The 114,238-nt window shown below is 61.0% G+C and carries 103 protein-coding genes (2 of these 103 only partly in view); 44 read left to right on the forward strand and 59 right to left on the reverse strand.

Going from position 1 to position 114,238, the window contains the following annotated elements; genetic code table 11:
* The 8 genes from mutM to B149_RS0105640 form a co-directional block, all read left to right on the forward strand.
* A protein-coding gene (mutM, locus tag B149_RS0105605; RefSeq protein ID WP_018124194.1) for a bifunctional DNA-formamidopyrimidine glycosylase/DNA-(apurinic or apyrimidinic site) lyase crosses the window boundary here: on the forward strand, positions 1–806 show its 3' portion. Its footprint begins 34 nt before the window's first position; the window shows 806 of its 840 coding nt (coding positions 35–840); the start codon falls outside the window, past its left edge; its stop codon occupies positions 804–806.
* 310 nt (positions 807–1,116) lie between these two features.
* Positions 1,117–2,661: a murein biosynthesis integral membrane protein MurJ gene (gene murJ / locus B149_RS0105610; protein ID WP_026167471.1), complete on the forward strand. Its 1,545-nt coding sequence runs from the start codon at positions 1,117–1,119 to the stop codon at positions 2,659–2,661.
* Positions 2,658–3,404: a tRNA1(Val) (adenine(37)-N6)-methyltransferase gene (locus B149_RS0105615; protein ID WP_018124196.1), complete on the forward strand. Its 747-nt coding sequence runs from the start codon at positions 2,658–2,660 to the stop codon at positions 3,402–3,404. Before murJ ends, B149_RS0105615 begins: the two co-directional genes overlap by 4 nt.
* Entirely contained in the window at positions 3,401–4,306 is a 906-nt protein-coding gene (locus B149_RS17825; protein WP_018124197.1) for a C-GCAxxG-C-C family (seleno)protein, read from the forward strand. The genes B149_RS0105615 and B149_RS17825 overlap by 4 nt, the downstream gene beginning before the upstream one ends.
* 9 nt (positions 4,307–4,315) lie before the next feature.
* Positions 4,316–5,689 (forward strand): AAA family ATPase, encoded by a 1,374-nt coding sequence (locus B149_RS0105625; protein WP_018124198.1) that lies wholly within the window; start codon positions 4,316–4,318, stop codon positions 5,687–5,689.
* The gene (locus B149_RS0105630) at positions 5,679–6,653 is read left to right on the forward strand and encodes a metallophosphoesterase (RefSeq protein WP_018124199.1); all 975 of its coding nucleotides are present in this window, start codon (positions 5,679–5,681) and stop codon (positions 6,651–6,653) included. The genes B149_RS0105625 and B149_RS0105630 overlap by 11 nt, the downstream gene beginning before the upstream one ends.
* Complete coding sequence (locus B149_RS0105635) at positions 6,643–6,960, forward strand: hypothetical protein (protein WP_018124200.1); 318 nt, start codon at positions 6,643–6,645, stop codon at positions 6,958–6,960. The genes B149_RS0105630 and B149_RS0105635 overlap by 11 nt, the downstream gene beginning before the upstream one ends.
* On the forward strand, positions 6,961–7,689 hold the full coding sequence (locus tag B149_RS0105640; protein ID WP_018124201.1) for a hypothetical protein: 729 nt from the start codon (positions 6,961–6,963) through the stop codon (positions 7,687–7,689).
* Here the strand turns inward: B149_RS0105640 and B149_RS0105645 are convergent.
* From B149_RS0105645 to B149_RS0105655, 3 genes are all read right to left on the reverse strand, one after another.
* The gene (locus B149_RS0105645; protein ID WP_018124202.1) at positions 7,686–7,952 is read right to left on the reverse strand and encodes a Nif11-like leader peptide family natural product precursor; all 267 of its coding nucleotides are present in this window, start codon (positions 7,950–7,952) and stop codon (positions 7,686–7,688) included. The genes B149_RS0105640 and B149_RS0105645 overlap by 4 nt on opposite strands.
* A 103-nt stretch (positions 7,953–8,055) precedes the next feature.
* Positions 8,056–8,805, reverse strand: coding sequence for an SIR2 family NAD-dependent protein deacylase (locus B149_RS0105650; protein WP_018124203.1), 750 nt, complete (start codon positions 8,803–8,805; stop codon positions 8,056–8,058).
* On the reverse strand, positions 8,786–9,523 hold the full coding sequence (locus B149_RS0105655) for a substrate-binding periplasmic protein (RefSeq protein WP_018124204.1): 738 nt from the start codon (positions 9,521–9,523) through the stop codon (positions 8,786–8,788). Before B149_RS0105655 ends, B149_RS0105650 begins: the two co-directional genes overlap by 20 nt.
* A gap of 127 nt (positions 9,524–9,650) precedes the next feature.
* Between B149_RS0105655 and ftsE the strand changes: the two genes are divergently transcribed.
* Genes ftsE through B149_RS0105670 form a run of 3 tightly spaced genes read left to right on the forward strand, consistent with a single transcriptional unit; the run spans position 9,651 to position 11,498 of the window.
* Positions 9,651–10,355, forward strand: a complete 705-nt coding sequence (ftsE, locus tag B149_RS0105660) for a cell division ATP-binding protein FtsE (protein WP_018124205.1) — start codon at positions 9,651–9,653, stop codon at positions 10,353–10,355.
* A complete protein-coding gene (locus tag B149_RS0105665; protein WP_018124206.1) occupies positions 10,349–11,224 on the forward strand; it encodes a cell division protein FtsX in 876 nt (291 codons plus the stop codon). Before ftsE ends, B149_RS0105665 begins: the two co-directional genes overlap by 7 nt.
* A gap of 1 nt (position 11,225) precedes the next feature.
* Positions 11,226–11,498, forward strand: a complete 273-nt coding sequence (locus B149_RS0105670; RefSeq protein WP_018124207.1) for a DUF4911 domain-containing protein — start codon at positions 11,226–11,228, stop codon at positions 11,496–11,498.
* Between the two features lie 491 nt (positions 11,499–11,989).
* On the opposite strand, the gene B149_RS0105675 is transcribed toward B149_RS0105670, so the two are convergent.
* Positions 11,990–13,666, reverse strand: a complete 1,677-nt coding sequence (locus B149_RS0105675) for a Na+/H+ antiporter NhaC family protein (protein ID WP_018124208.1) — start codon at positions 13,664–13,666, stop codon at positions 11,990–11,992.
* Between the two features lie 237 nt (positions 13,667–13,903).
* On the opposite strand from B149_RS0105675, the gene B149_RS0105680 reads away from it, so the two are divergent.
* Positions 13,904–14,473, forward strand: coding sequence for a peptidylprolyl isomerase (locus B149_RS0105680; RefSeq protein WP_018124209.1), 570 nt, complete (start codon positions 13,904–13,906; stop codon positions 14,471–14,473).
* A 91-nt stretch (positions 14,474–14,564) separates the two neighbouring features.
* On the opposite strand, the gene B149_RS0105685 is transcribed toward B149_RS0105680, so the two are convergent.
* Both B149_RS0105685 and B149_RS0105690 read right to left on the reverse strand, forming a co-directional pair.
* Positions 14,565–15,827, reverse strand: coding sequence for a glycosyltransferase family 4 protein (locus tag B149_RS0105685; protein WP_018124210.1), 1,263 nt, complete (start codon positions 15,825–15,827; stop codon positions 14,565–14,567).
* A complete protein-coding gene (locus tag B149_RS0105690; RefSeq protein ID WP_018124211.1) occupies positions 15,824–17,026 on the reverse strand; it encodes a glycosyltransferase family protein in 1,203 nt (400 codons plus the stop codon). Before B149_RS0105690 ends, B149_RS0105685 begins: the two co-directional genes overlap by 4 nt.
* 217 nt (positions 17,027–17,243) lie before the next feature.
* Between B149_RS0105690 and B149_RS0105695 the strand changes: the two genes are divergently transcribed.
* Positions 17,244–18,005 (forward strand): polysaccharide deacetylase family protein, encoded by a 762-nt coding sequence (locus tag B149_RS0105695; protein WP_018124212.1) that lies wholly within the window; start codon positions 17,244–17,246, stop codon positions 18,003–18,005.
* Entirely contained in the window at positions 18,002–18,862 is an 861-nt protein-coding gene (locus B149_RS0105700; protein ID WP_018124213.1) for a GNAT family N-acetyltransferase, read from the forward strand. The genes B149_RS0105695 and B149_RS0105700 overlap by 4 nt, the downstream gene beginning before the upstream one ends.
* Positions 18,863–18,925: 63 nt before the next feature.
* Here the strand turns inward: B149_RS0105700 and B149_RS0105705 are convergent, their stop codons facing one another.
* The 14 genes from B149_RS0105705 to B149_RS0105770 form a co-directional block, all read right to left on the reverse strand.
* Complete coding sequence (locus B149_RS0105705) at positions 18,926–19,951, reverse strand: potassium channel family protein (protein WP_018124214.1); 1,026 nt, start codon at positions 19,949–19,951, stop codon at positions 18,926–18,928.
* Positions 19,952–20,648: 697 nt separating this feature from the next.
* Positions 20,649–21,131, reverse strand: a complete 483-nt coding sequence (gene purE / locus B149_RS0105710; protein ID WP_018124215.1) for a 5-(carboxyamino)imidazole ribonucleotide mutase — start codon at positions 21,129–21,131, stop codon at positions 20,649–20,651.
* A 12-nt stretch (positions 21,132–21,143) separates the two neighbouring features.
* A complete protein-coding gene (purD, locus tag B149_RS0105715) occupies positions 21,144–22,421 on the reverse strand; it encodes a phosphoribosylamine--glycine ligase (protein WP_018124216.1) in 1,278 nt (425 codons plus the stop codon).
* A 60-nt stretch (positions 22,422–22,481) separates the two neighbouring features.
* Positions 22,482–23,387, reverse strand: coding sequence for a LysR family transcriptional regulator (locus B149_RS0105720; protein ID WP_018124217.1), 906 nt, complete (start codon positions 23,385–23,387; stop codon positions 22,482–22,484).
* A 364-nt stretch (positions 23,388–23,751) separates the two neighbouring features.
* Positions 23,752–24,573 carry a hypothetical protein gene (locus B149_RS0105725; RefSeq protein ID WP_018124218.1) on the reverse strand — a complete coding sequence of 274 codons (822 nt, stop codon included), beginning with the start codon at positions 24,571–24,573 and terminating at the stop codon, positions 23,752–23,754.
* Positions 24,570–24,803 (reverse strand): Bbp19 family protein, encoded by a 234-nt coding sequence (locus B149_RS0105730; RefSeq protein WP_018124219.1) that lies wholly within the window; start codon positions 24,801–24,803, stop codon positions 24,570–24,572. Before B149_RS0105730 ends, B149_RS0105725 begins: the two co-directional genes overlap by 4 nt.
* Positions 24,793–26,508, reverse strand: a complete 1,716-nt coding sequence (locus B149_RS0105735; RefSeq protein WP_018124220.1) for a portal protein — start codon at positions 26,506–26,508, stop codon at positions 24,793–24,795. The genes B149_RS0105730 and B149_RS0105735 overlap by 11 nt, the downstream gene beginning before the upstream one ends.
* Position 26,509: 1 nt before the next feature.
* Positions 26,510–26,809 carry a hypothetical protein gene (locus tag B149_RS0105740; protein WP_018124221.1) on the reverse strand — a complete coding sequence of 100 codons (300 nt, stop codon included), beginning with the start codon at positions 26,807–26,809 and terminating at the stop codon, positions 26,510–26,512.
* 176 nt (positions 26,810–26,985) lie between these two features.
* Complete coding sequence (gene hemW / locus B149_RS0105745) at positions 26,986–28,221, reverse strand: radical SAM family heme chaperone HemW (RefSeq protein WP_018124222.1); 1,236 nt, start codon at positions 28,219–28,221, stop codon at positions 26,986–26,988.
* Positions 28,221–28,616 (reverse strand): hypothetical protein, encoded by a 396-nt coding sequence (locus B149_RS0105750; protein WP_018124223.1) that lies wholly within the window; start codon positions 28,614–28,616, stop codon positions 28,221–28,223. Before B149_RS0105750 ends, hemW begins: the two co-directional genes overlap by 1 nt.
* Positions 28,613–29,170: an epoxyqueuosine reductase QueH gene (locus B149_RS0105755; RefSeq protein ID WP_018124224.1), complete on the reverse strand. Its 558-nt coding sequence runs from the start codon at positions 29,168–29,170 to the stop codon at positions 28,613–28,615. Before B149_RS0105755 ends, B149_RS0105750 begins: the two co-directional genes overlap by 4 nt.
* A 68-nt stretch (positions 29,171–29,238) precedes the next feature.
* Positions 29,239–29,994 carry a substrate-binding periplasmic protein gene (locus B149_RS0105760; protein WP_018124225.1) on the reverse strand — a complete coding sequence of 252 codons (756 nt, stop codon included), beginning with the start codon at positions 29,992–29,994 and terminating at the stop codon, positions 29,239–29,241.
* Between the two features lie 78 nt (positions 29,995–30,072).
* Positions 30,073–31,548 (reverse strand): Rne/Rng family ribonuclease, encoded by a 1,476-nt coding sequence (locus B149_RS0105765; protein ID WP_018124226.1) that lies wholly within the window; start codon positions 31,546–31,548, stop codon positions 30,073–30,075.
* Positions 31,549–31,591: 43 nt separating this feature from the next.
* On the reverse strand, positions 31,592–32,545 hold the full coding sequence (locus B149_RS0105770) for a radical SAM protein (RefSeq protein WP_018124227.1): 954 nt from the start codon (positions 32,543–32,545) through the stop codon (positions 31,592–31,594).
* Positions 32,546–32,698: 153 nt separating this feature from the next.
* Between B149_RS0105770 and B149_RS0105775 the strand changes: the two genes are divergently transcribed.
* Positions 32,699–33,541, forward strand: a complete 843-nt coding sequence (locus B149_RS0105775) for a tRNA (adenine-N1)-methyltransferase (protein ID WP_018124228.1) — start codon at positions 32,699–32,701, stop codon at positions 33,539–33,541.
* A 115-nt stretch (positions 33,542–33,656) separates the two neighbouring features.
* Here B149_RS0105775 and pbpC read toward each other — a convergent pair whose 3' ends face one another.
* Genes pbpC through B149_RS0105790 form a run of 3 tightly spaced genes read right to left on the reverse strand, consistent with a single transcriptional unit; the run spans position 33,657 to position 41,804 of the window.
* The gene (gene pbpC, locus B149_RS0105780; RefSeq protein ID WP_245533197.1) at positions 33,657–35,990 is read right to left on the reverse strand and encodes a penicillin-binding protein 1C; all 2,334 of its coding nucleotides are present in this window, start codon (positions 35,988–35,990) and stop codon (positions 33,657–33,659) included.
* A gap of 3 nt (positions 35,991–35,993) precedes the next feature.
* Positions 35,994–41,327: an alpha-2-macroglobulin family protein gene (locus B149_RS0105785; protein ID WP_018124230.1), complete on the reverse strand. Its 5,334-nt coding sequence runs from the start codon at positions 41,325–41,327 to the stop codon at positions 35,994–35,996.
* Positions 41,328–41,339: 12 nt separating this feature from the next.
* Complete coding sequence (locus B149_RS0105790) at positions 41,340–41,804, reverse strand: L-2-amino-thiazoline-4-carboxylic acid hydrolase (RefSeq protein WP_018124231.1); 465 nt, start codon at positions 41,802–41,804, stop codon at positions 41,340–41,342.
* Positions 41,805–42,136: 332 nt separating this feature from the next.
* On the opposite strand from B149_RS0105790, the gene B149_RS0105795 reads away from it, so the two are divergent.
* The 9 genes from B149_RS0105795 to fliQ all read left to right on the forward strand — a co-directional run bounded on the left by B149_RS0105795 (position 42,137) and on the right by fliQ (position 47,860).
* Positions 42,137–42,853 (forward strand): YggS family pyridoxal phosphate-dependent enzyme, encoded by a 717-nt coding sequence (locus tag B149_RS0105795; protein ID WP_018124232.1) that lies wholly within the window; start codon positions 42,137–42,139, stop codon positions 42,851–42,853.
* Positions 42,854–42,877: 24 nt separating this feature from the next.
* A complete protein-coding gene (locus tag B149_RS0105800) occupies positions 42,878–43,639 on the forward strand; it encodes a motility protein A (RefSeq protein WP_018124233.1) in 762 nt (253 codons plus the stop codon).
* Between the two features lie 39 nt (positions 43,640–43,678).
* Positions 43,679–44,509, forward strand: coding sequence for an OmpA/MotB family protein (locus B149_RS0105805; protein ID WP_018124234.1), 831 nt, complete (start codon positions 43,679–43,681; stop codon positions 44,507–44,509).
* 2 nt (positions 44,510–44,511) lie between these two features.
* Positions 44,512–45,234 (forward strand): OmpA/MotB family protein, encoded by a 723-nt coding sequence (locus B149_RS0105810; RefSeq protein WP_018124235.1) that lies wholly within the window; start codon positions 44,512–44,514, stop codon positions 45,232–45,234.
* 97 nt (positions 45,235–45,331) lie between these two features.
* On the forward strand, positions 45,332–45,817 hold the full coding sequence (locus tag B149_RS0105815) for a flagellar basal body-associated FliL family protein (RefSeq protein WP_018124236.1): 486 nt from the start codon (positions 45,332–45,334) through the stop codon (positions 45,815–45,817).
* 78 nt (positions 45,818–45,895) lie between these two features.
* Entirely contained in the window at positions 45,896–46,423 is a 528-nt protein-coding gene (fliN, locus tag B149_RS0105820; protein WP_026167476.1) for a flagellar motor switch protein FliN, read from the forward strand.
* A 1-nt stretch (position 46,424) separates the two neighbouring features.
* The gene (fliO, locus tag B149_RS16545; protein WP_018124238.1) at positions 46,425–46,799 is read left to right on the forward strand and encodes a flagellar biosynthetic protein FliO; all 375 of its coding nucleotides are present in this window, start codon (positions 46,425–46,427) and stop codon (positions 46,797–46,799) included.
* Between the two features lie 94 nt (positions 46,800–46,893).
* Positions 46,894–47,553, forward strand: a complete 660-nt coding sequence (gene fliP, locus B149_RS0105830; RefSeq protein WP_245533201.1) for a flagellar type III secretion system pore protein FliP — start codon at positions 46,894–46,896, stop codon at positions 47,551–47,553.
* 37 nt (positions 47,554–47,590) lie between these two features.
* Positions 47,591–47,860: a flagellar biosynthesis protein FliQ gene (gene fliQ, locus B149_RS0105835; protein ID WP_018124240.1), complete on the forward strand. Its 270-nt coding sequence runs from the start codon at positions 47,591–47,593 to the stop codon at positions 47,858–47,860.
* Between the two features lie 142 nt (positions 47,861–48,002).
* Here fliQ and B149_RS0105840 read toward each other — a convergent pair whose 3' ends face one another.
* On the reverse strand, positions 48,003–48,425 hold the full coding sequence (locus B149_RS0105840; RefSeq protein WP_018124241.1) for a DUF4079 family protein: 423 nt from the start codon (positions 48,423–48,425) through the stop codon (positions 48,003–48,005).
* A 235-nt stretch (positions 48,426–48,660) separates the two neighbouring features.
* Here B149_RS0105840 and B149_RS0105845 point away from each other — a divergent pair, with 235 nt between their 5' ends.
* Positions 48,661–49,836, forward strand: a complete 1,176-nt coding sequence (locus tag B149_RS0105845) for a methyltransferase domain-containing protein (protein ID WP_018124242.1) — start codon at positions 48,661–48,663, stop codon at positions 49,834–49,836.
* 30 nt (positions 49,837–49,866) lie between these two features.
* Here B149_RS0105845 and B149_RS0105850 read toward each other — a convergent pair whose 3' ends face one another.
* Entirely contained in the window at positions 49,867–51,525 is a 1,659-nt protein-coding gene (locus tag B149_RS0105850; protein WP_018124243.1) for an NAD+ synthase, read from the reverse strand.
* A 203-nt stretch (positions 51,526–51,728) separates the two neighbouring features.
* On the opposite strand from B149_RS0105850, the gene B149_RS18915 reads away from it, so the two are divergent.
* Both B149_RS18915 and B149_RS0105860 read left to right on the forward strand, forming a co-directional pair.
* Positions 51,729–53,315, forward strand: a complete 1,587-nt coding sequence (locus B149_RS18915; RefSeq protein WP_018124244.1) for a Gfo/Idh/MocA family oxidoreductase — start codon at positions 51,729–51,731, stop codon at positions 53,313–53,315.
* On the forward strand, positions 53,308–55,119 hold the full coding sequence (locus B149_RS0105860; protein WP_018124245.1) for a motility associated factor glycosyltransferase family protein: 1,812 nt from the start codon (positions 53,308–53,310) through the stop codon (positions 55,117–55,119). The genes B149_RS18915 and B149_RS0105860 overlap by 8 nt, the downstream gene beginning before the upstream one ends.
* On the opposite strand, the gene B149_RS0105865 is transcribed toward B149_RS0105860, so the two are convergent.
* From B149_RS0105865 to B149_RS0105950, 18 genes are all read right to left on the reverse strand, one after another.
* Complete coding sequence (locus tag B149_RS0105865) at positions 55,116–56,186, reverse strand: radical SAM protein (protein ID WP_018124246.1); 1,071 nt, start codon at positions 56,184–56,186, stop codon at positions 55,116–55,118. The genes B149_RS0105860 and B149_RS0105865 overlap by 4 nt on opposite strands.
* 62 nt (positions 56,187–56,248) lie before the next feature.
* Positions 56,249–57,697, reverse strand: a complete 1,449-nt coding sequence (locus tag B149_RS17830) for a class I SAM-dependent methyltransferase (RefSeq protein WP_018124247.1) — start codon at positions 57,695–57,697, stop codon at positions 56,249–56,251.
* A 3-nt stretch (positions 57,698–57,700) separates the two neighbouring features.
* On the reverse strand, positions 57,701–58,636 hold the full coding sequence (locus B149_RS0105875; RefSeq protein WP_018124248.1) for a glycosyltransferase family 2 protein: 936 nt from the start codon (positions 58,634–58,636) through the stop codon (positions 57,701–57,703).
* Entirely contained in the window at positions 58,629–59,606 is a 978-nt protein-coding gene (galE, locus tag B149_RS0105880; protein WP_018124249.1) for a UDP-glucose 4-epimerase GalE, read from the reverse strand. Before galE ends, B149_RS0105875 begins: the two co-directional genes overlap by 8 nt.
* A complete protein-coding gene (locus tag B149_RS16555; protein ID WP_018124250.1) occupies positions 59,599–60,741 on the reverse strand; it encodes a glycosyltransferase in 1,143 nt (380 codons plus the stop codon). The genes galE and B149_RS16555 overlap by 8 nt, the downstream gene beginning before the upstream one ends.
* The gene (locus B149_RS17835) at positions 60,738–62,672 is read right to left on the reverse strand and encodes a glycosyltransferase (RefSeq protein ID WP_018124251.1); all 1,935 of its coding nucleotides are present in this window, start codon (positions 62,670–62,672) and stop codon (positions 60,738–60,740) included. The genes B149_RS16555 and B149_RS17835 overlap by 4 nt, the downstream gene beginning before the upstream one ends.
* Positions 62,672–63,700 carry a hypothetical protein gene (locus B149_RS0105895; protein WP_018124252.1) on the reverse strand — a complete coding sequence of 343 codons (1,029 nt, stop codon included), beginning with the start codon at positions 63,698–63,700 and terminating at the stop codon, positions 62,672–62,674. Before B149_RS0105895 ends, B149_RS17835 begins: the two co-directional genes overlap by 1 nt.
* Before the next feature lie 103 nt (positions 63,701–63,803).
* Positions 63,804–64,592 carry a hypothetical protein gene (locus tag B149_RS0105900; RefSeq protein ID WP_018124253.1) on the reverse strand — a complete coding sequence of 263 codons (789 nt, stop codon included), beginning with the start codon at positions 64,590–64,592 and terminating at the stop codon, positions 63,804–63,806.
* A 1-nt stretch (position 64,593) separates the two neighbouring features.
* Entirely contained in the window at positions 64,594–65,346 is a 753-nt protein-coding gene (locus B149_RS17840; RefSeq protein WP_018124254.1) for a cytidylyltransferase domain-containing protein, read from the reverse strand.
* A gap of 117 nt (positions 65,347–65,463) precedes the next feature.
* Positions 65,464–67,026 carry a hypothetical protein gene (locus B149_RS0105910; protein ID WP_018124255.1) on the reverse strand — a complete coding sequence of 521 codons (1,563 nt, stop codon included), beginning with the start codon at positions 67,024–67,026 and terminating at the stop codon, positions 65,464–65,466.
* 2 nt (positions 67,027–67,028) lie between these two features.
* On the reverse strand, positions 67,029–68,504 hold the full coding sequence (locus B149_RS0105915; RefSeq protein WP_018124256.1) for a B12-binding domain-containing radical SAM protein: 1,476 nt from the start codon (positions 68,502–68,504) through the stop codon (positions 67,029–67,031).
* A complete protein-coding gene (locus B149_RS0105920; protein ID WP_018124257.1) occupies positions 68,501–68,806 on the reverse strand; it encodes a hypothetical protein in 306 nt (101 codons plus the stop codon). The genes B149_RS0105915 and B149_RS0105920 overlap by 4 nt, the downstream gene beginning before the upstream one ends.
* 52 nt (positions 68,807–68,858) lie before the next feature.
* Entirely contained in the window at positions 68,859–69,914 is a 1,056-nt protein-coding gene (locus B149_RS0105925; protein WP_018124258.1) for an ATP-grasp domain-containing protein, read from the reverse strand.
* Between the two features lie 13 nt (positions 69,915–69,927).
* Positions 69,928–70,602 carry a metallophosphoesterase family protein gene (locus tag B149_RS17845; RefSeq protein ID WP_018124259.1) on the reverse strand — a complete coding sequence of 225 codons (675 nt, stop codon included), beginning with the start codon at positions 70,600–70,602 and terminating at the stop codon, positions 69,928–69,930.
* Positions 70,599–72,485, reverse strand: coding sequence for an asparagine synthase (glutamine-hydrolyzing) (asnB, locus tag B149_RS0105935; RefSeq protein ID WP_018124260.1), 1,887 nt, complete (start codon positions 72,483–72,485; stop codon positions 70,599–70,601). The genes B149_RS17845 and asnB overlap by 4 nt, the downstream gene beginning before the upstream one ends.
* Positions 72,486–72,488: 3 nt before the next feature.
* Positions 72,489–74,216 (reverse strand): methionyl-tRNA formyltransferase, encoded by a 1,728-nt coding sequence (locus B149_RS17850; protein ID WP_018124261.1) that lies wholly within the window; start codon positions 74,214–74,216, stop codon positions 72,489–72,491.
* On the reverse strand, positions 74,216–75,319 hold the full coding sequence (locus tag B149_RS0105945) for a DegT/DnrJ/EryC1/StrS family aminotransferase (protein ID WP_018124262.1): 1,104 nt from the start codon (positions 75,317–75,319) through the stop codon (positions 74,216–74,218). The genes B149_RS17850 and B149_RS0105945 overlap by 1 nt, the downstream gene beginning before the upstream one ends.
* 1 nt (position 75,320) lies before the next feature.
* Positions 75,321–76,325: an NAD-dependent epimerase/dehydratase family protein gene (locus tag B149_RS0105950; RefSeq protein ID WP_018124263.1), complete on the reverse strand. Its 1,005-nt coding sequence runs from the start codon at positions 76,323–76,325 to the stop codon at positions 75,321–75,323.
* Between the two features lie 343 nt (positions 76,326–76,668).
* Between B149_RS0105950 and B149_RS16580 the strand changes: the two genes are divergently transcribed.
* The 7 genes from B149_RS16580 to hisG all read left to right on the forward strand — a co-directional run bounded on the left by B149_RS16580 (position 76,669) and on the right by hisG (position 84,891).
* The gene (locus B149_RS16580) at positions 76,669–77,700 is read left to right on the forward strand and encodes an elongator complex protein 3 (protein ID WP_083909161.1); all 1,032 of its coding nucleotides are present in this window, start codon (positions 76,669–76,671) and stop codon (positions 77,698–77,700) included.
* 61 nt (positions 77,701–77,761) lie between these two features.
* Positions 77,762–78,889 (forward strand): amidohydrolase family protein, encoded by a 1,128-nt coding sequence (locus B149_RS0105960; RefSeq protein ID WP_018124265.1) that lies wholly within the window; start codon positions 77,762–77,764, stop codon positions 78,887–78,889.
* Positions 78,890–79,686: 797 nt separating this feature from the next.
* Positions 79,687–80,619, forward strand: coding sequence for an aspartate carbamoyltransferase catalytic subunit (locus B149_RS0105965; RefSeq protein WP_018124266.1), 933 nt, complete (start codon positions 79,687–79,689; stop codon positions 80,617–80,619).
* A 12-nt stretch (positions 80,620–80,631) separates the two neighbouring features.
* Positions 80,632–81,918: a dihydroorotase gene (locus B149_RS0105970; RefSeq protein ID WP_018124267.1), complete on the forward strand. Its 1,287-nt coding sequence runs from the start codon at positions 80,632–80,634 to the stop codon at positions 81,916–81,918.
* 64 nt (positions 81,919–81,982) lie between these two features.
* The gene (locus tag B149_RS0105975) at positions 81,983–83,311 is read left to right on the forward strand and encodes an HD domain-containing protein (protein WP_018124268.1); all 1,329 of its coding nucleotides are present in this window, start codon (positions 81,983–81,985) and stop codon (positions 83,309–83,311) included.
* Positions 83,312–83,641: 330 nt separating this feature from the next.
* On the forward strand, positions 83,642–84,013 hold the full coding sequence (gene hisI / locus B149_RS0105980) for a phosphoribosyl-AMP cyclohydrolase (protein WP_018124269.1): 372 nt from the start codon (positions 83,642–83,644) through the stop codon (positions 84,011–84,013).
* The gene (gene hisG, locus B149_RS0105985; RefSeq protein WP_018124270.1) at positions 84,013–84,891 is read left to right on the forward strand and encodes an ATP phosphoribosyltransferase; all 879 of its coding nucleotides are present in this window, start codon (positions 84,013–84,015) and stop codon (positions 84,889–84,891) included. Before hisI ends, hisG begins: the two co-directional genes overlap by 1 nt.
* A gap of 614 nt (positions 84,892–85,505) precedes the next feature.
* Here the strand turns inward: hisG and B149_RS0105990 are convergent.
* Together B149_RS0105990 and B149_RS0105995 are read right to left on the reverse strand one after the other, a co-directional pair.
* Positions 85,506–86,534 (reverse strand): hypothetical protein, encoded by a 1,029-nt coding sequence (locus tag B149_RS0105990; protein ID WP_018124271.1) that lies wholly within the window; start codon positions 86,532–86,534, stop codon positions 85,506–85,508.
* Positions 86,535–86,670: 136 nt separating this feature from the next.
* Positions 86,671–88,281 (reverse strand): sodium:solute symporter family protein, encoded by a 1,611-nt coding sequence (locus B149_RS0105995; RefSeq protein ID WP_018124272.1) that lies wholly within the window; start codon positions 88,279–88,281, stop codon positions 86,671–86,673.
* Between the two features lie 82 nt (positions 88,282–88,363).
* On the opposite strand from B149_RS0105995, the gene B149_RS0106000 reads away from it, so the two are divergent.
* Positions 88,364–88,840: an HAD family hydrolase gene (locus tag B149_RS0106000; protein WP_018124273.1), complete on the forward strand. Its 477-nt coding sequence runs from the start codon at positions 88,364–88,366 to the stop codon at positions 88,838–88,840.
* Positions 88,841–88,858: 18 nt separating this feature from the next.
* On the opposite strand, the gene B149_RS0106005 is transcribed toward B149_RS0106000, so the two are convergent.
* The 5 genes from B149_RS0106005 to glnD all read right to left on the reverse strand — a co-directional run bounded on the left by B149_RS0106005 (position 88,859) and on the right by glnD (position 94,373).
* Entirely contained in the window at positions 88,859–89,635 is a 777-nt protein-coding gene (locus tag B149_RS0106005; RefSeq protein WP_018124274.1) for an HD-GYP domain-containing protein, read from the reverse strand.
* Between the two features lie 5 nt (positions 89,636–89,640).
* The gene (locus B149_RS16585; protein WP_018124275.1) at positions 89,641–90,423 is read right to left on the reverse strand and encodes an NmrA family NAD(P)-binding protein; all 783 of its coding nucleotides are present in this window, start codon (positions 90,421–90,423) and stop codon (positions 89,641–89,643) included.
* An 80-nt stretch (positions 90,424–90,503) separates the two neighbouring features.
* Entirely contained in the window at positions 90,504–90,761 is a 258-nt protein-coding gene (locus B149_RS0106015; RefSeq protein ID WP_018124276.1) for a hypothetical protein, read from the reverse strand.
* 43 nt (positions 90,762–90,804) lie between these two features.
* The gene (locus tag B149_RS0106020; RefSeq protein WP_018124277.1) at positions 90,805–91,806 is read right to left on the reverse strand and encodes an asparaginase; all 1,002 of its coding nucleotides are present in this window, start codon (positions 91,804–91,806) and stop codon (positions 90,805–90,807) included.
* Positions 91,807–91,889: 83 nt separating this feature from the next.
* A complete protein-coding gene (glnD, locus tag B149_RS16590; RefSeq protein WP_018124278.1) occupies positions 91,890–94,373 on the reverse strand; it encodes a [protein-PII] uridylyltransferase in 2,484 nt (827 codons plus the stop codon).
* Positions 94,374–94,522: 149 nt separating this feature from the next.
* On the opposite strand from glnD, the gene B149_RS0106030 reads away from it, so the two are divergent.
* Together B149_RS0106030 and B149_RS0106035 are read left to right on the forward strand one after the other, a co-directional pair.
* Positions 94,523–95,506, forward strand: a complete 984-nt coding sequence (locus tag B149_RS0106030) for an amidoligase family protein (RefSeq protein ID WP_018124279.1) — start codon at positions 94,523–94,525, stop codon at positions 95,504–95,506.
* Positions 95,491–96,243 carry a gamma-glutamyl-gamma-aminobutyrate hydrolase family protein gene (locus B149_RS0106035; RefSeq protein WP_026167477.1) on the forward strand — a complete coding sequence of 251 codons (753 nt, stop codon included), beginning with the start codon at positions 95,491–95,493 and terminating at the stop codon, positions 96,241–96,243. The genes B149_RS0106030 and B149_RS0106035 overlap by 16 nt, the downstream gene beginning before the upstream one ends.
* A 69-nt stretch (positions 96,244–96,312) precedes the next feature.
* Here the strand turns inward: B149_RS0106035 and B149_RS0106040 are convergent, their stop codons facing one another.
* From B149_RS0106040 to zupT, 3 genes are all read right to left on the reverse strand, one after another.
* Positions 96,313–96,651, reverse strand: a complete 339-nt coding sequence (locus tag B149_RS0106040) for a P-II family nitrogen regulator (RefSeq protein ID WP_018124281.1) — start codon at positions 96,649–96,651, stop codon at positions 96,313–96,315.
* A gap of 14 nt (positions 96,652–96,665) precedes the next feature.
* On the reverse strand, positions 96,666–97,868 hold the full coding sequence (locus B149_RS0106045; protein WP_018124282.1) for an ammonium transporter: 1,203 nt from the start codon (positions 97,866–97,868) through the stop codon (positions 96,666–96,668).
* A 135-nt stretch (positions 97,869–98,003) separates the two neighbouring features.
* The gene (gene zupT, locus B149_RS0106050) at positions 98,004–98,840 is read right to left on the reverse strand and encodes a zinc transporter ZupT (RefSeq protein WP_018124283.1); all 837 of its coding nucleotides are present in this window, start codon (positions 98,838–98,840) and stop codon (positions 98,004–98,006) included.
* A 171-nt stretch (positions 98,841–99,011) separates the two neighbouring features.
* On the opposite strand from zupT, the gene B149_RS0106055 reads away from it, so the two are divergent.
* From B149_RS0106055 to B149_RS16595, 3 genes are all read left to right on the forward strand, one after another.
* Complete coding sequence (locus tag B149_RS0106055; RefSeq protein ID WP_018124284.1) at positions 99,012–99,884, forward strand: metal ABC transporter solute-binding protein, Zn/Mn family; 873 nt, start codon at positions 99,012–99,014, stop codon at positions 99,882–99,884.
* A gap of 141 nt (positions 99,885–100,025) precedes the next feature.
* On the forward strand, positions 100,026–100,502 hold the full coding sequence (locus B149_RS0106060; protein WP_018124285.1) for a chemotaxis protein CheD: 477 nt from the start codon (positions 100,026–100,028) through the stop codon (positions 100,500–100,502).
* A 65-nt stretch (positions 100,503–100,567) separates the two neighbouring features.
* A complete protein-coding gene (locus B149_RS16595) occupies positions 100,568–100,978 on the forward strand; it encodes a PilZ domain-containing protein (RefSeq protein ID WP_018124286.1) in 411 nt (136 codons plus the stop codon).
* On the opposite strand, the gene B149_RS0106070 is transcribed toward B149_RS16595, so the two are convergent.
* The 4 genes from B149_RS0106070 to B149_RS0106085 form a co-directional block, all read right to left on the reverse strand.
* Positions 100,950–102,344, reverse strand: a complete 1,395-nt coding sequence (locus B149_RS0106070) for a sigma-54-dependent transcriptional regulator (RefSeq protein ID WP_018124287.1) — start codon at positions 102,342–102,344, stop codon at positions 100,950–100,952. The genes B149_RS16595 and B149_RS0106070 overlap by 29 nt on opposite strands.
* 58 nt (positions 102,345–102,402) lie before the next feature.
* Positions 102,403–103,311: a TIGR01777 family oxidoreductase gene (locus B149_RS0106075; protein WP_018124288.1), complete on the reverse strand. Its 909-nt coding sequence runs from the start codon at positions 103,309–103,311 to the stop codon at positions 102,403–102,405.
* A 76-nt stretch (positions 103,312–103,387) separates the two neighbouring features.
* On the reverse strand, positions 103,388–105,583 hold the full coding sequence (locus tag B149_RS0106080; RefSeq protein WP_018124289.1) for a sensor histidine kinase: 2,196 nt from the start codon (positions 105,581–105,583) through the stop codon (positions 103,388–103,390).
* Positions 105,584–105,587: 4 nt separating this feature from the next.
* Positions 105,588–106,223, reverse strand: a complete 636-nt coding sequence (locus tag B149_RS0106085; RefSeq protein WP_018124290.1) for a DUF4390 domain-containing protein — start codon at positions 106,221–106,223, stop codon at positions 105,588–105,590.
* Between the two features lie 137 nt (positions 106,224–106,360).
* Here B149_RS0106085 and B149_RS0106090 point away from each other — a divergent pair, with 137 nt between their 5' ends.
* The 3 genes from B149_RS0106090 to B149_RS0106100 are packed head-to-tail and all read left to right on the forward strand — an operon-like array spanning position 106,361 to position 110,071.
* Complete coding sequence (locus B149_RS0106090; RefSeq protein WP_018124291.1) at positions 106,361–108,763, forward strand: Lon protease family protein; 2,403 nt, start codon at positions 106,361–106,363, stop codon at positions 108,761–108,763.
* A gap of 9 nt (positions 108,764–108,772) precedes the next feature.
* Positions 108,773–109,543, forward strand: coding sequence for a hypothetical protein (locus B149_RS0106095; RefSeq protein ID WP_018124292.1), 771 nt, complete (start codon positions 108,773–108,775; stop codon positions 109,541–109,543).
* 60 nt (positions 109,544–109,603) lie between these two features.
* On the forward strand, positions 109,604–110,071 hold the full coding sequence (locus B149_RS0106100) for a LysM peptidoglycan-binding domain-containing protein (RefSeq protein ID WP_018124293.1): 468 nt from the start codon (positions 109,604–109,606) through the stop codon (positions 110,069–110,071).
* A gap of 948 nt (positions 110,072–111,019) precedes the next feature.
* Here B149_RS0106100 and htpG read toward each other — a convergent pair.
* Positions 111,020–112,900, reverse strand: a complete 1,881-nt coding sequence (htpG, locus tag B149_RS0106105; protein ID WP_018124294.1) for a molecular chaperone HtpG — start codon at positions 112,898–112,900, stop codon at positions 111,020–111,022.
* Positions 112,901–113,044: 144 nt separating this feature from the next.
* A complete protein-coding gene (locus tag B149_RS0106110; RefSeq protein ID WP_018124295.1) occupies positions 113,045–113,632 on the reverse strand; it encodes a helix-turn-helix domain-containing protein in 588 nt (195 codons plus the stop codon).
* A gap of 310 nt (positions 113,633–113,942) precedes the next feature.
* On the opposite strand from B149_RS0106110, the gene B149_RS0106115 reads away from it, so the two are divergent.
* Positions 113,943–114,238, forward strand: partial view of a MauE/DoxX family redox-associated membrane protein gene (locus B149_RS0106115; RefSeq protein WP_018124296.1) — the 5' portion only. The gene runs 193 nt beyond the window's last position; the window shows 296 of its 489 coding nt (coding positions 1–296); the start codon lies at positions 113,943–113,945; the stop codon falls past the right edge of the window.

Raw genomic sequence — 114,238 nt, forward strand, 5'->3', positions numbered from 1 at the left:
GTGGCCTGAACCGCTCCCTGCCCGGTCGGACGGTGGAGCGCGTCGAGGTGCCGTGGCCCACGTCGCTGCGTCAGCCGGAGGACGAGTTTCGCCGCCGGATGCTCGGAGCGCGCGTGCTGGGCGTGCGTCGGCGCGCCAAGCTGCTGCTGGCCGATCTGGAGAGCCCGGATGTCGGCCCGCTTCTGCTTGGCGTGCATCTGAAGATGACCGGTCGGCTGGTGCACGAATGCGGCTGTGAAAGGCCCGGAGCCAAACACGACCGCGTCATCATGACTCTCGACGACGGCTCGGTGCTGACCTTTGCGGATGTGCGCCGCTTCGGCTATATCGTGGCGCTGACGCCCGATGAGCTGAACCGGTGGCCGTTTTACGCATCCCTCGGGCCGGAGCCCCTGGAATCCTCGGCGGATGCGCTGGCCCGTGCCGTTGCTTCGCGCAAGGCCCGCATCAAGGCGTTGCTGCTGGATCAGACCGTGGTGGCGGGGTGCGGCAACATCTACGCGGACGAGTCGCTGTTTCGTGCCGGGCTAGGGCCTGCCGTGCGCGCCTGCGATGTCCCGGAGGCGAAACTTGTGGAACTTTTCCGGCATCTTCAGGATGTTCTCGCGCAGGCCATAGCCGAAAACGGCAGCTCCATCCGTGACTATGTGAACGCGGACGGTGATGCCGGAGCCTTTCAGAACAGCTTCAATGTATACGGCAAGAAGGGCCAGCCCTGTCCGCGTTGCGGCGGATGCCTGACCTGCTCCACCGTGGCTGGCAGGACTTCCACCTACTGCCCGGACTGCCAGAAGAACGGGCGTTGAGCCGGACCGCAATCGACTTCAACAACGGGGTTTGTGGTGGCGGCACGAGTTGTCATCTATGGCGTGGCACGAAGAGATACGATTTATGGGTGATGAACAGAAAAAGCCTGAAATGCTACTGTTGAAGCAAGGCTACGAAATTACTTCATAAAGTTATCTTGCAGCGAAAAACTGTTGATTCTGAAGCTTGCCGGTGAGATTGCAAGAAAACACAACAAGTACAGCTATTAGAGTTTCTCTATAGAAAGTATTGATTTTTGCTTTCTGAAAAGTGTCAGTTATCTCAAGCTGGATGAAAAGCGGGTAGCAGGTGTCCAAACACGGTCAACAGATAGCACGAAATGCCTCCGTGGTGGCGGTCGCCACCCTCGGCTCGCGGATATTGGGGTTCGTTAGGGATCTCATTGTGGCCTTCGCCCTTGGGGCGGGTATGTTCGCGGACGCCTTCTTCGTGGCCTTCAGGATTCCCAACCTCATGCGGCGGCTGTTCGGCGAAGGCTCGTTGACCATGGCCTTCATACCGGTCTATTCGCGGGTTCGCGAGGAAGAAGGGGAGGAGGCCGCGCAGCAGATGGCACGGTCAGCCATGATCTGGCTGGGCATTATCCTCGGCGCGCTCACCGTGGCGGTGGAGCTGGCCGCCGGACCGGTCACGCTCGCCATCGCCCCCGGGTTCGCGGATGATTCCGAGCTGTTCGCCACCACCGTGTCGCTGGTACGCATCTGTTTTCCTTACGTCATCTTCATCTGCGGCGTCGCCCTGTGCATGGGCATCCTCAATTCGCACCAGCGGTTTCTGGCCCCGGCGCTGGCCCCGGCAGTGCTCAACGTGGCGCTCATCATTGCCGCGCTCATAAGTCATTATGCGGGCTACAACGTGGCCTACGGCATGGCTTACGGCGTGCTGGCTGGCGGCGCGGCCCAGTTGCTCATGCAGCAGGGCGCGCTTTCGCGCATCGGCTTTCGCAGGCGCGGGCGCTGGTCCCTGTTCGATCCGGGCGTGCGGCGCATGGGCCTGCTCATGCTGCCCACGGTCTTCGGCGCGGCGGTCTATCAACTCAACATCCTGCTCGGGACGCTGCTCGCGTCGTTCCTTCCCACGGGCAGCGTGTCCTATCTTTATTACGCGGACCGGCTGGTGCAGTTCCCGCTCGGAGTCTTCGGCCTTGCCGTGAGCACCGCCGCGCTCCCGAGTCTGGCGGCGCTGGCCGCAAAGGGCGAAATGGACGACTTCGGCGGCGCGCTGCGATCCGCCAACGGGCTGACCCTGTTCATTGCGCTCCCTGCCGCTGCCGGGCTGATGGCCCTTGCCGAACCGGTCATTTCCGTCCTCTTCGGTCATGGCAAATTCGGGCCGGAAGCCGTGAGTTCCACCGCTTCGGCGCTCATCGCGTACTCCGCCGGGCTGCCCTTCATCGCCCTGTCCCGGCCGCTTGTCTCGGCCTTCTACGCCCTTGAGGACACCAAGACTCCGGTGAAGATAGCGGTGTTGTGCCTGTTCGTGAACATCGGCCTCGGCGCGTGGCTCATGGTTCCGCTCAAGCATGTGGGCCTTGCCGTGGCGGTCAGCGCGGCCTCGCTGGTCAACGCCCTGCTGCTGTTCATTTTTCTGCGCCGCCGCGTCAGCGTGGCCCCGGTGGAGGGGGCGGTGATGCTCAAGGCCGTGCTGCTCTCGACCCTGATCGGTGCCGGGGCGTGGTATACAGGACGGTTCGGCGCGTGGAGTCTCGCTTTTATCCCGGTCTGGGCGGGCGTGTATTTTCTGGGGGCGCATGTCACCAACATGGGCGAGGCCCGCATGTTCGCGGACGTGTATCGCTCGGCCCGTCGTCGTCTCGGCAGGGGGCGACCATGAATCCGGATGAGGCCCGGGCGTATTTTCCAAGGGGGCTGGAGCAACCGGAGGGCGGCTACCGCTTTTCACTCGACTCCCTGTTGCTCGGCTGTTTCGCCCGCATGAAACGCGGCTGGACCGGGGTGGATATCGGCTGCGGGGCCGGAGCCGTGAGCATCGCCGCGCTGCTGGCCAATCCGGAAGCCGACCTGACGATCCACGGAGTGGAGGCCGATGCCGATGCCGCGGCCTGTGCGCGCAACAACGCGAAGCGGCTCGATCTCGCAGAGTCGCTCCTGCCGGTGCAGGCGGATGTCTGCACATATCGTGAGTTGGAGCAGCAGGCCGACTTCGCGCTCATGAATCCGCCGTTTCGCGAGGCCGGTCGGGGGCGCGTCAGCAGGGGCGAGTCGCGCAGCGCGGCGCGTTTTGAAACGGGCGGCTCGCTGGCGGATTTCGTGCGCTGTGCCGCCTTGCAGCTCAAGTCGAGAGGACGGCTGTTCACGGTCTTCCTGCCGGAGCGTCTTCCCGCACTTTTTCGCGAAATGGACCGTCGGAAGCTGGCGCCCAAGCGGTTGATCATGGTACACGGCACGCTCCGGGCCGAAGCCGGTATCGTGTTGGTGGAGGCTGTGAAGAACGGTGGCGAGGGGGTCTCTGTGACGCCACCGCTCATACTCTACGGCGAGGACGGGTGCATGACGCGCAACGCGCTGGAATTTTGTCCGTTTCTCGCCTGCAACGCCAAGGGGGATTGTTCATGATGGACTGGACCGGGAAGCGTGCGAGAGAATCCTTCAATAGCGGCTGGTATTGCGCGGAAAGCGTTCTGCGCGCGCTGGCCGAGGTTGGCGGGCGGTATGAACCCGGCATGGAACGCGTGGCGAGCGGATTCTGCTCCGGCATGTCGCGCACCAACGGGCTGTGCGGCGCGGTCAGCGGCGCCATCATGGGGATGGGCCTTTACGGAGGCCGAACCGAACCGGCTCCCGAGCAGAGCATGGACGTACCCTACTCGCTGGTTCAGGAGTTTCTCAAGCGGTTCCGCACCAAATTTCAGAGCACCAACTGCCGCGAGCTGACCGGTTGCGACTTCATCACCCCGCAGGGCCACCGCCGTTTTCAGGAGGAAAACATCGGCCGAGTGTGTCGCGATTACTGTGATTTCGCCGCATCCACCGCACTTGAGGTGCTTGCCGATGCGGGCATGGGGCCCATGGCCACGGTCATTGAGCAGACAGCACCGTGCGGGTTGAACTGCGGCAAGTGCATGGCCTTCAAGGGCAGTGAGATCCACAGACACGCCAAGGCGCTTCAGGAGGCCATGGGGCCGAACTTTGCCCAGTATGCCGACCGGTTCGCGGGAATGAACCCGGTCTTTGAAGGGTATGACGAGTTCGCATCCGTGCTGAACTTCCTAGCCGAGGGCACCTGTTCCGGCTGTCGCAAGGGCGGCGAGGCCTGCCTTTTCACGGATTGCGGCATCAAGGACTGCGTGCATGAGCACGGCGTGCAGTTCTGCCATGAGTGCAACCGGTTCCCCTGCGAGGATCATGGTCTGCCCGAAGCGCTGGAGCAACGCTGGCGCGAGAACAACGAGCGCATGCGGGAGAAGGGGCTGTATGCCTACGCGCTGGAATTGCGCCTGTCGCCCCGATATCCTTAGCAAAGCAACATGATAGAACGCATCATCGTCGAAAACTTCATGGCCCACGAGCGGACCGAGCTGGAGCTCGGCCCCGGCGTCACCGCGCTGACCGGTCCCAACAACACGGGCAAGTCCGCGCTGGTGGAGGCGCTTCGCTGCGTTGCGGAGAACCCGACCCCGAGCCACTACATCCGGCACGGTGCCAAGGAGGCCCGGGTCACGGTGGTGCTCTCGGACGGGCACCGCGTCACATGGATTCGCAAGAAAGCCTCAGCCGGATACGAAATTCTCGCCCCCGGCAGCGAAGAGCCCGAAAGTTTCTGGAAGCTGGGACGCGGCGGCGTACCCGAGGAAGTCCGCAGTCTGCTGCGCATGAACCGGGTTGACCTGGATGACGGAAATCCCGTGGACGTGCACATCGGCGACCAGCGCGAACCGGTCTTTCTGCTTAACCGGCCGGACAGGGCCGTGGCCGACTTTCTGGCCTCGTCTTCGGAAGGGGCGCACCTGCTTTCCATGCAGGGCGCGCTCAAGCGCCGCACACTGGAGGCCCGGCGCGAAAGCGCAGGACGGGAGGCGCGGCTGCGGGACATCGAAGCCGAACTGGACGCGCTGGCCCCGCTGCCCGACATTCACCTCATGATGGAAACCGCCGGGGAGCTGGAGCAGCGTTCACAGGCCCTGAGCCGGGAGATTCCGGCGCTTGAGCGGTTGATTGCGGAGCGCGACACGTTGAAGCGGGAACTGGACCGCGCCAACCGCGAGCGCGGCCTGTTTGAGCAGCTCGGTGAACCCGCCGCGTTGGAGCCGCTGCATCCGCTGCGTTCGCTCATCGACGAACAGCTCGACCTGCGCCACAGGAGCGCATTCGCCGCCGCGTATGCCGAAACACTGGACCCCTTGGCCGAACCACCGACTCCGACCGATACCGCAGGAATCAGGGCGGTCATGGACGAGCTGATCCGCACCGGAGCCGAATTGGAGGCGGCACGCACCACGAGCAGCGCGCTTGCCGACCTTGCGCTCCCGCCGCAGGTTGAGGAGCTTTCCGCACTGAGCAAGATGGCTGAGGAATTGACAAGCTATTCCAGCCAAATGCAGATCCTCAACGAATATGCCACAACCGCTTCGGCACTGCGCGAACCGCCGCAACCTGAGGACGAAAGCGCGCTTGCCGGACTGTTGACGGAGTTGGGCGAGGTCCGCAAGGGCATGGAGCGCGAAGAAAAGGCCCTTGAGGCGACGCGCCGCGATCTGATGGGGCACGCGACCTACCTGCGCGAACGGCTGGAGGCCATCGGTCGCTGTCCCACCTGCGGCGGCGAGTTGGAGTCCGGGGAGTTCCTCGGCGGCGAACACGCCCACGAATCCCGAGCCGCGGAGGACGCGCATGGATACTGATATTTCCGGCCTGTCACGCATTGAGGCTGACGGGCTGCTGCTCATCGGCGACGCGCATCTGGCGGACAATCCGCCCGGGCAGCGGCTCGACGGGTATCTGGAGCAGGTGTTGGCAAAGGTGGAGGCCTGTCTCCATGAAGCCGAGCGGCGCGGACTGTTGCCGGTCTTTCTGGGCGATCTGTTTCATCTGCCGCGCGACAACTCCAACAGGATGCTCGTGGAACTCATCCGCATGTTCGGTCGGCGCGCGGGCGAGCACATGCCGTGGGTGTTGATCGGCAATCACGACAAGTACCAGTCGCGCTTCACGGATGACGTGTCCCTTGCCGTACTGGAGCAGGCCGGGGTGGTCCGGCTCATGAAGCACAAGGGACCGCAACTGGTTCTGCAAACCCCTGACGGCGAGGCGCTCGTCTGTGCAAGCCCAGACGGAACGGCCATTCCGAGACGTTTCGACCGGCCCGAAGGCTGCCCGGAAAGCGTGCTCTGGCTCACGCACCACAACATCCGTTTTCCGGACTTCGAGGACAAAGCCAACGCCATCCGCGAGATTCCCGGCGTGGACTGGCTGGTAAACGGCCACATACACCGGCCGCAACCAAGCGTGACCAAGGGTGGCACCACGTGGGCCAACCCCGGCAACATCGTGCGGCTGATCTTCAACCGCAACTCCCGCGAACGCAAACCCGTGGCCTCGATCTGGAAGCCGGGAGTCACCGAGCTGGGAAGCTGGGTGATACCGCACCTGCCGTTCGACGAGGTCTTTCCGGATCAGGAACTGCCGCCCGAGGAGCACGAAGAGGCCGGCGGTTCCGACTTCATCCGCGGACTGGAGCGGCTGGCGTGGCGGCGTACGCACGAAGGTGTGGGGCTCAAGGATTTTCTGAACGACAATCTCGACGAGAGCGCGGAGGCGCGGCTCATCTGGGAACTGTACGACGAGGTGGTAAATCATGACGGCTGACGACAAGGCCCGGCGCGATCAGGCGCTGGAACAGGAACTGGCGGAGCTTCGCGAACAGCACAAGGCGCTGGAGACCAAGAAGATCCGTACCGAGGAAAAGATCAGCTCCCTCACGGAGCGACTCAAAGATCTGGAAAAGCGGGCAACCGAGGAATTCGGCACCGCCGACCCTGAGGAACTGCAACGCATCCTTGATGAAAAACGCAAGGAAAACGAGCGTGTTGTCGCCGAATACCGCAAGCATGTTGACGGTATCCGCAAAGGACTTGAGGAAGTGGAGCAGCGCTTCGGCGGCGGAGAGGGCTAAATGACGGACGCCACGGAACTCAGGAATCTCGAAAGCCGTCTGCAACGGCTCTCCGCACTTGGCGAGACCCGCGTGGACGAGCACCGACGGGAGCGCGAACAGCTGGCGCGTGCGCAGGAGTTTCTGGAGCTGGCCCCCCGCGCGGCGACCCGTCTGGAGGACCTGTCGTCGGCCCTGTTCGGCAAGGCCCTGGATGAGATCGAGGCCAACCTGACCCACGCCATCCGCGAGATTCTCGGGCAGGACCGGGAGGTCTCCACGCTGCGCGAAGTCAAGAACGGTCGCCTGAACGTGTCCTTTCGCATACACAACGCAGGCGGTGGCGACGAGGTGGAGGATATCCTCAAGGGGCAGGGCGGCTCGGTCTGCAACATCCTGTCAGTGGGGCTGCGCCTCATCGCCCTGTCGCAGCTGCCCGAGGACCGACACCGGCCGTTTCTGGTGCTCGACGAGCAGGACTGCTGGCTGCGGCCGACCCTCGTGCCCAAGTTCATGAAGCTCATCTCGGCCATCGCCCACCGGCTTGACCTGCAGGTACTGATCATCAGCCATCATCCCATGGACCTGTTCAGCAACGCCGTGGACCGCGTGGTGGTGATTCATCCCGACCGTGAAAAGGGCGCACGGCTTGAAACCCTCAAAGCATCGCACGAAGCGGACGCCGAGGGCGCGGAGTCGGCCACGGATGCCGATGTGGCAGGGATGCCCCCTGCCGGAGTGAACGGCTAGACCCAGCCGGAGCGTTTCATCAAGACGAATAGCCGCTTGAAATAGCCGCCGCCCGGAACGGATTCCAGATAGAAATCATCCAGCCGACCTTGCGGCACGGTTGCTGTCAGGGTTTCGGCAAGGCTCTTGGGGTTGAACTTGTATCCCAGCTCGCGGGCGACGCGGGCCATGTCCTCTGCGTCACGCTGTCCGAGCACGGTGTCGGCGAGTCTGTCGTTGCACTGCAGGTCTCCGAGGAATCGGGTGGCTTCCTTCCAGCTCATGAGGTGTCTCCGGTATCAGGTGGTATCGTCGCTGCCGCGTCAGGCATCCTTGAACCGGTCCCGTCCGACCGTTCCCGTTGCGTCCCGTCCGTGAAAAATCGCATCAGCCCGTTTGCAGGACCGCTTCGGCCAGCATGGGCAGCATCCGCCCGGCCCTGCCTTCCAGGTAAATGTCCGTGGCCCGGTAGGTGTAGGCCGACTCCCGCGTGTTGATCTCGATGACCGTGGCCCCGTTATGGTGCGCGATCCACGGGATGCGTCCGGCAGGCTGGATTTCGCCCGTGGTGCCCACCACGATGACCGCGTCCGCCTGCCGCGCCAGCGTTGTGGCATCACGATGCACGTCGTCTGGCACGCCCTCGGAAAAGAAGACGATGTCCGGCTTGAGCACGCCCCCGCAGTCCGGGCATTTCGGCGGCAGGGTGTCGAGCCTCACGATCGGCGTCGGGAACTTGCGGCGGCACTTCATGCACTGCATCCGCGAGGTGGAACCGTGATATTCCAGCACGTTGGTGTTTCCAGCCTGTTGGTGCAGCCCGTCGATGTTTTGGGTTACCACCGCAACGAGACGTCCGGCAGCTTCCAGTTCCGCCAGCGCCATATGCGCCTTGTTGGGGCGGCAGGCCACCTGCCGGGAATAGAAAATCTCGATCAGCAGTTCCCATGATTCCTTGGGGTGCCTGCGGAAATAGTTCATCTCGAATTTGGCAGGGTCATACTTCGACCAAATGCCCTGATGCCCGCGAAACGGCGGAATGCCGGACTCCACCGAGATGCCCGCCCCGGTGAAGGCGAAGCAGCAGCGCGCATTGCGGATGGTCCGGGCCGCGTTCTCAAGGGCGCCGTTCGACATTTCCGGCCTCGTGGTTTTCTTGCGTACCAAGCGCCTTCTCAAGCGCCTGTTCCACGTAATCCCGTTCCGTGGAGAGCCGGGAGCGCTCGGAAACCGCCAGATGCTCCGGCACGGTGTCCTGAATGAAGTAAGGGGCGCGCTCCACCCACTGGCCAAAGCCAGTGCGTTCCAGCGCCGCATTCCCGCGCACGGCGTCCAGTGCCACCACATCTATGTTCCCGGCCACCAGCAGTTTGAAGAGTCGGATCATGTCGCCCTGCGGAAATCGCTCGATCCGGGGATCATCGGCAAATTTCGGCGCGAGCCCCAGACCGCGCATCACGCCCACGGTCTTGCCGTAAAGGTCCGAGTGCCGCTCCAGACGGGTGCCGGAGCCGCGTCGCGTCCAAAAGGCGGTCTCGCGCGCAGGTGCCACGGGTTGTTCGGGGAACCAAAGGAAAGATTCTAGCTCGGGCCGCGGGCGTATACCGAAGAGGATGTCGGCCTGCCCCGTTTCCAGCAGCTTCAGACATTCGTCGCGGTCGCAGCCGATGAAGTCCGGCGAGACGCCGAGAAAGCTGGTCAGCTTCCATCCCAGAACCACGAAGGGACCTTCGGGGCGGTTACCGTTCCACGTGGAATAAGGCGGGAGGTCCTCCACCGCCACGCGCACGGAACCGGCATGGGCCGGAAGCGCCAGCAGGATCGCGACAAGGGCGGGGAGTAGCCGTTTGAGCATTATTCCTCCATTTGCGACCTTCATATACCGAATATGCAAGGTGCGTCAAAGAAGAGCCGCGAGATCGTCGCCATGCTGCCGTGCACGGCATTTTACAAACCGGGGCTTCGAGGCTACAAGGGAACGCATGGTCGAACTCACGCGCGTTTCACACACCTTCGGTTCCCAGTGGGCGCTCAAGGACGTCTCCTTCAAGCTTGAAAAGGGCGAGTTCCTGTTCCTCACCGGTCATTCCGGTGCGGGCAAGTCCACGCTGCTCAAGCTGCTGTACGGGGCGATCCCCCTCAAGCGTGGACGGGCCACGGTCTGCGGCTTCGACATGAACCGCCTGGGACGCCGCAAGCTTCCCCTGCTGCGGCGGCGCGTGGGCGTGGTCTTTCAGGATTTCAAGGTGCTGCCCGAACGCAGCGTGTTCGATAATGTCGCTATGTCCCTTGAGGTGCGCGGCATGGCCCGGCAGCATCTGGAACGCCGCGTGCGGGCCATCGTCCGGGCCATGGGGTTGGAGGCCAAGAGCTATACCCCCTGTCAGGCCCTCTCCGGCGGCGAACAGCAGCGCGTGGCCATCGCCCGCAGCATGGTGGCAGGGCCCGAGCTGATCCTCGCAGACGAGCCTACCGGCAACCTCGACTTCGACCTGACCATGCACCTCATGGATATCTTCAAGCAGTTCCATAACTACGGAACCTCGGTGATCATGGCCACCCACAGCCGCGAAGTGCTCGACTGCGTTCCCGGCGCACGCAAGCTGCATCTGGAAAACGGCCGCATACTCGAACCCGAAGAGGCCGCTGCCACCGAAGCCGCCGAAGCGGAGAAGAAGGCATGTTAGGCCGTATCCTCAGGCTTACAGGTCGTGGACTGGGCGACTTCATCGTCCACCCCTTTGCCCACCTGCTCACGCTCACCGCAGTAGCCATGGTGGCCTTTCTGGCCGGATTCGTGCTGCTGACCCTGCACAACGTGAATCTGCAGCTGCTCAAGACCCGCGGACAGGTTGAGTTTCAGCTCTACTGGGCAGAAGGTGCCAAGCAGGACACGGTCCGCAGCGAGTGGAAGACCATCCGGGACATGCAGGCCCTCAAGGAATTCAAGACCTTCACCCCCGGCGATGCGTTGGTGGAGCTGGCCGAAACCCTCGGGGAGTCCGGCGATTTTTCGTGGCTGCGGGATCAGAATCCGCTGCCGTATTCCGCTCTGGCCGCCTTTGAGGTTCCGCCGGACAAGCAGGAAAAAGGCTGGGCCGCCGAGCTGCTCACGGAGCTGAAATCCCTGCCCGGTGTGGAAAAGGTGCACTACGCCCCGACGCAGATGGACCTCGCCCAGAGCTGGGTGGCCCTGACCCGCACCGTGGCATGGCCCGTGGTCGGCTTTCTCGCCCTCGTGGCCGCCCTCGTCGTGGGCAATACCATCAAGCTCTCCCTCATGACCCGACGCGACGAGGTGGAAATCCTCTCACTCGTGGGGGCGCGACCATGGTACATCCGCTGGCCGCTGCTCACCGGCGGATTCATGCAGGGCCTCGTCGGCAGCGGCGCGGGGCTCGGTCTGCTTTTTCTGGCCCAGAATACCCTCAAGGACGCCTTGAACGTCCCGCCGTTCTTCATAGAAGTGAGCTTCCTGCCCCCGGAACAGTGCGCCGCACTCGCCGGCGGCGTCATCCTCGTATCCCTCGCCGCCAGCTGGGTGGCCGTCAGATAACATGAAAAAACGCCACAAACCCCGCAAACGTCGTTGCCCGGCACCACCCGAGCGCTCGGCGCGTATCTACGTCCGCATAGACCCCTCGCAGATCGGCCGCTTCAGGTTTCTGCTCGAAGCCTGCGACAATCTCGGCATTTTCACCGTCGCCGACAAGTACAAAGGCGTGCTGCAACTGCGCTACTCTCCGCAACAGGAAAGGGAATTCCGCGAATTCCTCGACTCCCTGCACGAATCCATCCCGCACGAAATCCTCCACGAAGCACGCGATTAGAGTGTGCCTCCGGCGGGCCCTTCAGGCGGACCCTTTCAGGGGGACCAAAGGGGCGGGCCCCCTTTGGAATCCCTGGGTTGTCAGCGGGGTTGCAGCTGCTAGGGCCATGCGACAGCACAACCCGCGTCCAAGCTGCAACCCCGCTGACGGTGATTTGTGTTCTGTGCGTCTTGGCTGACGAATTCCTGTAGCAGGAGGGAGTGAAGATAGCCCTTCCAGTTCGCATGCTCACCATAAGAACTCCCAGCAACATTCCCAATCTCCGTCAACTCAGCAACCGCCATCAGCCGTCCGCCAAGCCGCCTATGAATTGTGGCTTTCGGAAAGCCGGGTGCGGCTTGGCAATCCAAAAGTTTTTGGGAGATTCTTAAGAACCCTTTTGCAAAAGGGTTCTTAAGCCCTCGGAGAGCCGCCGGAGGCATCCCATGAAAAAAGGGAGGATCGTTCGATCCTCCCTTTTTATTGCCGGATAGCTTTTCCGCTTGGTTGTTTTAGGCCTGTGCGTCGACGGGCTTGCCGACGAATCGCACGGTGAGTGCGACTGCGAGCAGTCCGCCGGGCAGGGTGATGTAGAGCGGCACGCCGAGTCCTGCGGGCAGGTAGCCGAACAGGATGGAGATGGTGGCGACGCTGATGGCGTACATGAGCTGCGTTTTGACGTGGTCTATGTGGTCACACGCCGAACCCATGGAGGACAGGATGGTGGTGTCCGAGATGGGGGAGCAATGGTCGCCGAAGATGGCTCCGGTGAGGACGGCGCCGACGTTCATGACGACGTAGTCCGGGGCCGGGTTCAGGGCGAACGCCAAGGGGATCGCCAGAGGCATGAGGATGCCCATGGTGCCGTAGGAAGTGCCTGTGGCGAAGGAGATGATGGAGCCGAGGATGAAGATGATGCTCGGCAGCAGGAACGCCGGGAGGGCGTCGGAGAGCACGTTGACCAGGTAGGCTGCGGTGCCGAGTTCCTTGATGACGCCGGACAGGGACCATGCCAGCAGCAGGATGACTGCGGTGATGTTCATGGACTTGACACCGGTGACCCATGTCTCGATGGCGTCCTTCACAGGCATGATGCGCTGGAAGACTGCCATGGCCATGCCGACGATACCTGCGATGAGCGCGGCCTGAAACAGAACCACGGATGCGTCGGAGGCGCCGAAGCATTCGCGCATGGCGTCGAAGGACAGGGGCGAGGCGTTGATCTTTTCGAGCAGTGCGGGGTCATCAATGGCGTTGTAGCCGTTGAAATAGAAGCCGAGGAATGCAGCGACGATCAGGGTGCCGATGGGGACAATGGCGTTCCAGATGCTCGGAACCACGTGGGATTCGGGTTCCAGTCCGGTCGCTTCATCGGCGATCATGGGTTTGGCGTTGTCGGCCAGCACCTTTCCGGTCTTGCGGGCGCGGATTTCGGCCTTGCGCATGGGACCGTACTCGCGCAGGAACCAGATGGTGCAGATGATGAAGAACAGGATGAGGATGTTGTAGAAGCGGTACGGGATCGTTTCCACGAACACGCCGTAGGCGTTGGCTTCCACGCCGATGGCGTTGTAACCGTCGCGGATAAGGCCCACTTCATAGGCGACCCAGGTGGAAATCAGCGCGATGCCCGCAATGGGGGCCGCGGTGGCGTCGATGACGAATGCCAGCTTCTCGCGGGAGACCTTGAGCCGGTCGGTGACCGGGCGCATGATCGGGCCGACGGTCAGGGAGTTGGCGTAGTCGTCGAAGAAGATGAAGAGGCCCATGACCCAGGTGACGAACTGGGAGCTGCGGGGGCTTTTGGCGCGCTTGGCCAGTGCGTCGGCGATGGCCTTGGCGCCGCCCATCTTGGAGACGAGGGCGATCAGGCCGCCGATGGCGAGACACTGGAGCACAATGCCCGCGTTCCAGCTGTCGGCCAGCGAGTAGAGAATTTCCATGGACAGGCGCAGGAATCCGTCAACGAAGGCGGAATAGAGATCGAATCCCTTGAGATCCAGCATGAAACAGCCGGAGAAGACGCCGAGAAAGAGGGACAGAATAACGTTCTTGGTAATGAAGGCCAGCACAATGGCGACCACGGGCGGAATGAGGGTAAGCATTCCGAAGGCTGCGGCGTTGGCCGGGCCTTTGGAGGCGTCCGCGGCAAGTGCCGGGAACGCCACCGAAAGCACGGCGAGCGCCATGAGAGCGACGAGCCAGAAGTTCCGTCGTAGCATGATGAGTCACACCTCGCTGTGAAAAAGGGTTAGTGTTGAGCAGAAAAGCAAGATAGACGTAATGAACTTTGTACAAAATTGCAATAAACATTCGTTTGAGGCAGAAAATGGAGTGAAAAATTCGATATGCGGCGGTTATTGCGCTGTTTATTCGATTGAATTATCCTGCCCCATCATCCAAATCGAATTACCCGGAGGTATCCGATGCGTCTTTTTTCCGCACTTGTACTGGCCCTTTCGCTGATGCTGGCCGCACCGGCTCAGGCGGCTCCCAACAAGGTGGTCACGTTCGAAACCAACATGGGGCCGATCATGATCATGCTGTATACGGACAAAGCTCCCAAAACCGTTGAGAATTTTCTGCGCTACGTGCAGGAAGGATTTTATGACGGCACCATTTTTCATCGTGTCATCGACTCTCCGGACATGAAGATCGTGCAGGGGGGCGGCTTCGAGGCCGGAATGCGTCGCAAGCCGGTTCACGATCCCATCGTCAATGAAGCGGCCTTTGCCCTCGACAATGATCGCGGCACCATCGCCATGGCCCGCACCCAGAAGGTCAACTCCGCCACGAGCCAGTTCTTTTTCAACGTGCAGGATAACGACTTCCTGAACGCCTCTTCCGGCAATCCCGGATACTGCGCCTTCGGCAAGGTCATTCGCGGCATGGAAGTGGTCGATGAAATGGTAGCGGTCCCCACGGGACGTCAGGGTCGTTTCAGTGACGTGCCGCTCAAGCCCATCGTCATCAAGAAGGCCTCCGTTCGTCAGTAGATGGAGCGGGATATCCGACAGAAAAAGGGCGACCGCCGCGGCGGTCGCCCTTTTTACAATGAAGCATGTCGCTATTTGCCGCCGGAGGCGATCAGGAGCGTCCGGGGCAGGGAACCTGATGGGAGATGTAGATTTCTCCAAGGTCATGGATGAGCTTTTCGTTGTCGAAAACGTCCAGCACTTTCTGCCGCGCCGCCGGAATGATCTTGGCGCGCAGGTCTGCGTCGGTGAGCAGGCGCTGCATGTTGTCGGCCAAAGCCTCGGGCTGATCCGGCGGGCAGAGCATCCCCGTCTCGCCATGGCGAACCAGTTCCGGCACGCCGGAAACGTCGGTGGCTGCCACCGGGACGCCGATGGCCATGCTCTCGGCCACTACGTTGGGAATGCCGTCGCGGTCGCCGTCTTCCGCCATGCGGCAGCCAAGAACGAACAGGTCCGAACTGCGGTAGTGCTCCAGCACCTGCTCATGGGCGATGGTGCCGGTCATTTCCGTCACGTCGGATAGGTCCATCTCGTGAATCCAGCCTTCCACTTTTTCGCGGTCTGCGCCGTCACCGGCCAGAACGTAGCGAACGTCGAGTCCCCGGTCGCGCAGGATGCGCAGGGCCTTGAGCACGGTGTCGAGTCCCTTCTTGGGCACGAAGCGGGCCACGGTCATGACCGTATACGGCGGCTCGGCCGCCAGGGGTCGCCCTTCGGGGTCAAACAGCTTGAGGTTGATGCCGTGGTAGACGCAGTGAACGGGTTTGTTTGCCGGGGCGATGCCGGAGAGGTGCCGCTCATTGTACTTGGTGCAGGTGACCACGAATTTTGCCAGGTCGAGCTTGTCGAGGATGCGTTCGGGGGCCTGCGTGTATATGTCCTTGGCGTGGGCGGTGAAGCTGAACGGGACTGCCTCAAGGTGCGCCGCATACATCCCCACCGTGGTGGGGGTGTGCGCAAAATGGCAGTGCAGATGCGCCAGTCCCATACCTTTGGCCTTGCGCACCAGAAAACAGGCCTGCATCCAGTGCTTGAGCCACGTGTGCTTTTTGGGAGCGAGTCTGAAACGCTTGGCCATGAGCTTGAGGCCGGAGAAGAATCGTCCGGGCCGCTCGACCATGCAGGCAAGCGTGTTCCACACCATGGCGGGCAGCCCCGCTACCATGGATTCGGGTAAATAGGTGACCCCGGCGCGGATCTCGCGCACGGACCCGTGGGTGAAGCTCTCACGCGGCTCACGCATGGAAAAGATGTGGATGTCGAATCCCATCTTTTCTAGCAGCCTGATTTCGTTGGATATGAAAGTTTCGGAGATTCTGGGATAGCCTTTGAGGACCATCCCGAGTTTCATGCGTTCCGGTTCGTCGCTCATTCTTTGTTGTCCTCGGGCCGGGCATTGCACCGTTCGTCGCGTCGCTCAAGAAAACGTTCGAGCCGTGAGCGCATGAAATCGAGCCCGGTCATGGAAAAGTCGTTCATGGCCTGCTGATAGGGGGAAGGGTCTTCCAACATGGATTCGACCTTCTCGCGCATCAGTTCGGGGTTCACCTTGTTCCATTCGATGAAATCGATCAGGCCGCTTTCCTTGAATACTTCAGCACGGATGAGCTGCTCGCGCCGCGGATTGTCGCGGGGGATGACCAGCGCCGGCTTCTTCAGGGACAGAATCTCGCACATGGTGTTGTACCCGCACATGCCGATGACCAGATCCGCCGAAGCCATCTTCTTTTCGATGTTCTTGACAAAGGGCACGATGCGCACGTTCAGTTTGCGGGCACGCTCGGCCAGAGCGTCGAGCATATCTGATGGCAGGAAAGGGCCGGTGATCATGAGCGTGCGGAAGCCGACCGTTCCGTTCTGCTCAAGCATTTTCAGGTAAGTATCCAGCACCGGGTAGCCGTCGCCACCGCCACCGATGGTGACCACCACCAGCTTCTCCTTGCGTCGCGGCGCCCGGATTTTGGGCACGCGCCGGGGGATGTACCCCGTGAAATGCGTTTTGGCAGCTACATCCTCGGGAAAGCTGTACTCTTTCACCGGGTCAAACATTTCCTGTTCGCCATAAACCCACACTTCGGAATACAGGTCGCGCAGCACTTCGTAATACTTCTTGCGTTTCCATTCCGCACGGGTGCTCTCGGCGTCATCAAGAATGTCCCGGAGTCCGAGCACGATGTCGGTCTGCGGGCGGCATTTGCGGAACCAGCGCAGAATGGGCAGCACCTCGCCCTTGAGTCCTACAGGAACCTTGTCCACCACGAACAGATCCGGGTCGAACGCTTTGGTGGTTGCCGTGATGATCTTCTTGCGAATGCCGATGGCCTTTTTGGGGTCCACCTTGATGGAGTGGGGAACGTAGACCTTGTTGCTCTTCTTGATCATTCCCGGAACACGAACGAAATCAACCCCTTCGGGAACGCTGAAGCGTCCCACGATGGGAGAGCCGGTCACAATGAGAATGTTGACCTCGGGGCTGACCAGATGGCGCGCGATGGCCATGGTTCGGCGGATATGGCCGAGCCCGTAGGTATCGTGCGAGTACATCAGAATATTGAAGGTGCCCGAGCTCATGAAGCCGCCTGGGGAAAAAGTCGATTATGCAAAACAGTGGCACCCTAACTCCGAAGCATCATCCTGTCCATAACTTGGCGCAAAAGAGCCGTTCGTATAGCAGTCACCTTCACGGTGTGCTCTATATTTAAAAGGGTCTGCGAACCAAGTTCCGGCATCACCAAGAGAGTTGAAATCCCCGACAATTCTGCTAACAATCGGTGGCCGCGAGGTTAGCATGGAACAAGGTCTGAAAGACTCCCTTACAAGCATGCTCGACAAGCTTTTCGCACAGGGTGTGGAGTTCTGGTGGCGCGATGATGACGCCGCCGAAGCTTCCCCTGCGCTCGACCGCCTGCTGGAGATATCCGGCAGCAGGAGCTTTCCTTGCGCCCTTTCCGTCATCCCGGCCGCCACCGGTCCCGCATTGGCCAAACGGCTGGAAGGTCATCCGCAAATCACCATCATACAGCACGGTTACGCGCACACCGACCATGCCCCGAAGGGTGCGGGTTCTTGGGAGCTCGGCCTTCACCGCCCCGCCGAGGGCGTGGTGTCTGAGCTTGTTCGGGGCCGCCGCCTGTTAGGCGAAATCTTCGGCTCCCGCTTCGTCCCGGTGCTGGTCCCCCCATGGAACAATATCGCCCCGGAGCTACTCCCGATGCTGCCGGAGGCCGGCTTTATCGGACTCTCCGCCGACGCCGACAATCCGCCCCCGACGACCCTCGATTTCATTCAGGTCCATGCCCATAGCGACCTGCTGCGCTGGAAAAAAGGCCCGGCCCGCTTTGCCGGTGAGCGCAAGGCGATCAATCCCCTTGTGGAAGAGCTGCAACGACAAGCGGCAAGCGCACAGCCCCGTCCTGTGGGCATCCTCACCCACCACCTCGAAATGGACGAGGCGGCGTGGTCGTTCCTTGAATCATTACTGGACGTTCTGAACAGCCACCCGGCCGCCCGGCCCGTATCGGCGGCCCACATATGGCAGGAGAAAAGATGACAGCGATCATAAGAGCCATGGAGATGGACGACGTGGAAGAGGTCTGCAACCTGCTCCACAACCACATGAATCCGGACTTCTCGCCAGAGCGATGGTCCCGTCTGTTCGTGCGCGACTGGTGCATCGCGGAGCCGGAACTCGGGCTTGTCGTGGAAGACAAAGGGGAGATCGTCGGCTTTCACGGCCACGTCTGTTCCCGGCGCTGCATCGGCAACGAGTGGAAACGGTTCGTCAACTTCACCTCGTGGTATCTGCGCAAGGAGTATCGGGGGCAGGGACTGGGAACCGGCCTGGTCAAAAAAGCCATCGAGCGTCGGGACACCACCTACACCGTTTTTTCACTCTCGCCCAAGCGCATAGAACTCTTCAGGAAACTTGGTCTTCAGCCCCTGGATACCCAGCGGCTCGTCTGGAGCAAGCGCGACCCCCAGACCGTCATCTGCGTGGACGACGACCCGGAATCCATCCGCTGGAAGGTCGAATGCGAGCACTCCCGCGTCATGCTCGACAACCTGCCCTTCAACATCAAGCCCTACCTCGTTTCCACCAACTGCAACCAGTGCCTTCTCATCACCAACGAGGCCATCAAGAATGGCGGCGTGCATTACCACGACGTGCTCTACCGCTCAAACCCCGCATTTCTCGCCGCACACGCGCAGGACATCGCCAACGCGCTGCTCAGGGACGACAACCACGTCCTCGCTGCGGACAAGCGTTTTCATCCCGGTCCTCAGCCCCTCGACGCAACTGTGGAAACCATCGCCTCCCCGAGGTTCTATCTCTCGGAAGAAATTCCGGCGGAATGCGTGGACCTGCTCTATTCCGAACTGCAACTGCTGGATATGAAACTGGATTGACCCGTGTTGCCCGTCCGGACAGCGCAGATCACTCCTCGAAAGGCGCTAGAGAGTCGAGAGGGATCAAGTCAGGGCTTCAGGGCCGTAGAGCATCTCCATGAACCGGTCCAGATTGTCGCGCGGGCCGATGGCAATGAGCGTATCCCCGGCATTGATAGGCTCAAGCGAAGACGGATTGTACACCCGCGAGCCGTTGCGGCGCTGAATGGCGACGATGATCAGGTCGAAGTCATTGCGGATGCGGGAATCCATGAGCGTGCGGTTCACGAAAGGCGCGTCATCAGGCACCTTGAGCTCCTCCAGCTGCAACGGCAGCCCACCCTCGGTGCTGATGGCCGTATCAAGAAAATCCGTTATCGTGGGCCGAAGAATATTCTGAATGATACGCACCGCCGCACTGGCATACGGGGAGACTACGTGGTTGGCCCCGGCATGGTAGAGTTTCTTTTCCACACCCTTGGTGTTTGCCCGCGCACTGATGAAAATGTCCGGATTGAGCGCCCGTGCCGTGACCACGATAAAGACATTATCCGCATCACGGTTAACCAGTGAAATGACCGCCTTGGCACGTTCGACTCCAGCCTCGACAAGCGCTTCCTCGTCCGTCGCATCCTGATCGAGATACGTGATGCCCGCCTCTCGGCAACGCATCAAAGCCTGCTCCTCCCGCTCCAGAACCACTAATTCCTTGCCGCTTTGCTGCAACTCGGCGGCAACAATCTGGCCCATCTGACCATGACCGCAGATGATGTAATGATCTGAAAATTTCTGAAGCTTTTTCTGCACCTTGCGCCTCCGATACAATTCCAGCCCGTTGGCATCCAGAAAGATGTTGCCGATAAACGCCGCCGTGGTAGCCACCAGCCCGAACCCGAAAAAAATGAGGATCAGCGCAAAAACGCGACCCTCGTCATGCAAATCGAACGGAGCAACCGTCGTCAATGTCCCAATGGTGAGATACATCGCCTCAATGACGGAAATCTTCTCCAGAAACATGAACCCGACAATGCCGAACACAAAAAGCAGCAGCAAAGAAAACAAAAGAATCTTCGCATACCGTATCTTTCTGGAAATAGAGCTCAAATCCATGCGCAACCACTATTGGTTGAACTGTCCGACTGTCAAGGCAAGCATTCAGCACGAGTTCATGGCGAGGTGCCTCCGGCGACTTAAGACCCTTTTGTGGGACAAACCCAGCAGCACTATGCGTAACCACCTGAAGTCATGTCACGCTATGCACACGATGCTCAACCACAGCGGAATCAAGGAAAGTCATTTATTTAGGGGTTTTACTGTGAGTTATGAACTGTGATACCATGTAAATGACATTCAAGGGGGCGAGGACCTAGGCTGGACCTTTTTGGAAAAAAGGGTCTTGAGAATCTCCAAAAACCTTTGTGTTGCCAAGCCGCACCCGGCTTTCCGAAAGCCGAAGTTCGCTGGCGGCTGATGGCGGTTGTTGAGTTGACAGGGGAGTAACAATGTTGGGGGATTTCTGGTGATAAACCTATGAGTTGAGGAAGTTTTCCTTAACAAACTCCTGCTACAGAAGCTCGTCAGCCAAGACGCACAGAATCCAATTCCCCGTCAGCGGGGTTGCAGCTTGGACGCGGATTGTGCGATCGCATGGACCCGACAGCTGCAACCCCGCTGACAACCCAGGGATTCCAAAGGGGGCCCGCCCCTTTGGTCCCCCTGAAAGGGTCCGCCTGAAGGGCCCGCCGGAGGCACAAAAAAGGCCACCGGATCAATCCGGCGGCCTTTTTGTTGTTCTTAGCGGGATGCCTTACAGTGAGGCGGCGGCTTTTTCGACGGATTCCTTGAAGCCGTCGCGTGCGGCCTTGATTTTTTCGGCCACTTCGGTGTCGTGCAGGGCGATGATCTGTGCGGCGAGCCATGCGGCGTTTTTGGCGCCGACCTTGTCGAGGGCGAGGGTGCCGACGGGGAAGCCCGGGGGCATCTGGACGGTGGCGAGCAGGGCGTCCATGCCGCCGAGGGGCGATGCGGTAAGGGGCACGCCGAGCACGGGCTTGGTGGTTTTGGCGGCCACGGCACCGGCGAGGTGTGCGGCGAGTCCTGCTGCGCAGATGAAGACCTGCACGCCGTCGTCTTCGAGTTCGGACACGAGCTTGGCGGTGCGTTCCGGGGTGCGGTGTGCGCTGCTGACGGTAAAGACGTGTTCGACTCCGAGTTCCTTGAGCAGGTCGGAGCAGGGGCGCATTTTTTCCTCGTCGGAAATGGAACCCATGAAAATGGCTACCTTGGTCATGATCACTCTCCTTTATGCTTGGCGCTTGAGGCCTTTGTCGCCGATGTCTCGACGGTAGTAGCTTTTGTCGAAGGAAATCTTTTCGACAGCTTCGTAGGCTCGTTTCTTGGCGTCAGCGAGGTCGGAGCCGAGGGCGGTTACACCGAGGATGCGTCCTCCGCTGCTGAGTATCTTGCCATCTTCGAGTTTGGTGCCTGCGTGGAAGACCTTGACGTTTTCGAGCTTGTCGGCCTCGTCGATGCCCTTGATCTCCATTCCCTTGGGATAGTCGCCGGGGTAGCCGTCGGCGGCCATGACGACGCAGATGGCGGTTTCGGGGCGCACTTTGACGTCGATTTCGTCAAGGCGGCCTTCGATGCAGGCCATCATGATGTCCACGATGTCGGTGTCGAGCCTCATGAGCAGGGGCTGGCACTCGGGGTCGCCGAAGCGGACGTTGTATTCAAGCACGTTGGGGGTGTCGCCGTCGAACATGAGTCCGGCGTAGAGCACGCCCTTGAAGGGCTGGCCCTTGGCGGCGAGGTGCTGGAGGATGGGCCGGATGACGGCCTCGGCGGTCTCTTCGTATTTTTCCTCGGGCAGGATGGGGGCGGGGCTGTAGGCGCCCATGCCGCCGGTGTTGGGGCCGGTATCGCCTTCGAAGACGGCCTTGTGGTCCTGACTGGAGGGCAACAGGGCGTAGTGTTCGCCGTCGCAGAAGGCGAGGAAGCTGGCCTCTTCGCCCTTGAGGGTCTCTTCGACGACGACTCGGTCGCCTGCGGAGGAGAAGCTCTTGCGGACCATCATGTCTTCGAGCGCTTCGATGGCTTCTTCTTCGGAGGTGGCCACCACGACGCCTTTGCCCGCGGCGAGGCCGTCGGCTTTGACCACGAGGGGCGCGCCTTTTTCGCGTACGAAGTTCTTGGCGTTCACGAATTCGTCGAAGACGCGAAAGGGTGCGGTGGGCACGCCGGATTCGTGCATGACGTTCTTGGAAAAGGCTTTGGAGCCTTCGAGATTGGCTGCGTAGGCGTTGGGGCCGAAGCAGGGAATGCCTTCCTTGTGCAGGGCGTTTTCAAGGCCTAGAACAAGGGGCAGCTCGGGTCCGGCCACGACCAGATCGACCTTGCGATCCTTGGCGAGCCGAACCAGTGCGGGGATATCGTCATCCGGAACCGGGACGTTTTCCCCGGTCTGGGCCGTGCCGCCGTTGCCCGGCGCACAGATGATTTCGTCAACCTTGGGGCTTTGGGCGAGCTTCCAGCACAGGGCGTGTTCACGCCCGCCGGAACCGACAACCAGAACTTTCATGGAACGCTCCCTGTTTGGGTGTTGGGATGTGACGTGGTTTAGGGGAAAACGCCGATTTTTTCAAGACGTGAACGACTGTTTGAACTCCGGATTCCAGACGCGTTCCACGGCTTCGATCACGACGCGCAGCACCGGGTCTTCGTCCCTGCGGCGTCCGTAGGCGAGGCTCAGGGGAATCTCCAGTCCTTCCACCTCGTGACAGTAGATGCGACTGCCGATGCGTCCGGCGGCCTCGGCTTCATCGCGGCGCAGCACGCCCACGCCGCGTCCTGCCGCCACGAGTACCTTGGTGACCTCGTCGCCGTCCACCTGCACGGTGGTCTCGGCCTTGAGCCCCCTCGCGGCGAGGATGCGGTCCAGCAGGCTTTGACAGGGGCAGTCCTTGGCGGTCTGGATCCACGGCAGGGCGGCGAGGTCGCTCAGGTCGCCGTCGCGCACTTCCTGCGCCCACTCCTCGGAGCATGCTGCGTAGTAAACCGTTTGCTCCAGATGGCGGCTGTCGAGGTCCTTGGAGGAAAAGGAGCCGAACACGAAGCCCGCGTCGAGCCTGCCTTGTCGCAGCGAATCAAGGATCTGTCCGCTGGAGCTCTGGAAAAATTGCAGGGTGATGCGCGGATGCCGCTCTCCGAGGTCGCCCAGCAGCTGGACGATGCGCAGGTATTCGGCGTCGGTGTTCAGGCCGATCCGCACGTCACCGACAAGCTCGTCGCTGAGCAGGCGCGCTTCGTTCCCGAAGGATTCTGCCGCGGCCAGCACTTCGCGAGCCTTGGGAAGCAGGCGTCTTCCGGCGTGGGTCAGTTCCATGCCTTTGGGCGTGCGCACGAACAGGCGTGTCTCAAACTCCCGTTCCAGCGCCCGGATGTGGTTGCTGAGGCTTGGCTGACTTGCGTGCATTTTTTCGGCCGCGCGCGTCAAATGTCGCTCTTCGGCAACAGTTACGAGCGTTTTCAGTTGATACAGTTCCATTCCGGCTCCAAAAGGCGATAAAAAATCTCGAACGACATCATAAAACTTAATTATTGGATTGGATGAGGTAAAGCAACTAGATTCCCCGCAGACCGCATTTCAGGCAGGCAGGGCCGATGACCGCATCACCTGTGGACCCGGTCGGCGAGACTCGCTGTAGAGCAGAAAAGCACCTGACCCTAGCGCCGACACCCCGCCAAGACTTCTCCTCCGAAGCAGGCGGACCCAGTGCCTCCAACCCTGCCGAACTGACCGTAACTGACCATGGGAAGATTCGTCATTTACTCTCCTTCCGACGGATTTTCCAAGTAAAAACCCCGGCTTGTGCCGGGGTTTTTCTTTTGTCCTTCGTCTAAATCGACTGTTAGCGCGTCCCGGCCTGTGCGGGGTAGAGCGAGCGGAACCCGTCCTCGATGCGCTTGACGAATTCCGGATCGCGACGGGTGGGATCGGCATAACGCGGGTCACGCATCATCTCCCTGAGCTTCTGGGGACTGACCTCGCCGTCCTCCATGCCTTTGCGTCCCTTGAAGCGTCCTTCAAGCACCAGCGGGGCCATGCGCGCAAAAGCGCTGATCACGGCGGCACGGTTTCCGGCCCGGGTGGATTCCAGCGCGTCCAGCAGCTCCTCGCCGCCAACGGCCAGCGCGGTCTGGCGGGCCTGTTCCAGTACCTTGGGCATGTCGCCGCGATGTGCGTTGCGCAGGGTTTCCATTTCCTGCCGGGAGCGCCGTTCCTCTTCCATGCCGTCCTCATGCATGGTGTCCAGCACACGGGGGATGAACCACTCGAAGAGTCCGGACGCCTGCGTTTCGTTGAGGCCGAGCTGGTGGGAGCGGGCGAGGAATTCCTCCATGAGGTCTTCACGGATCTCCACGCCGTCGGGCAGGTCGAAATCCGGCAGGCGATAGGCGGCCGGAGACTCGGGACGGCCAAGGGCGCTCCAGACTTCCTCCCAGCCCTGCCCGTCGTCTTCCGAGGGCAGAGGCATGTATCCTTCGGGGCGTCTGCCGAGCATGCGCTGGGCGTGGACGAGTGCTTTCACGGCCTCGTCCTTGGTGGCGTATTTGGCAAGCGCCGGATGCTCGCGCAGGGGAATCTCCTGTTCGCCCTGCTCGGTGCGCACGCGCACGGTCCAGTCTTCGGGCAGGCTCTGACGCCAGTCGTTGATCTGTTGTTCGTTCATCGGGGGTCTCCATTCTGCGGGTTGAAGTTGTCGGGGTCGAGCATGTGGCGAACGTGCAGGCTCATGCTGCGTCTGCCCTCGTTGAAGGCCATGCGGCCTGGATCGTGGTTGAAGCTGCTGCCGTGTACGAAGGAGCGCGCTTCGAGATCCGCCAGCACTCTGCGTCCATCGGGCGTTTCAAAGATGCGGCGGTAGCTCTTGTGCAGTTCCAGCGGATCATCAGGCCGCATCGCCACCTCCATTGCCGGGAGCGGGTCCGGCGGGAGAAGTCGCCCCCATGATGACGCTCATGGGATCGCCGCCCGAGGCTTTGATCAGCTCCGTGAGGGCGTTGGATTTGCTCATGTCCGCCTCGGAAAGCAGCTTGGCGATGCCCGCCATGCGTTCCACCGTCTGGGACCGCTGCGCCTGCCCGGCGGACTGCGCCCTGTCGTTTCGTTTCTCGGCCACGGCCTGTTCCGGGAGCAGGTAGTCCGCGGGCACGCCGAAGAGTTCAGCGGCGTGGCGGGCGACACGGTCAGGATCGAAGTTGTCCATGAGTCCGAAGGGATCGCCCTGACCCATGAGCGGGGCCAGATACTGCATTGCCTGCTGCATTCCCTGCGCCTCGTAGCGTTTCTGAGCCATGTTCACGGGAGAGGCGTAGCGGACGGTGAAGTCTTCGGGTTCCATGCCGGAGGGCATGGGCGGCAGGGCACCGGTGCGGGACATGATGTTGAAGACGCGGCGCACCAGCGGCCCGAGCAGTTCGGTCTGGAGCCTGCCGAGCACCGGGCCGAGCACGCGCATCTTTTCGCTCTGTCGGATGACCGCCTCGGTGGCCGAGATGGCCGGACCGTCGGCCGGGGCCAGCTGGTCGCCGAGGAATATGCGGCGGATGGATTCGCGCCGCTGCTCCATCATGCCCTGCGTCGAGCGCAGATCGGCATGGACAGGCAACGCCTCCACGCGGTCGTTTGAGCCTGCGCGGTAGTACGAAAGTCCGCCGGGGCCGGAGCGGATGGGACCGAGGAAGCCGTCGTCCGGCACCATCAGCGGCGGGTCGCTCATCTTCTCCGCCGCCATGAGCGCGGTCTTGGCCATGGCGTTGAGCACCCGGATGTCCGAAAGCGCGGTCAGTCCGGGGCCGCGCCCGTATGTTTCGCCGGACGTCTTGCACCAGCGCGGCACCATGTAGGGCATCTCCAGATAGCCCGACTCTTCCAGCAGGTGGCCGGAGCGGGCTTCGAGATACACACAGCACCACGGGAAGTTGATCACTCCGATGCCGAAGGGATCCCTATCGTCGCGGGGGAAGACCGCGTGCAGTACCTCCACCGTTGATTCGGGTTGCTCGTCGGCCAGCCTGCGGGTCTCGTCGGAGCAGTCGTCGCCCCACTCCTGCACGGCCTGCCGGGCGGTAAGCTCGTAGCGGCGGAAGACGGTATCCACCATGCCGCGCGCATCCTCGGCCACGCATATTTCACCGAGCGGGCGAGTGTTGAAGCGCACCACGCAGTCCGGGTCCGCTTCCACGTACATCACACCGGAGCCGAACAGGGCCACATCAAGATACAGCTCGTGCACGTGGGTCTGGAAGCCGGTGTTCTCACTGTTAAAGACGGCGGTCATGCGTTCCCGCACTTCGGTCAGGAAGGTGCGAACATCCTCGCGGTCGGCAGTTTCGCGATCCGCGGGGTGTATGTCGAACCACGGCACGGCCGGATTGGTGAGCAGGCCGCAGAGTGCGGACGAGAGCAGTTCCAGCGAATGGGACGGGGTGGAATCGAAGATGCGGTCTTCCCCCTTGACCGGAGCGTTCGCCTCGCCGAATCGATCCTTGCGCGGCAGCACGTAGGCGGCGAGTTCGCGCCACGTCGGAACCCAGCGTGCCCGCCGTTCCTCAAGCCTGCCGAACCGTTCTTTGACGGATTCGGCCAGTTCCTTGTTTTCCATATCAGCCTCCCAGCGTTTCCTTGAGCCGGGAGTCGTCGTCGGGGTCGCGCGTCATGCGCGCGAGGGCGGGCTGTCTGGCCTTGGAGGATTTCAGGCGCTTCTCTTCCAGAAGGGCCGCTTCGCGACGACGTTCGCGCTCCTTTCGCCGTTCGTCGGCCTCGGCCTGACGCTTTTCCTTTTCGCGCCGTTTGCGCTGTTTTTCCATGATGTCGGCCTGAGAGGACCGTGAGGAGCCTCCGCCTCCGGCGAACTGCGACGCCACCGTGAGGGCCGAGGATACAAGCGATGATGCACCACCCATGATCTGCCTCCTTTGCGGGTTGTGATTGCAAGAGGCGGTCAGTATAGCCCCGGTCCGCCACAGGAGGCGTTTCGGGGTGGAACACGGGTGTTTCGGGGGCAACATTCCCTGTTGACAGGGCGTGCGAAAGTATTCCGGCACGGAACCGGAAAACAGGAGAGGAAGGGCTGGGCGAATTATTCTTCGAAGATGAGACTGCGGATGATGGCGTTGGAGACGAGCATGCCGTTTTTGGTGAGCTTGAGCCTGCCCTGAACGATTCGAACGAGATTTTCGCGGTGCAGCGCGGTTATGAGCCTTTCCTGCCGCTTGACGAGGTCGTATCCAGCGCGTTCGCGAAACGCCTTGAGGTCGAGTCCCTTGGCGGTGCGCAGGGAAAGCATGACCATTTCGCGCAGCAGGTCGGCGTCCGAGAGTTGCTCGAAGTCGTCTCCGGCGAAGGCACCGCGCACGGCGGCGTCGTATTCGTCGAGGTACCGGGGATTGGTGAAGCGCCTGCGGCCGATGGTGGAGACCGAGGACGGGCCGAGGCCGAGGTAATCGCGTCCTTCCCAATAGCCGCTGTTGTGGCGGCTGGCAAAGCCCATGCGGGCGAAGTTGGACACCTCGTAATGCATGTAGCCCATGGACTCCAGATATTCGGCGCCGTAGATGAACATGCGGCCCTGCTCCGTGTCCGAAGGCAGGGTGATCTCGCCGGATTCGAGCATTCGCGTCATGGGGGCCTTGGGCTCCATGGTCAGGCTGTAGGCGGAGATATGTTCCGGCTTGAGCTCGGCCACTTCCTTGAGCTGGTCGATCCAGCTCTTGAGCCGCTGGTCCGGCAGGCCCCATATGAAATCGAGGCTGATGTTTCCGAACCCGGCATCACGTGCCTGATGAAAGGATGAGACCGCCATTGCCGATGAATGCGGCCGGCCCAGCAGGGCGAGGTCCTCGTCCTTGAGCGACTGCACGCCGAGGGAGAGGCGGTTGAAGCCCATGGAGAGCAGGGCCCGGAACCAGCTGGTATCGCAGGCGGAGTCCGGGTTGGCCTCCAGCGTGATCTCCATGCCTTCCTGAAACCGGAAGTGCTTGCGTAGCGTGCGCATGGTCTCGTCGAGCTTGCCGAACGGATAAAGACTCGGCGTGCCGCCGCCGAAATAGACCGTCTGGAGTTTTGGCTTCTTGAGCCGCTTTCCCCAGAGGGCGATCTCCTGCTGGAGCACTTTGTGATACCACGCGAACTTGATGTCGTCGAAAGCCTGCGAATGGAACGTGCAGTAATTGCAGCGCGAGCGGCAGAACGGCACGTGGATGTAAAGCAACATGCCGCCGGGCGCGGGTTTTGCCGCCTTTGAGCCGCCGGACTGGTCGGCGAGGAAGGGAAAGGCCGGGGCCACCTGCGTGCCCGGCTTATGGGTCCCCGGCATCAGCGGCGTTTCCACGAGGGCCGCTGGCGGAAGACCACGGTCCCAGCATAGAGGAAGTACAGGCCGATCACCAGATCCAGCAGATACAGCGGCGCACTGACCGGGGTTTCGAAAGCCTTGCCCAGAATGACGGCCGCGCCGAAGTTGAGCACGGTCAGGCCGCCGTTGACCACCATGAGGATGCTTGCGCCCCATGTCGCCACCACCTGTCGCCGCCACGTGAACCACGCGAGGATGAGATAGACCGCAAGGGCGAGCCCCTGTGTGCGCGCCATTTCCATATCCCCGGCGGACAGGGCGCTGCTCAACTTCATCAGGGGATTGAGCACGAAGGCGAAGAGGATGACTTCCAGCCTGAATATCTTGCCCACGGGCGAGCGACTGAGGTCGATCATTCCCCCCTCCCGGAGTTCAGTTCGCGGTGATAGCGGTCGAATTCGCTGTGGATGCATCCGCAGTACTGCTGACGGTAGATGCCCCACTCCTTGGAAGTCTCGATGCCTTCCTTCCAACCCGTGCGGAAGTCCTCGTAATGAAATGCGGTTTTGGGCGTGGCCATGTCTTTGCCGAGCGCGGCGATTTCGTCGTGCTTCTGCATCTTGCTGTAAAGCAGCGTGGAGCTGAAGAAGGGAAATCCGCCGCGCTTGGCGATGGATGCGGTGCGCTCCAGCCGCATGGCGTAGCAGTGGAAGCAGCGGTTGTCCTCGCGCCAGGCCACGGCCCGCAGGAAGTCGCGCGGCGCGTACTCGTCATCCTTGACGATGACCTTGACCCCGAGCCGTTCGGCCACGTCAAGACAGCCGTCGCGCCGCTTCACGTATTCCGTGAGCGGGTGGATGTTGGGGTTGTGGAACAGCCCCGTGACCGCGAATCCCTGATCCTGCAGCGAACGGATGACGCTGATGGAGCAGGGGCCGCAGCAGATGTGCAGAAGAATTCTCTTATCCATGACGACTCGCCGCCCGAAGTGTCGGGCAGGGGCAGTGTGCGATGCTTCGACGCGCTTGTAAAGGGCGTTCAGTGCGAATACCGCTTCAGAATATCGGCATAGGCGTCTGTTTGCTTGAATCGTTTGAGTTCCCGCGAGAACTCCTCGACGAATTCCACGGAAACCGTCTCGCGGCTGAAGAGAGGGTAAACATGCCGCGTTCCGATGGCTTCGCCCACAGGGTGGATGTCCTCCTGCAGCCGAAGTCGTTTGAGTATCCAGAGTGCGTTGTCATTGTCCGCAATGATGGCGTCAAGCCGCTGGTTGGCAAGCTTGCGAATGTTGGTTTCGTCGGAACTGACTTGCTGGACCCGGGCGCGTCGCTTCAAGTTGTCGAGGTAGCCCTCAGGGTATTGATACCCGAGCACGACACCTACCCGAGCACCCTTGAGATCGATGTCTTCCCGTATGCGAGAGTCGCTTCGCGTAAAGATTCTCCACGAGGCGGTGAGGATAGGCTCACTCGGATAGATGAGCTTCCGCTCCCGTCCAGCCGTGCGGACGCCTGAGACCAGCACGTCGAGATCGCCCCATTCCAGCAGCTCAAGGCCGCGCTTCCACGGCACCTTTTCCACTTTCGAAATGTCCTTGCCCATATTGCGGAGCACACTGCGCGTCACGTCAGCCGAGATGCCGAAGAGTTTTCCATTGACGAAGAACTCGTAGGGCGGCCATTGGTCAGCCCCCAAGCGCAACAGCTTCGGACCCGCATGGGATGCGGGAGTGCCGAGGCACAGCAGCAGGCTTGCCGCCACTGCGAATATGAGCAGAAGATATTTGCGCATGGTTTCATCTTAGCGCAAAAAGCCCCCCGAGAACAAATGAACTCGGGGGGCGGAGTGTGATAATGTGCCGATCCTGCGCTAGTGGCCGCAGATGCTTGGCTCTATTTCCACCTGAATGGTCTTGCCGCAGCGGCTGCCGAGCCGTTCCAGCACCTCGCGCTTGCTGTTGAGCAGGTAGAGCGCCAGTTCCTGATGGCAGGGGTAGACGAGCTGGTCGGAGCAGTCGGATTTGCTGAGCATACGGTGGATGTCCTTGAGCGCGGACAGCGCCTGCCATTCCATGTTGCGGCGGATGCCGGTGCCGCCGCAGCAGGGACAGGGTTCGGTGCTCAGGGAGATGGCCGAAGAGCCGAGCCGCTGGCGGACCACTTCCATGAGCCCGAAGCTGGAGATGCGGCCGACGTCCGTGCGGGCGCGGTCCACCTTCATGGCGGAGCGCATGGTCTTCTCCACTTCCCGACAATGTTTCGGATCTTTCATCTCAATGAAATCGATGACGATCTGCCCTCCGATATCGCGCAGACGGAGTTGCCTGGCGATCTCCTCGGCGGCTTCCATGTTGGTCTTGAGCGCCATCTTGTGGAAGTTGCGTTCTCCGCCGATCTTGCCGGAGTTGATATCCACGGCGGTGAGGGCTTCGGTGGCGTCCACGACCAGTCGTCCTCCGGAGGGCAGGGTCACTTCGCGGGAGTACACTTCCTGAATCTGCTTGGTGATGTTGAAGCGTTCCCACAGGGAAAGCTCGGGGTCGGAGTGGAGTTTCACGAGGTTGGGTTTTCTGGGGAAGGTCAGGGCGGCGAACTGCTTGACCTCTTCGAAGGTGTCGGCGTCATCCACCCATATCTCGACCACGTCGGAGGTCAGGTAGTCACGCACGGAGCGGGCCGCGAGGTTCAGTTCCTTGTAGACGATGGAGGGCGCCTTGACCTCCTGCGCCTTCTTGCGGACGTCCTTCCAGAGCCGGTTGAGGTACTTGTAGTCACGCTCCAGCGCGGCCTTGGACTGTCCCACTGCGGCGGTGCGGGCGATGAGGCCCACGCCTTCCTCGGGGGTCATGGTTTCGAGTATGCTCTTGAGGCGGTTGCGTTCCTTCTCGTCCTCGATCTTGCGGGAGACGCCCATCTGGTCGCGTCCCACGGTGTAGACGAAGCTGCGTCCGGGCAGGGAAAGGTTGGTGGTCAGGAACGCTCCCTTCTTGCCGGTGGGTTCCTTGACCACCTGCACGAGCATTTCCTGTCCCGGCTTGAGCACCTGCTGCATGAGCGGATACTTGGCGCCTTTGCGCAGCTTGTAGCTGCCGGTGTAGTATTCGGGATGGACTTCGTCGATCTGGAGAAAGCCGTTTCGTTCGGCCCCGTAGTTGATGAACGCGGCCTGCAGGCCGTTGTCGATGTTGTGGATATAGCCTTTGTAGATGTTGCCGCGCGTCTTTTCCTGATGCGCCATCTCCACATAGTATTCCTGTACGCGGCCTTCCTCGGCCACGACCACCTCGACCTGTTCGCCCGGCAGAACCGAGATGAACATTTTCTGCCGCTTCTTTTTTGCGGTCATGTTTTCCTCTCAATGAAAAATCGTTGCAAACCAAACGAGGCGGCTAATCGCGCATCTCGCGGCCCGCGCCGTGGTAGAAGGTGCCGTCCGGGTCCCTGCGGGCGACGAGTTCTCCCCGCCGCTCAAGTTCAATGCACAGGTTTTCCATTCGGTTCTCTCCCACGCCGAGCGCCTGCGAGAGCTGCGCGGCGGTCTGCGGCCTGCGGTCCAGCGACGAAAGAATCATCTCGATGATCTGCTCGTCGCGAAGAGCGTCCTGACGCACAACCTCCCGCTCGGTGGCCGGAACCTCCCCGGCCTCCAGCGCCTCGCGCCAACGAACAACGGTTTCCGGGTCGGCGGCCAGTGCGGACCGCTCGGTGCCGGGGCGACTCAGGGTCACCACGTCCACCCGATCAAAAGCGTTGCGTCGGCAGAAATCAGCCAGCAGGTCCAGGTTCCTGTCGGAATCGTTCACTCCCCGGACCAGCAGAATTTCCAGAAATATCTTGCCCCTGAATTCCTTACGGAACTGTTCGAGGCCTTGACCCACGGTCTCGGCTTCCACGCCGGGAACGGGGCGGTTCACGCTTCGGAACTCGTCCTGAACGAGCGAATCGAGCGACGGAAGGACCACGTCCGCCTGCGCCAGTTCGGCGCGTACGGTGGGGTCGGGCAGAAGGGTGGAGTTGGTGAGCACCGCCACCGGAACGCCGGGGAAGAGCTTGCGGGACTCTTCTATGACGTACGGAAGTTCGGTGTTGAGGGTGGGTTCCCCGAGGCCGCCGAGCGTGATCATCTCGGGCGGTTCATGCCCTTCGTCCTTCCATCTTTCCAGCTCGTCGAGAATGTCCTCGGCGGGAATGTACGGAGCGCGGGCAATGGTCAGCTGCCGGGTGGCGCCCACTTCGCAGTACACGCAGTCCATGCTGCAGATGCGACCGCCAAGCAGGTCCAGCCCCAGCGAACGGCCGAGACGACCGCTCATGACCGGACCGAATACATATTTGTAGCCCATGCGACTCCTTGCATGGCCACCCGGGAACGAAACCGGGCAGCAAGTTTTCTCAATAGCTTATCTAAACCATGTGTTGAGATTGTCAAGGGAGAGCTTGACTTGCGGCGACTTTGACCATAGGGCAAGGGCATTCAAAACGCCCGGAGGCCTTTAATGATCGAAACCGGACAGCTCGTGCTGCTCATCAGCCGCAAGAACAAGCGGTACATGCAGAAATTCGACCCTGAAGGGGAACTGCACACCAACGAGGGCAAAATCCTCATGTCGGACGTGGCCGAGGCCGGTTTCGGCAAGTATGTTCATTCCCATCTCGGCAGACCGTATCTGGTGCTCAAGCCTACGCTCTACGATCTCATCAAGAGCGTGAAACGGCAGACCCAGATCATGTATCCCAAGGAGATCGGCTATCTGATGCTCAAGCTGGGCATCGGCCCCGGCTCCACGGTCATCGAGTCGGGCACCGGCTCCGGCGGCCTGACCACCGCCCTTGCGTGGACCGTGGGCGACACCGGTCGTGTCATCACCTACGAGCGGCGTGAGGAGTTCTACAATCTCGCCAGAAAGAATCTGGAGCGCGTTGGTCTCAGCCACCGCGTGGAGCAGATCAATCAGGACATCACCGAAGGATTCCGCCACAGCGGCGCGGATGCCCTGTTCCTGGACGTACGCACCCCGTGGGAATATCTCGACAGCATCCCGGATGCCGTCATCCCCGGCGCCATGTGCGGCTTCCTCCTGCCTACCACCAATCAGGTGAGCGAGCTGCTGCACGGGCTGGAGCGCGGTCCGTTCAAGAGTCTTGAAGTGCTCGAAATCCTCGTGCGCCAGTGGAAGCCCGTGGCCGAGCGTCTGCGCCCGGACGATCGCATGGTGGCCCACACCGGCTTCCTCGTGTTCGCCCGATACATGCAGCCCATGGAACGTCCCAAAATCGAAGCGCCCGAACCGGCCGAACCAGAAGCCCCGGAAAACGGTGGGGATCCGGCCGAAGAGTAAATCTTCGCTCGACGGCCTCCCGCAACAGGCCGAAATATAGTCATATCATCAATCGGTGCGACGCCCTGTGCGTCGTACCGATTTTCTTTTGATGGCAAATCGTAATACAATTCGTTCAGCGAACCGTGAACATCAGGCTGTCGGTACGGCCCTGCTCGTCCGTGACGGAAACAGAATGGATGCCCGGCCGGGCGCGATGGAACAGCTTGCCGCCCCCGTTGCTTTTCCCGGCGAAACGGTTGTCCACGTACCACCACAGCGGGCGCTCCGGTTCCGTTGTGGCTGCTTCGAGCGCGATCTGCTGGTATTCTGAAGGCGTATCGTCGCGCAGCAGATAGGGGGTGTTTTCGGAGGGTGAGGTTATGGACGGTCCGCCGTCTGGAATCCCGGTGCAGAATGGACTTGGTTTCGGCGGTGTCGGGACCGGCTTGTGCTGGGCGGCGAGCCACGCCGCCAGTTCCGGCGGGACCGTGCGTGTCACAACGGATTCGGCGGGACGCTTTAGCAGACAGTCTCCCTGAAGGCGCAGGCCCGACTTGGCGTCCACCAGTACGCGCTTGTGGTCCGTGCACCGGGACAGGGTCACGCGAGGCCCGGCAACGGATTCCACGGTCTCGGGGCAGTCCGGTCCGGCGGGCAGGCGGCTGGCGGCGCAGAGCCTGACAGTGCGCAGTTCGGGGGCTTCGGGGAGATGCAGGTCGCGGGAGGTGGGCTCCAGCGCGCGCAGAACGTTGAACAGCAGCGGCCCGGCGTGTCGGCTTCCCGAGATGCCCTTGACCGGCGTGCCGTCCGGGTTGCCCACCCATACCCCCACGGCAAGCGTCGGGCCGAAACCCACGGCCCATGCGTCCCGGTGCCCGAAGGATGTCCCGGTCTTCCACGCCGCGGCGGGCCGGTCGCGCGTGAGCCGCCACGAATCGGGCATGTCCGGCCGGGCCACGTTCGTGAGTATTTCCGAAACCATGCGTGCCGCTTCCGGGCTGAACAGGCTCGTCGCGGGGCCGGGTTCTCCCGGAGCGATGCGCCACGGTCGGTGTTCGCCCCCCTGCGCTAGCGTGGCGTACAGGTTGACGAGGTCCATGAGTCGTACCTCGCAGGCTCCGAGCGCCAGCGGCAGCCCGTAGGTGGCAGCGGGCCGGTCGATGCTCTCCAGTCCCCCGTTGTTCAACAGGGTGTGAAAGTCGTCCAGACCGGTTCTGGCCAGCAGCCGCACTGCCGGGACATTGAGGGAACGCGACAGGGCGTGTGCAGCATCCACTTGTCCGGAGAACGTCCCGGAATAATTGTCGGGGCGGTACCCGGCATAGTCCGTGGGCACGTCCAACAGCCGCGCCCCGGGCAGGGCCGTGCCTTTGTCGAAGGCCAGCGCGTAGAGAAACGGTTTGAGCGTGGAGCCGGGCGAGCGGGCGGCGAGAGCGTTGTTGACCTGCCCTTGCGTGCGGTCGTCGAAGAAATCCGCGGAGCCGGCCAGCGCCAGCACCTCGCGCGTGCGTCGGTTCAGCACCACCACGGCGGCGTTCTGCAAGCCCTGCTGTTTGATGCGGGCGGCGTGGCGGGCCGTGAGTCGTTGCACCACTCGCTGGCTGTCGAGGTCGAGGCTGGTTTCGAGGACCGTGTCGGATCCCAGACGGTGCCTGGCAAGCAGGGTGAAGTGGGGGGCAAGCATTCGGGAGTTGCGCCGCGAGGCCACCATGGGCTGCCGTTTGGCGCGTGCCGATTCGGTGGGCCCGATGATGCCGCGATGCAAAAGGGTCTCAAGCACCCGGTCGCGCACGCGCCGGGCCGTTTCCGGATGCCGGGCCGGGTCGTAGCGACTGGGTGAGCGCGGCAGTACGGCCAGCAGGGCGCATTCCCCCAGCGAAAGTCGGTCCGGCGGTTTGCCGAAGTAGATGCGCGAGGCCGCGTCCACGCCGTAGATGTTGCCGCCGAAAGGGGCCATGTTCAGGTAGATGCGCAGCAGCTCGTCCTTGGTGTGGTGCAGGGACAGCTGCATGGCGCGGAAGGTTTCGATGATCTTGGCGCCGAGAGTTCGGGGCCGGGGTTCGGCCATCCGAGCGATCTGCATGGGGATCGTGGATGCGCCCGAGACCACGCGGCCCTGCGTGAGGTTGCTCCATGCCGCGCGTATCACCGCCAGCGGGTTCACGCCCGGATGCAGGCGGAACCAGCGGTCTTCCGACTCGATGAGCGCGGTCACGAGTTGCGCAGAGATGTCCTCAAGCCCTGTCGGGAAGCGCCACATGCCGTCCGAAGCCGTGAAGCGGCGTAGCTCGACACCGTTCCGGTCCAGCACCCGCACCCCGGCCGGGGGCGAGAGTCGTTCCTGCGGAAACGGGAAAGCCGCGTCGAGCACCAGAAAAGCCCCGAAAAACAGGAGCAGCAGCGCGACAATGCGCAGCATCCTGCATCCGGTGCCTCCGGGGGCGGAGCAGCGGTGGACAGGCTTCACGGCCTACTCCTTGACGGTCACATCGGTCCGTCCCACGGCACCCTCATCCGACTTGGGGCCGAGGGCGAAAATCGACGGGTCGTACATGGCTTCCGCCTGAACCGGGGGCAGGGCGAAGCTGCCGGGAGTAATGGCCCGCAGCTGGGAGTATCCTGCGTGCCAGACACCGCCATTCAGATCCGTGAAGAAGAGGATGCGGTCGTCGCGCAGGTCCTGATGCCCCCCCAGCGGGCGTTCCTTTTCCCCGGAGAAGGTCGCGGTTTCCGAGGATTCGAGCCTCGGGTTTTCCACTTCCATTCCGGCTGGGAGCAGTGCCTGCACCACCACGTTTTCCACGTCGGTTTCGGCGCGCACCTCGGTCTTCATGATCAGAAGCGTTCCCTGCTCAACCGTGGCGATATCCACAGGACGCCCCTGTCTGTCGAGGAAGGTGCGCCGTACGTTCAGCCCGTTGCTTGCGGCTTCCGCCTTTTGCGGAATGCCTCGCGTGGTCGCTGACCAGAACGCCGTGGTTTCAGGGCTGTCCAGTCGGAGTTCCAGAGCGCCTCCTCCGTCAAAGGTTCGGGCGAAGGTCTCGGCGTTCTTGAACGGATGATCCGTTCCGGCCTGAACGAGGGCGCCGGAAAGCGGTGCCGCATCCCCGAGATCCAGAGCTTTGCCTACGGCCGCAAAGGCCAACGCGTTTTCCTGCGTGGTTCCCCACGGATTTGCCGCCATCAGGCGCGAGACGTTTTCGGTCAACTGCGGTACGAGCCGGTCGTCCGGTGCGGCGTCGGCAAGGGTCAGCAGCATCAGGGCGTTGTCGCGCAGCTCGGAGCCCATGTCGCCGCCGGAAGCGCGGCCAGCCTTCATTTGTGGCAGCTCCGCCAGTAGCGCGTTGTAGGATTCCATGTCGCCGGACAGGGCATAGGCGCAGGCCAGCAGGGTGCGGTCGGCGGCCGAGAGCCGGTTCTTGCGGTTGTCGCGCAGCTCGTCCATGGAGCCACGGTCCGGGCTGCCCGCCTTGGCGAGGTTGAACAGGGCGTAGGTTGTCGTGCTGAAATCGGAACCGCGCTGTGCCCCGAGGGTGCGCATGTGCCCGAGGGCGCGCTGAAGCATCCCCGGAGAGGTGAATCCGGCCTGCTTCGCTTCCAGCAGGAAGTGCGTGACGTACGCGCTGACCCACGGATGGGAGCGGGTGCCGCCGGGCCAGAAGGCGAACCCCCCGTCACCGCTCTGCATGGAGAGCAACCGCATGATGGCGGACTGGACCATGAACGCCGGGCCCTTTTCATCCACCGCGTCAGGGGCCATGGCCCGGGCGAGGTCGCCGAAGCGTATCAGCGGGAACGCGCGTGACGCGGTCTGTTCGGCGCATCCGTACGGGTAGCGCAACAGGTTCCGCAGTTTGCCCGCGAAACGGGTCAGAGGCATGGTACCAACGCTGACCTCGCGGGTCACTGTGCCGGGCACGAAGCCTTGTGCCGCCGGGACCAGATCGCCGGAACCCTTGATGCTGCCGAAGGCTGCTTCGCGCTTGTAGGGAAGCGCCGGGCGGACGGGCAGTTCCACGGTCACGGATCGCGACTCCCCTCCGCCCTCGGCGGTGATCGTGACGGTCCCCTTGCCGCCAGCGCCTGAGGCGGCGGTCAGCGGCAGGTGGACGGTCTGCTCTGCTTCGTCGGCCAGTTGCAGGGTCATCCCCTTGGCATTGCTGGAAAGTGCACCTTGAGCCTTGACTCGCACGGTGATGCCCGCTTCGGAGCCGAGATCGTTGCGCACCGTCACCGGCATCCGTACTGAGTCGCCGGGGGCCATGAATCGCGGCAGGGTCGGAGTGAGGGCGATGGGAGCGCGAACGCGCGTCATATGGCGTGCCGCGCCAAAGCGTTTGCCGTCGAGGCCCACCGCCATGATGCGGAGCGCGCCCTGAAAATCGGGGAGCTTCGCGGTGTAGCGGACCGTGCCCTCGGCATCGGCCGTCAACGGGCCGGACCAGAAGGAGACAGGCTTGACACGGCGGATGCCCTCGGTGCGCATGAAACGGCTTTCGGCCATCATGGCCATACCGCCGCCCGCGTCCGCCCGGCCCATGATGCGGGCCAGATCAGGGTACAACAGGGCGAAGGTGTCGTAGCTGCGCACGCCCAGCGCCCGTCTGGCGTAGAAGAAGTCGAACGGGTCGGGATCGTCGCTGCCGGAGAGCTGCATGATGCCCTCGTCCACGGCCGCCAGCGTGACTACGGCACCGGGCTGCGTCTTGACCGTCATGGTCATTTCGGTTTCCGGTCGCACTTCGGCGGGTGCGTCCACGTTGATCTCCATCCTGTTGGAAAGATTGTCCACGAGCAGCGGCGTGACGCCGAAGGCGCGGCCCACCGAACCTTCCGGCACGTCCCCGGCCCTGCGGATCAGCATGGCGGTGACATAGGCGTTGGGCGCGTAATGCGCCTTGACAGGCAGGGTGACCTCGCCGGTGTTGCCGTCGAGCTGTACGGTCTGCGAGTGATGTACTTCGTCGCCCTCCACGGTGACCAGCAGACGGCCCGGGAACGGAGCGCGCACCTGTACGGTGGCAGTGTCGCCCGGATCGTATTGCTCCCGGTCCGTGACCAGCTCGATGCGCGCGGGATTTTCCAGTGCCCACGGTGAGTATCCCCAGCCGCCGCAGAAGAACTCCGCTTGAGCCGAGGCCCCGGTGCGGGGCGACGAAATGACCGCGCGGTAGCTGCCGTAGGACGGGGGAGTGAAGTCCACGCTGCCCTCGGCCTTGCCAGCTTGAATGACGGTCTCTGAAATCAGTTCCGGGTCGTTGACCGATTCGTAACGGTACCCGCTGGAAGGCGACTTGCGGACCACCGTGCGCCAGCGGTCCCGGTAAAAGGCGGCGCGTAGTTCCCCATGCTCCGTCGGGGTACCGGAGGGGTCGGTGGAAATAAAATCGAAAGTTAACGGTTGCCCATATTCATACCCGTTTTTATTGAGCTTGCGGATTCCGATATAGGATTCGTAAGGGTGTATCGTCACCCTCTTGCGGGCCATGACGCCGCGCCCGCCGGACTCGCTGACGCGACCGAAGATGGTGGCGGTCAGGGCGGAGGGCGGTGTCAGGCCGTCGGGAACGGGGATCTCGAATTCGGCATGGCCGTCTTCGTCAAGCACGGTGTTACGGCTGAAGACTTCCTGCGGCTCAAAGGGCTGGTCCGGGTTGCCGAACACGTAATCGGAATAGCCCGGAGCGGTGAAAGGAGCGGATTCCAACCGGACGCGGGCGGTGACGGGCAACTTGGACGCGGGCGGACCGAAGAGGTAGCTGGAGCGCACCTCGGCCTTGATGGTCTGTCCGGGCCTGAAGGTGTCGTGGGCGGTCTTCACCTCGACCTTGATACGGTCCGGCACGAACTCCTCCACCTTGAAATCAAGGGTGCCGATGCCGCGGTCCCCGGCCCTCAGGGTCAGGCTGTGGCGGCCGGTGAGCGTATAGTCGGGCAGAGGAATCTCAAAGGCCGCAGAGCCGTGTTGATCCGTGGTCAGGCGTACCTTGCGGATTTCGCGGCCACGCGGGTCGTGCTGCACGAGCACCAAAGGCATTTCCGGCGGTACGGTCAGGTCGTCCTTTCGCACCACGGCCAGTCCCTTGAGGGTCTCGCCGGGGCGGTACAGGTCGCGCTCGCCGTACAGGTAGGCGCGCAGGCCGGAGGGCACGCTCTGCGAACCGGAAACGTCCAGTCCGGTAGTGTCCACTTCGAAGCGCGACGGCAGCAGGAACGTGAAGTCGCCGCCGGTGCGTTCTGCCAGAATCAGGTAGGGGCGCCCTTCCTCATCATCAGCGGGCAGCGGCAGGGAGGCGCTCCCGGCCCGGTCCGTGCGGGTGCGCGCCAGTTGCTGGTTCTTGTCGCTCACCAGCGTCAGCCGGATTCCGGAGAGCGGTTCAAGCGTCGTGTTGGACACGGCCCAGACCAGAAAGCGGTCCTTGCCGCGTTTGGCCATCAGGCCGATGTCGGAAACGATCATCCAGCGCTTGGCTCCGTTCTGGCCCTTGATGGATGCGCTGACCTTGAACAGGCCGCGCTCGCCTTCGGCAAACGTGTCGCCGAACTGCAGGGGCAGGCGCACGCTCTCGTTGCGCTTTGCATCCACCGGGACGGAACGTTCCATGACCTTGCCGCCAAGGCTGTAGGGAACGCCGGAGTGGTTCCAGTCGTTGTCGAAGATGCGCCAGCCGTATTCGCGCAGCATGGAAAAGAGGTTGTTGGGGTAGACACGGTCCACGCGCACCGTGATTTCGTCCGTGTTGACGGCATCCAGCGCCAGACCCGCGCGGCGGCTGTCGGGCAGGAACAGCCCCTGCCCCACGAATCCCACGGAGGGCGGCAGGTCCGGCACGGTCACTGTGACGGTCGCGCCTTCGGCCAGTTCGGCCCCGTCCGCGGCGGTCAGGCCCTGTTGCAGGCTCACGTCGTACCGCTCGCCGGGAGTGAATCCGCCCTGAAGTATCAGCCTGTCGCCATCCGCGCGCAGGTTGAAGTCCGCCTTCGGGGAGACCGAGACGTGCCCCGCGGCTTTGCGCGCGTCCATGGGTGTGGAGAAGGTCAGCCGGATGCCGGTTTCGCCGCCGGATGCAAAGGGGTCGGCACCCCGAAATGTCAGCACCGGATTCAGCTTCAGTTCGATCTCGGCCTGCGAGTCGCGGTCCAGCGCCAGTTCCGAGCCGGAGCGCTTCAGGCCGCTCTTGAGGGTAAGGCTATAGGTGGCCCCGTCCGGAGTCTTCTCCACCGGATCGGAGCGAAGCTCCATTCGGCGGGAACTCCACGAGGTGGTCACCTGCAACGGCAAGGCTTCGCCGTCTGAATCCGTGAGGGTCGCGTTTTTCAGCAGTTCCTCGGGGGAGACGGGAGCAGTGAAGCGGACGAAGGTAGAAATGATCGCAGCACCGGGGCGTGGCCCTGCCTGTTCGCGCATGCGGATTTCCTCCACGCGGAACGTGCCGGTGCGCAGCGTGAATTCGGTCTCGCCGTCAAGATTCAGGGCCGGAGCCATCTTCAGGGTGTATTCGGCGTCCTGCGCCAGCGGGCTGTCGGCACGAAAGCGCAGCAGATACGGGTTGCTCCACTCCCACTCGCCACCGGTTTGCGGTTTGAGCGTGGCCGCCTTTGCGGCGGGGACGGCGTCGGTGTCCACCGGGGCGGTCAGCTCCACTTCAACGCCGGAGCGGTCCGGAGCCGTGCGGGCCTCTTTGACCGAGGGTGTGGGCGGAATTTCGGGCATGGGGCTCAGGTGCACGATCCACGCGGCCTGTGCGGCAACAAGGATGCACAGCACGGCAATGACGGCGGTCTTCAGATTGTCGGCGGTCATGGGAGAACCTCGTTATTCGTTCCACAGAAAGCGGAAGCGGCAGGCTTCGGCTCCGGTGGCGATGGTGCAGGGGCGTTCAAGGATCAGGCGCGGGTCATAGGCCTCGGCAAAGGGGCCGTCACGGTTGCAGGAGATGGTGCGGCAGAGCTCTTCGGGCAGGCCGAGGCGGCGGTAGGCGTCAACGTAGCCGCAGCGGGTGACGCGGAAGGAAAATTCGTCCGGCTCGTCGGTATCCACCTCAATGTCCAGCGCACCTCCTGCGCGCCAGATATCGACCACGGTTTTGAAATGCGCCAGGCTCGGCCCGTGGGGTGCGGATGCGGCGAAGCTTTCGCCGCCTTTTCGTCCGGCGCGTTCGGCAATATTCGCCACCGCTTCAAGCGCGGCCTCGTCGTCCAAGGTACGACGGAGCTCCGCGTAGACCCGTTCCAGCATTTCCGCTTCTATAATGCGGCGTTCTATCTGCGTCACGTTCATGAAAAGAGGGCTAGCACATACCGGAACCCTGTGCCAGAAAAGGAGTGATTTTTCCGTACGGGAAATGCCTTTTTTAACCGGGGTTCAGATGCATTTCACTCAATCCGGTGTGGAGGTGAGGAATTTTTTTGCAGGAAAAAACGCAGCCCGCCGAGATGTCTAGACTTTTTTGAATTGCCGGAATTGCGGGGGGTTGCGTTTGCGTGGGGGGTGACGTACTTCGCAGCGGAAGTGGCTATGAAGCGGATTTTCGCGTAAGGTTCGCTAAACTGAATGAACAATGGGCCGATAAGGATGATGGAGGCCCAAAGCCCGGAAATATAAGGCGTCTCATGCAGGAATACACGCAGGCGAGAAAAACGGAGCTGAGCGAGAGGGTTCAGGCGGTGCAGGAAGACTTGGCCGAGGCCGCGAAAAAAGCGGGCAGAGCCGCGTCAGACGTGACCCTCGTGGCCGTGTCCAAGCTGCATCCTGCCTCGGATATTGCGGCACTGGCGGATGCCGGGCATCTGGACTTCGGCGAGAACTACGTTCAGGAAGCGGCCGGCAAGCAGGAAGCATTGCAGGGGCTCGACGTGCGCTGGCATTTCATCGGCGGGCTGCAGTCCAACAAGGCCAAATTCGTGGCCGGAAATTTCGAGCTGGTGCACAGCGTGGACTCGCTGAAGCTGGCAAAAAAGCTCGCCGCCAAGGCTGCCGAGCGCGGCACCGTTCAGGACGTGCTCATACAGGCCAGCCTCGCGGGCGAGGAACAGAAGAGCGGCGCGGAAGCTGACGAGCTGGAGCGGCTCGTGGCCGAAGCGTCCGAACTGGACGGGCTTCGGGTGCGCGGGCTCATGACCATGCCGCCGTTTTTTGACGAGCCGGAACGGGCGAGGCCGTTCTTTGCGCGGCTTCGGGAGCTTCGCGAAGGCATCGGGCAGCGGTTGGGCATCTCCCTGCCGCATCTGTCCATGGGCATGACCGGGGACTTCGTCCCGGCCGTGGAAGAGGGCGCGACCCTCGTCCGCGTTGGCACAAGGATCTTCGGGGCCCGGCCTCCGAAATAGCAACACCTAAACCGGGGATTCGGGATGGATCTGGCAACTGTCATAGGTCTGGTGCTCTCATTCGGTCTGGTGGTCGCGGCCATTTTGACCGGCGGCAGCCTGATCACTTTCATCAGCATACCGTCGGCCCTCATCGTGCTGGGCGGAACCATCGGGGCCACCTTGGTCAACTACCCGCTGAGTTACGTCATCGGCGTCATCGGGGTCATCAAGAATACCTTCTTTTCCAGCATCGACACCCCGGCCTCCATCATCGAGCGCTTCAAGGACTACGCCAACCGCGCCCGCCGCGAAGGCATCCTGTCCCTTGAACCGCTGATCAAGGAGATCGACGACGAATACATGAAAAAAGGCTTGCAGCTGACGGTGGACGGACTGGAGCCGCAGGTCATTCAAGAGATTCTGGAGACCGAGATATCCTACCTTGAGGAGCGTCACGAGCTGGGCGCGGGCGTCGTGGCCATCATGGGCACCATGGCTCCGGCCATGGGCATGATCGGAATCGTCATCGGCCTGGTGCAGATGCTGCAAACCATGAGCGATCCCTCCACCATCGGCCCGGCCATGGCCGTGGCACTTCTCACAACGCTGTACGGCGCGATTCTCGCCAACCTCGTGTTCAACCCCATGGCGGGCAAGCTCAAGGCCAGAAGCAAGGAGGAAATCCTGATTCGCGAAATGATTCTGGAAGGAATCCTCGCCATCTCCAAGGGCGAAAACCCGCGCATCATCGAGGAAAAGCTCAACAGCTTCCTGCCGCCCAAGGACAGGGCTGCCTCGGACTAGCCCCCGGTCCGCCGGGCGCAGAAGGGATGACGAAGCTCCATGGCAAAGAAAGAGAAGAAGCAGGAATGCGAAACCATGCCGCCCTGGCTCATCACGTTCACCGACGTGATGACGCTCATGCTGACCTTTTTCGTGCTGCTCGTCTCCATGGCCCGCATCGACGAACGTCGCAAGCTCGTGGTGCTCGGCTCCATCATCGGCACCTTCGGTTTTCATGATCAGAGCTACGAGCTTTATTCCAAGAAGGACACCAAACGCACTGTCGAGCCGGGGCCTATCGATTCCGGTGACCTTCAGCCCCTCAAGCCTTTGCTGTGGGAGGACGTGCAGAACGACCTGAGCTTCCAGTCCAGCAAATTCGTGCAGGTGCTTTCCATCAACGCTGACGTGCTCTTCGCTCCGGGCGAGGTCCGGCTTTCGCGGCGCGGCATGGAAATACTCACGGTGGCGACCCCGGTGCTGCGCAACCTGCGCTGGCCCGTGCTCATTGCCGGTCACACCTCGGAAATGCGTGACGAGGAAGGCTTCGACTACATGCCCTCGCTCGAACAGGAAATCCCCGACCCTTCGTGGCGGTTGAGCCTGAACCGGGCGCTTGCGGTCTACCGTTTCTTTCTCGATGAAGACGTCCCTGCCGACATGATGCGGGTTGAAGGCTTTGGCCGCTACAAGCCCAGCTACGGCAACGCCACCCCCGAAGGCCGACAGGCCAACCGCAGGGTGGACATTGTGCTGGACAAGCGCAGCGACAACTCCGCGCGCGAGCTGGATGCCGGCCTGCCGCCCGAGCAGGAGGTCGATGACGGCACCGTGGAGATCGACGGCTTCATCTTCAACGTCGAAGAACAGGCGCCGGAAGAGGAACGGTAGCCATGGCCAGAAAGAAAAAGAAAGCCTGCGAGCCCATGGCATTGTGGCTGGTGACGTTTTCCGACCTGGTGACGCTGCTGCTGACCTTTTTCGTGCTGTTGCTGACCATGTCCAGCATGGACAACACCCTGCTGACCACCGTGACCGTGACACAGGCGGACCTTGGCCTGCTCAGCGCCCGAGGTTCCGGGCGGGTGAGCGCGAAAGAGCGGCTGGTGGCGGAGCTCATGGAAAAACCGTGGGAAGTGCTGGAGAAGCAGAACCGGCTGAAGGATCTGCTGTTCCCGGACGAGGTGCTGCCGCCGGAGATCAACCGTCAGGAGCTTGAGGAAAACCTCACGGTGCTGAGCAAGTGGGACGGCGTGGGACTCGTCTTCACGGACCGCCTGCTGTTCGAGCCGGGCGGGACGCGACTTTCCGACACGGGGCGAGAGTTGCTGGATGCGCTGGTGCCCATCATGACTGCAACGAGCGCGCCCATCGACGTGGCCGGGTATGCGGACTCCGTGGATGATGCGCCCGATCCGTGGCAGGTTTCCAAGGAGCGCGCCATCTCGGTGCTGACTTTCCTGCGCGAGGCCGGGCTGACCAGTGACCGGCTCGCCATATCCGCATATGGCGACACTCGGCCCGCGGTGGCGGGTGATTCGCCGGAGGCCAGAAGCCGGAACCGGCGCGTGGAGATTCTGCTCAAGACCCAGCGGCCCATCGGCGGATATCCATAGGCGCCTCTGGTCTTTGCACAGACGTTCTCCCCTCTGGTAATCGGAGCGTTTTCGGGCTAGAAAAGGCTTGACCAACGATAATAAGGACAGGTGAACCGTGGCTGACGAAGAACTCCCGCAAGAAGAGAAAAAGGGCGGAAAGCTCAAGTGGATCATCATAGTCGTGCTGCTGCTGGCTCTCGGCGCGGGCGGCTACTTTGCCTATATGAAGTTCATGGCGCCTGAGGAACCGGCCGCTGAAGAGACCGCTTCCGAGCAGTCCTCGGCCGAAACGCCGCAGGAAGGCATCCTCAAGCCGCTGCCGGTGTTCCTCGTGAACCTTGCCGATCCGCTTGGCCGTCGCTATCTCAAGCTCGGTGTGGAAGTCGAGGTTCGCGACGAGAAGGTCCTCGAAGAGCTGGAGACCAATCAGGCCAAAATCAAGGACAGCATGCTGCTGCTTCTTTCCAGCAAGACGTACGGGGAGCTTTCGACCTTGCAGGACAAGATAGAACTGAAGAACCAGATCGCCGACAGGCTCAATCAGGTACTCGGAAACGGCAGCGTTCTCAGGGTCTACATTACCGAGATGGTGATTCAGTAGCACGGATCTTGCTTAACCACCTTCGGCGTGTCGGAAAGCGGACGCGCGAACCTGTACAACATCAAGGAAGGTGTGGAAATGGCTGACGAACAAGATAAGCTTGCCGAAGAATGGGCCGCAGCGCTCAGTGATGACTTCGATACCGACGATGACGTCGGTGACGGCGGCGAGGCCGCTGCAAGCGGTGATCAGGCACTGGCCGACGAATGGGCCAGCGCTCTCGCCAGCGAAGAGCACGATGAAGTGCGCAACGAGAAGGAGCAGGAATACCTCTCCACGCAGGCGCACGACTACAAGTTCACGGACATGACCGGCGAGGCCAAGAGCAGCGCGGGTGACGGCTCCAAGCGCGATCTGGACTTCATCCTCGACATCCCGCTGGACGTGTCCGCCGAGCTCGGCCGCACCAAGCTGCTCATCAACGAGCTGCTGCAGCTGGGTCAGGGATCCGTCGTGGAGCTGAACAAGCTGGCCGGCGAGCCGCTGGAAATCTACGTCAACGGCAAGCTGGTGGCGCGCGGCGAGGCCGTGGTCATCAACGAGAAGTTCGGCATCCGGCTGACGGACATCATCAGCCCCATTGAGCGGGTCAAGCAGCTTGGCTGATATGGGCTCCGCAGCCAACGCCACGGCGGCGGTAGCCAACGGCACTGCGGCGCAGGGTCCGGTGTTCGATACGGGCCTTTCCGTGCTCAGCACGCTGGGTTGGCTGAGCTTCGTGCTGCTGCTCATCTACGCGGCGTACTGGCTGGTGAAGCGTTTCGCCCCCGCCGGGATCGGAACTGGAGGCCGCGGCGACCTGAAGGTGGAAGAGCGGGTGATGCTCGGCAACCATCAGACGGTCTGCGTGGTGCGCTACGGCAAGCGCCGTTTTCTGGTGGGCGCAACGGCCCAGCACATCAACATGCTGGCCGATCTGGACAGGAAGAACCTGAGCGATTTCGAGGAAGCCCTTGCTGAAAGTGTCTCGGAAGACGACTAGCCTCCTCGGGTGGGGCCTTTTGCTTGCGACGGCGGCCTGCGTGCTGCTGCCGCTGGTGTCGTTTGCCCAGGAACCGAGCATTCCGAGGCTCTCCATGCAGCTCGCGGCCGGACAGGCCGAGCCGAGCGAAGTCTCCGCGCTGCTTGAGATACTGTTTCTGCTCACCGTGCTCAGCATGGCCCCGGCCATTTTGCTGACCATGACCTCGTTCACGCGCATCATTATCGTCTTTCACTTCCTGCGTCAGGCCATGGGCACGCAGCAGATGCCGCCCAACCAGGTGCTGGCGAGCCTTGCCATCTTCATGACCTTCGTGATCATGTATCCGGTGGGCAAGGACATGAACAATCAGGCCCTGCAACCGTATCTGGCCGAGGAGATCACCTTCGACCAGGCGCTTGAGCGGGCGCAGCAGCCGCCGCGTCAGTTCATGTTCAAGCACACGCGGGAAAAGGATCTTTCGGTTTTCTACTCCATCACCGGAGCGGAGCGGCCGCAGAACAAGGAAGAAGTCTCCACCATTCTGCTGGTGGCGGCCTATACCATCAGCNAACTCAAGACCGGCTTCACCATCGGCTTTCTCATTTACATTCCGTTCCTGATTCTGGACATGGTGGTGGCGAGTGTGCTGCTTTCCATGGGCATGATGATGCTGCCGCCGGTCATGGTGTCCCTGCCGTTCAAAATCCTGCTGTTCATTCTGGTGGACGGCTGGAATCTCGTGGTGGGCTCGCTGGTCAACACCTTCCAGTGACGCGCGGACAAAGGCAAACCGGGGGAGAGGTGCGTCCATGACACCGGAATTCGTCATCGGCTTTGCAAGAGAAGCCATCGAGCTGACCCTGACCATCGCCCTGCCCATGCTCGGCGTGGGGATGGCCGTTGGCATCATCATCAGTATCTTTCAGGCCGCCACGCAGATTCAGGAGATGACCCTGACCATCGTGCCGAAGATCATCGCCATCTTTTTGGTGTTGCTCATATCATTCCCATGGATCATGGACAGGATGGTGACCTACACCACCAACGTATTTCTCAATCTTCCCACGTATATCCGCTGACGTGGCCGTCGGCATCGTTTTTTCGGACCCGCGCCGAAAATGACGGGAGGTGACTGTTCCCTATCTATGGAGGTGAGGTTCGACTACACCATGCCTCTGAAAAGGGATGCAGTCCTTGATTCAGGTCAAGAAAGCCGAAAAATCAGAGCACGAAATCCTTGAGCACGTGCCAGCCGGTGTAGAACTGGAACAGGGCGAGGCATATCAGGATGAGGTTGTTGAGGCCGTGCAGCAGCGGCAGGATCTTGCGGGGTTCCTTGAGGCGGTTCATGACTTCTCCGGTGGCGAACCCGAACAGGATCAGCGGCAGCATCCAGAAAGCCACCTGCCAGTGCAGCCCGGTGAGCAGGGTCGTGGACCAGTATATCCGGGCCATCATCAGCCCGCCCACCATGCCGAGCATCCACATGCCAAGCGCCAGACGGCCCACGAACACGTGGCGCTTCCAGTTGAAGGCGACGCGCTTTTTCAGATGGTTGAACTGGAACCTGCGAAAACCAAGCGTCAGCGCGTAAAGCGCCAGCAGGGTTGCCACGGCCTGAAAGACGGGGTGAAAATACAGCATGGTTCTGCTCCTGAACGAATTTTTCGCGGACTTTGGAACACCATAGCCGAATCCGCACGAGATTCAAGGGTGCTGGCGAAATGAGATGGGAAGAGCACGGATGCGGGATGCCATGAAAAGGAGATTTGGCGCATCTTTTGCTTGATACTGGCGCGGATGTCATTTTTTCCGCGGCACGAGCCCGGACAATGGGGCGCGGCAGCTGAAGCCGTGTCCGAAACCTTCGGAAGATCACATGACGGAATATACCCACAGTCCCAAGATCATTTGCCTTACCGGCCCACGCGCCGCAGGGAAAACCACCGTTGCCAAGCAACTGGCGGACGAGTTGGGATACCTTCACATCTGGCTGGACGGCATCAACGGGCAGGTCTGCGAGCAACTCGGCATCGAACTGGCGCAGGTGAATCTGCACACCGCCGAAAACCAGAAGGCATACGCCGATATCTTCCGCGACATCCTCAAGGGCAACCGCTATCAGAACATCGTGTTTGAAGGCGAGCGCATCCGTTTTCCGTACATTCTGCACACGTTTTTGAACAACGCCATGAACTATTACGGGGAGTACGCCGTCATCAAGGGCTTCTCCCTGTCACCCGACCGCGAGACCCATTACAAGTACTACAAGCTGCGCGAAATCCAGCGCATGAAAAAATACATCAAGGACAACGCGCATCGGTCCCCGGAAGAACGCAAGGGCGACAACCTCGCTCGCGAGTTCGACCTGAACACCATGCCCGATCCGGAAGGCTTCGAGGTGGTGGAGAGCCCGGAGGCCATCATGGAATGGGCCCGTGCCAATGCCGAAACGCACCATCCGTCGCTGCCACGCGAATACGCCGAGGTGATCAAGAAGGTGGCGGACTCCGAGACCTATACGCCGTTCTACCAGACCATCGAGGTGGACGGAAAACGCATCATCAGCGGCATGACCCGTTCGGACAGGTCATGGAAGAACGTGTCCATGCTCGGCGTGGATTTCTCCGGAAAGCGCGTGGTGGACCTCGGGTCCATGCACGGCTATTTTTCGTTCAAGGTCGAGGAATGCGGCGCGGCGGAAATCATCGGACTGGAGCTCAACCCCAGTTCCGTGAGCGTGGCAGAGTATCTCGCCGGTGTTCGCGATTCCGTTGCGGAGTTTCGCATCTGCGATGTGAACAAGGATCCGCTGCCGGAGTGCGACATCATGATGGCCATGAACATGCTGCACTGGGTCAAGGATCTGGAAGGCTTCGTCACCGCCATGGGCGAGGTCTCGAAGGAGCTGGTCATGGAGATCGGGGAAACGCAGATCAAGCGCATCGTGAGCGTGCTCAAGCCGCTGGGCTTCTCCATGCGCAAGACAGTCAAATCCCACCGCCCGGACAAGTTCATAGGGCAGCGGTATCTCTTCCATTTCGTGAAAAAGTAGCCCGGCCGGTCCGCAATGGACCGCAACCGACTACAATGGTCTGCGGCAGGCCAGCGGCATGCGCCAGCCCGTGCCGAAGGAGCGCGGGGTGAGCTTGATGCCCGGCGCGGCCTGCCAGCGCTTGAACTCCGCGCCCGCCACCAGCCGCAGCACCTGCGCCACCGTTTCGGCGGCAAATCCGCGTTCCACGATCTCCGGTCCTGTGAGATGCTTCTCCACATGCAGTTCCAGAATGGCGTCCAGCACCTCGTAGGGCGGCAGGGAGTCCTCGTCCTTCTGGTCGGGGCGCAGCTCCGCGCTGGGCGGCTTGGAGATGATCTCCTCCGGGATGGCGTCGCGCACGTTGCGGTTGTGCCAGCGACACAGGGCGAAGACGAGCGTCTTGTTCACGTCCGAGATGACGGCATAGCCGCCGGACATGTCGCCGTAGATGGTGCAGTAACCCACGGCCAGCTCGCTTTTGTTGCCGGTGGTCAGCAGCAGCGCTCCGTATTTGTTGGAGAGCGCCATGAGCAGGTTGCCCCGGATGCGGGACTGGATGTTCTCCTCGGTGGTATCCATGCCGTACCCCTTGAACGGCTCGGCAAGGGTCTTGGAGTACTCTTGCATTATGGGCTCGATGGGCAGCGTTAGCGTCTTGATGCCCAGCTTTTCCGCCAGGTTCATCGAGTCGTCGATGCTTCCCTTGCTGGAGTAAGGCGAGGGCATGAGCACGCCCAACACGTTCTCCGCACCCAGAGCTTCCACGGCGATGGCCGCAGTGAGCGCGGAGTCGATACCGCCTGAGAGTCCCAGCAGTACCTTGGAAAAGCGGCTTTTCTGGACATAGTCGCGCGTGCCGAGCACGAGGCTGCGCCATGCTTCCGGTTCGGTATCGAAGCTGTCCTCGCTCACCGCGTCCTGACCGGGGGCGTCGATGTTCACCACGAAAACGCTCCGCTCGAAACCGGGGGCGCGGGCGCAAAGGGTCCCGTCGGCATCGAAGAGGCTGGAACGGCCGTCGAAAATGAGGTCGTCGTTGCCGCCAACCTGATTCGTATAGACCAGCGGCACGCCGAATTTCTTGGCCACGGCGCTCAGCATGCGCTCGCGAAGCCGCTGCTTTCTCAGGGACAGGGGCGAAGCGGAGAGGTTCAGGATGCAGGATGGTTTGAGCGCGGCGGCTTCCTCCAGCGGGTCGCGGCGGTAGCTGCGGGTATCCCAGAAATCCTTGTCGTTCCATGCGTCCTCGCAAATGCTCACGGCAAAGGTCCTGCCCTGAAATTTGAGTATGGACGCTTCTGGGGTGAACTCGGGGTTCGGCTCGAAGTACCGCGCCTCGTCAAAGACGTCGTAGGTCGGCAGGAGCGTCTTGCGGAAGGTGCGTTCCACCTCGCCGTTCCGGCACCACTGGGCGCAGTTGAATACGGGCTTGCCTTCTCCCAGCGCGTTTTCACAGATGTTGCCGAGCAGCAGCGGCGGCGCGTCGGCCAGCTCTCTTGCCAGTGCCTCGGCGGCCTCGGCCGCCTGATTGACGAAACCGCTGTACAGCAGCAGGTCGCGCGGGGGATAGCCCGTCAGGGCCAGCTCCGAGGTCATGCAGAAGTCCGCGCCCTGTTGCGCGGCCTCGCGCACGGCTTGCGCGATCATGCGCGCGTTGCCTTCTAGGTCCCCCACCACCGGATTGAGTTGCAGCATGCCGATTTTCATGGGCCCTCAATACGCCAAAGCTGGGAAGCGGGCAATATCCGAAAGCGTGCGGACCAATTGCGAAAAGCCAAAGCATGGTCTATCAGGGGAACGTTGCGCCACATTCGGTAAGCCTTTTGCATTACTGCTCCCATCGGCAGCGGCGACGGAATTATGACACGGCGGACCCGCCAAGGTCCGCGAGAGAAAGGCGGAAAAACGACATGGACATTTCGGTTGCGGTCATCGGCGCCGGGCACTGGGGCAAGAACCTCGTACGCAATTTTCACTCCCTCGGCGCCCTCGACGTCATCTGCGATGCCAACGAGGAAGCCCTGAAGACCTTTGCCGAGCAGTATCCCGGCGTGGAGACCTCGGTGGCCCTGAGTCATGTGCTGCGAAGGCCTTCGGTGGATGCCGTGGTCATCGCCACCCCGGCGGAAACGCACGCATCCATAGCGCGCGAGGCGCTGCTTGCGGGCAAGCACGTGTTCGTGGAAAAGCCGCTGGCGCTCGACGTGGCCGAGGCCCGCGACCTGACCCGGCTGGCACGCGACAAGGGGCTCGTGCTCATGGTGGGGCACCTGCTGCAATATCATCCAGCCTTTCTCAAGACGCTTGCGATGGCCCGCTCAGGCGAGCTGGGGCGCATCGACTACGTCTACTCCAACCGTCTCAACCTCGGCATGATCCGGCGTCAGGAGAACAGCCTGTGGTCTTTTGCCCCGCACGACGTGTCCATGGTCCTCTCGCTCATGCAGGAGGAACCCGAGGAGGTGCTGTGCCAGGGCGGCTGCTATCTGCACAGCAAGATCGCCGATGTCACCGTCTCCATGCTGCGATTCCCGTCCGGGGCACAGGCGCATTTTTTCGTGTCGTGGCTGCATCCCTTCAAGGAGCAGAAGCTGGTCGTGGTGGGCGACCGCGGCATGTTGGTCTTCGACGACGGTCAGCCGTGGGAGAGCAAGCTGGTGCTGTATCCCCACGCCATCCGTTGGGAGGGCGCGGTCCCGGTGCCGGACAAGGCCGAAGGGCAGAACATTGCCGTGGAGCCTGAGGAACCGCTCAGGCAGGAATGCCTGCATTTTCTGGAATGCATCCGTGACGGTGCGGTCCCAAGGACCGACGGTCACGAGGGCGTGCGCGTGCTGCGCGTGCTCAAGGCCAGTCAGCGGTCCATGGACACCCGTCAGCCGGTCTCGCTGGAGGTGTTTGACAGGTCCTGCGCGGATGACGACTGCTTCGTGCATCCTTCCGCCGTGGTGGATACGGGCGTTCAGGTGGGCAAGGGCTCCTCGATCTGGCACTTCTCGCACCTGCTGCCCGGCACTGAGCTGGGACGCAACTGCAAGGTGGGCCAGAACGTGGTGATCGGGCCGGACGTGAGCATGGGCCACGGCTGCAAGATTCAGAACAATGTTTCCGTTTACAAGGGCGTGACGCTGGAGGACGACGTCTTCTGCGGTCCGTCCATGGTCTTTACCAACGTGCATAATCCCAGATCGCACACTCCGCGCATGGATCAGGTGCGCGAGACGCTGGTGCGGACCGGCGCGACGCTCGGTGCGAACTGCACCGTGGTCTGCGGCGTGACCATCGGCCGGAACGCCTTTGTTGGAGCGGGGGCCGTGGTAACCAGAAGCGTTCCCGACCACGCGTTGGTTCTCGGCAATCCGGCGCGGGTCTCCGGCTGGGTCTGCCGCTGCGCCGAACGGCTCGACGACGAGCTGTGCTGTCCGGTTTGCAGCATTCGGCACACTCGGGGCGAAAACGGGCTGGTGCCGCAGGAGGAAAGCAATATCAATGAGTGAGAATCCGAGGCTGGCGGCCCTGACCGAACTCGGGGCCCTGTTCCGTGGCGGCAGGGTGGACGAGTGTGCCGCCGGGCCTGTTCATGATGATCCGCCGCGCCATGCGGTTTCGGGCCACACGCCGCTGTGGGCGTTCGAGCGTCCCCAGTACCAGCGCCCGTTCGCCGGTTCGCAGCAGGCGGTGTTTGATTTTCTGCCGGAGGGCTGCTCCTTGGAGCGCGCGCAGGCGTTTACGCGGTTGCACGTGGTTCTCGGCGCCGTGGAGAGCGAAACGTTCGACAGCCTCTGTGACGGCGGCCAGAACGTGGTTTTGGTCTTCGACCCGGATGAGGAGCGCATCGCGCGGCTTGCCGAAAGTCGTGGCGTGAAGGAACTGGTGGCCAAGGGGCTGATATTTTTCAGCGGCGATGTTTACGATTTTTCACCGCCGCTTCAGGAGTTGCTGCCGGAAAAGCTCTTCACCATGGGCTTTCCGGTCTTTCACGTATCCGAGTCCCTGGGTGAATCCTGCCCACAATGGGTACGCAGCGTGATCGAGTACGTGGAGATCCTCTTCTACCGTCACGTGATTTACAAGGTCTGCAACCAGCGGCTGCTCAAATCCGTGCCCATCCGCAACATCACGCGCGGCATGATGTACGACCAGCAGCTGCACGCCTATGAAAACATTCCGGAATACCTGACGCGCCCGGGCATGGACGTCCTGCGAAACGCCTTCTCCGACGAGACCGCCATACTGGTGGCGGCCGGACCGGACCTTGGCGAGAAGATAGAATTCATCCGCGAAAACGCGGATCGCGCCGTGATCATCTGCGTGAACAACGCGGTGAAGCCGTTGCTGGAAGCAGACGTACGGCCGCACTTCGTGATCATCAACGACAACTCGCTGGCATCGGGCGAAGTCTTCCGCCGCATCCCCCAGTCTCCGGGAACCATCCTCGTGGGCCACTGCCTCTCGGACCTCGGAGGCGACCGTTTCCGCCAGAAATATCTGTTCGGCTCCTTCATGCCGGAAGTCTTTCCCGAGCGCCCCATGCTGCGGCTGCACGGCTCGGTGATTTCCACGGCCTTCTCGCTGGCGCGGCACATGGGCTGCGCTGGGACCGTGCTGGTGGGGGCGCGTCTGGGGTCCGACAACCCGTGGAGCCTGAGCTACGCCAAGGGCACGGTCCATCACGATTCCCGCGATACTGCCGCGCGCGAACTCATCAACCGCCATCCCCAGCTTTGTCCGGTGGAACTGCCCGACGGAAGGACCGTCTATTCCACGCCGAACTTCCGCGACGCGGCCCTCTGGTTGTGCGAGGAAATCCGCACCTCGGGCATCGAGTGCGTGAATACGTCGGAGGGCAGCCTGCTCTTCGGCAAAGGCATCGCTTACGACCCGGCTCCGGTGCTGGAGCGCAGGAGCATCGGCTCGCGTTTCAGCAGGCTCTTCTCGGCCCCGGAGCCGAGAGTGAACCTGCGGGGCTGCACGGCGTTCATCGAGCGTGACCTGTCCCTGTGGAAGCAGATCGCGGATGCGTCCAAACAGCTGCGGCAGGCGGACGACGCCTCGCTGCTGGCCAAGGGTGCGGCGGTACTGGAGCAGATGGACGGCTCCAACATCAGCAACATGGTGGAACGTTTTGACGGGTTCGACTCACGCCATTTCCACGCGGAGGTTTTCGAGTCGGGCGATGCCGAGCGTCAGGCCGAGGGCCTGCGCTATTACTTCCGCCATGTGGAGCGCATGGCCAAGTCTTTCCTGATGGCGCTGGGCAAGGCGCGCCGCGCCTGCGATGCGGCCCGGGAGCGCGGCTAGGACAGCCCCTTTTCGGCCATCAGCCGTTCGGCCAGTTCGCGGTCGCGGATGTGGAAGAACGGGTCGTTGATATTGCGGGATTTCACCCGGCAGGTCTGGCAGCTCTTGGGCTGCTTTTCGGTGTTCACCGTCTTGCGGAAGGGCCTGACCGTTTCTCCGAACCACATGTCGTCGAAATCCGTTTTCAGAATATTGCCAAGCGGCGGGGTACTGCCGCAGCAAAAGCGCACGTTGCCTTCCATGTCGATAAGGCAGTTCTTCCACGGGCTGTGGCAGGTGTGATCCACCTCGGCCTCGTTGAAGCTGGACGGAGGCGTGCCGAAGAAACCCGGAACGGTGACGTCCACGCCATGACGCTTTCCGGCATCCAGCGCGGCGGCCATGCATTCGTCGCTCAGGTTCTGGTGCAGGAAGAGCGATTCGCGGGCCAGTTCCTCGCGCTTCTGGGCGTTCATGAAAAGCACCAGCACGCGGTCAACGCCGTGGTCTGCGGCGAGTCGCACAAGGTCCGGCAGTTCGCGGATGTTGCGCTCCATGGCCACGAAATTGATCTGGAGCTGCGGCTTGTTCCGGCCCTTTCTGGAACGCTCGTCTGCCAGCGCTTTAAGGTTGCCCAGCGTGGCGAAAAGGTCGCCGCCGCGAATGGATTCGTATGTCTGCTGTGTGGCGGCCTCAAGGCTGACCTTGATCAGCGAGGTCTCGTTGTCCACGAACATGGACCGTCGCCGCTCGTCCAGCATGGAGCCGTTGGTGATCATCTCCAGCTCGCAGCGGTTTTCTCGCGAGAGCTCGCACAGCTCCTCAAGCCTGCCGTACAGCAGAGGCTCGCCGCCGAAGGCCTGCACCGTCTTGACGAAGGGCAGCACGTGCCGCAGCCGCTCCACGATGTTCCAGTCCATGTCACCTTTGAAGTGCTGTTGGTAGCACATCCAGCAGCGGTAGTTGCAGCGCATGGTGGTGGTCAGGGTGATCAGCTTGGGATACGTGACCACGTCCTCGTGGCGATTTTCTGCCACATAGCGGTCGTTGAGCTGGTCGTTGATTGCGGTGACTCTGGCGAGGTCCATGGCTGATCTCCTTGGCCTGAGACGTTTGCGACCCGATTTCCGGGCCGGGTTTGTGAAGCGGCCTATCTGACGGCCTTGAGGACGGCCCTGTAGCAGTAGAGGTCCTCGTCGCGGTAATTCTTCCAGTGTTCATGCAGGCTGCGCGGCGGCACGGGCCGCACGTCCCGTTCGATGACGGACACGTCGAACCCTTCGGATGCGAACATCTCCGCGATGTCGTTTATCCGCCACAGGTTCGTGCCCCGTTTCATGGCCTGCCACTGGCGCGGCTCATGGCTGAGAAATTCAAAGTTGATGTGGGAGAGGTCGCCATGGTCCTGAAGACCGATCTCGTGGAGCATGACCCCGCCCGGGCGCATGGTGCGACGCAGGTAGGCCGCCAGTCCCGGCATGTCCATCACGTGCTCCAGCACCATTCTGGAATGGCAGAAATCGATGCTTTCCGGCGCCAGGGGCATTGCTTGCAGTTCTCCGTGAAAGAACCGGCTGCGCTTGTCCAGCGCGTCGGCTTCGTACCGGACAGCATCTCCTGACAGCGGAGCCATGCCGGATTCACCGAGCAGCCGAAGAAAGTCGAGGCTGTCCGCGTAGCCCTGTTCAGAGTGTTTGTATACGTCAGCGCCGTGCACCTCGTCGAAAACGTGTGCCAGCAGCAGCGAGGTGAGCGGGGTTTTGCCGTGGCCCACTTCAAGTGATGCGCCACGGTGCTCGGGCAGATGCGCGCAAAGACGTCTGGCCTGATTGATCTGCATGGCGGTGCGCAGGCTGGGGTCGTACGGACTCATCAGGCGCAGGGCCTCGTCCAGCAGCTCGGGGGAGTGCAGGCCGTATCGATGCTGAATGAATGTGTCGAAGGATTCGCGCGCAAGCCGGTCACTGCCGGTGAACGTGGACAGGAACACCTCGGCCACGCCCTGCGGCACGGCGTTTCGTTCGCCAGCGAACAGCAGCTCCCACAGGAAGCGCTCGCGCGGGCTCTCCATGTCCTGCTCGGTTTCTATCCTCAGTTCGGCGAACTGCCGCGCCTTTTGCGCAAACACGAACGGCGGCAGGGGGGTGCGATGGCTCTCGTGGAGCACCTCGGCCGTCCTGCGGTTCAGGACCGTGAAAAACTTGGGCGCGATGACGTCGCCGGGATGGTACAGGTCCGCGTGGTCGGCGCGCACGGCCTCCTGTCCGCTGTGGATGGCGGCGGCGTCCATGAGAACGCTGTAGGAGGTCAGCACCGTGACGCTGGCCAGCTCGTGCCGCTCCATGTGCCTGAGAAGCCGTGTCTGCGGCGTGGCGTGGCGGCTGACCGCCGTCTTGGCGTGCTTCATCCCCGAAAGTGCCTCGCGAATCGCCTCAGGGGTTTCTTCGGGAACGGAGATGACGACCTCGTCGAACACGCCGAGACGGAGCAGTTCGCCCAGCACGGTGTCAACGGCGTAGCCGTCTGCGGCGCGCGTCAGGAGCGGATCGCTTTGGTCCATGGGGCGGGCCAGCAATATTGCCGTGTTTGTGCGGTTCATGGGCTACTCCTGTTTTCCGGAAAGAAATACCCCGTCCTCGATCCACAGGCCGTGATAGGGCCGCCACGCGTCCGCTTCCTCGCCGGGGATGATGTGGCGGATGTTCACGGTCAGGGGCCGGGGGTGTCGGTCGCGGGCCTCCGGGCCGATGAACGGCAGGCGGCTTTTGTCCAGCCCGCGGATTTCCTCGGTCACGTCGAAATATTCAGTCTGCCGCTCAAGGGGCGGGCGGTTGCGGATGTCCCAGTTGTTGCGAAGCTGTTCGTCGCGCATGACCTTGAAATTGCACTGCTCATGCACGCGGTAGTGGTAAAGCTTTTCCGGGATGTAGCGGACCTTTTCCGGCCCGGCCAGTTCCGCCATGGGCAGGTACAGGGCCAGATCGCCCGCCGCCCGGAAGTAGTTTCCGTCGCGGTCGCGGAAGGTCTCGTCCGGGAGCTGCGAGAACAGGTAGCCCTTGAAGGTGCGCAGCTGGGAGAATCGCCACGACTGTTTGCGCACGGGGGCGGATGCGATGAGCGGCGCGGCGATGGAGTGCCCGCCGCCGTCGATCTCCTCGTCCGTGTATACGAGGTCGTACCCTTCCCGGTGTGCGCGCATGATCCTGTCGAGGCATTCTGGCAGCAGCCAGTCATCGCCGTCCAGAATGGCCACGACGTCCGACGGGGCCGGATCGAGGGCGCGCAGGGCCGCCAGCGTGTTTCCCATGAGCCATTCGCGCTGCACGCCCTCCCGCAGGGATATTCTTGCATCCTTTTGCATGTAGGCTCGCACGGCGTCGGCGGTGCCGTCGTCGGAGGCGTCGTCGGCCACCAGCGCGGTCCAGTCGGCGAAGGTCTGCCGTTGCAGGGAATCAAGGCAGTCGCCGATGTAGGCTTCACAGTTGCGGCAAGGGATGACCACATGCAGCCGGTTCGGATAAAGCGCACTCTCAGTCATGGTTTCGCATCCAGTCGCCAGCGTGGCGGATCATGAGTTCGAGGTTCTGATACCGGGGCTTCCAGCCGAGTCGCCGGGTCGCCAGCGCTGCGTCGGCCACCAGCTTGGAGGGGTCCCCTTCGCGCACCGGGCCCGCCTTCCATGCCACGGGCTTGCCCGCAACACGTCCGGCGGTTTCGATGACTTCCAGCACCGAGTAGCCGTTACCGCAGCCGAGGTTCAGGGAGTGATTGCCACCCTCCCGCCGCAGCAGGTCCAGCGCTAGCGCGTGCGCCTCGGCAAGATCGGTCACATGGACGTAGTCGCGCACACAGGTGCCGTCCGGGGTGTCGTGATTCGTGCCGAAAACCGTCAGTTCCCGGGCCGGATCCATGGCTGCCCCGAGAGCGAGGGGGATCAGGTGGGTCTCCGGATCGTGCCGCTCGCCCAGTTCGCCGTCCGGGTCGGCCCCGGCGGCATTGAAATATCGCAAAGCCACGGATTCCAGCCCGTAGGCGGCGCCGAAGTCGCTCATGATCCGTTCGATCATCAGCTTGCTCGCGCCGTAGGGGTTGATGGGCGCCACATAGTGGGTTTCATCCAGCGGCAGTCGGTTGGGCGATCCGTAAACCGAACAGGTGCTAGAGAAGATGATCCGGCCGCAGTCATGCTCCCGCATGGCTTCCAGCAGATTCAGGGATCCGGTCACGTTGTTGCGGTAGTACTTGGCGGGTTCGCGGACCGATTCACCCACATAGGCGAAGGCGGCGAAATGCATGACCGCATCAGGTCGGTATTCGCGGAAGCACCGGTCCAGCGCGTCGCGGTCGAGGATGTCGGCCTTGACCAGCGGTCCCCACTTGACGGCGTCCTCGTGACCGTGGATCAGGCTGTCGAGCGTAACGGGCTCATGCCCCTGCCGGGCCAGCGCCTTGCAGGCGTGGCTGCCGATGTATCCGGCTCCCCCGGTTACCAGTATGCGTTCACCCATGCGCGCCTCCGGAGCGGGTCGCCTCGGCCACAATGGCTTCAAGCCGGCCCAACTGTGTTGCAAAGTCGTAGTTGGTGCGAACGTGCTCGCGTCCGGCTTGGCCATAAAGGGCCGCAAGCTGGGGGTCGCGGGCCATGCGCAGCATGTTCTCCGTCATGGCGTCCAGCTCGCCTTCTTCGCAGAGCAGCCCGGTGGTTTCGTGCACCACGGCCTCGCGAATGCCAGCGTGCCGGGTGCTGACCACCGGAAGGCCCGAAGCCGAAGCTTCAAGAACCGAGTTGGGCGTGCCTTCCTTGTCGCCGGTTTCCGGCGTGACTGAGTGCTGCACGAAGCAGCGCGCCGCACGCATGGCCTCCGCCACTTCTTCATGAGGCAGATTGCCGGGAAAGTCGATGCGGTCCGAAAGGCCGAGGTTGCGGGCCAGCCGCATGGCGCTCTCGCGCAGCACCCCGTCGCCGATCATGCGCAGGCTGGCCTCGGGAATCATCCTTGCCACTTCGGCAAAGGCGCAGACCACGGTCTCAGGGGCCTTCTTGTCCACGAAGCGGCCCACCGAGATGAAGCGCGGGGCAGCGTCGGCCGGGGTTGCGCTGTCGAACAGGGACGCGTCCACCCCGTAGGGATTGACGTGCAGCCGGTCTTCAGACGCACCCAGATGCAGCAGGTCGCGCCGCATTTCCAGCGAAACGGCCACAATGGCGGCGGCATTCCCGAAAAGTCTGGCGTAGCCCTCGCGGTATTTCGCAAGCACCGGCTTGAGCGAGGCGTCGAAGCCGTGAAAGTGTGTCACCAGCGGGACGTCGGCGCGCCTGCACGGCTCCAGCATGGCCACGCCGGTGGGACCGTATTCCGCAAGCACCGCGTCTATATGATTGTCGCGCAGAAAATCCGCCATGGTCTCGGTGGCCTGCTCGTGCATTTCGTTTTCCACGGCACCGGACGGGGAGAACAGCCGGGCGGCATCGGCGGGAAGGTCTGGATGCAGCGTGGAACCGTCCTTCCGGAAAAGCGGCATATGCCCGCCATACAGGACTTCCACCACCGATTGCAGGCGCTCGGCGTGCGCCCTGATGAAGGTTTCGCACTCCGGGCCCGGGTTGGGGTGGATGATGCAGATTCGCTGCGGTGCGGTCATCCGTTGTCTCCTTGTCTTAGCGCGGTGGCGTACAGGCCGGTGATCATGAGCCCTTCGCGGAAATCGTCTTTCGGTTTGTCCATGGCGTTCAGCGCCTTGACCGCCGGGGCGGCGAGCATCGAGAGCAGGGGCCGTGCGATGCGGGTGAAGATCGGGCCGCGCGACCTGCGTCGGATGTAGAGACCGAGCATCTGGGCCATGGCCGCGTCGAAGCCGCCCAGCGGACGGACACGCGCGTCCTTGAACCCTGCTTCAGCGAGCAGTTTTTCCAGTGTCCACGGCGTGTAGCGGCAGACGTCATGCGGCACGTCGTGCAGGGGCCACAGGAACGGCACGGTCAGGAAAAGCAGGCCGCCCGGCTTCAGAATGCGGCGCGCCTCGCGAAGCACGGCGGCCGCGTCCTCGCAGTGTTCCAGCACCTCGGTGAGCACCACGGTTCCGGCAGAGGCGTCATCAAGGGGCAGGCGGCAGCCGTCCCAGGCCATGTCCGGGGCGTCGTAGGGACCGCAGTCGAAATCCACCGCGAGGTAGCCTGAAACGTCCGGGGCGTCGAGAAAGAGATTGCGGTAAGGAGCGCTGCCTGCGCCGATGTCCACCACGCGGCCCTTGGCTGACGGTAGAATGTCCCGCACCGCGCCGAGGATGCGCTTTCGCACCGTATAGAGATCGACGAAGCGCGGCAGGCAGCGGGGATTCACGAATGGATGGTGCCCGCGCGCGCAGAGGCTTTCGAGAGTCGTGCGCACGGCCTGAAGCGGCGTGGCGCGGTCGTCTTCTCGCAGGCCGTTGTTGGCGGGCAGATCCAGCCACAGGGGCATCCGCACGCGTTTGGGTGTGGCGGAACTGCCCACGTCGCGGATCAGCCCGGCCCAGTTGTCTGCGCATGACTCGGGCGAATAGCGCGAGCGGACGAGTTCGGATGCGGCGGTGGAGATTTGTTCGAACGTTCCGGGCGTCCTCAGCGCGTCCACGGCTCGGTCGAGGTCCGCGTCGATGTCTCGGAGCAGGAAGCCGGTTCTGCCGTCCTTGACGAGTTCCGGGATGCCGCTTCGCGTGGGCGTCGCCAGCGGCACGAGCCCTGCGTCCATGGCCTCCAGCAGGCAAAGCGGCAACCCTTCGTATTCCGAGGTCAGAATTGCGGCATGATGTTCGCGGAGCACATCCTGAATGCAGGCGCTGTTCACAGGCGGATGCAGCGTCACCGAAGCGTCCGGGTGCCGGCGCAGCACGGCCTCCACACGCTCGCGGTCAGGGCCGTCACCCACGATGGTGGCCTGCACGTCGTTGCGCCGCTGCGTGAGTCGGCACATGGCTTCGGTGAGCATGGAGATGCGTTTCTGGCGTTCCACCAGCCGTCCCGAATAGACGATGCTGAGCGGCTGGCCTTCCCGGAGTTCCGGACGTGCGGTGCGAGGAGCCGTGCCGCAGTCGTCATAGCTTGAGGGGATGGCCTCGGCCCGGCTGACATTTGGGCTGATGCGCTCGCGGAGGTATTCGGAAACGCAGACCCAGTGATCCACGCGGTCCCGGTCGCGACCTGTAATGAAAAGTTCTTCGAGCTGATGGTGGAAGTCGTCGTCCGAGCGCATGACGCCGATGGATGGGATGCCGTGTTTCTTCAGATGCGCCGCCGCGAAGTAGGCCGCGGGCATGAGGTTGGGCACGAACACGTCGGGCCTGCGCCGTGATGCGGCCTCCAGCAGCCAGCGCACCCGCTGCTGGGTGGTGGGGTGATACGGGGCGTGCTGGAACGGGATGTCGTTCTCCCTCAGGGCGCGCATGGCGGGGCACTGCCGCTCGTCCCCGAAAGTGAGCAGCAGGCACTCCGGTCGCAGGCCGCGCGCCTTGAGCGCAGGCAGCAGGCGCATCAGCCCCGCGTTGGGCCCGCCCACGTATCCGGGGCGGTCGTATGCGCAGAAGGTGACGCGCATCAGGATTCGTCCCCATCGGCCCAGTCGGGGATTGCCACCACGTCGAACACCGCGCCGATGGATTCGCGTGGGATGACGTACTCGTCGAGTTTGATGCGTTTTTTCAGATCATACGCGACCACTCTGGACGGCAATACCTGCTTATATTCCCCGGTCCTGGAATTGAGAAAATGCTCGACATTGTCCTTCCATTTGGTGGTTCGCAGGGTCGTGAATCCGACATATGCCACGTCTCCGTCCACATGGAGCCCGCGACACCAGCCAAGGGGCAGTTCCGTGCCCTCCAGCGGCATGAGATCCACGACCTCGTCAATCGCCAGAGTGTGCGTGTTGAGGACGATGATCCTGCCATCCACGCTGGTGAAAAATGCATGATCCCCGACAACGTGCCCGTCATGAACGCGTTTGTCGGACAGGGAAACCGTTCGCCTGTCCGCCAGGCGCATGACGTCGCTCTGGTAGCCTCGCGTCACCCACGGTTCGCCGTTCATGGAAAGCAGATAGTTGGGGTGGGCGTCGTGGGGCTGGGTGCTGTGCACTTTGCGCCAGTCGTCCTCCGGGTCGTACTTGAACCACGGGTCGTCGGAGACGGTGTTGACGTAACGCTTGGGTGCGAGCGAGTCGTCGAGCTCGATCACCATGTCGAGGCCCGTAGAGGCCACGGTCACACCGCCGTTCATCGGGGCAACGTGATGGATGTCGTGAAAATGTGGGTGCGTGGAATATTGCAACCGTTCAAGTTCCGGCCACGTGTAGACGAACACTTCAGTGCCGGTGCAGAGATAAAGGCGATCGCCCTGAAGCGTCATGGCGGTGAAACGGATGCCGGGTGTCTCGTCCGGGCGGGCGCCCTGCGGCGTTTCATAGTCCATGAGCACGGTTTCCGACTTGTCGGTCCAGTTCAGTCTGGAGAGCCTTGCCCGGAAATAGTGGTTGCCGGACGTGGAGACCATGGCTTCGGCCTCGGGACGTTGCAGGCCACCGGTGATGAGCAGGGGGGAGAGTCTTGTGTGTGCTTTTGCTGTCATCGGGACTCCTTAGATGGTCGTCTCGCAAGAAAAGGGGCGAAAACTGAAACAGGTGACCATGTCTTGTGCTACGGATCTGTCTTTGTGAGCTGTTTTTCTCATGCTAAACCGCCAGATTCCTCGAACAAAGCTCTTCCATATCAGCGCTTAAAGCCTGCCTCATCCTGTCGAGGAAGCCCGACTGCAGGTGAAGCGGTTGCCTGGGGCTGAAGTTGAAGAGGTTGAAACGGTAGAACATGTTTAGGGTCTGGTCGTCTTCGGTGTCGTGGTGCAGTTGTGTGTGTTGATGTGTCTGGCCGCGTTCAGGGACACCCTTGATGCCGATGACGGCATCGTCCTGCATATACAGCGTTGGCAAGTGTTGGCTGCCGGCAATGGTGCAGCTTCCGGTTGATGATTTGACGGATGCCGCCAACGATGAAGCTTGAAAATCCTTCCAGCCGAGAAATGCTTTCCCTGTCTGCTCTTTCGGAGCGGGCAGCGCCTTCAGCCAATATGGATTGATGTTGGCGGGCACTTTGCGCGCGCAGCGCGCCACACAGGGCGCTTCAAGTCTCGCGAAGCGACGGCTGAAAGATTCCAGACGGGAGCGCGAGAGCACTCCGTCGAACGGGCAAAGCACGATGACAGGCTGGTTTGCAGCGCCGAGTTCATCAGCAAGAGTGGTCCAGCCTGTGTCTGCCTTGATCGCCGCGTTTATGCGGCTGGCAAGTGCTCCTGTCTTTTCGGAAAGATCACGTTTTTCGCCTACAAGGTTTGTAATGCTGCAAGGGCCCAAGTGTTTTTCAGCCAGAGCGGCAGTCCAGCGCACAAGAACAGTGGAAAAATCACGGGATTCGAGGAGAGAGGCTGTCCGCGGCGAATCGGTTTGCGCGTGGATGTATACATGCATTTTATAATCCGAAATCGTAAAGATCGTTTTCAAGGACATATTTCGCCATCTCGAAGTCCTGTTTGGTGTCAATGTCGATCAACTCCACCGGGTCATCGATGTACTGTATGCAGCACTTTTCAATGTTCTTCTTGATGAGGAGTTCACCGGAGAAATTGCCAAGGGTCTTGGCTGGGAGGCATCCGGTTCGGGGTGCACAGCCCTGAAGGACGGGATGCCCGTTTTCGTCGGCATAGGGCGAAAGCATGGCGTCGGCGCGGAGGGCGGTGTAGGCGGCTCCGTTTGCGAGGAGTTGGTCAACCAGGTGCTGAATGGCGTTCAGGTTGCGAAAGGGGGAGGTGGGCATGAGCGTGATGATCGCCTTGAGCGGATAGTCCGCATCAACAAAGTGCCGCACCAGATAGTATGTTGCCCATGTTATGGAAGAGTGGTCCTTGGCGAGCTCCGCGGGACGCAGGAAAGGGGCATTCACGCCGTACTGTTCGGCGATGGAGGCATAGTGGGCGGAGTCGGTGTTTATGATGACCTGATCCACGCCGCGCAGTCGCTTGGCGATCTGGGCGGTATAAGCAAGAAGCGGCTTGCCGCACAGGTCCATGACGTTCTTGTTCTTTAGGCGCGACGAGTTCATTCGCGCCGGAATCTGAACGACGACCTTGGACAGCTCCAGCTCTTTTTGCTGAGCCCATTTCAGAAGCGAAAGCTCCTGATTATGGAAGTAGCGTGCTACAAAGTCTGCTTTTTGCTTGAGCATGGTTTTCCTGTTCGGATCGGTTCGCAAAGCATCTCGAAAAGAGTGTCGCCCATGGTTGTTTCAATGCGGTATGCAGCATCGGTCCTACAATGTGACCCGGTGAATGACGCATCCATTTTACTGCAAGTCCTCTTTGGGTTTGCTGTAAATGGTGTAGCCGTTGGAATCAAAAACAGGCTCCCAGTCAGAAAAGTCGTATTCAATTGCGTTTTCCGCGAGTGCTTTTTTCAAAAAAGCCTTGTCAACGATGATGGTGTCCACCCCGTAGCGTTCGGTGAACACTTCAAGATCCTGGCATGGGAGTTCAAGCCACGGCATCTCCGCGTCCCTGTGCTTCATGCCGTGTTTTTCATGCATTGTGAGCTTGAAATAGTAGGCGTGGTCCGCAGTGCTGGCATACGAGTAGTAGGTGGAAAGCTTCATGGGGATGGTGAGGATTCGCAGCCCCTCATGTTCATCCAGATACTTGACGATTTCATCGTCCGCTTCGGGAACCAGTGCCTTTTTGATCACCGCGAAGTTCGTGTAAGCGAGATTGCAAAGGGTGAATACGCCCTGAAGCAGGATCAGGAGCATGGCAGGGCCGAATTGAATCGAGCCTGACGCGAACTGGCTTGCCAGCACCAAAGCGCCGAATGGGGTCGCGTATTCGAAATAGCGTTCCGCCTGACCAAGAAAGGAGAGCTTCTTGGTGGATGTCAGCAAAAACACGCAAGCCAACGAGAAGACCACGGCCAGAGAGAAATGCTCGAAAGAAGAGGCAGCTGTGGAGACTGGATGCATGAACGCATAAACGGCAACCCAGAAAAGCGGGAAGGAATACAAAGCGATCAGGTAGCTGTTGCGCCGGAAAAGAATGCCAAAGAAGATGTCCTTATTCTTTTTCCACCAACTGGGCAGCTCAAGCAGGTCGCGAAGACTGTTCCGGCCCATGGCCGTGGTCCCTTTCTGGGCGTTGCGGCAGTACCAGCGTTTGTGCTCCAGCATATGGCGGACATTGTCCTGAATGCCTTTGCATATCATCCAGTCACACCTGTACAGGGCAAGAAGGACAAGCAACGTGCATAACGCCACCCCGAGGGGCAGCATGGACAGGGTGAACAGGGACAGGAAGGGCGCTGAAAGCATCATGGCTTGTATGCCGAACTGCGAGGTCGTGAGGATGAGTATGGTCAGCACCACGGCAACGGGGCCGAAAACGAGGGGCTGCTGCATCCCCAGCCAGAGGGCGAGAAACAGGCCCATGAGGAGAATGTTGCCCAGCGAGCGCGCCCCGAGGGATTTGATGCGCGCGGTTATGGGCAGCAGACAGGGAGAGGTGGTCACCGCAAGCGCGGCCAGCGCAGCGGGAGAGACGGGAAGCTGCGACGTCTCCGGCAGCCACAGACGCGCCACGCCCCAAGTGGCGGCGATCAGCACAAGGTCGTAGGCAATGTTCAGAAGTTTGCCGACCGCCTTCCACTGGCGCTGCGGAAAGCGGCTGATGATCCAGTGAGCCAGCATGGGGTATCCGAAGTGGCCTTGCATGACGGAGTCCGGCGGGTCATTGTCGAAGAAGTTGTCCTTGCGGCTGCGCAGGCGGACGAATGCCAGATGCGTCATGTCGTCGGTGGTGTAGCCGCTCAGAAACACGAACCGCATCATGAAGGCGAGAAGCAGGATAGAGACGAGTTCCACCATGACTACTCGAATCCTCCCATGATTTTCTTGATTTCCAGGCTGATGCGCGTGAGGCTGCGCCGAGTCTCCACGATTTTCTCGGGTGTCAGGTACCTGTTGAGGGCATTGTCCTCGTTGCTGCGCATGACATTGTCCTGAATCAGCGATCTGATAGGAGCGAAAAGCGGGTGAAGCGCTTCGGGGATGTGGTAATGCTCAAGCAGGCTGATGCTGTTGAGGGCAAGCGCGTGCGAGCGGAGTTTCTCGAAGTTCAGGTCATCGAAGGAAGGGCCGTAGAGCTTGTTCTGCAAGGCCGCGTTCATGCGGAAGTTATAGATATCGCTCAATTCTTCCAGAGTAATCGTGCTGGCGACATCGGGGAAGTACTGCTTCTGCAGCGCCGTTTCCATGAGCGGATGATAGTTGTTCAGGTTAATCCTGAGCATCTTGAAACGGTCCATGTACCCGCATGCCTTGCGCACATCTTCCTGAATGCTGTCGCGGGTCTGCCATGGCAGCCCGAGCAGCAGGCATCCCGTCAGGGTGATCTCGTAGGTTTCACCAAGCTGGAAGAGGTATTCCAGTTTATCTACGGAGTACTTCTTGTTGAAACGCCGCAGGCTGTCTTCGTGAAAGCTTTCCAGACCGAAGAAGAGGTTGCTGACCCCGGTCTCGACGCATTTCTTGAAGATCTCCTCGTCGGCATCGCGCACCGTGACGTCGAGGTTGCTGGCGAGACGAACGCCCATGGAGCGAAGCATGTCCATGATTGCAAAAGCGCGTTCCTTGTTGAAAAAGAAATTCCTGTCCTTCAGTTGCAGGGGGGTGTCCCCGTAGACTTCAAGAATATGCTCCACGTCCTGCCGAACCTTCTCCAGATCGCGTTCCGAATACCGCGCGCCCTGATCCTGCAGCATGTTGTTGTAGCAAAAGGAGCAGTTCATGGGGCAGCCGAAGGTTGTCCTGTAGCCAGAGACGTAACCATTTCCGATGTACTTTTCCGGGGTGCTGACCCGGGAGAGATCCAGAGGCCAGGCGTTCCAGTCGCAGATTCCGTTTGCGTCCCTTACCTCTTCAACTCCCTTGCCGGGTTTATCGGTGCAGAAGGCTTCGGCGGCCTTGCGAAGATCGGATCCTGAAACAATGATGTCGAACGGCTGGAATCGTTCCGGATAATGGTCGACCAGTGTGGAAGCCCAGTAGCCGCCGCTTGCCAGTCGCACGTCGCTGCGGCGGCGAATTGCATCCGCGAGCTGGAAGTATTCAAGAAGCGTCTGGCAGCTTTTGTAAGAGGCGCTCTCCCAAAGAATGACACATGTCTTGTCCGGAGCCATCCCGGCGATGTCCTCGGCGCAGGCCTCAAGCTCGTCGGGCAGCACGGAGCGGATTTCAATGTCCTTGGCGCCGTGCTCTGTCAGGGCTTCGGCAAGGAAGCATTCCTCGATGGGGAGGAAACCGGGAACATCTTTGCGTACATTCAGAATGATAAATCGTTTCATGATGCGACTCCTTGGCAGTCCGCTCCACATGTGCTGTCTCTGGTTTCAAGCCGGTTGTTCCTGCGTGAACGATGCACCGGGCCGTAATTCAATTCAAAACGGGCCGTTATCGTCTCTTCCAAAACACTGCGCCGAATATCGGTGCCCGGCTCATGGCCTTCTCTGAGCGGGGTCAGGGAAAAGGTGCCGGAGGGGGTGCTGTCGAGAATCCTGCCGCCGGCCATCAGGGTGGACAGAATGGTGCCGGTGCCGTCGGCCTCGACTCTGGACGGGTCCGCTTTGCCGGTTCGGGAAAGGTTCATGACGACCTCGTTTGTTCAGCACTGTTGAAGGTTGAGAGCACAGGGCAAAGGGTCAGTCCGCGATCCAGTGTTCGACAAGAGACCGCAGGATAGTCCCTTCGCGATAGGAGAATCCGGGAGTGACCTCTTCGCCCAGCACCTCCCGCCGAATGAGAACTTCGGGTTCGTTGTAGCCCGCCATGGCACGCAGCGAAGTCGTCCCCGAAAACCGCGGGTTGATTTCAAAGACCTTCACCGCGCCGTCAACCACCCGGCACTGGACGTTGACCGGGGCTTCGGCGCCGAGAACGGACGCTATGGATTCGCACACCTGCGTGACTTCCGGCCACTTTCCCACCTCGCCCTGACTGATGCCGCTGGAGATGGTCAGCTGTGGGCCGAGGTCCGCTCTGCCGGTCCGGTTGGGAACCCTGAAGCGCGTGCTGATGGCGCCTTCAACCAGACGCCGCACGCCGATGGAGTTGAGCAGTTCGCCGTCGCGGCCGAACAGCACCCCTACGGTATACTCTTCTTCGGCGGTTCCCATATACTCCTGCGCCAGCACTTCCGGGCAGAAGCCGAGAAGGTACTCGGCCAGAAATTCCAGTTCGCGCTGGTCCTGCGCAATGTAGACATGTGCCGAACCGCCTCCCCCCGAGGAAGGCTTGAGCACGGCTGGGAGAAAATCAACCTGTTCCGTGTCATCTACCGAGGTAATGGATACGTAGCGGGGCGGTTCGAAACCCTTTTCCATAAGCAACGCGTTGGTGCGTGCCTTGTTTTGGCAGATGTCGAGGACCCGGGGCGGATTGACCGGAAAGAACACGCCGTTTTTTTCCAGCCGCTCCCGGTTCTGCGAAAAAACCGTCATCTCCTGCTCGCATCCGTGGAAGACGGCCTGAATACCGTGTGCTTCAATGACGCGCTCAAGCGATTCAAGGTAGTCGGGAGCCCCGGCAGGCGGAAGCGTCACGAACTCATCCGAAATAGCTCTGCCCGAACTGCGGGAGGTCATGTCCGAGCCGACGATGTGATAGTCGAGCTCTCCATGCCTCAATGCCTTGAGGATCTGCTGGCCGTGGCTGGTTCCGCCGAGGGCCGTGACCAGAACGCGTATTTTTTCCGACATGGTAGCTCCCTGTTCAGGATTCGGGGTATTGGGCGATACGGTTGATAATTTCTTCGTGAAGCGACAGCCGGGCGGCCGCTTTGCGCGTCTCGGTCCCTATGGGGAAACGAATCAGTTCGCCGTGTCCGGTGCCGGTATCCAGCACTGCTGCGGAGCCGAGGCCACCGGGATGGCGGGGCAGGGCGCAGCTTCCCGTATTGATGAACGTTTTGCCCCCGACTTCGCGCAGGTCGGCCCGGTGGGTGTGGCCCATGACCACCACGTCCGCATCCACGTCGAAAAACGGTTCCAGCGAAGTGTCCGGGTAGATGTATTCCCGCAGCGGTTCTCTTGGTGATCCGTGCACCATGAGAATCCTTACGTCGTCCTGTTCGATGCGAAGGCTCTGCGGAAGTTGCGACACCCACTCAAGCTGGACGGGCGAAGCCTGACGCGCGGTGGTTCCCAGCTGCGTCATGGGGTCTTTTGCTGGATCCTGTTCGTCCAGAAGCAGCATGGCTTCATGGTTGCCCTTCAGGCAGGGGATGCTTTCGCGACGCAGCGCGTCCGCAGCGCTCCAACCGGGGAAATATCCGACGCTGTCTCCAAGGTGAAAAATCTGCTCGGCACCGTGTCGACGCAAAGCCTCAAGTCCTTTTTCCAACGCTTCGAAGCAGCCGTGCGAGTCCGAGAGGAAACCAAGGATCATGCCGCCCCCTTGAACTGCCGCAGCCACTGCTCGACGTTGAGCAGGGACCAGATGAGCAGGCGCCGGTTCTGTGTCCCTTCCAGATGCTCCATGACCAGCTTCCGCACGGCGTCGGGGTCGAGGAACTCATAAATGGCCGCATCGTTCTTGATAAGGGTTTCGGCCACGAAGCGGATGCTGTCGCCCTTGAACCATGACGCGTCGGGCGCGGAAAAGCCCTGCTTGATGTTCATGGTGATGTCCTCGGGCACGAAACGGGAGGCCAGACGTCGCAGCAGGCGCTTGCCGTCGTTGGTCTTCTGGAAATACCGCTTGAACTTGGGTCCGACCTCGTTCTCGTTCATGGAGACGACATGGTGCAGGTTGTTGAGCTTCATGCTCACGGGCACCTTGGTGGCGAAGTCCACGAGGTCGTTGTCCAGAAACGGCACGCGGTTCTCCAGCCCGTGGGCCATGGAGAGCTTGTCTTCCACCACCAGCAGGCCGTGCAGGAAGGTCTTGGCTTCGAAATACAGGGAGTTGTTCACCGCCTGCTCCGGGGTGCAGGGCAGGGTCCGGCGCTGGCCGAACACGTCGCAGAAGATGTCCCGCGTCCAGACGTGTTTTACTTCGGACCAGACGGGCGCGAAGACCTGCTGGATGAGTCGGTTGGGAATCAGCCGCTGCCAGAAGACGTAATACTGATCCACATAGTGTTCGAAGTCGTCGCAGACCAGCGCCCTGTAATAGCGCCACGGATAGCCGCCGAACAACTCGTCGCCGCCGGAACCGCTCAGGACCACCTTGACGAAGCGCGAGGCGAGCTTGGCCGCGTAGAAATTCGGGTAGCTCTGGCCCACGCGCGGCTCTTCCAGATGCCGGGTCAGATCCGGCAGGCAGCGTTCCATGTCGCCGGCCTTGAGCACCATCTCGTAATGCTCGGTCTTGAACATGTACGACATGCGCTCTGCCGTGGCCCGTTCGTCAAAGGTCAGCTCCAGCCCCGAGGCCGAACTCAGGTCGAAGCCGCAGGTGAAGCTCTTGATGTAGGACTGCTCACCGGCCGCCACGGCGGAAATGGATCCGGAGTCGATGCCGCCGGAGAGGTAGGCGCCCAACTCCACGTCGCTGACCATCTGTCGCTTCACCGCATTGTTGAAGAGGTGGTCGAGCTCTTCGAGATATTCGTCCTCGGTCAGATGCGTGTCCGGCTCCGTGAAGTCGAAATCCCAGTAGCGACGAAGCGAAAGCTCGCCACCGACAGCGTCCGCGCCGAGGGTGGCGGTGCAGCCCGGGTGAAAGAGCCTGACGCCCTTGGACAGGGTCTTGTCCGTGAAGAAATTCTGGAAGGTGAAGTATTCGAGCAGCCCTTCGAAGTCGATCTCCCGTCGCGCCTCGGGGTGCGCGAGGATGGCCTTCTGCTCGGAGCCGAACAGAAAGGTGCGGCCGAAGAAGGCGTAGTAGAGCGGCTTGATGCCGTAGCGGTCCCGCGCCAGAAAAAGTTCGCGCCTGCGGTCGTCCCACACGGCAAAGGCGAACATGCCGTTGAAGCGCTCCACGCAGCGTGCGCCCCACTCGGCGTAGGCCTTGAGCACCACCTCGGTGTCGGATGTGGAGCGAAAGCTGTGGCCACGGTGTTCCAGATCCTGACGGAGTTCCCGGAAATTGTAGAGTTCGCCATTGTAGGAAATGGAGAACCGGCCGTCGCCGGTTCGCATAGGCTGCGCTCCGGTCGGGGAGAGGTCCAGAATGGCCAGCCGCCGGTGTCCGAGCCCGGCGGGGCCGCTGACGAAAACCCCTTCGCCGTCCGGGCCGCGATGGGCGATGGCGTCGGTCATGCCCTGCAACGCTTCATGCGACGGGTTCCTGCCCGAAAGATCGAGTATTCCGCAGATGCCGCACATGATCTAACTCCGGGGCCCTTCGTGGAATTGTTGCCACAGGCTGTTGGACGAGCGCAGGTAGCTGTCCTGCTCTGCGCCTCGCTTTTTCAGAATCCGCGCGAGAATCTCCGTGGTCCTCACGGGCTCGTCCCACATCCACCACATGGGGTGCACGAGTATTTGCAGCCTGTCCCACTGGCCTGAGCGGATCATCTCACCGGGGTGCCCCTCGCGCCAGTGGGCGTTGCTCTCGCTGATGTACTTGGTCTCCGGCAGCATGAAGCGCGGATCGTAGCCGCTGACGTAGGCGTCCGTGCGGGGCGCGCGGTTGACCACCTCGGCAGGCGGGTTGTGGAAAGTGACCATGTTGCCGATCTCCACCGGGCACGCCTTGCGGAAAAGCTCCAACTCGGCAGTCACCGCGGCGTCGATGTCGTCAGGGGCGTCCGGGATGCGGCTCGGATCGCAGTGCAGGCCGATGCGGTGCCCCAACTGCGCGATGGCCCTGATGGCGGCTGCGGTCTCCGGCTCCAGAATATTGTACAGTCCGCCCCGGAGCATGAAGAAATATGCTGCGCAAAAACCCTTTTCATGTTCCATGCGGGCCATCTCCAACGCCATGGCCGGGCTCTTGTCCACGTCGTGGCGCAGGAAAAGGGTGCGCCCGGCCGTCAACGGCTCATCATAGAAGCCGCATTCGTAGCCGCCGTCCGAAAGGGCGTCCAGAAGCTGCGAGTACTGCCTGCGGGTGAAGCCGAACCCTTCGTGGTCTGTCTGGGCATACATGGCTTCAAGCTTTTCCAGACTGCGGTTGTGCTCGCTGTGCAAAACGTTGTCCTCGGCGGGCGTCCAACCATCCGGGGAGTCCCAGTCGGACACAAAATAGCTCCCATCGCCCGCTTTGACCGCAAAAGTGCCGTCGTGGAACGCGCCCACCACGGTGCCGGGAGTTGCATCATCAAAGCGCAGGCTGGTGTCGAAGGGCGCGCCGCCCCAGACATTGATGCGGGTGCCGTCACAGGTGGTATACGCTCCGGGATACGGTCTTGATACGGCGCGCACGAGCCTGTCGATGCGTTCTACCGGTTCACGCCAGTCAATGACGCCGTCTTCGGGCGTGCGCTTGGGGTAGTAGGTGGGTGTCACGTCCTGCGGCTGCGGATGCGTTGGCGCGGTGCCGTCCAGCAGCGCGGGCAGGTGCTCCAAAAGCAGCCTGATCTGGCTCAGGGTGTTCTTGTGCCGCAGGCTCCGGATGGTGTCGCGCTCGGTGATGTCGAAACGCTGGGTGCCGACGATCTCGCCGGAATCCACGCCGGGGTCGTACTTGAAAAGGTTCGTGTAGAAGCGGTCCCTGCCTTCGATGATGGACCAGTTCATGGGGGAGCGGCCGCGGCCTCTCGGCAGCGGTTCCGCGCTGCCGTGCATTCCGAAGGCTCCGATGCTCAGGGTTTCGAGAAACCACTCGGGAAACAGCCGCTGCCACCCGGCGGAGATGAGCAGGTCGATGCCAATGTCCTCGAACTGGCGTCTGCTGGCGTCGTCCTTCATGGCGTAGGTGGCGGGGTGCACCACCGGGACCCCGAGGCTTTCGGCCAGCGGGCGCAAGTCCTGATAGTCGGCAATTCCGTCGCTGTGGGAAGCGTCCATGTGCAGCAGGCAGGCCACGTCGTATCCCGCTTGGCGCACGGCGCGCAGGGTGTCTGCGCAGGTGGACTGGTTGCCCGCTATGGCGATGGTCTTGCCGCGGTTCATCACAGCACCTTCTTTAGTGTTTCGAGCACCTTGTCCTGCTCCGCCTCGGTCATGCCGTGATACAGGGGCAGGGCGAGAGCCTCGTTGTACGCCCGGATGCTGCCGCTCATGTCGCCTTCGATGCGGCAAAGGGGATTGTCGGCAAAGGCTTCGTGCATATGCAGGGAGAAAGTGCCGATCTGCACCTCGATGCCCGCCGCGCGCATGTCCGCCATGACGCGGTCGCGCTCGGGGACGAACACGCAGAAGGTCTGCCACGAGTGTTCGCCGTCCGGAGTGATGGCGGGCAGGGAGATTCCGTCCGCCCCGTCGAGCTTTTCCCGGTAGACGTCGGCCAGCCTGCGGCGTTCGGCGAGCAGGTCGTTGACCATGCCCATCTGCTCAAGGCCAACTGCCGCCAGCAGGTTGCTCATCTTGTAATTGGTGCCGATGCGGCTGAACTGCGATCCTGCCCTCGAAGTGGCCGCGCCCATGCCGAAATGCTTGTAGGAATGCATCCACTCGGCCCATTCGGTGTTGTTCGTGGTCACGGTGCCGCCTTCGCCCGTGGTGATGAACTTGCGCGGGTGGTGGCTGAAGACCGAGATGTCGGCCAATGCGCCGGTCATGATGCCGTCAAAGGATGAACCGAGGGCGCACGCGGCGTCCTCAACCATGTATAGTCCGTGCCGCTGCCTGATTTCGTTCAGCCGCTTCCAGTCCAGTGGGTTGCCGAACAGGGAGACCGGGATGACGGCCCGCGTCCTTTCGGTGACGGCGGCTTCCAGCGCATCGCTGTCCATGAGCATGGTGTCGGGATCGACGTCCACGATGACGGCGGTGGCCCCAACGATGTTCACCACGGACGCGGTGGCCGGGTAGGTGTAGTCCGGCACGATAACCTCGTGACCCGGACCGATGCCCAGCGCGCGCAGGGCCAGCTCAAGGCCGGTGGTGCAGGAGGTTACCGCGAGGCAGCGCGCCGCGCCGCAGAATCCGGCGATGCGTTGCTCGAATTCGCGGGTCACGGGTCCTTCGGTGAGATAGCCGGAGTCGAGCACCTGCGTGACGCGCTCCTTGAGGGCGTCGGTGATCACCGGTTTGATGAGCGGAATCTCGTACATGCTATCTGGCCTTCCTGCGCCTGCGGTCCACTTCCTCGATGTGGTTCTTGCGCCACTCGATGAGCTCGGACAGCCCTTCGCGCAGCTGCTTCTCGGCCTTGAAGTCGATCTCCTGCTCGGCTTTTTCCGGGCAGCCCACGCGGTTTTTCACGAAGGTCAGCCCACCGGGCTTGTATTCGATTTCGAGATCGGAGCCGGTCAGCTCCAGGAGCAGTTCGGCCAGCTGCTTGATGGAGGTCTTGATGCCGGTGCCGACGTTGTAGAAGCTGTCGGTGGCGTCGGATTTCATGGCGCAGATGTTGGCGCGGGCGCAGTCGCCCACGTACACGAAGTCGTAGGACTGGGAACCGTCGCCGTAGACCACCGGCGGAAGCCCCTGGTCCAGCCTGTCGAGAATCTTCATGATCACCGCAATGTAGGTGCCCTGATAGTCCTGACGCGGGCCGTACACGTTCATGTAGCGCAGCCCGTTGTAGTCGAAGGCCTGATCCGTATCCTTGTAGCGGTGGTGCAGGGAGCGGCACATGTGCTCGCCCGCGATCTTGGTGGCGCCGTAGAAATTGGTGTTGTTATAGGGGTGGTCTTCCTTCATGGGCTCGGAAACCGCGTCGCCGTAAACCGAGGCGGAAGAGGAGTAGACCAGCTTTTTGACGCCGTTGTTCAGCATGGCTTCGAGGACGTTGAAGGTGCCGCCTATGTTGACCTCGAAGGCGGAACGTGGAAAATCGTAGCAGTGCAGCAGCCACAGGGCGGCGAGGTGGAACACCCCGTCCACGTCCTTCATGGCGGCATCGAGAATGTCGCGGTGCAGCAGCTCCCCGCCGAGGTCGTAGATGTTTACACGCGGGTCTTTCAGGGCCGAGGCGAGGTTCTCCTCGCTGCCGCGCGTGAGGTTGTCGTAGACGCGGACTTCCCTGACGCCTTCGTCCAGAAGTTGATCCACGAGATGGGAGCCGATGAACCCGGCGCCCCCGATGACCAGCATTGTCTTGTCCTTGAGATCCATGTTTGCGCTCGCTGTTTCGTTTGGTAGAGGTCGAAGATGTATAGCAAGGCTCATGCCACGGCGGGTGAGCCCGGGGGCCGCTTCAGGGTCAGTCTCGGCAACTGTATAGCCAACAAAACCGTTTATCAACCTGTTGATCGATTCATCGACGGTTTCTTGCAGGGACTTTATGCCTCACGCCCGGATGGGAAAACCTTTCCATGTCCGTCAATATCCCGGCAGGCAATGTTTGCCCGGTGTTTGTGGAGGGGCGCCTCATCTCATCGCGCCATGGCGCGGCAAGAAATAAAGGGAAGACCGATAAAGCGAACCAATCATGCACTTAATGATTCCAGCCCCAAGGATGCAGAGGCGAAAGAATTCGCTTTTCCCGGTGTTTATCCCCTTCGCAGGGTGTCCGCACCGGTGCGTGTTCTGTTCGCAGAACGCCCAGACAGGACAGAAGCCGCGACCGCTCTCCGAGGTGCTGCAACAACTGGACACCGACCTTGCCGAGGCCCGCAATGCCGGACGCGGCCCCTATGAACTGGGATTCTTCGGCGGCACCTTCACCGCATTGCCGGAGCCGTGGCCCGAAAGGTTTCTCGCTGTCGCGGCACGTCATCGCGAGACAGGCACCGTTTCCGGCGTCCGCTGCTCCACTCGCCCGGACGCGACATCACCGGAAACGCTCGCCCGGCTCAGGAAGCTGGGACTCGATACGGTCGAACTCGGCATACAGAGCTTCGACGGCGACGCGCTTTGCAAATCCGGCAGAGGCTACGACGGCGAGACCGCGCGCAACGCCTGCGAGAACGTGCGTCGGTCCGGACTGAGGCTCGGCATTCAGCTCATGCCCGGGTTGCCCGGCGATCGGCCCGGCGTGTTCCGAAATGACGTGGACCTCGCCCTACGGTTGGTCCCGGACTGCGTGCGGCTGTATCCCTGCGTGGTCATGGAAGGCACGCCGCTTGCCGATACATGGCGCAACGGCGAATATCATCCATGGCCCCTTGCCCGTGCAGTGGACGAACTGGCCGATGCCCTGAACCGATTTCGCGGAGCGAGCATTCCGGTCATCCGTATGGGACTGGCCCCGGAAACGGAAATGAACGCCTCGCTGCTGGATGGCCCATGGCATCCCGCCTTCGGCCAGTCAGTCAAGGCTCTCGCCCTGTATCGCCATCTCAAGCCGCATCTGGAAAATCTCACCGCCCCCATCACCCTCGCAGTGCCAAGGCGACTTCAAGGAGAATTGCTCGGTCACGCCAACGAACTGTTGCCAAAATATGAAGCCCTCGGCCTGCCGCGCCACGCCATACGCTTCGAGGAGCGCGACGACTTCCTGCTCGAAAACCTGCAAACGACTGTGGACCCCGAAGACAAAATCCGTTAGTCACCATGCAGCCGCGCGCAGCGGAGGGTTCCGTTGCGCCAAAAAACCGACGAATCGGAACATGACCGAACTGCACCGCGCTGCACGCGCACTGACGCTGGTCCCCGGACAGCCGCCCATCATTGATGCGGCAATTCTCGTCCGCAATGAGACCATCATAGAGGTCGGCACCTACGCCGACCTGTCCCGCACTTTTTCCGGCAGAACCGTCGATCACCATGACGCCACCCTCGTCCCCGCGCTGATCAACGCACACTGCCATCTCGAACTCTCGCACCTCGAAGGACAGACCATAAACGGCACCGGCTTCGTCCCGTGGGTCGAACACCTGCTCTCGCTCCCCCTCATGGACCCGGACCCGGAAACCGTCCGCGAAGCATGCCGAAAAATGAAACGATCCGGAACCGCGATGGTCGGGGACATCGCCACCCGTTTTCCAGAAACAATGGCCGGAATCCTTCAGGAAACCGGCCTTTTTTTCGTCTCCTTCGCCGAAGCCATAGGCGAACAGATCCCAGACTCCACCATCCCCGGCGGCCACTACGAACTCGGCAGACACTCAGCCGCAGGACACAGCCTCTACACCACCCACACCAAGCTCCTGCAAGCCGCCAAACAGGAAACCACAGCCCGCAACCTGCCGTTTTCCCTGCACCTGTCCGAACATGAAGACGAACTCAACATCATGCTCGGCAACCAAAGCGATTTTCTCGACATGCTCCAGTCCAGAGGAAGGCTCCTCGACTTTAATCCACCCGGCAAACGCCCAGTACAACACGCAAACGATCTAGGCCTGCTTGACAAACAGACGCTTGCCATTCACTGCGTGCAACTCGACGAAGCCGATATCCAAATCCTCGCAAAGACCGGAGCCACCGTCTGCCTCTGCCCCCGCTCCAACAGATTCATAGGAGTCGGCCGCGCCCCATGGGAAAAACTGCATCAAGCCAATATCCCACTCTGTCTCGGCACCGACTCCATTGCCTCGAACCACGATCTCAATCTCTGGAACGAAGCCCTGTATCTCAAGCAACACTGGCAAGGCAGACTGGAACTAGAAGATATTTTAAAGATGATGGCACCGAATCCCGCACGCATCCTCGGCGAGGATCGACTCGGAACCATCGAACCCGGCAAGGCCGCACGCTTCGCCAAAGTGCCGCAGGACGTGCTGGAAGCCTTCCGGTAACGGTGCCTCCGGCGGGCGGGGCTCTGCCCCTGCACCCCGCCAAAGGGGCGGGCCCCCTTTGGAATCCCTGAGTTGTCAGCGGCGATGCTGCTGCCGGGGGTAGGGGGACGCCAGAGTCGCGTTTGCGCAGCCTCGCCGCTGACGGGGTGGGCAGGAAGATTTTGTGGTTTATTGAAGTAGGTGATGGCTGGGGCTGCGGAATGTTTACAATCGTGCGTCCGTCTTTAGCGTTCCGCCAAGCCGACTACGGATTCGGGCTTTCGGTGAGCCGAGGCCCGGCTTGGCAAGCCAAAAAGTTTTGGGAGATTCTTAAGAACCCTTTCCCAAAAGGGTTCTTAAGCCCCCGGAGGGAACATGCCTCCGGGGGGCGGGGCTCTGCCCCTGCACCCCGCCAAAGGGGCGGCCCCCCTTTTGAATCCCTGAGTTGTCAGCGGCGATGCTGCTGCCGGGGGTGGGGGGACGCCAGAGTCGCGTTTGCGCAGCCTCGCCGCTGACGGGGTGGGCAGGAAGTTTTTTGTGGTTTGTTGGAGTCGGTGATGGTTTGAGCGGTTGGGGGATGAAGTAGCTCCACCGTCTTTAGCGTTCCGCCAAGCCGACTACGGATTCGGGCTTTCGGTGAGCCGAGGCCCGGCTTGGCAGGCCAAAAAGTTTTGGGAGATTCTTAAGAACCCTTTCTCAAAAGGGTTCTTAAGCCCCCGGAGGGATCAGGTCGCCGTGGGCGACGAACCGTTCGGGTTGTGATAGTGTATTAAGGTAATAGAGAAGAGATATCGGCCTAGGCCGTCGGAGGCAGAGACATGCAGTGGTTGCACAAGGATTTGTTGGACGTTTCGCAGTTGTCGCGATCGGAGGTGATGTCGCTTTTCGAGACGGCGCGGCATTTTCAGGAGATCAACGAGCGTCCTGTGAAGAAGGTTCCGACGTTGCGGGGCCGCAGCGTGGTGTTGTTTTTTGCCGAGCCGAGCACTCGCACGAAGACGAGTTTCGATGTGGCGGGCAAGCGGTTGTCGGCGGACACGTTTTCGTTGGCCAAGAGTTCTTCTAGTCTGACGAAGGGCGAGACGTTGAAGGACACGGCGTTGACGTTGCAGGCAATGGCTCCGGACGCCATTGTGATTCGTCACTGGTGTTCGGGTGCGGCCCGGTTCATGGCGGACCTGTTGGATTGCAGCATCATCAATGCCGGTGACGGGCGTCACGCGCATCCTACGCAGGCGTTGCTGGATGGTTTTACGTTGTATCAGGAGTGGGGCGATCTTTCCGGCAAGACGGTGTTGATTCTTGGTGACGTGACGCACTCGCGGGTGGCTCGTTCCAACGTGATTCTTTTGAACAAGATGGGTGCCCGGGTTCGGATATGTGCTCCGCGGACGCTTTTGCCTCGCACGGTGAAGTCTTGGCGGGCCGAGGTGTTCCATGATCTGGACGAGGCTGTTCGTGATGTGGATGCGGTGATGTGCCTGCGGTTGCAGTTGGAGCGGCAGAAGCAGGGGCTGTTGCCGGATCTGCGGGAGTATGCTTCGACGTACGGGCTTTCGGCGCGGCATCTGGAGAAGGCCTCGCGGGACGTGCGGGTGCTGCATCCGGGGCCGATGAACCGGGGTGTGGAGATCGCTTCCGACTTGGCGGACGCGGACTGCTCATTGGTGCTTGATCAGGTGGCCAACGGGGTGTCCATGCGTATGGCGCTGCTTTTCCAGTATATGACCCGCAAGGGCGGGGAAGAATAGGAGACCGGGGATATGTCCAGAATGGATTTGCTGGTTCGTCGGGCCATGTTCGAGGGCCGCGAGGTGGACGTGATCGTGAACGAGGGGCGCATCGTGGAGATTCGCGACTGCTCTGCCGAGATCGATCTTGAGGAATTCGAGCAGGTGGAGGATGCGTACGGGCTGCAGCTCATGGCGAGCATGACGGACGTGCATGTGCATCTTCGCGAGCCGGGTTTCGAGTACAAGGAGGACATTCGGTCCGGTCTCGGTGCTGCGGCGTGGGGCGGATTCGGCAACGTGCTTTGCATGGCGAACACCAGTCCGGTGAACGATTCGGCTTCGGTGACCGAGGCCATGCAGGAGAAGGCGAATATTTACTGGCCCGAGGGGCCGAGGCTCTTTCCCATCGGCGCGTTGACCAAGGGGCTGAAGGGCGATGAACTGGCACCTGTTGCAGAGCTTCGTGACGCGGGGTGTGTTGCGGTCTCCAACGACGGGGTGCCGGTGAAGAACACCGATCTTTTCCGCAAGGCCATGGATTACGCGGCCAACTTCGGCATGACGGTCATCGACCATTGCGAGGACCCGTATATGGCTGTGGGTGTCGGAGTGAACGAGGGCGAGGTGTCCGACCGCCTCGGTCTGGCGGGTCAGCCGGACGTTGCCGAGGCGCTTCAGGTCTCGCGTGATGTGCTGCTGGCCGAGTATCTCGACATCCCGATTCATCTGGCGCACGTCTCCTGCGAGAAGGCCGTTGAGATCATCCGACAGGCCAAGGCTCGCGGGGTGAAGGTCACTGCGGAGACGTGTCCGCATTACCTGCTGCTCACGGACGAGTGGCTGGCGGAGCCGGAGAACGAGTACAGCGCCATGGGCAAGGTCAATCCGCCGCTTCGCACGGAACGTGACCGGCAGGCCATGATCGCGGCGCTCAATGACGGCACCATCGACTTTCTTGCCACCGACCATGCGCCGCATGGAATGCATGAGAAGGAAGTGGAGATGGATGTGGCGCCCTGCGGCATTTCCGGGCTGGACACGGCTCTGGCGGCCACGTGGGCGCTGGTGCAGGACGGCACGCTTTCCCGCGAGGCGTTCGACCGTGCGTGGGTGACCGGTCCGGCGCAGACGTTCGGCTTGCCCGTGAACCGTTTCCAGCCGGGCGATACGGCGGACTTTTTCCTGTTTGATCCCGAAGAGGAGTGGGTGGTCGGCCCAGGCACCATGCATTCCAAGGGAAAGAACACGCCGCTGGCCGGGACCACCCTGAAAGGGCGGGTGAAAACTCATTTTCTTGCAGGGAAAAAAATAGTATAGGGAACCCTGCGTCCGCCCGGACGACTCCCGCTAAGGATAAATTATTCCGCAAGGAAGGAGATATATGAGCCAGCCTTTCAAAGAAGCCGTGGGTTTTTGCAAAACCATCATGCGAAACGGCTTTGACGCCTATGTCATCAATGCGCGCCTTCAGGAACTGACCCTCGCAGAGACCGGGGCCGAGCAGGAACTGGACATCTGCACCGAGGCCACCCTCGAAGAGCTGCAGCGGATGTTCCCGAACATCCAGCCTTCGCAGGACAAGGGCATCGTGGGAACCTTCACCGAAGGCGGAGTGACCTACTATTTCTACCCGGCCGACGTGGAGTTGAGTTCCTATACGGAAGACACGGTCTCCAAGATGACCCCGCGTCTGCTCAAGCGTCTTGAAGCACGCGGCGACATTCCTCTGTCCTCGGTCTGCCCGTACATCCCTAAGGCCAAGGATATGTATGCGGACTTCGCGGACCTGTCCTCCGGCGTCATCCGTTTCAAGGGGATCGCCGACGAGGCCCTGAAAAAGGATTATTCTCTGGCCTACCGCGCCTTGCGTTTTGCGGCCAACTACAATCTGGAGATCGAGCCCAACAGTTGGATCGCCATTGTGCGTAATTCCCGTCGCGTGCTCGACTACGTACCCACACGCGAGTTCATCGACGAGTGGCGCAAGGTCGAGGCCGAGAGCATGTACAAGTTCCTTGAGCTGCTCTTCGAGTCCATGCTGCTGCACGGCCTCGTGCCGGAACTCGCGGCCCTGTCGCGCGTGAAGCAGATCAAGAATGCCGAGGAAGGCGAGGAATCGGTCCTGCAACATACCATCGACGTCATGAAGGCCTATCCCGAGGAGCTGCCTTACGACTGGTACGGCACCGTGGCCTGCATGTTCCACGACGTGGGCAAGCTCTATACTGCCGACTACTACGACGAAGAATGGCACTTCCTCCAGCATCACCGCGTGGGAGCCAAGGTCACCCGCAAGATTCTCAAGCGTCTGAGCTTCATGCCCGAAGACATCGACCTGATCTGCGACCTCGTGCAGAACCACATGCGTCCGCATTTCATGCTCACCGACCGGGGCATCCGCCGCCTCAAGTCGCTGGACGAGTATCCCCGCGTCATGGAAATGGTCCGCGCCGACATCAAGGCCCGCGACGGCTCCTGGCGCGAGTTCAACCACAACCTCAAGATGGCCGAACGTGCGGACATCCCCGAGGACGAGATCGAACCGCTGCTTAACGGCAACCAGATCATGCAGGCCACCGGCCTCAAGCCCGGCCCGCAGGTTGGCGCCATCCGCGACGCGCTGCTCAAGGCGCAGATCGCCGACGACGTGCATACCGAGGAACAGGCAATCGCATTTGCCAAGGCCTACAAGGTCCGCCACGGCATGTAAGCAGCGTTTGCAAAAAAGATAAAAAAGGGCCTCGCGTCATGCGAAGGCCCTTTTTTTGTGGCGGATGGGACTGGAAGCATGGTTTGAAATGCGGATTGCGGGGCTATAAAGTATGAATTTCTGCCGTTTTCAACGAGGCAGAGTGAGAGCGCAGTGATGATTCGCTAAAAAGGACGCTCGGGAGACTCGACGGGTAAATGTTGCTCGATCGTTGCAGGCCGTACACCCGCAGCTGATAATCAGCTATTGCGTAACTCGCCATGACTCGTTATGTAATCAGGCCCGACCCGCCGCCCGGGTCGCATAGTATACATTTACAAAGGTGTAAAAATGAGACCAGACTTCGAGAAGATGAACGGCTTGGTTCCCGCCATCGCACAGGACGCCGAAAGCGGCGAAGTCCTGATGATGGCTTACATGAACGAGGAATCGTGGGATAAGACGCTGGAGACGGGAGAGGTGCATTACTACTCTCGCTCGCGCAAGAAGCTTTGGCATAAGGGCGGCACTTCGGGACATGTACAGAAGCTTCATTCCATCCGTCTGGATTGCGACGACGACACCATACTCTTGCTTATCGAACAGATCGGCGGTGCGGCCTGCCACAAGGGGTACCGCAGCTGTTTTTATCGTGAATTGAAGGACGGGGAAGTCACTGAGTGCTCCCCCGTGGTTTTTGATCCCAAGGAGGTCTACAAGTAATGTCCGGAAACAATCTTCGACTCGGTGTTCCCAAGGGTTCCCTTCAGGAAGCAACGACCAAACTGTTCGCCAAGGCCGGCTGGAACATCCGTCTGCACCACCGGAATTACTTCCCCGACATCGATGACCCCGAACTGACCTGCTCCCTCGCTCGCGCGCAGGAGATGGGCATGTACGTGGAGCGCGGCACCTTCGACGTGGGACTGACCGGTAAGGACTGGGTCATGGAGAACAGCTCCGACGTGGTCGTCGTGGACGACCTCATGTACTCCAAGGTCTCCAATCGTCCGGCCCGCTGGGTGCTCTGCGTCAACGGCAGCTCCCCCTTCAAGCGCCCCGAGGACCTCGAAGGCTGCAAGATCGCCACCGAGCTCGTCGGTTTCACCAAAAGCTACTTCGAGTCCATCGGGGTGAACGTGGAAGTCATGTTTTCCTGGGGAACCACCGAAGCCAAGGTGGTGGAAGGCCTCTGCGACGCCATCGTGGAGATCACCGAGACCGGCACAACCATCAAGGCCAACGGCCTGCGCATCATCGCCGAACTGATGCAGACCAACACTCAGCTCATCGCCAACAAGGACGCCTGGAACGATCCGTGGAAGCGCAAGAAGATCGAAGAGATAAACATGCTGCTTCAGGGCGCCCTCAGGGCCGAGAAGATGGTCGGTCTCAAGATGAACCTGCCCAAGGACAAGATGGCCGACGCACAGGACCTGCTGCCCGCCGTCACCTCGCCCACCGTGGCCGAACTCCAGGACGGCAGCTGGCTTTCGGTGGAAATCGTCATTGAAGAAGCCGTGGTGCGCGACATCATCCCCCAGCTCAAAGACCTCGGCGCGGAAGGCATCATCGAATATCCGCTCAACAAAGTCGTCTAACAATACGCTCCACTATAGAAAAGGCCGCCCTCCATCTGGAGGGCGGCCTTTTTGTGTGAGTGTCATCTATGGCAGGGACGCACCTTTGCCTCCGGCGGGCCCTTCAGGCGGACCCTTTCAGGGGGACCAAAGGGGCGGGCCCCCTTTGAAATCCCTGGGTTGTCAGCAGGGTTGCAGCTGCCGGGGTCATGCGGCTCTGCCTGTAACAAACTCAATTTTGGGGTGCTTGTGAAGAAGCTGATCCCTCAAGGCAACCATACTTCTTCTCTATACTTAAAATCGTATGAGCCTTCAAACAGCCTTCTCCGTATAACAGTCTCGTTTCATGCCAATGATGTCTGGCTTCCTCCGAAGATGACAGATAGGGGGCTGGAGTTAGAAACTTGGTAAATTCTTTTAGAAGGTAAAAAGACTAGGTTAAGAAAAGCTGTCAAAAAAGACCATAGATTTGTTCTGCAAAAGGATAGAGTGGGACAAAACCGAAAGGCTGGAAAAGAGGTTGCTTAGGTTTGTTGAGCCCGTGGCAGCTAAGAATGAATAGAAGGTGCCAAACAGGTTATGTCTTCTTGCAGACCCTTTTCCTGATTCCATTGAAATACTGGTTGAATAGATGCTTAAGCCTTTTGAAAAGAATCTTTTCCGGATGAGTTGTTCAAGTTCTGAAGCTTTTCGACTTCAAGGAAGAGTTGCGTAATCATGCAGATGGCAGTTTCGGGCTGCAGTCCAGGGTAAGGTTCCCAATGTGTATCAGGATTCGGAGGAGGTGCATAAAAGAGATTTCCATCCTCTCTGCCAAGAAACTCGCGAGCAACTTTTGCATTTGAATGAGCGTGTCTGGTAAATATTTCAAGCCGTGTAGGAGGAGGAAAGGTTGAATGATCTTGGAAGCTCTCTGTTCTGCTGCCAGTTTCCAAGGATGTACGAAAGAAATTGCCTGCCGCCAACTTTCTGGACCAAGGGATATCCATCCTTCCGATTTCCTGGAAGACAGCAAAGGTATCCGCCTTCAGTCGAGGATTGGGATTTCCGGATTTGAAAGCGAACTGTTCAGGATTGCTGACGCCTAGCGCTGAAAGAAAATCGGTCCGGACATCCTTCCCAATAAGTTGTTCTTTTTCGAAAGGGCGAATAATCAGCTTTTCATTGCCGAAGCGTGCAGCGATTGAGGATACAAAGGCGTAGTAGTCACAAGGGAACTCTTGGTGAAAGCTTTCTATAAATTCAGGTATTGTCCCAGGGTTTTTGAATTTCTTCACCCGCTGGTTGTACATCGACTGAATGTGTGAATCCTGACGGCGAAGATAAATAACAAAATAAACATTCACTCCGAAAAGTGCCGTGGCGATGTCGTCGATGCTCTCCGGTTTATTGTGAAACGTTTTTGGAAACATTTCCGATGAGATAATGACATGGTTCTTGGAATTGTCGCAGTAGCGCTTCAAATAACGCCATTTTTCAAAAGTCGAATCCGCCGAATTCTCAAACCAGCTTCGGGCTAAGGGGTTGTGTGTATCTACCCCAAGCTCATTAGGATAGTATACGAAACCTTCGGAAAGTAACGGCTCAGGGTTCTCGAAAAGAGTCTGCTGAATTGCCGTTGATCCTGTTTTGGGTATCCCGATGTGAATGTAAAGCGTGCTCACTGTATAGTCCTCGCCTGAGTTGCAGAGGTTTTCTTGATGTTATAGCCAGATCAAAAAGTCAAGAACGCCTACATAATACGTGTAGCTGCCTATCTGTATAAACGATTGATTCTTCGATCAAGGCAAAAACTCCCCCCTACACCTCACTCCAGCACCTATCGATATGCGACCGTTCGTAGGGGCTGCTGAATTTGCTGACTGTTATAGCGATGATTGCAGCTGCGGGCAGAGCCATGACGTTGGGGTCGATGAATTGAAGCATCCATGGGTAGGCGTTCGGTGTGGCGGTGGAGACGAGGGTGGGGTTTCCGGTGAGCGCTTCGCAGAGGCCGAGGCCGGAGGCGGATTTTCCGTGGATGAAGAGCATCCAGAACATGGAACAGCCGAAGCCGCCGAGCATGGAGGCGATGGCGCCGGCACGGGTCATGCCTTTCCAGAAGAGGCCGAGCAGATAGGCGGGCAGGAAGGTGGCGAGGCACAGGCCGAAGAAGAATGCGGTGGCGCGTGCGATGATGGAGCCGGGCAGCACCCAGGCCCAGACGAGGGTGATGAAGACGGTGGCGGTCACCGCGTACCGGGCCACTTTGACGGATGCGCTGGAGCTTGTTTCGGCATACTGCTCGTAGACGTCCCGGCCAAGGGAGGTGCCGCCCACATGATATTGCGAGGCAAGCGTACTCATGGCGGCGGCAAGCATCGCGAGCAGGAAGAGTGTGGAGTACCAGTGCGGCATGATGGTCTCGATGAAGGTCGGGATGATCTTGTCGAGGTTGCCACCGGCCATCTGGATGCTTATCTTGCCGAATTGCTGATAGAATATGGCGTTGGTAAACGCGCCGACGGAGTAGATGACTCCGGGAATCAGCAATATGAAGAGCGTTCCGTAGATGACGCCTTTTTCGAGTTCGCGATCGTTGGGCACGGTCATGAAGCGCACCACGAGCTGCGGCTGTGCGAGAACGCCGAGGCCGACGCCGTAGATAAGCGTGGTCCAGATGACCATCCACATGGGTGAGCCGGGTTCCGCGCCTTGCGTCCAGCCGTTCATGCCGAGCGCCTGAAGCTTTTCGGGCATGAGCGGCGCCATTTCGGAGAGCGTCTGGAAGCCTTCGGAGAAGCCGCCGAGCATGTTCCAGACCACATACAGGAGTACGAGCATCATGCCCACCATGATGCAGCCCTGAAACGCCTCGGTATACATGACGGCCTTCATGCCGCCCGAAATGACGTAGACGGCAAGCAGCAGCGTAAAGCCTACGAGCGCGAAGTGAAAATCCAGGCCCATGGAGACTTCGAGCATGCGGCAGATGCCGATGAGCACCGCGGCGGCGTAAAGCGGAATGAACGTGAAGATGGTTCCGCCCGCGAAGGCCTGAATGAAGCGCGATTTATAGCGTCTGCCCAGCAGTTCGGGGAAGGTTTCGGCGTTGAGGGCGAGCCCCATCCGACGGGTCCGCTTGCCGAAGATCAGCATGGCGATGACGATGCCGACCACGATGTTGAGCACCATCAGCCAGAGCAGGTCGAGGCCGAACATGGCAGACGCGCCGCCGAAGCCGATGATGGCGCTGGTGGAGATGAAGGTCGCGCCGTAGCTCATTGCCATGACGAAGGATTTCATCTTTCTCCCGGCGAGCATATAGTCGTCGGAGCCGGTGGTTTCCTTCCAGCCACGGTAGCCGAGGTAGAAGACGACGGCGAAGTAGGCGAGGGCGGTGACGATCTTGACGGTAAGGGCGCTGGGCATGGCCTCTCCTGCAAAGTGATTTCGGAAAGGGATACTGGTAGTCGCCGCAACCATAACCTGTCAATCGGACTGGAGGTAATTCATGGAGATATTCATCCCCGGAATGGGCAACCTGAAGCCGGAGACGGTGGTGTTCGATTACAACGGGACCATCGCACAGGACGGAGAACTGCTCCCCGGCGTGAGTGAGCGCATCGAACAGCTTGCAAAAGAGGCGCAGGTGGTGATTCTGACTGCGGATACGCACGGGGACTGCATCCGCAAAATGTCGGACCTGCCGGTTCTGGTGGAAGTGATTTCACCGGCCGAAGGAGTGGGCGAGGACGAAGCCAAGCTCGCCTATGTCGAATCCATTGGCGATTTTTCGTGCGTGGCCATCGGCAACGGCCGCAATGACGGTCCCATGCTCAAGGCGGCTGCCCTCGGCATTGCGGTAATCCAGCGCGAAGGGGCTTCGGTGCGCGCGCTCATGTCTGCGGATGTGGTGGTAAACGATGTGCTCGACGCCTTCGACCTGCTGCTGCGGCCGGATCGTTTGCGTGCCACCATGCGGCGCTAGAAGCCGGGATGGTGCGGCTCAGGATTCGAGCCCGTTCTCTTCGACCTCGGCAATGAAGGCTTCGACCACGTCGGCGTCCAGCGCGCCCCCGGAGTTCTCGCCGAGGATTCGGAAGGCGTCTTCCGGCGGACGGCCTCGCTGGTAGGGGCGGTCCGTCGTGATGGCGTCAAAGCAGTCGGCAACGGCAATGATGCGTGCCCCCAGCGGGATTTCCTTTTCAGCAAGCCCGCGCGGGTAGCCCTGTCCGTCGAGCCGTTCGTGGTGGGCGTGGACGTATTCGAGCGCCGGTCCGAGGAATTCCAGCCCGGCGAGGATGTCGAATCCCCACTGCGGATGGCTGCGGATCTCCAGCATCATGGACTCGTCGGGACTCATGTCATCGTCACGGAACATGCGGTCGGAAAAGCCGATCTTGCCGATGTCGTGCAATAGGCCGGCCACGCGAAGATTCTCGCATTCCCTGCGCGGCAGACCCATGCGACGGCCGGTGCGCATGGAGTAGGCGGCGACGCGTTCGCCGTGGCCTTCCGTATATTGATCTCGTGCCCCAAGCGCCTGTGCGATGGAGGTCACGGTGCGCAGGGCGTTGTGCTTGATGGTCTCGTTAAGCTGCTGAAGATGCTGTTCTCTGGCCTCGATGCGGACCATCATGGTCGCCACTGCCTCGGCTATCTCCTGAATCTCCACAGGCTGTTCCGGACCGGTGAGGTCGAGAATCTCCTCGGAGTAGTTGCCCGCTGCAATGTCGCGGATGATTCGGATGAGCCGGGTTCTGGCTTCGCGAGGACCGGGCATAGGCTCTACTCCGGTTCGAGGGATGCGAGATAATCGGCGTAGGAGTGAGGATCGCGGCCGGTGATGTGACGGACCGCACCGGTGACGTTTCCGGCCATGCCCCGCTTGGCGATGCGCGACAGGCTCAGGAGCATGTTGCGGGACCACTCGTCGAAACCCTGCTCGGAAAGAACGGCCAGATAATCATTTTCTTCGAGTGCTTCCGCGTTCGGTAGCTTGTCGGACACTTCACCCATCGTCTGCACGAGATCATCCATGGAAAGCCCCTGCGGTCCGGTGACGGCGTAGGTGCGGCCATTGTGAGCCTCTTTATCGGACAGGACCGCCTCAACGCACGCGGCAAGGTCGCGACCGTCAAGATAACTTACGGCCGCGTCACCGCTTGGAATGCGCAGAACGCCGTTCAGCTCGGCGGGAGTGGGCAGGGTCTGCATGAGCATGCTGGGCCGCAGGATGGTATACGGCAACCCGGATTCTTCCACGGCCAGATCCACGCGACCAAGCTCGCGCCCGAGCCGCCAGTGGGCGTCGTTGGCCGAGGCGTAAAGCGAAATCCGAACCACATGGCCGATTCCGGCTTCCTTGGCGGCGTTGACGAGGTCGAAGCCCTGCCTGACGAGCGTTTCCTCCAGCGGGGAAACGAGCACGAGAACGTCAGCCTCGCGCATGGCCGCGACGGGGTCGGTGTCGGGCGAGTCAGTGGCGATGTCGAATCCGCTCCCGGCAAGCCCTTCTGATACGGCGCGTCCGGCAGGGGTGTCTGCTGCTGCGAGAAAGAGTCTGGTCATGGGGTCCCTCCGTCATGTTCTGGCCGATTCTGATGGAGGGGGATGGTACGCGTTCACCCGGAAAAAGAAAAGGCGCAGGGCTAATGTGCCTCAGCGCCCTTGGGCATGGAGTCTTCCTGCTCGTCGTTCATTCGGACGATCTGGGTGCTGAAGGAAGTCTCGCCGGGCTTGCAGGACGGGCAACCGTCTGAAATGATGGCACAATGCTCATCCACTTCCTCGTCCGCGATTTCCGCGGCATCCAGAATCTTCTTGGTCTGTCCCGGCCCCCACAGGATGGGCTGGCCACATTTTCCGCATTCAACGTATATGAGATCGGGATCGTATGTTTTTGTCATGCCGGGAATGTAAGCATCCTTGCCCCGGAATGCAAGGCGCGGCCTACTCCCATTCAACAAACAGGCGGCTGGCTTCGTCGGCGTTTTCGGCCATGGCCAGTGCCAGCATGAGACGGATGCGAGCCTTGGGGCCACCCATGCGCCGTGAAAGGATGACGCCTTTCGACTTGAGGTCCGCTCCGCCGCCGGGATAGCCGTAAATGGGCCAGACGCCGCCCTCGATGCAGCGCGTGGCCAGCACCACGGGCATTCCGGCGTCGAGGCAGCGCTGCACGCCGGGCACCGCTCCCGGGGGGATGTTGCCCGCCCCGAAGCCTTCCACCACCAGTCCGCGCGCGCCGTTTTTACGAGCCTGATCGAACGGCAGGGAGTCCATGCCGCTGTAACAGGTGATGAGGGGAACGCCCTTTTCCAGCCGTTGGGCGGGGAACTTGCGCCTCGGTTCGGCAGCCAGCGGACAGCCCGCGAGGATGACTTCCTCCCCGGCCACGTAGCCGATGATACCGGCCTCCCGAGAGTCGAAGGCGTCCACGTTCAAGGAATTGATCTTGACCGCCTCGCGTGCGGGGAAGATACGGTCGGTCATAAGCAGGGCCGCCCCGGTGCCGGGGGGCAGCGGCAGGAGTACGGTTCTGACCGCGTTGAGCAGGTTGCGGATGCCGTCGTAGCCGGTTTCCGAATAATAACGCATGCTTCCGGTGAGCACCACGGTCTTGCGAGTGTCCACCACCAGGTCGCACATGTAGGCGGTCTCGGCCAGCACGTCGGTGCCGTGCAGCACCACTGCGCCGAGGCAGTCGTCAGCGTCCACGGCCTGCTGCACGTCGCGTGCGAGCCGGAACATGTCCTCTGGCGTCATGTGCGGGCTTGGTTTGTCGGACCACAGTACGGGTTCGAGGCTTACGCCGTCCGGAGGCGAGGCCAGTTCGTTGAGCAGCCGGGAAAAGTTGTTGCCGGGAGCAACGCCTTCATGCCCCTCGCCGGGGCTCATGCCGATGGTTCCGCCTGTGAAGAATACCTTGATGACGCCGTGCCGCGTGCCCATGCCTGCCTCCGTGTTCGCTGGTTACGCGGATGCAATGGCAGAGAACCGCGCCGCTGGCAAGTCCCCGGCATTGCAGGGCTGCCTCAATACAATTCCCCGACACGTGTCAGTGCGCGTCGCAGGTTCCGGATTCGCGAGCCGTCGCTGAGCTTGGAGCCGTCCGCTTCGCATACCCGGAACACGTCGAGCGCGCGGCCGGATATGGTCGAAACCCGGGCCGAACCGATGTCCAGCTCAAGGTCGGAGAGCACCCGGGCGAGATCATGCAGCAGCCCGATGCGGTCCGGGGCGGATATCTCCAGCAGGGTGAAGCCGGGGTCCGCCTCGTTGTCGATGCGCACGGAAAGCGGCAAATCGGGGCCGCGTCTCGGGGCCAGCAGGGAGCTTCGTTTTTCCGCAAGCCGTCCTGACACGTCGAGCTTGCCGGCCATGGCCCAGGTGATGTTGGAGGAAAGCCGTTTCAGCAGTCCTTCGTCCGGTGCGGAGCCGTTCTCCCTGCCGACGGTGAACACGTCCACGGCGGTCTCCCCTTCCCATGTAAAGATGTCCGCCGACAGAATGGAAAGCCCGAGCAGGGCCATGCAGCCCGCAACGGTGGAAAAAAGGCCGGGCGAGTCGTGCGCCGCCACCGTCACTTCGCGCACATCCGGCACAGGACCGGTTGCGCTGCGGATGACGTTCACGCCGATGCCGCCCTTGCCGCCGGGCTTTCGTACCCTGTCTTGCGCCACGGCAGTGTCCAGTTCCGCCACCATATCGGCATGTTCCGCCAGTGTCTCCGGACTGAGTCTGCGGCGGGCCTGCTCCGGGATTCGCACCAGCATCTGCGCAGTCACGTCAGGAACTGATTCGAAAGGAACGTCCGCATGCAAAACGGTATCCGGCGAACCATGCCCACCTTTTTCGAGTATGGCTCTCGCGCTGTGATAGAGCCGCTCCCGGAGCGACCTGTTCCAGCTGCCGGAAACCTTGGGTCCGGTCGCTTCAGCATCGGCAGCGGTCAGCAGATGCAACATGTCCAGCCGTCGCACGGTAACGCAGGTTTTCGCCACAGCCTCCGCTGCCGCCGGATCCTCCGGGTCGTGTCTGGCTGCGGTGGCCGGAAGCAGCAGATGATTGCGAACCAGAAACGCCACGTCTTCAATGACATCCCTGCCGTATTCCAGTTGCAGGAGAGAATCGCGGGCGAGCATTTCCCCGGCCTGTTCGTGGTCCGGCTCTTCCTTGCCCAGATCGTGAAACATGGCTGCCAGCAGCAGCGGTTCGGGGCGCTCGATGTGTTCGGAAAGCGCGCTTTCGGTGCCGCGTCGCCCGGCGATCATGTCACCGATGGCGGCGCAGGTGGCCAGCGTGTGCCTCCCCGCCGGGTGAACGTGGATGTCATCGAACTGCACGAAGTGCCTGACTCGCTCGAAGGGTGGCAGCACCGCGCCGAGCAGCCCCGTGCGTGACAGCGGCAGTACGGCGTTTCTGGCATGCGGCAATGTGAAAAGCTCCATAATGCGTCGGAACAGCTCGGGGTCATGGTCCAGAATCTCCGCCTGTCCGGCCACGCTGGCGGAAACGGCACGCCTTGCGCGCCACGAGAGCGGAATGCCCGTGCTCGCGGCGGCAGTAAAGATATCCAGCAGCCGCTCGGGCTCAGGCGAGCCTTGCGCAAAACGCAACCCTTCCGGTTCCGCCGCAATGCCCTGAGGCAGTCCCTGCGCCTCGTGATGCTGTCCGGCCACATGAAGCACGGCGGCCTCGCGCATGGCCGCCACATTGCCGAGGACACTGTGCAGACGGGTCAGGAAGAACTCCACGGCGCGCCCCGCCTTGTCGGCCTCGTCATCGGGTGCCACATAACCAAGCAGGGTGGCGACCTGTCGTTGCAGGTCGAAATGCAGACGGTCGAGCCCGCGTCCCGCCGCGTGATGCAGGGCCGTGCGTACCCGGAGCAGAAATTCCTCTTGTCGCCGGAGCCGGGTCATTTCCTCAGGCAGGAACGGATTGCGGTCCGGGGCTATGCGGACCAGCCAGTCCACGGTCTGTATGTCCCGTAGACCACCGATGCCGTTTTTCAGGTCCGGTTCGAGCAGGCTGGCCGAGTCCCCGAAAGTCTCCTCGCGGGAACGTGCCTCGGATGCCGCGGCTCGCGCAATCTCTCGTTCGCGTCCCTTCACCGCCTTGCGATGCACGGTTCGCAACAGTTTGCTGAAGGTTTCCTCGTTGCCGCACAGGAACCGGGCGGTCAGCAGGGAGGTGAGCACCTGAAAATCCGAAGCCGCCAATGAAGCGCAATCCTTGACCGATCGCACTCCGTGGCCCACCTTGAGGCCCACGTCCCAGAGAGGGTGAAACAGTTCGCGTGCGAACGGCTCGGCATCGCCGGGAATGCGGCCGGGGTAGATCACGAGCACGTCAATGTCCGACCCGGGGCAGAGGGTGCGTCGTCCGTATCCGCCCACGGCCACCACGCAGAAAGGCTTTGCGCTGGCTGCCCCTGATTTCGTAAGCTCCCTGACGCGCTCTTCGAAGTACGTGTCGGCGGCATGCGCCAAAGCTTCGGGAAAACTGGGAGGCACACGCGCTTCCAGACGTTTCAAGAGTGTTTCGCGAGATTGTTTCAACGCCTGCGCGCTTGATGCTGGCGCCCCGCTCGGAGCTTGTGATACGCTGTTGCTCATTGCTTGAACCCCGGTGCCGAATGCACCACATACTTACGGAAAACGATATGATACTGCCACAGATTCAACATAAGAAAGACGGGTCCGAACGTCGCGTCGGACTGGAATTCGAGTTCGCGAAGCTCGGGCCGGAAGCCGCGGCCGAGGCTGTTCGCGAGGTTTTCGGCGGCGAGATAAAGCGCAAGAACAGCTTCGTCTTCACCGTCGAGGAAACCGAAGTGGGCAAATTCACGGTGGAGATGGACGCCGCCATGCTCAAGGAAAAGCGGTACGAGGAATACCTGCAGTTCATAGGTATTGACGTTTCCGACGAGGCCCAGCGTCTGGAGCAGATGCTTCTTGGTCTGGCCTCCGATCTGGTGCCGTGCGAGGTGGTCACTCCGCCGCTGCCGTTTTCGGTGCTTACCGAAGCGGAAGCCCTTCGACGCAGACTGCATGAGTTGCACGCCCGCGGCACCCGCGCAAGCTTCACCTACGCCTTCGGCCTGCACTTCAACGTGGAGCCGCCGGACACGTCCCTGAAGACGCTGCTGGCGTACCTGCGCTCCTTCCTGCTTCTGGAAGACTGGATACGCGAGCGCGGCGTGGACCTCACCCGCGTCATCTCCCCCTATATTGACAGGTTCCCGGCAAGTTATCTGAAATACGTACTTGATGAAAAATACTGGCCTTCCGACGTACGAAGTTTTGCCGATGACTACATGAAATACAATCCCACACGCAACCGTGCGCTGGACATGCTGCCCATGTTCGCCGAGCTGGTCCCCGAAGAACTGGAGGAGCACCCGGTGGAGCACGATCTCATTCAGGGACGGCCGGCATTTCATTACCGTCTCCCGGATTGTCGTCTGGATGATTCCGGCTGGAGCGTGGAGTTCGAGTGGGAATCGTGGCTCGAAGTGGAGCGGGTGGCGAACGATCCGGAACTGCTTACGGCAATGACGCGGGACTGGTTTGAGTCCAGACGCATTTCGGAGCGCGTGCTCGGTGATTCATGGCCTGACAGGGTGGCAAAATGGCTCGACCGGTAATAGGGGTCTGCGGTCCTGACAAAGGGGGTGGCCCCGCCTGGTGGTTCACGGCGCTTGCGGTGTTTCGTGCAGGCGGTCGTCCCGTGCGCATCACTCCAAAGCGCCCGCGACAGATTCATGAACTCGACGGGCTGGTACTCGGCGGCGGCGCCGACGTCAGCCCGGAAACCTACGGTATGGAAGCCCTTGATCCCGGCCCCAAGGAGAAGCCCAAGCCCACCGATCTCGGGCTGGCCATTATTCTGCTTCTCTTGCGCTGGCTGTTCGGGCTGAAATTCGGCCCCAAGCGCGACCCTGCCCGCGACGATCTCGAACTGCATCTGCTGACCCGGGCCATGGACAAGAATATGCCCGTGCTGGGCATCTGCCGTGGCTGTCAGCTGATGAACGTGCATCTTGGCGGTTCGCTGCATCAGGACCTCCGGGATTTCTATGAGGAACATCCACAGATTCAATCCGTGCTGCCTCGCAAGCGCATCCTGCTTCAACCGCAGACGCGCCTTGCCGAGCTGCTGCGGGCAAGGACGGTTTTCGTCAATGCGCTGCATCGGCAGGCCGTGAACGACGTGGCTCCGGGGCTCGTAGTTGCGGCTCGGGAACTCAATCAGGTCATACAGGCCGTGGAGCATTCCGAAAACAGGTTCATGCTGGGTGTGCAATGGCATCCGGAGTACATGCCGCAGTCAAAACGTCAGCAGGGATTGTTCCAAGCCCTGGTCAAAGCCGCCAGAGACTGATTCCTTCCCGGTTTGGGCGGACCGCTGATGGGGGGTGCGGTCCGCCCAAAAGGGAGGTGTCCGGTTCGTCTAGATGGCCTCGTCGCCGGTTTCGGAGGTGCGGATCCGCACTGCCTCATCGACGGGGTAGACGAATATTTTCCCATCGCCGACGTGTCCGGTGAAGGCGGCGGCTCTTGCGGCCTCTACCACCTCGCGCACCTGCGCATCGTCGATGATTATCTCGATCTTGATCTTGGGGACGAAATCCACCTGATACTCGGCCCCGCGATACACTTCCTTGTGACCGCCCTGTCTTCCAAAGCCCTTGACCTCGGTGACGGTCATGCCCTGAATGCCCAGATCGGTCAGGGCAACCTTGATGTCGTCCAGCTTGAACGTTCGCGTTATGATTTCCACTTTCTTCATGGCGATACTCCTGTCTAGATCTGATACCCGGTTTCGCTGTGCAGGGAAACATCAAGTCCGCGCACTTCGTCTTCTTCGCTCGCCCGAAGTCCCACGACCGCATCGACAACCTTAAAGATGATCAGGGTCATGATGAAGCAGAAGGCCCAGGTGGCCACGACGGAAACGAACTGTATCCAGAGCTGACCGGGGTTGCCGTAAAGCAGGCCCTTGGCGCCTTCGGTGGCGAAGATGCCCGTGGCGAGCGCGCCCCAGGTACCGCCGACGCCGTGGATGCCCACCACGTCCAGCGAATCGTCGTATCCGAACTTGTTCTTGAGCATGATGCCGCCGTAGCAGATCACGCCTGCGCCGAGGCCGATGAGGATGGCGTTCATGGGGTTCACGAAGCCTGCCGCCGGGGTGATGGCGACCAGTCCGGCGACCGCGCCGGAAGCCGCGCCCAGCGTGGTGGGCTTGCCTTCATGCATCCACTCCGCGGCAAGCCATGAGAGCAGCGCGGCGGCAGTGGCCATGTGTGTTGTCACAAATGCGTTTGCAGCATTGCCGTCCGCAGCAAGAGCGGACCCGGCGTTGAAGCCGAACCAGCCGAACCACAGGATACCCGCGCCGAGCACGGTCATGGGAAGGTTGTGAGGAATAAAGGCAGTTTTGCCGTATCCCTTGCGCTTGCCGAGCAGGACAGCACAGGCCAAAGCCGCTGCAGCGGAACTCATGTGCACCACGGCACCGCCGGCGAAGTCCAGCGCGCCCATTTCGCCCATCCAGCCGCCGCCCCACACCCAGTGGCACATGGGGGCGTACACCATCACGATCCACAGCGTGGAAAAGAGCAGGAATCCGGAAAATTTCATGCGTTCGGCAAACGCGCCAGAAATGAGCGCGGGCGTGATGACCGCAAACATGCACTGGAACGCCATGAAGGTCAGGTGCGGCAGGTTGTCCGCCGGTGAACCCTCCGTGGTCATCCCGACGCCGTTGAGGAAGGCGAAGTCGAATCCGCCGATAAGGCCGCCGATGTCACTGCCAAAGGAAAGGGTGTAGCCGACCACCGCCCAGACGATGGACGCCAGCCCCAGGAGCACGAAACTGTGCATGATGGTGGACAGGACGTTTTTGGACCTGACCAGCCCGCCATAGAAAAGTGCCAGACCCGGCGTCATGAACATGACCAGCGCCGAGCAGATGATGATAAAAGCATTGTCCGTTGCGTTCATTGTTTACCTCCGACATGAGGCTTTGCAAAACGCAGGCCAAATATTTACCCCTGAAAACAGTACACTTTTACATAATTGAGAGCTTGGCTCTGCCAAATTTGCAAACAGAAGTGTATTTGATTGCAAAATTGTAATCTAGAGAAAGAGGAGGAGGCTGAGCGACATAACCGCCATCCCGGCGACCACGCCGATGATCGACCAGTGATGTTCACCATATTCCTCGGCGGCCGGCAGAAGCTCGTCAAGGCTGATGTAAACCATGATGCCCGCCACGGAGGCGAAGAGAACGCCGAACAGTGTCGGCGTAAAAAAGGGCATGAGAAGCAGGTAACCGACGATAGCCCCGACAGGCTCCGAGACCCCGGACAGGAAGGAAAGTTTGAAGGCCTTGGCGCGGCTGCCGGTGGCAAAATAGATCGGCACTGACACGGCGATGCCTTCTGGTATGTTATGGATCGCGATGGCGACCGCGATGGCGACCCCGAGAGTCGGGTCCGTCAGCGCTGCGGTGAAGGTGGCAAGCCCTTCCGGAAAGTTGTGGATGGCGATGGCCAGAGCCGCGAAGATCCCGGTGCGATGCAGCTTGGCGAAGTCGTGCGACTCGTTTTTGGGCAGCGTCTCCATTCGCTGGTCCATTTCCTCAATGGAGTGGAGTTCGTGAGGGTTTTCATAGCCCGGCACAAGCTGGTCTATGAGAGCGATGAGCATGATGCCGGCAAAGAACGCGCCCACAGTAGCCCATGTCCCCGGCACCTCTCCCAAAGACATCATCAGAGATTCCTTTGCTTTGAAGAATATTTCAACAAACGAAACATAGAGCATCACCCCTGCGGAGAAGCCAAGTGCCAGCGACAGAAATCGCGTGTTGGTGGATCGGCAAAGAAAGGCTATTGCGCTTCCCACGCCAGTGGAAAGGCCGGCAAAAAGGGTCAGACCGAAAGCGAAATATACGGCGTTGGCGTCAAACTGCATGTCTGCTCCGAAAAGATGGATGGAAGAGAACAAAATGGAACGGAAAAGCCGCAGGGACAATAGCACGAAAAATCAATATTAAGCCAGCCATGCGATCCCTTCGAGTTGACATGCTCAAACTAATTGGGAGAATACTGGACTTCAATCCTGTAACCGCCTGCGGAGTTGCCAATGATGAAACGAATTCTTGCCACCCTGATAGCCCTTATCCTGTTGACCGGTACGGCACACGCGGCAACCAAAGTTGTCGTCAGCATTGTTCCGCAGCAATACTTCGTGGAACAAGTCGGTGGCGACCTCGTCGATGTCTCCGTGATGGTTCAACCCGGTGCGAGCCCCGCATCATACGAACCAAAACCGCGCCAGATGGCAGAACTTTCACGGGCGCAGCTCTACTTCTCCATAGGAGTCCCTTTCGAAAGAGCATGGCTGCAGCGAATGAAGTCAGCAAGCCCGCAATCGACTTTCATCGCAATGGATGCAGGCGTTGATAAACGACCAATGGCTCGACATCATCACCATGAAGAAGTGCACGTTGAGAATGGAGAGCATCACGGAATCCCTGACCCGCACATCTGGACGGCCCCGCCGATAGTCAGGCAGATGGCAGCCTCAATTCTCAAAGGACTGATCGAAGCAGATCCTGAAAACGAAGCAGCCTACCGCAAGAATCATGGGTCTTTCGTACACAAAATAAATAAACTTGACGGCGACTTGCAGTCTCTCTTCGCCCAATCCAACCAAAAACGATTCATGGTCTATCACCCATCATGGGGCTACTTCGCCCAAACCTATGGCCTGACGCAGATTCCCATAGAATTGGAAGGCAAGGAACCCGGCCCAAAAGAACTTGGCGAACTTATTCAACACGCCAAAAAAGAGAACATTCGAGTGGTATTCGTCCAACCCCAGTTCTCGGACAGAAGCGCCGAACTCATCGCCAAGGCCATCCAAGGGCAAGTCATCAAGGCCGACCCGCTCGCCTATGACTGGGAACAGAATCTGCGAGACGTTGCTCAAGCCTTTCAAAAAGCCCTCCGGTAGCAACGAGATGGTGCCGCCGGCGGCATCCCCCTTTTCTGTGTTCAGCTTTCGAAAGATGCCTGTTTTTCATCCAAATAATGGATGAAACGTGAAAAACGGTATATGGTATGCCGACACGGAACTATCAGGGGTGCCCGGTTCATGAGCCTGCTCGTCGTCAACATCTCGGACATGAAGATCTCCACGAATCCGGAAGACGTTATCGTCACCTATTCGCTTGGGTCGTGTCTCGGTGTTACCGCGTATGACCCCAAGAAGCGGATTGGCGGGCTGATTCATTGTTTGCTGGCTCGTGCGTCCACCTCCCCGAAGCGGGCGCAGCAGAATCCGTACATGTTCGTGAACACCGGAGTGGCGATGATGGTGCGCAAGCTGGCCATGAAGGGAGCGGACATCAAGCGGCTGGAGTTCAAGGCTGCGGGCGGGGCGAACATGCGCAACGAGGACACCTTTCTTACAGGACAGAAAAATTACGAGGCCCTTTTGCGACTCATGGAGCGCAACGAGATAAAGCTGAAGGCGTCGGATGTGGGTGGTTCCATCCCCCGCACGATTTTTCTGCATCTGGATACGGGGAAGGTCGTGATGAAATCGCTTGGGCGGATGAAGGAGCTTTAGGGCTTGCTCGGATAATAATGCGGGCGGGTCTTTTGCTACGGGAAAGGCTTTGCTAGGATGGATGCATGATCAGAAGAATCGGCAGCTGGTTCAAGCGAAGGAGCGGCTCGGATAAACGCAACCGCAGCCGTGTGGACATCGGGTTTCCCGCCTTCATCGAGGTCGGGGATGTCATTACGCCCGTGACCACGGAGAATCTGAGCATGAACGGTGCGCTTTGCACCGGAGCCGATTCGTTTATTGAAGGCGAGNCCTGCCAGCTCATCATTCCGGTGGCTGGCGGGATTCGGATCGCTGTGGAGGGCCTGGTGGTCCGCTCGGATGGTGAGTCCACGGCCATCCGGTTCACCGGCATGGATCCCGAAAGTTTTACCCATCTGCGCAGGATGGTGGAACTCAACGCGCATGATCCGGACCGCATCGAGCGGGAGCTTCGCGGGGAGAAGACTACTCCGCCTGAATCTCGTAAGTCTTGAGTTTGCGGTAGAGCGAGCTTCGTTCCATACCCACCGCCTTGGCGAGCTGCGAAACATTGCCGCCGAATTCCCTGAGTTTCGATTCCAGAAAACGAGCTTCGAAGTCGGCCCGGGCCTGCTTGAAGTCCACGGGGCCGCGTTCGAATTCCGGGCCGTTCGGGATAGGGGGCTGTTCGCCTTCGGCGGCTTGGGTGCGCACGGGGCATATCTCGGGCGGCAGGCGTTCGGCGTTGACGGTGTCGCCAGCGTACATGATGAACATACGTTCCACGAAGTTTTTCAGTTCCCGGACATTGCCCGGCCAGCGGTAGGTTGTGAGACACTGCATGGCATCGTCATCGAATGCCAGCGGCTTGAAGCCGTGCTGTCTGGCTATCTTGTCCATGAAGGCCCGTATGAGCAGAGGAACGTCCTCGGCGCGCTCCCGCAGGGGGGGCACTTCCAGTGGAAAAACTTTCAGGCGGTAGTAGAGGTCCTCGCGGAAATTCCCGACCTTGATCTCTTCGGCAAGGTCCTTGTTGGTGGCGGCGATGACACGGGCATCGACCTTGATGGTCTTGCGGCCCCCCACGCGTTCGAAGCTCTGCTCCTGCAGGATGCGCAGGATCTTGGCCTGCGTCTTGAGGCTCATGTCGCCGATTTCGTCGAGGAAGAGGGTGCCCTTGTGGGCCAGTTCGAATTTGCCGACCTGTGCTGTCTCGGCTCCGGTGAAGGCGCCTTTCTCGTGGCCGAAGAGTTCGGACTCGATGAGCTCTTCGGGGATGGCGGCGCAATTCACGGCCACCATGGGCTTGTCGGCGCGCATGGACTGGGAGTGTACGGAGCGGGCGACGATTTCCTTGCCGGTACCGTTCTCGCCGGTGATGAGCACCCACGCGTCGGTGGGGGCCACGCGTTCGATGACCTGACGCAGATGGTCTATGGCCGGAGATTCGCCGGTGAGCCGGGTGGTGCGGTCGCCGTCAATGCGTGAGCGCAGTTCACGGTTTTCCTGTTTGAGTCTGGCCACTTCAAGGGCGTTGCGGCTGGCGGCCTCGACTTTCTCAAGGGAAAGAGGTTTTTCGATGAAATCGAAGGCGCCGTTCTTGAGGGCCTTGACCGCCGTCTCGATGTTGCCGTGCCCTGAGATCATGACCACGGGAATATGGGCGTAATCGCGTCCAAGGATTTCCAGTGCTTCGAGGCCGTCCATGCCCGGAAGCCAGATATCCAGAAACAGGATGTCCGGGTTCTCGGTCTTCAGCAGTTCAAGGCCGTCCTCGGCGTTTTCCGCGTCCACCACGTCGAGGCCTTCGTCTTCCAGAATGCCCCTGAGCGAGAAACGGATGCTCTCTTCGTCGTCTATGATCAGTACTTTGCCCGCCATGAATCCCTCCGTGATAAGCTGACGCCGCCGCGTAGTGTAAGGCAAGCCGGGCCGGGCTTCAAGATCGGTTCAGAATATCCGGCAGGGCGTCCTTGAGCATGGGGAAGCGGAACTCGTATCCGGCCTTCTGAAGCCTTTCGGGCAGGGCGAACTGGCCGTTGAGAAGCACTTCGTCGGCCATCTGACCGAATATGAGCCGCAGCATGAAGGCGGGCGGATTCAGTTTGTGCGGCCTGTGCAGGGTTTCTCCGAGTACGCGGGCGAATCTGCTGAAGGTTACCGGCGTGGGAGCCGTCAGGTTGTAGGGGCCGCAGGTCTCGGAGTGTTCCATCAGAAACTTGATGGCCCCGACTTCGTCCTTGAGATGTATCCACGAGACGCCCTGATCACCCGTGCCGGGAGCTCCGCCGACGAACAAACGGAACGCGGGGAGCATCCGTTCCAGCGCGCCTCCGTGGCCGAGCACCATCCCGGTGCGGATGATGACGCGGCGGATGCCCATCCCGTCGATTTCCTTGGTGGAGTTTTCCCATTTACGGGCCACGTCAGCAAGAAACCCCGTGCCCGAGGGGGTGTCCTCGGTTACCGGAGTGCTCTTGTGGTGCCCGTAGTAGCCCACCGCCGATCCCTGCACGAAAACGCGGGGAGCATCATTGGCCTTGCGGATGCCTTCAATGAGGCGCTGGCCGGACTTGAGGCGGCTCTGGAGGATTCTTTCCTTGACCTTGGGCGTCCAGCGGCCTCCGGCAATGCTGGAGCCAGCGAGGTTGACGATGGCCGTGGACGGGTCGATGAGCGACGGCCACTCACCGCCATCCCAGGTAAAGCCAGAAACGCTCTGTCCGAAGACCCGCTCGACCGAGGCCACGGAGCGTGACAGAACGATGATTTCATGCCCGGCCGCCATGAGGGTGGCGGCGAGCGACCTGCCTATGAAGCCGGTCCCGCCGGCAATGATGACTCGCATGGTGTACCTCCGTGTGATGCCAAGCATAGCACGTCCGGGGCATCCTCGCCACATTGCTCGAAAAAAATAAGGTGCGTCAGGCGAGCGGCAGCTCTACACGAACCACGGTGCCGCGAGGCTTGTTCGCGTGGGCCGTGACCTTGCCGTGGTGGTCCGCCACGATGGAACGGACGATGGTCAGGCCGAGGCCGGTGCCGCCTTTTTTGCGGGAGAAGTAGGGCTCAAACATGCGCGATGCCCCGTCTCTGGGCAGTCCGGAACCGTTGTCGGCAACGCTCACAACCACGCGATTCTTCTTCCGTTCATGTACCGCCCTGACCACCACGCTGCCGTCTTCCTGATCCTTGAGGGCTTCCTCGGAGTTGGTCAGCAGATTGATGAAGACCTTGCCGAGGGCTTCGCGGTCAAAGGACATTTCGGGCAAATTTTCGGGCAGTTGCAGGTGCCAGTCGATGTTGCGGTGCGTGTTTTCGAACATGCCCACGGTCTCTTCAAGCAGGGGGCCCAGATCGCCGGGCCGGGGCTGGACTTCGGGCAGCTTGGCGTAGGCGGAGAATTCGGAGACCATCTGCTGAAGCCGTTCCACCTGACTCACGATAAGGCCGGTGCAGTCGTCAAAGACCTTGTCGTCCACGCCTTCGCCGAACTTGCGCTGCAGGCGCTGGGCAGAGAGCTTGATGGGCGTGAGCGGGTTCTTGATTTCGTGGGCGATTCGCCGGGCCACTTCGCGCCATGCGGCCAGCCGCTGAATTTTTTCCAGCTCGGTAATGTCTTCAAAGACGGCCACGGTGCCGACCTCCGCGCCGGGGATGCCGGGCAGGGCCACCACGTTGATAAGCAGTTTGCGCACCCGCTCCGGCGTCTGGATGTCCAGCTGCTTCTGCCACTGCTCGCCGGGATTGCTGCCCACCGCTTCCAGCGCCTCGCGCATGATGTCCGCGAACTCGCCGGAGAGCAGGGTGTGCGGCTTCTTGCCGATGAGGAATTCTCCGGGTGTTCCAAGAATCTGTTCCGCCGAGCGGTTGACGGTTCCGATGCGGCCGGATGCGTCCATGGAGATGACGCCGGAGGTGATATTGTCCAGAACCGCCTCGATGTAGCGGCCGCGACGTTCCAGTTCCTGATTCTGCCTCGCCAGCCGTTCGCCGGCCTTCAGCTCGTTCTGACGCGCCAGTTCGAGGTCTTCGGTCATGCGGTTGAACGAGCGCACGAGGAAGCCCAGCTCGTCATCGGAGCGGTCCTCAAGGCGTACGGACAGGTCGCCGCGCGCGATGCGTTCGGTCCCCGCCGCCAGCGCCTGCACCGGGGCGGAGAGTTCCTTCGCCAACCGGAAGCCGAACCAGATGGAGCCGAGGATGATGAGCATGGTCATGACCCCGAGGGTCAGGTACAGCGTCATCTTCCATGGATATTTCAGGGTCTTGAGCTTTTTGTATTCGTCAAGGCCGCGCACGATGCGGTCCAGCTTGTGCAACAGGCCGCGGCCCACGGTCTCACCCAGGACGAGGAAGCCGGTGGTGCCGTCGTCCACGGGCGTCACCCCGACGATGAGGTCGCTCTGGGGGGTGGGGATGATGGTGGACCACTGGCGGGGATCGGAGCGCAGGCCCTCCCAGTCGATCTTTTCCTGAATCTCGGGCCATGCCTTTTCCCACTGGGCGGAGTAGTGGGTGTTCTGCACCGAGCCTTTTGGCGTGATGACCCCTACGAGGCTCAGGTCGTATTCCTCGAATTTCTCACCCAGAAAATCGTTCATACCCTTGCCGCCCCACGCGAAGCGGCGGTCCACGATCTCGTCGATCATGTTTTTGCCGCGCCGCTGGAGCCTGTCCTGCGACGAGCCGTAGAAGGCCCGGCCAAGCTCAAGAGCCTGCTCCATGGATTCCTCCACCTGCCCCTTGAACCAGTAGTCCACGGACGTCTGCACGAACTTCACACTCACAAGGAACATGAGCACGGTGGGAATGAGCGACAGGGAGATGAAGGCGAGCACCAGCCGCGTTCGCAGCTTGGAGCCCAGCACCCTGCGGCGACGTTCCAGCAGCAGCTTCACCCCGTTTCTGGTGACGATGAACAGCACCACCAGCAGCAGGATGAAGTTCAGGTTCAGCAGGCCGAGGAAAAGATAGGAGTTGCCCCCGAGATATTTGAGTTCGACCCACGTCAGGACGGCGATGAGGGCGAAGCAGAGTCCGGCCGCGATGAGTTCGCGTTTGCGGCGGCGGCGCTCCCGCTGTCCCACCTCGTCTATCTTGATGTAGCGCGAAGTCATGGCGTCAGTACCGGAAGTCCAGAGTGGAGGTTACGCTCGGTCCGCCCTGCCATGACCAGAAAAGGAAGGTTCGGGTGAACCAGTCTGGCACGTCCATGGGCATGAGCGCGGCCTCGACTTCCAGCCGGTAGTTTTTGCCTCGTTCGAGACTGCCCCACGGGCAAAGGGGTATGGAGAACGATTCCCAGCCTTCGGCAAGCAGTGCGGCGAGATCTTCGTTGCGCATGGCCTGCTCCTGCCCGGGCAGCATGAGCGCGAATTCCTTGGTCAGGGCGTCGTATTGGATGGCTCCCTCAAGGGCGCTTTCGCCAAGGGTGGAGCTGAAAAAGAACCTGCGGTTCAGGGAGATGGAGGCGCGGCAGGCCAGCTTGATGCCCACGCCGTTGCGCAGGGTGTCCGCGATTTCGTCCACTCCCTGAAGGGCTACGCCGAACTGCGCGGAGAGAGTGTCCCCAACGCGGGTGGCCGAGACCGATTCCAGACTGATGACCTGTGCCCGGGCCGGGAGTGCGGTCGTCAGCAGAATCAGCGGAATGAGCAGGCTGAAAAAGCGTTTCATCATGGTTACCGAAGTGGTATCAGCAGCCGGGGGAAAGAACAAGCGGCAGGCATTGCCCGAACCGGCGACGCCGGGTATCATGGCCGTCTCGGCAGGGGGTTCTTGAATGCCGGAGCCGTTCCGGCTACCCTCTGCGGACAAGGTCCCGCCGGAACCCCCGGTGCGCCCATGCGGCGACCATGTTGGAACGGGACACGAACACACTGATACGAGGACGCATGAGCAATACACGTATGCCGCGCCCGCTGGCCGTTTCCCGGCTGCGCGCCGCGCTGGACCCCGCGAAGGTTCCTTTCGAAAACAGCGACGCCATACCGGACAGCGATCCGACCCCGTCGTTTCAGCCCCGCGCCATCAAGGCCCTTGAACTGTCGCTGGCCGTGAGCGGAAACGAATACAACGTTTACGTGGCGGGCGAGCCCAACATGGGCCGCAGCCACTTCATCGGCAGTTTCCTCGGCAAGCGCGCCCGCAAGGCTCCCACGCCGCCGGACTGGGTCTACCTGTACAACTTCGAGGACGAGGACCGCCCAGTGGCCCTGTCCCTGCCCGCGGGAGTGGGGCGAAAGTACAAGAACGCCCAGCAGAAGGCGGTTTCGCGCCTGCGTTCGCGCATCCCGGCCCGGTTCGAGGAGGAGTCCTTTCAGAAGACGCATGAGCGGCTGCTCAAGAAATTCACGCAGCGCCGCGACGAACTGTTCGCGCGCATGGAGGAAGAGGCCGAAAAGACCGGTTTTCGGCTGTCCATCGACGAGGATTCGGTCATCACGCTTGCCCCCATCGTGGACGGCAAGCCCCTGACCGACAGCGACTACGACACCCTTGATCCCAAACTGCGCAAGGAGTTGAAGAACAAGGGCGAGAAGTTGCTGGAAGAACTTTCGGATGACCTGCGCAGCATCAACCGCAACGAACAGGGTCTGAAGAAGAGCGAAGACGACCTGCACCGGGACACGGCGCGCGACGAGGCCAAGGCCGAACTGCAGCCCCTGCGCGAGGAGTTCGGTCACATCGAAGGTCTCAAGGAATACTTCGAGGCGGTCGAAGAGTGCGTGGTGGACAACGTGGATCAGTTCACCGGCAAGGAGACCGCCATGCCGTCGCTGTTCATGGACACCCAGAGCTCCGGCGAAGACTTCTTCACCCGTTTCGAAGTCAACCTGTTCGTGGACAACGGCAAGACGCAGGGCGCACCGGTGGTGAACGAAGATCACCCCACCGCCTTCAACCTGCTCGGGTCCATCGAGCGCGAGTCGGAAATGGGCGCGCTCTACACGGACTTCACGCTGGTCAAGGCCGGGGCGCTGCATCGCGCCAACCATGGCTTCCTGCTGCTCAACGTGGAAGACCTGCTGAGCAATCCGCACTCGTGGGAAGGCCTGCTCCGCGCCCTGCGCGCCGGACATGCCAAGATCGAGGACCCGGTGGAGCCGGATCAGGTCCGTGCGCGGACCATCGAACCGCAGCCGATCCCCATCGAGCTGCGCGTCATCCTTATCGGCACGGACATCAACTATGAGCTGTTGCTGTATAATGATGACCGATTTTCCAAGTATTTCAAGCTCAAGGCCCATCTGCAGCCAACGTGTGACCGCGACGCCAAGAACGTAAAGCGGTATTTGCGCGCCCTGGGGCGCATCGCAAGGCAGGAGAAGATGCCGCCGTTCAGCCGCGAGGCGCTGGCCGGGCTGGTGGACCTCGGTTCCCGGCTGTCCGAGGATCAGAAGCGGCTGTCGCTGTACTTCCCGCTGATTCGCGAGCGCATGGTGGAGGCCGCGGCCCTGACCCGGATTCGGGGCGGGGAAACGGTGGAGTATTCCGATCTGGCGCAGGCCATCGAAGATCGGGACTACCGCTCCGACCTGTATCAGACCGAGTTCATGTCCGATTACGACCGTGAAGTCATCAAGGTGGCCACCGGCGGCTCGGCGGTGGGCGAAGCCAACGGGCTTTCGGTAACCCAGTTCGGGGATCACGAGTTCGGTCTGCCGCATCGCATTGCCTGCAAGGTGGGCGTGGGGCACGGCGGCATCATCGACCTTGAGCGCGAAGCACAGCTGGGCGGCCCCATCCATACCAAGGGCATGATGATCCTCAAGAGCTATCTGGTGGGCCTGTTCGCGCAGGACAAGCCGCTGGTCATGACCGGCAGCCTGTGCTTCGAGCAGTCTTACGCGGGCATCGAGGGCGACTCCGCTTCCGGGGCCGAGCTCGCCGCGCTGCTTTCCGCACTCTCGGGCGCGCCAATCAACCTGTCCTATGCCTTCACCGGAGCGGTGAGCCAGAGCGGTTGCATCATGGCGGTGGGCGGCGTGAACGAGAAGGTTGAAGGATTTCACAGGGTCTGCTCACGGCGGGGGCTGACCGGAGAGCAGGGCGTGCTGATTCCGGCTGACAACGCGGTCAACCTCATGGTCAACGATGACGTGGTGCGCGACGTGCGTGAGGGGCGGTTCCGCATCTATCCGGTTTCCACCATCGAGCAGGCCATGTATGTCCTCACGGGAATGAAGACCGGCGTTCGCAACACACAGGGCCGGTTCCCCAAGGGCACGCTCTACCGCATGGTGGACGACAGGCTGGCCGAGCTGGCGGATCTCGCCAAGAAGAAAAGCAAGTAGGGAGGCTCCATGTCCCGCAGCTGGATTCGAGAAAAACTGCCGGAGTTCGTGCGCGACCTGTTTCGCATGTTCTGCCACTCTTCCGTGGCGCTGAACCGGGAGTTCGAGAGTTTTGACGAGGAAGGCGTGGTCTGCTTCGAGTGCCTGCGGGACCTTGTGGGTACGGAGATGGACAAGGGCCTGCTGTGGCGCATGAAGGACACGGCGCACCACGTGTTCCGCAATGATCCGGAGAAACCAGCGGAAGGGCAGTTTCTTGACTGGGCGTTGGGCTACATCTTTCACGAGACCGTGAAGCTGCGCGAGGACGCGTATCAGCTCCAGAACTACGGCCCCTGGCTGCAGGAGATCATGGAAGAAGACGCGCACGGACCGCAGCAGGAAGTTTCCGGTCGGCTCGTGGAAGTGCTGACCCAGACGCGCGAAAGTATGCGTCGCGAAATTGACCGTATCCGTTTTTTCATGAACAACTGCCGCACCTTGCTGCCGGTCTACCTCGTGCGTCACCGGGATAATACGCTGCTGGCCCGCTTCATCTTCTCGCACGAAGATTTGGTCCGGAATGCTTTCGGCAGCGATTACGGGATGTTGATGGAGGGTGTCTACAAAGACGAGCCTGAGCGGATGTATGTTCTTGCCTGCCGGAGCCTGCGCATGGGCGGCTGGTTCGCTGAGGCAAACCGCGCCATTGAGGCCGCACTCCAGGAGCGTCCCGACGGGAAATTGGTGTTGCAAGAAAAAAAAATAATTGATAATTGGGCCAGTAGGATCAAGTCCTGAGCCTACATTGAAGAGTGAATTCTAAATGACGAAAGAACAATACTTGAGAGGAGGCCGTCGATGAAGAAACTGCTGCTGCTTGCAGTCGCCTGCATGATGATTTTTGCATGGGGCTGTTCCAAAAAGGTCAACCCCGAGCCGGAAGTGGTCGTGGTTGAAGAAGAAACCACAATTGTCGAAGAAGAAGTGGTCGTGGATCCGATGGCCGTGTACAAATCCCAGTACGACAGCCTGCCGACCACCCACACCGTGACCAAGGGTGAGTGCCTGTGGTGGATCGCCGAGTACAAGCAGGTGTACAACGATCCCTTCATGTGGCCCCTCATCTTCAAGGCCAACCGCGGTCAGATCGACAATCCGGACCTGATCTACCCCGGCCAGCAGTTCGAAATTCCGCGCTACGGCTTCACCCTCGACGAAGTGAAGCAGGCCCGCAAGGAAGCCGGCGCTCCGTGGAAGGACCTTGAGCCCGGCCCGGACGCCTGGGTGCCCGCTGAAATGCGCGCCGCCCTCGGCTACAGCTTCTAAGTCGGCCGACGATGAAGATTCGAAGCCCCCGCATCAGCGGGGGCTTTTTTTGTCTAATCAGTTTGTGTGCTCTTGGAATATCAAACCCAGCAGGGTCGCATAGGGCAGTCCGTGCGGTTGTTTGGTGGGTCGCAAATCTGCTTGCGGGAAGTGCAAGGAGTCATGATTGGCGAGTCAGGGTCTCCGCCTCGCTCCGTGTTGGCGCGGCGGTATTGATGGATATGTCGATTGTGTGGCCTCGAATCCTGCTGGATCAGATGTCTCTAAGGAGGCCTCCTTTGAAGAGTTCTTCTCTGGCGTTGTTGACATAGGTTGCAATAATTTCATGCCGGCCGAAGAAAGAGTTTTCATTAAGGGTGATTAGCACCTCAGAAGATTGATGCAAAAGTAACATTGTAGATAATGGGCTCTTTTTACGTTGCTGTAAGGAACGAATTTGCGCCAGAAAACCTTGTTCAATAGGACTCCGTTTTCCGTGAAAGAAGTGGCCTCGGTTCCTCGGACCACTGGACGACGATTTGATCGGTGCATAAGTTGAAATGCAGGTCGCTGCTTCGCATGGCAAGCGGATGTCCCAATCGGTCGTATATGTATTCCTCCGCACCACACATCCCGTTGAGACCGGGTCAGTCTGCTGTTTTGGTCGTAGTCGTACTCCCACACGATTGGTCTTCCGTTGATTTTTTCTTCTTTGCGGACAATGCGGCCCTTCGCATCGTGCTGCAATGAAATCTCATACAACTTGCTCATGATGGTGTCCCTGTTGAACTGCTTCGTTCCCGACTTCATGCAGGGAAGCAGAATCGCCATACATCGACATTACGCCATAAAGCGTTTTCGGCATCTCAGCGGGTGTTTTGGGGAGATCATTCCCTGTTGACGGCATGAAAAAAGGCCGCCCGACGTGTCGGGCGGCCTGTGGCTGTTTCGTGGCAGTGTTGTGGAAGGTTATTTCTTGTACCAGCCGCTGGCCTGCGTCAGCAGGGACTGGATGCGGCCCACGAGAGCGTGCGGATCCTGCAGGTACCCTTCGAGCAGCAGAGCGGATTCGTAGAGCTGGCGTGCGGCCTGTTCCACGAAGGGATCCTGTGCGTCCGCCTCGTAGATGCGGATCAGGTTGCGTGTCAGCGGGTGGTCCGGGTTGATCTCCATGACCTTGGCCGGGATGGAGGTGTCCTTCTGGATGTGTCGCATGACCTTGTCCATGCTGCTGGTCATGGCGCCGTCCGGGTTGGCGAGGCAGGCCGGGCTGTCGGAGAGGCGATCCGTGGTGCGCACGTCAGTGACGGCGTCGCCAAGCAGGGTCTTGATGTGCCCAAGCAGTCCGTCGAGGGTGCTCTGTTCCGGTTCGGAAAGCTCTTCGGGCTTGTCTTCGACTTCCTGCTCTCCTTCAATGCCGGAAAGGTCCGCGTGCTCGGCGGGAACCAGCTGGTAGTCGCCGTACTGCTGGAGCGCGTCCATGACGAACTCGTCGATGGGCTCGTACAGGTACAGGACCTCAACGCCCTTCTTGCGGAAGATTTCGAGGTGCGGGCTCAGGGAAAGGGCCTCGCGGCTCGGTCCGTAGGCGTAGAAGATTTCCTTCTGGCCCTCCTTGAGGCGTCCGGCGTAATCGGCCAGCGAAATGAGCTCGTCCGCGTTTTCGCAGGCGGAAGAGTTGAACCGCAACAACTCCACAAAGCGATCTTTGTGGATGAAGTCCATGTAGCCGGCGCGGAACAGCTTGCCGTGCACGCGCCAGAAGGTCTCGTACTTTTCCTTGTCGTTCTCGGCCATCTTCTCAAGAGCGCTGTAGACCTGCTTGGTGAGGTTGGAGCTGATCTTGCGGATAAGCACGTTGTCCTGAAGCGTCTCGCGGGAGATGTTCAGGGGCAGGTCCTCGGTGTCCACCACGCCTTTGCAGAATCCGAGATATTCGGGCAGCAGATCCTTGTTCTTGTGCTGAATGAGCACGCGGCGCACGTAGAGGTCGAGACCGCGGTTGTCCTGCGTGCCGAGACCGAACATGTCATCGTCGATGGCCGGGATGAAGACGAGGGCGTTGTACTGCACCGGAGCGTCCACCGAAACGTGGATCTTGTCCAGCGGGTCCGTGTCGTCATTGGTCAGGAAAGTGTAGAATTCCTTGTACTGTTCCGGCTTGACCTGAAACTTGGGTTCGCGCCACAGGGCGGGCACCGTGTTCACGCGTTCGTCTTCCACGAAGATGGGGAAGTTGACGAAATTGGAGTGTTTTTTAACGACGTGCTTGAGGTGCTCGGTGTTGGCGAACTGGGAAACCAGGTCTTCCTTGAGCTTCAGGGTGATGTTGGTGCCGCGGGCAACGTCTTCGTCCAGTTCACGGATCTTGTAGTCGTTGCGGCCGTCGGAGGTCCATTCCACCGGAGCCGCCTCGGGATCGGCGGAGCGGGTTACGAGGGTGACTTCGTCGGCCACCATGTAGACGGAATAGAACCCGACGCCGAAGCGGCCAATGAGGGTGTCGAGGGATTCCTTGCCTTCGGATGCGAGCTTGGTGAGTTGGGCGGTTCCGGAGTGGGCGATGGTGCCGATGTTCTCGCGCACTTCTTCGCGGGTCATGCCCACGCCGGTATCGGTGACGGTGAGGGTGCCCGCTTCCTTGTCGTGGGAGATGCGGATTTCCAGCGGCGTGTCATCCGCTTCCATGTCGCCCGTCTGGGTTTTGAAGCGGTATTTGTCTAGCGCGTCCGAAGCGTTGGACACGAGCTCCCTCAGGAAAATCTCTTTGTTGGTGTAAAGGGAATGAACCAGTATTTCCAGGAGCTGGTTTATTTCAGCCTTGAATTTGTGCGTGCTTTTTTTGCCCATTGTTGGCGAACCTCCTTGATGAATGGAAAAATGCCCCGCCGGGACGAGGGGGCGTGTCCCGGCGGGGAGCCACGGATGATCGGGAATGGCCGAAATGCTCCGTGATGGCGGCGGGTTGAGGGACCCGTTACCATGGGGTGGATTCTAACTAGTCACGCTTTTGATCTTGTCAAGAAGGTACTTTTCCATTTCGCGGCGATCCTTGCGCAGGCGGACCATTTCCGCTTCCATGATGGAGAGCTTTTCCTTGAGCTGGGCGTTCTCGTCGCGCAGGAGCTGGACTTCCGCGGCGTTGGCGGCGATCTGTTCGGTAGCCTTGGTGAAGTCTTCGGGTAGGGCGGCCTGTTCGGGCGCAGCCAGCGCGGTGCGGATGCCCTCGCTGATGGACCGGGCCATCTCGGCGCCCATGGCGGCGGCCATCTTAACTGCGGTTTCCATGCCGTATTGCTGGACGGGGGAATCGCTGTCAGGGGTCTCGGCCAGCGCATCGGCCTGCATGGGGTAGGACTGGCTCAGGCTGTCCATGACGTCGCGGGCGGTGTGCCCTTCCTTGAGCATTCGGGAGATGGTGGAGAAAACCTCTACCGCTTCCGGCTTGAAGCGCTTCTGTCGCCCCTTGCCCACACTGGGAAGATGCTGGGCGAACCGATTTTTCCAGTAGTGGACCGTGGACTCGGGAATATCGAGTTCGCGGGCGATTTCCGCAACGGAAAGAAGCTTCTTGCCTGTCATGCAGCCCCCGGGAGGTTGTTGGTTTTCATTGGAGTACTACGCTTGCGGATGGTAATCAAGCTATAAGCAATTATAACCTGCCGAATTGTTGTGTTATATTTCAAGCGTCGAAACGGTGGACGAGTTGTGGTTGAAGCGGTGGATTTCTCTAGAGAAAATCTTAATTCTGATGGTGGAAGTCGCATCGGGAATAGGATAGAGCAACGCAATGGTTTTGAAGGTTGCGCATTGCATGTAACGATTGGATTCGTTTCATGGCCTCGGGTAATCGTGGTTTCGATTATGTGTTGATGTTGAAAAGGAGTGTCCGGTGAAGAAGATTGTCCTCAGCAAACCCGTTCAAATGGCATTGCGGCTTGCGGTCGGCGGCGCATTCATCGTCGCGGGCGTCATCAAGCTGCAGGACCCGTGGGCGTTCGCCATGGTCATAGACGGGTACGGGCTGACCCCCGGCTGGGCCGATCTGCCGCTTGCGTATGGGTTGCCGATCCTTGAGGTCGTCAGTGGGGCGGGCCTCATCTTCAACATCAGATGGACATTGGAGTTGGTGGCAGCGCAGCTGTTGCTGTTCGTCGGGGTTCTTGCCTACGGCATGTACCTCGGGTT

This window comes from Desulfovibrio oxyclinae DSM 11498, from assembly GCF_000375485.1.
In the GTDB taxonomy this organism is placed as follows: domain Bacteria; phylum Desulfobacterota; class Desulfovibrionia; order Desulfovibrionales; family Desulfovibrionaceae; genus Pseudodesulfovibrio; species Pseudodesulfovibrio oxyclinae.

Bases quoted from the DNA above. Each gene is read 5' to 3' on its own strand.
- B149_RS0106110 (WP_018124295.1), bottom strand. From the start codon at position 113,632: ATGACAGGCAAGAAGCTTCTTTCCGTTGCGGAAATCGCCCGCGAACTC.
- fliN (WP_026167476.1), top strand. From the start codon at position 45,896: ATGGCTGACGAACAAGATAAGCTTGCCGAAGAATGGGCCGCAGCGCTC.
- B149_RS0105645 (WP_018124202.1), bottom strand. From the start codon at position 7,952: ATGAGCTGGAAGGAAGCCACCCGATTCCTCGGAGACCTGCAGTGCAAC.
- B149_RS0105740 (WP_018124221.1), bottom strand. From the start codon at position 26,809: ATGGGTGGTGCATCATCGCTTGTATCCTCGGCCCTCACGGTGGCGTCG.
- B149_RS0105875 (WP_018124248.1), bottom strand. From the start codon at position 58,636: ATGACTGAGAGTGCGCTTTATCCGAACCGGCTGCATGTGGTCATCCCT.
- B149_RS0106075 (WP_018124288.1), bottom strand. From the start codon at position 103,311: ATGCGAGTCATCATTGCCGGCGGGACCGGCTTCATAGGCAGGTCGCTC.
- hisI (WP_018124269.1), top strand. From the start codon at position 83,642: ATGAGACCAGACTTCGAGAAGATGAACGGCTTGGTTCCCGCCATCGCA.
- B149_RS0106060 (WP_018124285.1), top strand. From the start codon at position 100,026: ATGAGCCTGCTCGTCGTCAACATCTCGGACATGAAGATCTCCACGAAT.
- B149_RS0105810 (WP_018124235.1), top strand. From the start codon at position 44,512: ATGGCCAGAAAGAAAAAGAAAGCCTGCGAGCCCATGGCATTGTGGCTG.
- galE (WP_018124249.1), bottom strand. From the start codon at position 59,606: ATGGGTGAACGCATACTGGTAACCGGGGGAGCCGGATACATCGGCAGC.
- B149_RS0106035 (WP_026167477.1), top strand. From the start codon at position 95,491: ATGGCTCGACCGGTAATAGGGGTCTGCGGTCCTGACAAAGGGGGTGGC.
- B149_RS0105910 (WP_018124255.1), bottom strand. From the start codon at position 67,026: ATGGTGGAACTCGTCTCTATCCTGCTTCTCGCCTTCATGATGCGGTTC.
- B149_RS0105670 (WP_018124207.1), top strand. From the start codon at position 11,226: ATGAAAAAACGCCACAAACCCCGCAAACGTCGTTGCCCGGCACCACCC.
- B149_RS17845 (WP_018124259.1), bottom strand. From the start codon at position 70,602: ATGATCCTTGGTTTCCTCTCGGACTCGCACGGCTGCTTCGAAGCGTTG.
- B149_RS0106085 (WP_018124290.1), bottom strand. From the start codon at position 106,223: ATGATACCCGGCGTCGCCGGTTCGGGCAATGCCTGCCGCTTGTTCTTT.
- B149_RS0106005 (WP_018124274.1), bottom strand. From the start codon at position 89,635: ATGCCCGGTCCTCGCGAAGCCAGAACCCGGCTCATCCGAATCATCCGC.
- B149_RS0105915 (WP_018124256.1), bottom strand. From the start codon at position 68,504: ATGAAACGATTTATCATTCTGAATGTACGCAAAGATGTTCCCGGTTTC.
- B149_RS0105865 (WP_018124246.1), bottom strand. From the start codon at position 56,186: ATGGACCTCGCCAGAGTCACCGCAATCAACGACCAGCTCAACGACCGC.
- B149_RS0105975 (WP_018124268.1), top strand. From the start codon at position 81,983: ATGAGCCAGCCTTTCAAAGAAGCCGTGGGTTTTTGCAAAACCATCATG.
- B149_RS0105795 (WP_018124232.1), top strand. From the start codon at position 42,137: ATGCAGGAATACACGCAGGCGAGAAAAACGGAGCTGAGCGAGAGGGTT.
- htpG (WP_018124294.1), bottom strand. From the start codon at position 112,900: ATGGGCAAAAAAAGCACGCACAAATTCAAGGCTGAAATAAACCAGCTC.
- B149_RS0105900 (WP_018124253.1), bottom strand. From the start codon at position 64,592: ATGCATGTATACATCCACGCGCAAACCGATTCGCCGCGGACAGCCTCT.
- B149_RS0105655 (WP_018124204.1), bottom strand. From the start codon at position 9,523: ATGCTCAAACGGCTACTCCCCGCCCTTGTCGCGATCCTGCTGGCGCTT.
- B149_RS0106020 (WP_018124277.1), bottom strand. From the start codon at position 91,806: ATGGGCACGCGGCACGGCGTCATCAAGGTATTCTTCACAGGCGGAACC.
- purD (WP_018124216.1), bottom strand. From the start codon at position 22,421: ATGAAAGTTCTGGTTGTCGGTTCCGGCGGGCGTGAACACGCCCTGTGC.
- B149_RS0105720 (WP_018124217.1), bottom strand. From the start codon at position 23,387: ATGGAACTGTATCAACTGAAAACGCTCGTAACTGTTGCCGAAGAGCGA.
- B149_RS16585 (WP_018124275.1), bottom strand. From the start codon at position 90,423: ATGACCAGACTCTTTCTCGCAGCAGCAGACACCCCTGCCGGACGCGCC.
- B149_RS0105965 (WP_018124266.1), top strand. From the start codon at position 79,687: ATGCAGTGGTTGCACAAGGATTTGTTGGACGTTTCGCAGTTGTCGCGA.
- B149_RS0106100 (WP_018124293.1), top strand. From the start codon at position 109,604: ATGAAGAAACTGCTGCTGCTTGCAGTCGCCTGCATGATGATTTTTGCA.
- B149_RS0105640 (WP_018124201.1), top strand. From the start codon at position 6,961: ATGACGGACGCCACGGAACTCAGGAATCTCGAAAGCCGTCTGCAACGG.
- B149_RS0105860 (WP_018124245.1), top strand. From the start codon at position 53,308: ATGAGTGAGAATCCGAGGCTGGCGGCCCTGACCGAACTCGGGGCCCTG.
- ftsE (WP_018124205.1), top strand. From the start codon at position 9,651: ATGGTCGAACTCACGCGCGTTTCACACACCTTCGGTTCCCAGTGGGCG.
- B149_RS17850 (WP_018124261.1), bottom strand. From the start codon at position 74,216: ATGAACCGCGGCAAGACCATCGCCATAGCGGGCAACCAGTCCACCTGC.
- B149_RS0105615 (WP_018124196.1), top strand. From the start codon at position 2,658: ATGAATCCGGATGAGGCCCGGGCGTATTTTCCAAGGGGGCTGGAGCAA.
- B149_RS0105705 (WP_018124214.1), bottom strand. From the start codon at position 19,951: ATGGATTTGAGCTCTATTTCCAGAAAGATACGGTATGCGAAGATTCTT.
- B149_RS0105625 (WP_018124198.1), top strand. From the start codon at position 4,316: ATGATAGAACGCATCATCGTCGAAAACTTCATGGCCCACGAGCGGACC.
- B149_RS0105735 (WP_018124220.1), bottom strand. From the start codon at position 26,508: ATGGAAAACAAGGAACTGGCCGAATCCGTCAAAGAACGGTTCGGCAGG.
- B149_RS17830 (WP_018124247.1), bottom strand. From the start codon at position 57,697: ATGAACCGCACAAACACGGCAATATTGCTGGCCCGCCCCATGGACCAA.
- B149_RS0105950 (WP_018124263.1), bottom strand. From the start codon at position 76,325: ATGGATCTCAAGGACAAGACAATGCTGGTCATCGGGGGCGCCGGGTTC.
- B149_RS16555 (WP_018124250.1), bottom strand. From the start codon at position 60,741: ATGACCGCACCGCAGCGAATCTGCATCATCCACCCCAACCCGGGCCCG.
- B149_RS0105770 (WP_018124227.1), bottom strand. From the start codon at position 32,545: ATGGGCTACAAATATGTATTCGGTCCGGTCATGAGCGGTCGTCTCGGC.
- B149_RS0105750 (WP_018124223.1), bottom strand. From the start codon at position 28,616: ATGATCGACCTCAGTCGCTCGCCCGTGGGCAAGATATTCAGGCTGGAA.
- B149_RS0106015 (WP_018124276.1), bottom strand. From the start codon at position 90,761: ATGACAAAAACATACGATCCCGATCTCATATACGTTGAATGCGGAAAA.
- purE (WP_018124215.1), bottom strand. From the start codon at position 21,131: ATGACCAAGGTAGCCATTTTCATGGGTTCCATTTCCGACGAGGAAAAA.
- hisG (WP_018124270.1), top strand. From the start codon at position 84,013: ATGTCCGGAAACAATCTTCGACTCGGTGTTCCCAAGGGTTCCCTTCAG.
- B149_RS0105675 (WP_018124208.1), bottom strand. From the start codon at position 13,666: ATGGCGCTCGCCGTGCTTTCGGTGGCGTTCCCGGCACTTGCCGCGGAC.
- B149_RS0105730 (WP_018124219.1), bottom strand. From the start codon at position 24,803: ATGCGGCCTGATGATCCGCTGGAACTGCACAAGAGCTACCGCCGCATC.
- B149_RS0105630 (WP_018124199.1), top strand. From the start codon at position 5,679: ATGGATACTGATATTTCCGGCCTGTCACGCATTGAGGCTGACGGGCTG.
- zupT (WP_018124283.1), bottom strand. From the start codon at position 98,840: ATGCAGTTTGACGCCAACGCCGTATATTTCGCTTTCGGTCTGACCCTT.
- B149_RS0105850 (WP_018124243.1), bottom strand. From the start codon at position 51,525: ATGAAAATCGGCATGCTGCAACTCAATCCGGTGGTGGGGGACCTAGAA.
- B149_RS0106000 (WP_018124273.1), top strand. From the start codon at position 88,364: ATGGAGATATTCATCCCCGGAATGGGCAACCTGAAGCCGGAGACGGTG.
- fliO (WP_018124238.1), top strand. From the start codon at position 46,425: ATGGGCTCCGCAGCCAACGCCACGGCGGCGGTAGCCAACGGCACTGCG.
- B149_RS0105970 (WP_018124267.1), top strand. From the start codon at position 80,632: ATGTCCAGAATGGATTTGCTGGTTCGTCGGGCCATGTTCGAGGGCCGC.
- B149_RS0106045 (WP_018124282.1), bottom strand. From the start codon at position 97,868: ATGAACGCAACGGACAATGCTTTTATCATCATCTGCTCGGCGCTGGTC.
- B149_RS0106095 (WP_018124292.1), top strand. From the start codon at position 108,773: ATGTCCCGCAGCTGGATTCGAGAAAAACTGCCGGAGTTCGTGCGCGAC.
- B149_RS17825 (WP_018124197.1), top strand. From the start codon at position 3,401: ATGATGGACTGGACCGGGAAGCGTGCGAGAGAATCCTTCAATAGCGGC.
- B149_RS16580 (WP_083909161.1), top strand. From the start codon at position 76,669: ATGCAGAGGCGAAAGAATTCGCTTTTCCCGGTGTTTATCCCCTTCGCA.
- B149_RS0106070 (WP_018124287.1), bottom strand. From the start codon at position 102,344: ATGGCGGGCAAAGTACTGATCATAGACGACGAAGAGAGCATCCGTTTC.
- B149_RS0105690 (WP_018124211.1), bottom strand. From the start codon at position 17,026: ATGAGCTCGGGCACCTTCAATATTCTGATGTACTCGCACGATACCTAC.
- B149_RS0106030 (WP_018124279.1), top strand. From the start codon at position 94,523: ATGATACTGCCACAGATTCAACATAAGAAAGACGGGTCCGAACGTCGC.
- B149_RS0105805 (WP_018124234.1), top strand. From the start codon at position 43,679: ATGGCAAAGAAAGAGAAGAAGCAGGAATGCGAAACCATGCCGCCCTGG.
- B149_RS0106090 (WP_018124291.1), top strand. From the start codon at position 106,361: ATGAGCAATACACGTATGCCGCGCCCGCTGGCCGTTTCCCGGCTGCGC.
- B149_RS0105665 (WP_018124206.1), top strand. From the start codon at position 10,349: ATGTTAGGCCGTATCCTCAGGCTTACAGGTCGTGGACTGGGCGACTTC.
- B149_RS0105960 (WP_018124265.1), top strand. From the start codon at position 77,762: ATGACCGAACTGCACCGCGCTGCACGCGCACTGACGCTGGTCCCCGGA.
- B149_RS0105845 (WP_018124242.1), top strand. From the start codon at position 48,661: ATGACGGAATATACCCACAGTCCCAAGATCATTTGCCTTACCGGCCCA.
- B149_RS0106040 (WP_018124281.1), bottom strand. From the start codon at position 96,651: ATGAAGAAAGTGGAAATCATAACGCGAACGTTCAAGCTGGACGACATC.
- B149_RS0105790 (WP_018124231.1), bottom strand. From the start codon at position 41,804: ATGAACGTGACGCAGATAGAACGCCGCATTATAGAAGCGGAAATGCTG.
- B149_RS0105635 (WP_018124200.1), top strand. From the start codon at position 6,643: ATGACGGCTGACGACAAGGCCCGGCGCGATCAGGCGCTGGAACAGGAA.
- B149_RS0106080 (WP_018124289.1), bottom strand. From the start codon at position 105,583: ATGACTTCGCGCTACATCAAGATAGACGAGGTGGGACAGCGGGAGCGC.
- B149_RS17835 (WP_018124251.1), bottom strand. From the start codon at position 62,672: ATGCGCGTCACCTTCTGCGCATACGACCGCCCCGGATACGTGGGCGGG.
- B149_RS18915 (WP_018124244.1), top strand. From the start codon at position 51,729: ATGGACATTTCGGTTGCGGTCATCGGCGCCGGGCACTGGGGCAAGAAC.
- B149_RS0105785 (WP_018124230.1), bottom strand. From the start codon at position 41,327: ATGACCGCCGACAATCTGAAGACCGCCGTCATTGCCGTGCTGTGCATC.
- B149_RS0105650 (WP_018124203.1), bottom strand. From the start codon at position 8,805: ATGTCGAACGGCGCCCTTGAGAACGCGGCCCGGACCATCCGCAATGCG.
- B149_RS0105800 (WP_018124233.1), top strand. From the start codon at position 42,878: ATGGATCTGGCAACTGTCATAGGTCTGGTGCTCTCATTCGGTCTGGTG.
- B149_RS0105700 (WP_018124213.1), top strand. From the start codon at position 18,002: ATGACAGCGATCATAAGAGCCATGGAGATGGACGACGTGGAAGAGGTC.
- B149_RS0105695 (WP_018124212.1), top strand. From the start codon at position 17,244: ATGGAACAAGGTCTGAAAGACTCCCTTACAAGCATGCTCGACAAGCTT.
- B149_RS0105895 (WP_018124252.1), bottom strand. From the start codon at position 63,700: ATGACAGCAAAAGCACACACAAGACTCTCCCCCCTGCTCATCACCGGT.
- B149_RS0106055 (WP_018124284.1), top strand. From the start codon at position 99,012: ATGATGAAACGAATTCTTGCCACCCTGATAGCCCTTATCCTGTTGACC.
- hemW (WP_018124222.1), bottom strand. From the start codon at position 28,221: ATGCCGGGGACCCATAAGCCGGGCACGCAGGTGGCCCCGGCCTTTCCC.
- B149_RS0105775 (WP_018124228.1), top strand. From the start codon at position 32,699: ATGATCGAAACCGGACAGCTCGTGCTGCTCATCAGCCGCAAGAACAAG.
- B149_RS0105685 (WP_018124210.1), bottom strand. From the start codon at position 15,827: ATGAGCGACGAACCGGAACGCATGAAACTCGGGATGGTCCTCAAAGGC.
- B149_RS0105725 (WP_018124218.1), bottom strand. From the start codon at position 24,573: ATGAACGAACAACAGATCAACGACTGGCGTCAGAGCCTGCCCGAAGAC.
- asnB (WP_018124260.1), bottom strand. From the start codon at position 72,485: ATGTGCGGCATCTGCGGAATACTCGATCTTTCGGGCAGGAACCCGTCG.
- B149_RS0105680 (WP_018124209.1), top strand. From the start codon at position 13,904: ATGCGTCTTTTTTCCGCACTTGTACTGGCCCTTTCGCTGATGCTGGCC.
- B149_RS0105920 (WP_018124257.1), bottom strand. From the start codon at position 68,806: ATGAACCTTTCCCGAACCGGCAAAGCGGACCCGTCCAGAGTCGAGGCC.
- B149_RS0105765 (WP_018124226.1), bottom strand. From the start codon at position 31,548: ATGACCGCAAAAAAGAAGCGGCAGAAAATGTTCATCTCGGTTCTGCCG.
- B149_RS0105760 (WP_018124225.1), bottom strand. From the start codon at position 29,994: ATGCGCAAATATCTTCTGCTCATATTCGCAGTGGCGGCAAGCCTGCTG.
- B149_RS0105840 (WP_018124241.1), bottom strand. From the start codon at position 48,425: ATGCTGTATTTTCACCCCGTCTTTCAGGCCGTGGCAACCCTGCTGGCG.
- B149_RS0105945 (WP_018124262.1), bottom strand. From the start codon at position 75,319: ATGTACGAGATTCCGCTCATCAAACCGGTGATCACCGACGCCCTCAAG.
- B149_RS0105995 (WP_018124272.1), bottom strand. From the start codon at position 88,281: ATGCCCAGCGCCCTTACCGTCAAGATCGTCACCGCCCTCGCCTACTTC.
- B149_RS17840 (WP_018124254.1), bottom strand. From the start codon at position 65,346: ATGCTCAAGCAAAAAGCAGACTTTGTAGCACGCTACTTCCATAATCAG.
- B149_RS0105755 (WP_018124224.1), bottom strand. From the start codon at position 29,170: ATGGATAAGAGAATTCTTCTGCACATCTGCTGCGGCCCCTGCTCCATC.
- fliQ (WP_018124240.1), top strand. From the start codon at position 47,591: ATGACACCGGAATTCGTCATCGGCTTTGCAAGAGAAGCCATCGAGCTG.
- B149_RS0105925 (WP_018124258.1), bottom strand. From the start codon at position 69,914: ATGTCGGAAAAAATACGCGTTCTGGTCACGGCCCTCGGCGGAACCAGC.